The organism is Leifsonia sp. YAF41 (assembly GCF_052113185.1).
Taxonomy (GTDB): domain Bacteria; phylum Actinomycetota; class Actinomycetes; order Actinomycetales; family Microbacteriaceae; genus Cryobacterium.
This window is the reverse complement of sequence record NZ_JBFRCS010000012.1, coordinates 1-115,343: the sequence shown is the minus strand read 5'-3', so window position 1 is coordinate 115,343 and position 115,343 is coordinate 1. Positions and strand designations below refer to the sequence as shown.

The following is a 115,343-nucleotide window of genomic DNA, read 5'->3' as shown; positions in this document are numbered from 1 at the left end:
GATTGCGATGGCAACGAAGAACACGAGATTCGTGGGAACTTCAATCCCTAGAAATCCTGCCGCGAACTCTAACGTTGACGGAAAGACGCTCACCAGAACAGCCAAGGACCCCGCGATGACCCACCAGATAGCGTGCCGCTCACGCAATCGGCGCCGGCGTAGCAACTCAATCACAACCACGAGTGTCAAGACGGCAGCTGCAATACCGAGAAGGTAGCTTGTTGTGTGCATGGTTACTTTGCCCCCTGCGTCGTGGCTTTGACAGGGCGAATGAGCGCAAAGGCCAATGCAATCACTGCCCTACCCAGGTAGACAGCGGCTTTGACCGGGCTATGTGAGGGGACTCCCCCGGCTCGCGGCCGCATCGAAGCTGGAACCTGTTCGATCTTGCACCCCGCTCGAACTGCAATGACCAGCGTCTCAATCGTGTCTCCCAAATACTCAGCAGGGTAGTGAGTGGCGAAGACTCGCACAGCACGTGGCCCGCTCGCGCGCAACCCAGAAGTTGTGTCGGTCAGTCGTGTTTTCGCGATTCGACTCAATATCGACGACAGCACCAGCATCGCCCATTTTCGCGGACCTCTGACTTCGTATTCGCCCTCCCCGGCAAATCGTGCTCCGATGACGAGATCTGCTGAGCTCAATCCCGCCAACATCTCATGCACATCATTCGGGTCATGTTGGCCATCGGAATCAATCTGAACCACGTTCTCAAAACCCTGCTCGAGGGCATATCGAAAGCCGAGACGCATGGCACCACCGACACCGAGGTTGAACGGTAGGACCGCGACAGTCGCGCCTGCCGCTCGAGCGACTTCAGCTGTCCGATCAGTTGAGCCGTCGTCGACAACCAGGCAAGCCACTCCAGGAAGCTTCTCAAACACCTCCCGAACAACCGCCGCCACGGCTTCTTCTTCGTTGAAAGCCGGCATGACAATAAGGGTCTGATCGAGCGGGCTAGTCACGTATTCCATCCTATTTGTTGCGACCGACAGGGTCTGTGTCGGTGTCAAGACTCGGCATCGCGGATCGAACGATCGCAAGATATTCAGTCGCGCGTGCTTTCCAAGACCAACGCTGCTCCAACACCTCATGAAGCATGGCGGGCCGAGGATCCCTCAACGCCTCGTCCACGCTAGCAATGAGATCTGGCAAAGTGCGCCGTGTCACTTCCCAAACTGGTGCGCCGTCTTCTCTGAGCGGCTCTACCGATGGGACGGGGTACGACACGATCTGGGCGCCAGCCGCTGCTGCCTCAAGAAGTGTGATCTGAAATCCCTCTGCCAACTCGCTCGGGTTCACAAACACCGAGTCTTTGAGAGACTCGCGAATAACGCCCACGTCGGCGTATCCGTGCAGATGGGTAGAGTCAGCAATCCCTGCGTCCGCCACTCTCGCCTTGACCGCCGCCGCGTCCGGACCATCGCCGAGAATGCGAACGCTGAGCTCGGGATGTCCCCATTCCCGAATCAGCGATGCTGCCACGTCTACAAAAGTCTCCCACCCCTTGCCAGGAACAAGGCGTCCGAGGAATACGATCGACCGAGGTCGCTGCGGGCTCCCGGCATTGGGCCAGTTCTCCATCTGAAGCGCGTTGTAGAAGATCACCGACGGCACCTTTGCAAGGTCGAAGACGAACTTCGCGACCGGCTGTGACACCGCCAACACAGCCGTGGCTCTTTTCAGAATCACACGCCCCATTGTCAAGTCCACTATGCGAGACCCCAACCTAATGACAGGGGAAGGGGACTGCACGAAGCCCGCACCATGCTCAGTGTGGATGAGCGGGACACCAAGCCGGCGGGCTACTTTCATCCCGACATAAGACATCGGAAAGAACCGTGTGTGCGTCGATACGGCATCGATGCGCTCGCTCTTCAAGAACTGGGCAAGTCGGCGAGTAGTCCCAAGCGCCGGAAACGAGAGTACCGAAGCAATTGGAAGATGCATTCGCAGCCGTACAACTCGCACACCGCTCTCTTCGGAATCCGAAGGTTCAGGCGCGAGACAGACCACGACGACACTAGCGCCAGCCGCAGTGAGCTCATTTGCGAGTTGAAAAACGTGGCTTTCCAACCCGCCAGATCGAGGAGGGTAGTTGTTGATAACGATCGCGATACGAGGCGCGCCATCGTCACCATTCTTCTCTACGGCTGCCAATTTACTCCCAAGCGATATTCAAGCGACGGCCTCAAGTCTAACGACCTGCTCCGATAGGAACTGCTGAGCTAAACCCGGGCGAGATCAAGCCCCACATGCACGCGGCCGTACCTGCATCGGATATACGTTCTCCATCGACCGTGTCACATCGTCCATGGGAAGTGCAGCTAGCATTCACAAGTGGCAACGACACTATTCAAGAATGCTGGACTCGCGACAATTGGGGTCCTTGTTCAGGGTGTCGCCCGTTTCGGCTACACGATCATCATCGGACGGACGCTCGGAGCTGAATCTCTGGGGCAGATCAGTGGCCTCATCGCCCTCTCGGTATTTGTCTCCCTTTTCTGGCCTACTGGTGCTGGCGTCGCTGCCTCGCGATTCGTAGCTCCACACACCGATTCTGATTCGAGTCACACTTCGACTCCAGAACCCATACCTGCCCTCGTGCGGGATCTCTTGATTTCGGCGCCAATTTTGGCCGTTGGCACTCTCGTGGCCGCGCTACTTATAGTCCCCGATATTTTGTCGGCCCTTGCAGCAGTTGCGCTCAGCCTCTCGTTTTCGGCATACGCATTTACTCGCGGTGCGGCGATGGGTCAGGGACGATTCCTCAGGATTGCTGTCGCAGACACAGTGACATCGCTTTCCTCGCTTACGCTGCTGCTTCTCGTCCTACTCACGGGCCTTTCTTGGGCGACCCTGCTTCCGCTCGCACTGGGATACGCCGCATTCGCCTGGGTTTGCTGGCCTCGTGGCGGCCATCCAGCTCGAGTGTCCAACCCAGTAATACGCAGGTTTGTCTTCTACAACTCCCTCGCTCAATTGGCAACTGGCGGAGCGCTTCAGATCACGATGTTGACAGCGCGAATGTTTGACACCCCGACTAACGTGGGCCTCTTCGCCGCCGCATTTTCTCTAGCGACCCCTGCCTCGATGCTTGCTTTGTCTGCGAACCAGGTGCTTATTCCCCACTTCGCGCGGCTCAACGTCTCCGATACCGTTGCCGCCCGCCACCTTCATCGACGGGTCCTGTTGCTCGCCACAGCGGGATTTACGCTTGTCTTTGGGATCCTGATTCTTCTCTCTCCCTTTCTGATCGACCTTTTCTATGGGCCAAGTTTCAGCGGTGCGACTCCCTATATGCAGGTACTGCTTTGCGGGGTATTCGCCTATTCGATTTCGTTGGTTCCAGCTGCCTCACTCGTCGCTAGCGGAGGTGAGCGCGAGTACACAGCATCCTCTGCCATTGGGTTTGCCATCACTCTTGTGATCTCCCTCGGGCTCGGCACGTCCCTGGGCGCTTGGGCCGCGGCCATCGGATACGTCGCGGGCAGCACCGTATCCGCAATTCTGATCCTCAGTACACGGGGAAGACCTTTGATTCGCAGAAGTAGAACCGCAATGCAGTACTGAGCCACCAGTTGGTGACACGCGGCTGATGGGAGTAGTTCCGATGCCGGCGGCGGCTCTGGTCGTCGATGATCGCGAGCACGTGGTGTGCTTCGATGGTCGCGGCAGTTCTGCTCGACGTCGGCGCGCCAGCCGCCGACGAGCGCTCGATGGGCCAGGGCAGCCCTTCGGGCCCCGGGTCGGGCTTTCAGGGTATCTCCGCTAAATCCGGAGGTTCCCCCTTCTCACAAGGCCTGCAGAGTCACCCATGTCCTGGTTCAGTACGCCTCGTTCCGATAGCTACCACGGCATCGTCTCGATGGACCGGTCTCCTGATGGTCTCGGAGCAATTTTGCGTGGACGCGAGTGTGATGCACCGGTCAGAATCCGGAGTCACAACCTCGTCAGTTCAGATTCCACCGGACTCGGAATCACTTGAATTCTGTCCACTTCCTTCGAGTTCTCCACCTCATCGACCACGAACCCAGGCTCCGATTCTCGGGCCGGGTCATTCGACGAGCCCAAGGGAGAGGTGAGACGAGTCGAGCCGATCTCGGTCAGCGCCGCCACCGGCAGACAGACCAAAACCATGACTGCGGCGAATGCGAGCGACCCAATTGCCCACAACGTCATCGGTGTAATTGGCAAACCCCACCACCACTCCACTGCCTTGTCAAGATTCCAGCTCATGAAGTCCAAACCGGTCACGTAGCGTCGGATATTGAAATGCAGCGCAACTGAGTTGGCAACGGAAAGCCCAACGATTATGAAAATCGCTTGCGCTCGCCCCATTCGAATGCGTTGATTCTTTACTTGAATGAGTGCTACTCCACCCAATATGACCAACAGCGGCAAGATGTATCGCGGTTGAACTTCGGCACCGACATAAACGCCAGACTTCACGAGAATGTATGTGGGCATAAGCCAAAGGACGGCAAAAACTCCTCCCACCGCGAGACCCTTCCTCCACGACATAGAGCCGAGCCCGGTGAATACCATGACGCAATACACGGCCAAGGCTGCCACCCAAACGACAGCAGGGAGGAGCGTGTCAAGCCAACCGAGGCCCCAGGTGCCGAAGGCCCCCGCCCAGAGCCCGGGAACGTTAAGAAAGTTCTGAAATATGAGCTGCCCCGTTCCCGGACGCTCAACTGCTCCGCCACTGGACGGAATTCCCGAGGCAGCGAATGAGGACTGGTTTGCGGAGAGATAGAAGAGGGCGGCAACACAGGCCAAGACCGCAGGATAGATCAACGAGAGGAAGAATCGGCGATCTCGCTTCATCGAAAGGCAGACAACAGCGACAATCGCGAGGATCGAATAGATTGCGGCATCTGCGCGCGCGCCTGCACCAATCAGAAGCGAGATCGCAGCGAGTCCCCCGAGGCCGAGCCGGCGCAGGCCGGCGGTTTCAAAATATCCGAGAAGTGCAATCCAGAAAGTTCCGGCGGAAATAAGCGCCCAGCTGCTCGGATTCGTTGACGGAATGAGGAACATTCCGAGAGGTACAACTGCAATCAGCGTTCCCCATACAAGTGTTGTCCGTCGCCGTGCGGGAAGTACGGCGAATAGAGCCGTGAACATCCCTACGAAGAGAAGCACGTTGAAAGCGCGCATCATGATCACCGAGACAGATACATCTGGGCCCGCAAACAATCCCATCACCCAGTAGAAAACCGGAGGATAGTCGCCTGTGAAGTTTCCACGGTCGGTTAGCACCAGGTCAACTTCGCTGGAGTCGAATCCGGCAGATTGGCAAGCGGCGCTGTCATTCGACTTGAACGCGTAGCAAATTGAACCGCCGAGGGACTCGGGAACAAATCGTTCATCAGCGTTCGACCCGGCCTCACACAGGTTCGCTCGGTCTCCATCACCGCACCAAATGCTGGCTAGGTGAAAATCGTCGTCGGGACTCGATCCCACTGGCGACGAAACTCCCCACGAAACCAGTGCGAGAACGGCTAGTAGTGGCAGGAGTACTCTCGCAAGAAGCGCTACTCGTGTTCGTCGCTGACTGGTCTCTTTCACCTAGCGATCCTACCGGGCTTTGAGTGGTGCCATTTCCAGCAATGCAGGCTCGCTCATCCGACGTTCCATCTAGAACGGCTTTGGCTCCGGCGAAGTACTAATTGGCAACTGTCTTGCAACCGAGCAGGACGTTTGACCCAGGACCGACGTTAATGCCATAAACACAGACCTCATGTTTCCCAGCTGAAAGCGGCGTCTGGAAGGAATAGCCATGGCTCGGGCCATAGGCAGGAAACGCTGCCCCGACATCGGAGCGCACTCCAGAAGCGTCAATCGCGGTACCGGCTGAGTCCACGTAAACATGGACAGGAATCGGGTCAACCTGGTCTGGGTCATATGCCCAGCCAGATACAGACAATGTGCCCCCTGCGACAGAAATTGATTCGAGGGTCCCCACCGGCGAGCCGCTCATCGCCGTTACTGTCTTGCAGCCCAAGCTCTTATTCGAACCGGGCGAGACAATATCGATTCCATAGGCGCATACGTTGTGCTGGCCAGGGGTCACTGGCATCTTGACTGAGAAACCGTGCAGATCACCGTATCCGGGGAATGCTCGCGCGATATCTGAGCGAGGCAGATCGGCGGTTGCTGCAACGCCCGCGGCGTCAACATAAACGTGCACGGGGCTCGAGGCCGCCGAGTCCGGGTCGAATACCCAGCCGCTCGCCTTTATGGCACCAGGTATGGATTCGACGGACTCCAAAACCCCGTTCGGGGAACCGCCTGCAACCGTGACGGTTCTACAGCCAATGGGTTGGTGCGCACCAGGACCAGAGACGTTGATGCCGTATGCACAGACCGTGTGGTTCCCGGGTTCTGCTTTCACCTGACGGGTGAAACCGTGTTTCGGACCGTAGGCAGGATAGGCCTGTCCGACGTCTGCCCGCTGATCATCAGCGGTGAATGCCGCTCCGACGGAATCGACGTAGACGTGTACCGGGATCGAATCTGCCGAGTCTGGATCAATCGCCCATCCAGAAACAGTGATGACGCTCCCGACACTAGAAACACTCTCCATCGCGCCGATCGGCGAACCCGTCATACCTTCCAATGTGCGACATGCAAACTGAGCATTAACACCTGGACCCACGTTAATTCCATACACACAAACGTTCTGGACGCCGCTCGACTTCACAGGGATTGTGATATCAAATCCATGGGCGGGCCCTACTTCCGGCCAGGTCGCGCCCACATCCGGGCGGTTGCTCTTCGCCGTGACTGAGGTACCGGCGCCGTTCACATAGATGTGAACGTCGATTGGCGCTGACGTATTCGGGTCGAATGCCCATCCTGCTACGCGAACGCCTCCCGGGACCGCAGCAAAAACGTCGAGCCCCGCCATGGGACTCCCTGCGAGGTTGGCAGGACCGAACCAGTTGTTGTAGTACACCCAAAAATTGCGATTCCCGTATGACGAACAAGCGTTTCCTGTGCCACCGAGATTTGCGAGCGCCGCGGCATTGGGAACATATGGTGTGTAGTAGTAGAGCGCAGCGGTTGCCCGGTTTTGGATAAGGACGTTTGTCGTCCCACAATCCGCATTTGGGTGGTACGGGCGAGAATTAAGTTTGCCCACTTTGATCGAGGTGTGGGAGCCCTGAGGATTCCCGTACCAGGCGAATTGACGAGCCGCAGAGAATACTTGATAGAAGAATCCGTAGTAAGCCGAATCACAATCCGCAGTATCAGGGCAGCCCTGCCCCAACGCCTTTCGAAGAATTGCTTCACTCGGCGCCTTGCTGGTTACCAGACCTTGCTCCTTTTGGAGCGTGACCAGAAGCACCTTGGCACTAATGCTGCATGCTTTCTGAACCTTAAAGATGATCCGTGCAGCTGACTCATTCGCTTCGCCGGCGTACGTGCTGCACGTTCCGTAATCGAATGTTGTCGTAGGCGTATTCACCCGGAGCACATTGAGGCACAAGGAGTTTGCACAGGCACCAATTTGCGAATCCAAGAACCCCTGAATCTGTTCCTGAGACATTGCATTTCCGTCATAGAACAACTCATCGGAAATGATGTACCCGGGGTCAAAATCAGACCCGTTCAGAGCCTTCGCCGACTGAGGTACAGAAACGACCAAGACGCTGATGAGGCTGACGACCGCGACAGCCGCCAGCAGGCGCATAGATTTGACAAGCATATCCTGGGACTCCATTACCAGCCATGCAGTCGAAACATGGCCTCGATTAGGTTATCGAGGCGGCCGTGTTTATTTGGAGCACGACACGGTCCGAAGCAGCTTCTTAGGCGAGATATGGATCTCTTTGGGGTCCAGACCAGCGGGCAATGATCATTTTCTCTTCAAACGAGTGCACGAGAGGATTGCGTGAGCGCGATTCAAAATGAAAAAGCTCAACGTCGGTGAGCCAGACCAGCCGGTAACCCGCATGCCCGACCTTCTTGCAGAGGTCGACGTCGTTGAAGTTGCCCGGGAGTTGCTCAGAGAACCCCCCGACCTCCTGAAACACTTCGCGGCGCATGGCGATGCACGCTGCGGTCAACCCTGATGCTTCTCGGTTGATCAGAAGTGAAGAGAAGGCCCCATAGGTACCCTTTTCGGCGCCAAGATAGGCGTGGGTGAATTGCCCCATATGGTGCTTGTGGCCGGCGTGTTGCACCGCCCCATCCTCGAAGTACAGCATCGCCCCTGTCATGCCGACATCTGGTTCGTTTAAGGGGGCGATCAAGCTTCCGATCATCTCATCGCTGATCATCTGAACATCGTCATTCAGGAACACGAGGAATTCTCCGCGTGCGGCCAGGAACCCTTCATTGCACTTGCGGCTGAAGTTGAATGTGCCCGTGAAGAGGACCGGGGTCAGCCTGTCACCTGCAATCTCTGCAAGCTCAGCCATGACCTCAGCCGGGGTGTCCTCGTCGTAGACGACGACGACCTCAAGATCTTGGTGCTGAGTCGTCGCGAGCATTGTCCGAACAGCCTCAACTACGAAGACGCGGCTCTCACCCCACACCTCACCGGCGGTGCCCCGGGTTGGGATGATCACGCTGACCGACTTGTTCAGTTCAGGCGTGCGGTCGATGCGGTAGGTGCCAGGGACTGGGCCGCGCAGTGCAACGCCGTCAATCCCAACGCGCTTGAGGTGCGCATCGACGGCGCGAACGCCCGCATCCCAGGCGTAAGGCTTGTTGTCTGTCGCTTCAGCTGTCGAACCCTCGATCACGTGCCAGTGGTAAAGGACCTCCGGAATGTGCACGATTCTTCGCGCGACCTCAGTGACGCGAAGCACGAGATCGTGATCTTGCGAGCCTTCGAACTCCTTGTGAAAACCGCCGACCTGACGCACGAGATCGGCCCGCAGAACTGACAAATGCCCCGTGTACATCTGACCGCGGAGTCGCTCAGGTGACCAATCTGGTTTGTCGAATTGATCGTAGTACCGGCCATCTCTGATCTTGTCTTCGTCGGAGTAGATGTAATCAACACTGGGATCCACGGCGATTTCGGCAGCGATGCGCTCAAGCGCGTTCGGGGCCAGCAGGTCGTCGTGGTCGAGCAGCGCGAGAAATGTGCCGCGCGCCGCTTCGATCGCATCGTTGGAAGCCGCGACGATTCCGCCGTTGGTGGGTCGTTCGACGATCCGGATGCGGGAATCGTGTTGTGCGGCTGTGCTGAGCACAGCACGGACATCCGGATTCGGCGACGCGTCATCGACGAGGATGAGTTCCCAGTCAGTGAAGTGCTGATCCACCACCGAAGCGATGGTTTGCTGCAACACTTTCAGCGGAGTATTGAAGACCGGCGTCAAGATAGAGAAGAGTGGCGCACGCATCGAGGTCACTTCTTGATGCGGCGCTGAACGCGTTTGAGAAGAATCGCCGGAGTCATCACGAGTCGACCAATCTTCCATGTCGTCGATTTGCGGGTCTGCGCAAGGTCATGCGCGCCTCGCGCACGTGCTTCCTCAATAGAGATTTTGGCCTGTGCGAGTTCGGCACGAAGGCCAAGCTCCATGTCTCGCCCAATCAACTGCGAGTGGGTGAGATTCTTCACGCTATTCAGGAGAATGTCACGTTCAGCTCGAAGCGCCTCGCACTCCTCTTTGCTTCGTTCACTTGTCGTACCTTGTTCCGTACTCACGCTTGTTCCTTCATTGCTTTGACTCACGTTGACTCAGCCTACCTTCCGTCGTGCCACCCGTTTCTGGGCGGCTCTGCTTCAGTCAGTCGTCGTCCTTTGGCGTTCCTGACGCGCACGTAGGCGTTCAATGACCGCACTAGGCCCACCCTCCTGCAGGTAGTACGCAGCGCGTTCGATGTCTCGACGAATGCCAGTGCTTCTCGATGACCGCGCCTTCGGCAAGCCGTTCGGGATCTTGTTCTTTCGTTTGTGCTTGCTCTTGCTGTCAAGCTTCTTGTCGGCTGCGGACTGCGGGTTGCGGCAGAACTCTACGAGCGGCGCAACGGCCTTTTCCCAGGTGAACTCCAGCCGAACCCGCTGCACATTCTTCCGCGCCTTCCTGATCGCAGCTTCGTCGAACAGGTACTTTTCGATAGATGCTTCAAGCGCCGCTTGGTCACGTTCCGGAACAGCCGCACCCAGCGATTCGCTGGCAACCAGACTGCCAAAGGAATCACCGCCGGTCGTCACGATCGGCAAGCCGGCCCACAGGTAGTCCAGGATCCGTGTGCGGAACGAGAACGTCGTCTCAACGTGTTGGAAATGAGTAGACACGCCGAGATCTGCTTCAAGCAGGTAATTCTGGCGGTCGTCATACGGCACCCAGGACTCATTGAAGAATACGTGTTTGCCAGTAAGCCCCAGTCTTTCAGACACCGCGCGAGCCGCGGCAACCGCCTCCATCTCAGGGACCGCCGGGTTCGGGTGCTTAACACCCATGAAGAAGAGCCGAATGTTCGGATGTCTTTCGGCGAGCACGCCGACCGCACGAATCAGGATCTCGGGATCGAACCAGTTGTAGATCCCGCCACCCCAGATGATGATCTTGTCATCCGCCCCGATTCCCGGGACAACTCCACGCAGCGCAGGGCGCTGTTGCACTGGCGCCTGGCTCGGAATTCCGAATGGGGCAACAGCGATGAGGGAGTCAAGATCATTGTCGCGGGAATAGGTAAACGGATTTACTCGACCGAGCGCTGAAAGCTGCCCCAACCAAAAGTGGCGCTGACGTTCGCTGGCGCAGAGGAAGAAGTCACCCAGTTGCAACTGGTGGTTCAGAGCATCAGTCGCCTCCGTCACCTGCTTGTTCCACTGCTTCAGTCCTAGATCACGGCCCTGCTCGAGCTGCTCCAGGTGTAGCGGGTCGTAGACGTCGACGACCAAGATCTTTTTCGACGTTTCTAGGCTCGGGAAAAGCGCGAGGGCGTGCCCCTGCACGATGATGACGTCGGCCCACTGCTCGTGCTCGACGACAGAGTTGGGCTTGTGATGCGAAATCACACCCACCTCGATGACGTCATCGAGCGCGACAGCCTTGGTCATGCTCACGAGGCGCACATCGTGCTCGTCAGAGAGCTGTTTGGCAATGTTCCAGGCGCGAATGGCCGGCCCCGCCATCTGAGCTCCGACTGCGTCGCCCGTGATTACAAGGATGTGACGGCGGCCTTCAATGTTCAGCTGGCCGAGGTTGTCGACGATCTTCTCGTAGCCGCTCAGGTAGCTCTCGATGGGATAGGCGGGCTCATCTGTGTTACCGAACAACGCCTTGAGTTCGCGGTCGGACCGCGTGCGCGAGGCCTGAACCTTCGCGCGCTCCACAGTCATCTCCGGGAGTAACTCGACGAACTGATCAATGGCGTAAATTCCGGCCATCGTTTGCTTCGAGATCGCCAAAGTGGCTTCATCGTCGTTGCCCGGCACCCGTAGGTCGAGTGAAGTCGAATCGTGTTTGCCCCGTGCGACAGCGCGGCGAGTGGCAAGCAGCAACGCACCGGGGAAGACCTGGGCAAGGGATTCCTCGTCCAAGTTCTTGTACAACGTGTAAAGGGCGTTGCGCTCAAGCAAGTACGTCTCGCGGAAATTTCCGAACTTGTTCATCGAGGCGTGGTGCTTGTGGAACGCGAGCGATTTGGGTTGAAAGCGGAAACGGTAACCGAGCAGGTTCAAACGCCAACCGAGGTCGACGTCGTCGTAAAACATAAAGAAGTTGTCGTCGAAGCCGCCGAGCTCCTCGAACACCGACGCGCGGATGAACATTGCGGCGCCGGTGCCGAACAGAACATCCTTCTCGACATCCCAGGAGCCACGGTCTGTTTCACCCGCGTGCGGTTTGTAGCCCATGCCATACCAGGTGACGGCAGCATCGAGATAGTCAACTCGCTCGCCCTCCCAGTCAAGAACTTTGCTGGCCACAGCGCCGATGTTGTGGCCGGTGGAAAAGGTCGCGATCGCCTCTTTGATCCATCCCGAATCGGGTCTCGCATCGTTGTTGAGAAACGCGACGAACTCACCGGTCGACTTTGCGACACCCAAGTTGCAGCCGCCCGTGAAACCGAGATTCTCAGTGGATTCGACGATGGTGATCTGGCCTGAAATGACCTTCAGCCTTTCGAGGCTGTCATCCCCAGAACCGTTTTCGACCACGATAATCTCAAGCAGTTTGTGCGGCCAGTCCAGCTCCAGGAGCCCGCGAACACATTCGATGGTGTCGTCTACGCCTCGAAAGTTGACAAGGACGACGGAGACGACTCCGATACGACGCTTCTTCATTGGGTTTGCCTTTCTTAGGCTTTGGGCCCGCTGTGAAGCGAGTCCAGGTAGGCCGTGATCGTAGGGTCCGCTTCTCCGACTGCTACGACCTCGCCGTGGCTTAGCCAGGCAGCATGGTCACACATTTGGCGAACCGATTCCATGGCGTGGCTGACCAGAACTACGGTCTTGCCAGCTTCCTTGAAATCTACAAACTTTTGTGCGCACTTCTCTTGGAACTCGGCGTCACCGACAGCGAGCACCTCGTCGACGACGAGAATGTCAGGGTCCACGTTGATTGCAATGGCGAAGCCCAAGCGCACGTACATGCCCGAGGAATAGTTCTTCACCGGTTGGTCAATGAACTGCTCAACACCCGAGAAATCGACGATTTCATCGAACTTGCGGGTGATTTCTTTCTTCGACATTCCCAGAATCGAACCGTTGAGGAAAACGTTCTCTCGACCCGACAACTCGGGGTGAAAACCGGATCCCACTTCAAGCAAAGCGGCGATCCGCCCGTTGTAGCGAATCGAGCCCTTCTCCGGGTAGTAGATCTTTGCCAAGCATTTCAGCAGGGTTGACTTGCCCGATCCGTTGCTTCCGATGAGTCCAAAGGTGGAACCGACCGGGACCTCGAAATTTGCGTCCTTAAGCGCCCAGAAGTCTTCGTGAACCGATCGGCGTCCACGCATGATCGCGGACTTCAACGACTGATTGCGCTCGTGGTAGAGACGGAACTTCTTGCTGACATGTTCAATCTGAACAGCGATTTCACTCATAGAGCTTCTGCTAGACCCTTCTCGCTCCGGCGAAAGACCAGAACTCCGATGACGAGCGCTACAAGCGCCCAAATGACGCAGAGCAGGAAATCATCAGGGTTCGGCCAGCGGTTGTCGTAGAGCAGCTGCCGGAAAACTGCCACGAATCGTTCAAGGGGATTGGCCCGGTAGATGTCGAGCACTGTGATGTCGGTGCCAAACAGCCCACCAACTTTTGCGGACTGCACCTCGACCAAACTGATCGGGTAGATGATCGGGGTCAGATACATCCAGATCTGAAGGATGATCGACACAAAGTACTGAGTGTCCCGAAAATGCACATTCGCCACGGCGAGCATGAGTGCCAGGCCCGCGGCAAACATCGCCAACAGCACCATTGTCACGACGACGAGCGGAAGGAATGGCCAAACGAAACCGCCGCAGATGACGATGACAACGACAAGCACTCCCATTTCGAACAGCCAGTTATAGCCGACCGAGCCGACCTTCGACAGCGGCAGAACGATGCGGGAAAAATACACCTTCTGCACCAGGCCGGCGTTTGCCAGAATCGAGCCCATACCCTGCTGCACCACATTGGCGAAGAACGCCCAGGGCAGAAGACCACAGAGCAGCCACACAGGGAAGATGTTCAGACCGCTGGGGTCGCCAGGGGGAGGTGTCACTCGGAGGATGAAGGCGAACACGAGCGTGTAAACCAGCATCGACGCGAGTGGGTTCACCAAAGACCACAGTTGGCCGAAAATGGTGCGTTTGTACTGGCCGCGGATCTCACGCAGAGTGAGATTGGCCAGGAGCTCTCGCGACGCAAGAACTTCATTCAGATATCGCATGTAACCTCACTGGGTAGCCGATCGGGATGGCCGCAGATCAATCTAGCTTAGAACTATGCTTGAGGAACGTATGGCCAACTCACCCACTCCAGAACCCGTCACTCCCACTGTCGCTGTCGTCACCGTGAGCTATGGTTCCGAGGCGGTGCTTGGCCCGTTCCTCTCTTCGCTAGGCGAGGCCGCATCCGTTCCCCTGCACATCGTCGTCGCTGACAATAAGCCGACAATTGGTGGCGAAACGGATTCAGCGGTGGCTGTGATGACGATCGCCTCAGGCGGACGGTACCTGCCGCTTTCGAGTAACCGCGGGTATGGCCACGCGATCAACGCGGCAGTCGCGACTCTTCCGCCTGAAATTTCGTGGGTAGTCGTGAGCAATCCCGACGTCATCGTTCACGCGGGTTCCATCGATGCATTGTTGGACTGCGCAGAGTCATCCGACCGCATAGCGGCGATTGGGCCTCGGATTCTCTCAAGCAGCGGCGAGATCTATCCGTCTGCACGAGGAATTCCGTCTTTGCGTTCCGGCATCGGTCACGCCATTTTTGCGGATGTTTGGCCGTCCAACCCGTGGACACGTCGCTATCGACGCGATGCGCACGGCGCTGCCGTGCGAAGGGATGCCGGGTGGCTCTCCGGCGCCTTCCTCATGGTGCGCAGGTCGGTCTTCGACCAATTAAATGGCTTCGACGAGAGCTACTTTATGTATTTCGAAGACGTTGACCTGGGCTATCGGATCGGGAAGCTCGGATTGCGCAACGTATTTGAGCCATCCGCCAGCGTCGTTCACACGGGCGCTCACTCTACTCGGACCGAGTCTGCCCGAATGATTCGCGCGCATCACGACAGCGCCAAGAAGTTTCTGTACAAAAAGTATCCTGGCCCCCTCCTGTGGCCCCTGCGCATGGCTCTTACTGCCGGCCTCAATCTTCGAGCGATGGTCTCTCAGCGCCATTCCCAATAAAATTGAGAATGAGCAGGGTGGGCTGCGCTTTTCCGAGGGGGTCACAGACAGGCAGTTGCAGGAAGAATGAAGCTTGCTTTGACGTTGATGGTGCGCGATGAAGCCGACATTATCGGCGCAACGATCGAGCACCACCTCAATCAAGGATTCGACGCCATCCTTGTCACCGACAATGGGTCTATCGATGGCACCTATGAGATTCTGCAAGGATTCGGTGACTCCATTGACCTGCGCCAGGACCCTGTTCAGCGCAAGCAGCAACACAGTGTCGTAACTGGTATGGCCCGAGACGCATTCAGTAGGTTCGGTGCTGATTGGGTAGTTAACGCTGACGCAGACGAGTTCTGGGTTTCCCAGAACAGTGAGCACTCACTGCGCGACGTGTTCGAGAAGATTCCACCGGACATTTCAACCTTCACCGTTCCCGTCATCGATATGACCGGGGATCCGGCCAATGAGGGCACTGGCCTTCAGCGACTCGTCTACCGCGATCTGCGCCCTGTCGGGAGTATGAGCCGCCTCGGGATTCACGCTCACTCCACTCCAAACACCGTTCATGTCGGGCACGAAGACGTCGTGGTCTCACAGGGCAATCACTTCGTCGACCTCGGTTCGCACGGCGAGCTTCCCCCCGGGCTTGGTCTCGAAGTGCTGCATTTTCCATGGCGTTCATGGACACAGTTCGAGCGCAAGGTACGCAATGCCGGACTCGCATACGAAGGTAATCCGGCGCTCACGCCCAGTCCGAATCATCACGGAATGCGCGAGTACCGCCGACTGCAGAGGGGGAGCCTTCAGACCTTCTACGTCTTGCGCCATCCGGATGCGGGCGAGATCGCGCGCGGTATTGCCAACGGCGAACTCACGAAAGACACTCGAATCGCTGAGCGTTACATTTCGGCCGTTCCCGATCAGGATTTGCCAGACTCAACTGTTTCAGCTGCACGACGCTACGGCTCAATGCTTCTGACATATGAACGCGAGATCGAAGCCCTCCGTGCGAACGTACGGGAGCTCGCCATAGCGGAGACCGAGCTCGCCGGAGTGAAGACCGAGCTCGCCCGAGTGAAGACCGAGTTCGCCGCCGCGAATACTCACGCTCAGAGAATCTCTGACGAGCTTCAGGCTTACCGTAGCCGGCGGAGCGTGAGTTTCATCGACAGCCTCAGCTCTCACGTCCGAGCTCGTCGGCGCCGCGACAGCAAAACCAGTTGAGGTTGGCCCGGCCTCCTCATCGACCGAGTCCGGGCCAAGCATTCACAGCTGCTTCGCGCTGGAAGCGTAGAGGACCTATCCCTCTGGAAGCGACTGAAGGTACGTTCCGTAGCCGCTCTTCACGAGTGGCGCTGCTAGAACCGCAAGCTGCGCGTCACTGATCCACCCCGCACGCCAAGCGATCTCCTCGATGCAACCCACCTTGAACCCCTGGCGGTCTTCGATCACGCGCACATACTCTGACGCCTGCATCATCGACTCGAAGGTTCCGGTGTCGAGCCAGGCCGTGCCACGGTCCAGTACCTGCACGTGAAGCTTGCCCTGTTCGAGGTAGCGCTCATTTATCGTGCTGATCTCCAGCTCGCCGCGCGCACTCGGCTCAATCGTTTTGGCGATGTCGACGACTGAATTGTCGTAGAAATAGAGGCCGGGCACTGCATAGTTACTCTTTGGTTTGGCAGGTTTCTCCTCGATCGAAAGCGCCGCCATGCTCTCATCGAACTCAACGACACCGTACGAAGTCGGGTTGCTCACGTGGTAGGCGAAGATGCGCGCACCCTCGAGTTCATGGTTCTTGCGCAAAGACGAACCGAGACCCGCCCCGTGGAAGATATTGTCGCCGAGAACCAACGCGACACTGTCGTCGCCGATGAACTCTTCACCGATGATGAATGCCTGTGCGAGTCCATCCGGCGATGGCTGCACCGCATACTCGATTCGGATGCCGAGGTCGGAGCCGTCGCCAAGTAGAGCGCGGAACTGGTCGTTGTACTCGGGGGTCGTGATGATCAGAATTTCTCTGATGCCAGCCATCATGAGCGTAGACAAGGGGTAGTAAATCATTGGTTTGTCATAGATAGGCATCAGCTGCTTCGAGATGCCTTTAGTGATCGGCCAGAGACGCGTGCCGGATCCTCCGGCCAGAATAATTCCTCGCATGAGTCAGTTCCCCTCGTTCAAGCTCTGGTAAAAGGCACGCATGTCGCCCCAGGTGGGCAGCAGACCAGATGCCTCAGCCTCAGCGAGGCTGGGCGCCTCGAGGTCCTTAGGCGAGAGAAGCGCTTCGCCCGCCTCCTTCGGAAAGACCAGGCCCACCTGTTCATCAAGCGGGTTGATGCCGTGTTCGCGAGTGGGGTTGAAGACATCGGTCACCAGGTAGCTGACAGTGGCATCGTCGGTCAGCGACACAAAGCAATGGCCGAGGCCCTCGGCAATGTAGATGGCACGGCGGTCGGTGTCATCAAGCAACACGCTGTCCCACTGACCAAACGTCGGCGATCCGACACGAATGTCGATCACATAGTCGAGTACGGCACCGTGCGTCGCGGTGACGTACTTGGCCTGCCCCACCGGCACATCAGCGAAGTGGATGCCACGCACAACACCGCGCTTCGAAACGGAAGTGTTCGCCTGCCTCAGCTTGATCGAGTGCCCGATGGTCTCTTCGAGTTTATCGAAGCGGTACCACTCGAGGAAGACTCCCCGGTCGTCGCCGAACTGCTTGGGCGTGATTTCGTAGGAATCAGGTATGGAAAGTTCACGGATCTGCACTGAGCAACTCTACCAACCCCGAATCAGCGACACCAAAGCTTGCCAACCAACAAGCGCGTTGGCACTCGTCCGTTGGATCGAATTGGTCACCTTGTCCGGCGGAGCCTTTTTCTCGCGGCGCGCAGCTTGTGAGCCAGCCGCCCGCTCTTACTCCAGCGGATCTCCTCGACTTCTGCTAACGCGCCACCTAACAGCTTGATCAGGCTATCCTCACCTGGAAGCACATGGAATTCACCGATCGTGAGCCGAAGCTTCTGGCCTTCGGCGACTTCCCCCCTCACCAAATACTGTGGATCGTCTCCGCCGAATACGTCAAATCCCAGTGCCGTCATGGAATTGACTCCCTCAAGAATGAGGCCAGCACCTCCCTCGAGGCGGACGTCTCGGCACGCGCATCCGAGTCCCTCAACCGGGTCTACCCGCATTCCGACTACTCCGGCAGGCACCACGAACTCGACAGCCACTCCGCCAGGCAGCACCCCCGCCTGGTCGTAGGGAAGGGACAGCTTGTCCCCTTCGCCAAACCCCTCTCCCCGATCCCAATAGACACTCACCACTAATTGCGCGGGAGAGTAGACCGCGGAAAGCCGTGCCAGTTCAGACATTCGGACGTCAACGGTTGAAAACCGGTCGCCGACTCCTGACCCGATGCGACGGTTGAGTGCTTCCAAATAGTGCGTCATGTTCGTCAACCGGTTTCGAGCCACGTTCTCCGGCATCGAGTAGTGGACGAAGTACCCCGCTCCCTGCACGACGAGTGGCAACAATAGCCGCCACTGCCCGGTGGTCAACGCCGTTCCGGATGTGGAATTCTGCGCGAGGTCGATCAGCCGAGCGAGAGCAGAGGTGCGGAACCAGAAGACACCCGAAATTGGCACCACCGGCGGCTTCTCTGGTGAAACCGGAACGGTCAGTCCGAGAGCCTCTAACGTCCCGACAACTGGTTCGAAATCATCCGTCCAATCGAGACCGAGGGATCCGAAGTATCCCGCGTGCACGGGGGGTGGCGGGACGAGCATTCCGCAGGAGTCATGAGTCTCAAAAAAGTCGATGACATTCGATACGTATCCCTGGCTGGCGAGTACGGCTTCCCTCGCCTGATCACGCTGCGCATATTGGATTGACTCGGGGAAGGTCGGCTGGTCGCGTTCGGCATCAACGAAGCATGCGAACTCGTAGTCCTGTGAGAGCTCCACGGCCATGTGCAGCGCAGATCCGTCCCGTGTGTCGACGACGCGCACCAGTGGCGAAAGAGTGCGGGCGCTGGGTTCGACCTGACCTTCGATCTCTGCATCCTCACCCAGGAGCAAGAAGATGTCGGCGTCGGTTGCACTCAGCCGAGCTTGCTCAAGCCAGAGTTCTGCGTCCCTGGCTGCCCCGTTAACAAAAACGGCAGTTCGGGCGTGACTCTCTGACCTCGCGACCGGCGCCGACGAGAGCACCTCGTCGAGGTTCAACGCCATCCGCAAATCGTACTGGTTGGACGAGCGAGCAAGGTGCCGATACACCAAAGCGCTGTCATACCGTCCTGAATCGTGAAGATAGTCAATCAGCTGACGAGCGGGCTGATTGGCATTTTCATCGAGGTACACCGTTGGATCGGCGAAAAAACTCTTCCGCTTGAATATCGGACAGCCGCGATTTTCGATCAAATCCACTGGCATATTGAAAAGCGGGTAGTAGACCTTACCGACGAGGTCGGCTGTATCAACAAACGCCGACCACCGAAATCCCGCGTCGGAAAATCGCTTGGTAAAAATGGCTTCATGTTTTGAAACTGCATCGCCATAGGACTCAATTGGAACCATGTTGTCCCAATACGACTGGAACTCAGTCCCGATCAGCATTGATCGGCGCACAGCTATGAAATGTGACTGAAGGTGAAGCGGGATGTACCCGTCTTCCATGGTTCCCCACGGATCGAAAGTCGCACCGTTGTGAACAGTGATACCCCAAAAATCGAGGTCTCTACTATCCATCTCGCTGAACATGGTTTCGAACGGGTGCGTGGGGCCCATGATGGTGAAATTCACCATAATAACCTCGTCGTACTCGGCGAGGGCCTCCCAACCCTTCGAGTCCAGGGCAGCTTTGTATGCCCAGACATCGAATCCCTTATTCGGCCTCACAATGACCTGAGCGCCATCAATACTCGACAACCGTGCCCGGCCCTCAGCAGTGAGCTTCCCATTGCAGACAACGATGAGTTCGCTCAGGTTCGAGTTCAGCTCGCGAAGAAAATGAACGACGTAGTCGTCGACAACACCATCTGCATCGTAGAAGAAATAGATCCCCAGTCGCGATGTTGGCCCTACAGGGTCAATGATCATGCCAGCAGGGCTCCTGACGCGTTCGCCATGATTGACCGGATCTTCCGATTATTCCCCCACACTCCAGGCGAATCGTACGGCCGATCCGGGTACGCGCCATAGAGAAGCCTCAAGTCGAATCCCCGATCTTGGATGTACTGCTCGACCTGCGCTCTCAATTCGGTCGCTTCGCCCGAACCGCAATTGATCACGCCATCGACATCAGTCTGCATCGCGACGGCCGCGACTTGCTCTGAGAGCTCTCTGACCTCCAGGAAATCGTACTTGCTCTTCCCGCTTGTGAACGGAAATGTCTCATCGCCCCGCGCGGCGGCGGCCGAGATCTTGGAAAAGATTGACTGACCGCCCTCGTCGTGACCATACACATAGAAACAACGCAGCCACTGTAAGACGGTGTCCTTCCCTTCCAGCGATACCGACAACGACCGACGTAGAGAATCTTTCGCAATTCCGTACAAGGACATGGGGTTCGTTGGAGTGGTGTCGTCAATGGCACCCTCGACGTAACCGACCTCGTGCATGCTGCCCAGCACCACAAGTTGCTTCAAGCCAGCACGGGTCAGCGATGTAAGAAACCGAAAATGGTCAGATAGTCGGTCCATGTGAACCGGTGAATTGTGAACAAATCCGTCCTCCCAAGCGAGATGAACGCACACGTCCGGGTAACCGAACTCAGCCATGACGTCGCCTTCGACTTGGAAGATATCGGTCGCCAATATGGTGGCCCGCGAGTCAATCGCGCTGGGTCGACTGAGCGCGCGTCGGTCGATGGCCACGACATCGGCCCCACGGTCCAGGAGAGCCTCGACCACGTGGCGCCCCATGTAGCCTCCCGCGCCCGTCACGAGTATCCGCTTCGACAATTCACTTCCCCGCATTCTGAATTCTCATAGTCAACCAAAAGAGTAGCGGAACGAAGGAACTCAAATTCCCCTTCGACCCGCCGACGGTCGGTCATTTAGCCATGATCTACCTGTCTGGTTGAGCAGAGCTTTGAACCGAGAATGGATTTTTGATCAGGAAAAATGGCGCCGGAACTGAACCCGAGGGTCGATACTGGGCGGCCCACGCCGTTCGCGACCATCCCCTCCACTACAAGCGTGTCGGACGCCGTCAACGCGGACGCATCTGCGGCGTCACCGACGCAGACCTCGGCAAGCACGTGGCGGCACGATGTGCCACGAGTTAGACCGCCTCGCAGCCAGGCAGAGTCATCGTGAGACACTCCAAGGGCACTCATCAGCTGGCGTTGGCGACCCAACGTGGAAGTGGGAACGCTTCCCCTGTCAGGATGAGGGCTTAAGGAAACGGCGCCCAATCTGCATCGAAATCGATTCTTCCACGGCCTGGAGCGCGGCCGTCAGCTCGGGAACGCTCATCTCGTAGGCGACATCTTTCGTGAGCATCGGTGACGCGAACGGCCGGATGAGCCGACGAATGCGTGTCGCCACCCGCCACCGTCGGGATGACAGTATTGCGCTAGCTCTGCGAAATAACTCAGAATGCTCCTGGCGCTCCGCGGTTCTCAACGCTTCGCGCTTCAGCTCGACCACTTCAGCGCGAGAATCCTGGAGTTCTGAGTGAAGCGCGTCCCTCTCGCATTGAAGCGACTCAGCCAAGAGCGTCCCTGTGATGATCTTGCGATCCATCTCCCCGAGGTCCAATTGAAGCTTGACCACCAATCGATACAAGTCACCGTGCAGCGAGAGAAATGTATTGTATTGCTGCGCAAGCGGGGCCGAAATAGTGGTCCTACCTGCTTCGGTGAGCCGTGGATCGCCAAGCAGTCGCTCCATCTGACCAGACAACCGCCAGCGCTCAGCGAATTCGTTGCGGCGCTCGTGAGAGAAGCTTGACGCAGCTTCAAATCCATCTCGCAACTCACGTGCAATCACATCCGCTGCCACCCGACGACCTGTCGCCCGTCCTGAGAAATTGTGGTGAAGCTCAGACTCCAGGTTTTCCTCGCTCAGCCAACCAATCCCACCGAAATGGTCATACACGTAGCAAGGTATGCCCATGGATAGCCCATACTGCACCGTCTTGCCAATGGTAATTATTCCGTCGTACTCAGCCAACAATTCGGGAGTGACTCTTTGAGGGTTTTTCCCCTCGCCAAGAAAGTCGACTCGCACTCCCTCCGCTTCCAGTTGCTGAGCCGCGCGGCTCACTTCCTCTGGTGGATGGTTCGAGACGATGAGTATCCGCTCAACCTCAGGCTTACGAACCGGCGTGGCAAAGTTGCCAAACGCGTCTGGCGCGGGGTTGTCGAACAGCCTCACGCGACCTTGGCTCAGCCCGAAGTCCATGACACGCTCGCTCACTTCTGGTGAGATCACTGTAGAAACAGTCGCCAGAGCCGTTTCAACGCTCGCAAGTATCGGAAGCTCAATCGCCATAAAGCTCGACAGGTGGTGCCAGACAATCGGCGCGATAATCCCAGAACTCTCAAGACGCCGAATCATCGTCGGGGGCAAGAGACCGTGTTGTATCCAAATCAGGTCGTAGTCGTCCGGAAACTCTTCTTCAGGGCTCGCGACCACCACGCGCAAGCGACCCCATGAGGGCAAAGAGACAATTTCGTCGAGCACTGGTGTGCCCAAATCATTGGTGTACACATCCACATACCAACCGCGATCCAGGAAGTACTCAATCAACTCGAGCGTCACGACTTCCGAGCCCGCCAAGTTCCGCATGTGGTTCGTGCAAATCATCACTCGAGACATCCCGGGACTTCCTCCATCCAAACGATCACGACAACGACCCGAGACGCTGGACGCGCCAGACGGTCATGTGCCGACAATTGACAATTTTTGCACGGATGGACTGGGCCAAAAGGAATGAGAATCGTAACGGCAGACCTCCGGCATCAACGACATCACCGATTCCTGCCAGCGTTCACGTAGCGTGATCAGACTAGAATCTTCACGGAGTACAAGCGAACGGAATGGTTACTTTTCTATGAAAATTCTCGTCACCGGCGGCGCCGGGTTCATCGGCTCGAACTTTGTTCGCCGCACACTCGAAGACGCCTACCCCGGCCTCGAAGGGGCAGACGTCGTCGTTCTCGACGCGCTGACATACTCGGGCAACCTCGCGAATCTGGCCTCCGTCGCCGACTCGCCGCGCTACACCTTCGTCAAGGGTGATATCCGCGACGGTGCCCTGCTGGACACGCTGTTCCCCGACGTCGACGCCGTCGTTCATTTTGCGGCTGAGTCACACGTCGACCGTTCAGTACGTGATGCCTCGATCTTCGTCGAGACCAACGTGCTCGGCACCCAACAGCTGCTCGACGCAGCGCTACGCAACGACCTCAAGCGTTTTGTGCACGTCTCCACCGACGAGGTCTACGGCTCGATCGCCGAAGGCTCGTGGGATGAAGAGCGCCCGCTCGAGCCCAACTCGCCCTACTCGGCGTCGAAGGCCGGCAGCGACCTGCTCGCCCGCAGCTACCACCGCACCCACGGCCTCAACGTCTCGATCACGCGCTGCTCGAACAACTACGGACCCTTCCACTTCCCGGAGAAGGTCATCCCGCTGTTCGTCACGAACCTCATCGACGACAAGCACGTTCCTCTCTACGGCGAGGGAAACAACATCCGTGACTGGCTGCACGTTGACGACCACACCCGCGGCATCGCCATGGTGCTCGTCGGCGGTCGCGCCGGTGAGATCTACAACATCGGTGGTGGTACAGAGCTCACCAACAAGGAGCTCACCCAGATGCTGCTCGACTCGACCGGCAAGGACTGGTCGTATGTCGACCGCGTCGCCGACCGTCTCGGCCACGACCTGCGTTACTCGGTCGACATCAGCAAGATCCGCGCCGAACTCGGCTATGAGCCGCAGGTTCCCTTCGAGCAGGGTCTGGCCGATGTCGTGCAGTGGTACCGCGACAACCGCTCCTGGTGGGAGCCGCTGAAGGAACGCGCGGCCCTCAGCTGATGACCCGTTTTCTCATTGCCGGTGCTACCGGCATGCTCGGTCGCGACCTGCAGTCGGTTCTTGTAGATCGTGACGTGACCCCCCTGGGCCGGGCCGACCTGGACGTGACCGACCTGGCGGCCGCGCGCGCCGCAGCAGCAGGCCATGACGTCATCATCAACGCATCCGCGTTCACCAAGGTCGACGACGCTGAGACAAACGAGGATGCCGCATACTCGGTGAACGCGCTCGGTCCCCAGAACCTGGCCATTGCGGCAGCCGAAACCGGCGCCACGCTCGTCACTGTGTCGACCGACTATGTCTTCGACGGCACCGGCACGACGCCTTACCCTGAGTCGACACCGTGCCACCCGGTCAGCGCATATGGCCGCACCAAGGCTGAAGGCGAGCGTCTCGCCCTGGAAGCGCATCCGTCGGGCACCTACATTGTGCGCACCGCCTGGCTGTACGGCCAACACGGTGCGAACTTCGCGACCACCATGCTGCGTCTGGCAGCGTCGCATCCGGAGGTCACGGTCATCACCGACCAGGTCGGGCAACCCACCTGGTCGATGGACCTTGCCCGGCAGATCGTGGCACTGGTTGACTCGGATGCCCCGTCCGGTATCTACCACGGCACCAACAGCGGCCAGGCGAGCTGGTTCGACTTCGCGCGCGCCGTCTTCGCCGAAGCCGGGCTCGACCCCGAGCGCGTGAAGCCGACCGACAGCTCTCAGTTCGTGCGACCGGCGCCGCGCCCGTCGTACTCGGTGCTCGGGCACGACGCCTGGAAACTGGCCGGCCTTGAGCCGATGCGCGACTGGAGGGCCGCCCTCGCCGCAGCAGCACAACAGGGAGTTTTGGGAACCGTATGACCACGCTACGGGTTGTCGTCGACCAGCTGATTGCACCGGTGCCCGGCAGTATCGGGCGTTACACCGAGCAACTCACGCAGGCACTGATCACGGCGGCCCCCGCTGGCTGCGAGGTCGAAGGCATTGTCTCGTCGTCGACCCCGGCCGAGTACTCCCTCGTCGAGGAACGGCTTCCCGGCCTTTCCGGCCTGTACAAGACGACCCTCGCTCGCCGCGAACTGGCCGCCGCCTGGCAACTCGGAATCACCTCCTCCCCCGGTCCGGGAATGATTCACTCGCCGAGCCTGCTGGCCCCGCTCCGCCGCCACGACCGCGTGAACGGCGGCACGCAGGTCGCCGTGACGGTGCATGACACCCTTGCGTTGTCGCATCCGGAAGCCTTCACCACGGCGACAGTCGCGTGGTCGAAAGGCATGCTGAAGCGAGCCCGCAAGCACGCGGATGCCGTCGTCGTTCCGAGCCACGCGGTGGCCGCAGAGCTCGCCGAGATCGTCGATCTCGGCGATCGGGTGCGTGTGATCGGCCCGGCGCTCAGCCGCACCTTTCATCTGCCCGGCGCGGAGCTCGCGCGGAGCTTCGCCGACGAGCTGATCGCCGAGCGCCTGGCCGCACTCGACCTGCCGGCCGAGTACATCCTCACCGCCGGCACTCTCGAGCCCCGCAAAGCCGTCACGGCGCTGATCGCGGCGCTCGGTCGCCCCGGAGCCCCCGATCTTTCCCTCCTCGTGCTCGGTCCCGATAGCTGGGGCGAGCTCGATCTGGCCGCCGTCGCCGACGAGGCCGGACTGCCCGCCGGACGCGTGAGAGCCATTTCGGGCCTCTCCGACGAGAACGTCGCGTTGATCATGTCGCGCGCCGCTGTCTTCGTGGCGCCGAGCCTGGCCGAGGGATTCGGCCTCCAAATCATCCAGGCATTCAAAATGGGCACCCCGGTGATCCATTCGGATGCGCCGGCGCTGGTCGAGACCGCCGGTGACGCCGGCTTCGTGGTCGAACGCAACGACGCCGAGGGCTACCCGGAGCGATTGGCGGCCGCTCTCGACCGTGTGCTCGGCGACCGGGAGCTGGCCGACCGGCTGCGCGTCTTCGGCAGCGACCGCGCGAAGGCGTTCAGCTGGCGGGACTCCGCCGAGCGCGTCTGGCAGCTGCACGCCGACCTGTAGTTCCTGCCCGTGATCGATCTTGTCGAGATCTGGTGACCGGATCGTGAGATCGGCTCGCGTGGTCTCGACCGGTTGTCGAGCCTGTCGAGACACGACCACCGGTGAAACTAGTTGGGCCAGTACGGATCGATCTGAAGCCGGCTCCCCCAACGCTTTTGCAGGGCAGTGAGCTCGGACGGGGCAACTGTGGCAACACGGGATTTCGATTCGAAATGATACAGCCGCGCGTGCGGCGTCCAGACGATCGATTCACCCCTGGACCGAATCTTCATTGAGAAATCGACGTCGTTGTAGTTTCCCGGGAGGAGCGTGGAGAAACCGCCCACTCTCCAATACAGCTCGGCGGAGACCAACCCACACGCTGCAGTCACCCCGGAGACTTCTCGGTCAACGGAGAGTGACCCAAGATCGTCGTCCTGGTCTGCCGACCATCCGATCGCGATGTGCCCCGCATGACCGTCACGGTACAGGTGGCCACCGTGCTGGATCGTCTCGTCGTCGAAGTAGAGAAGTGTTCCGACATACCCGATGCCGGGCTGCTGAGCGAGCCCGAGCATTCTCTCGATCCAGTCGGGAGTGATCAGTTCGATATCGTCGTTGAGCAGCAGCAAGTACTCCCCGTTGGCGTAAGCCGCGCCACGATTCATCTTCGCCGAGAAGTTGAACGTCGACGACCAGCGGACCAGTCGAAGCCGTTCTCCGGCGACAACAACGAGGTCGTCGATGACCGTCTGTGGCGTCTCGTCGTCGGCGACGACAACGAATTCAATGTTCGGATAGGTGGAGCGTTCGACAATCCCGCGCACGGCTTCGACGACAAAGGTCTGGTTCCGGCCCCTCGCGTGACCGCTGCCGCCCCGCGTCGGGACGATGATCGAGACCAGCGGGTGCTTCTGAAGCGGGTAGCTGATGCTTCGCGTGCCGTTCGGGAGCACCGACACCGTGGCGTCAATCCCCAGCGATTCCAGGTGATCTTCAACCACGCCCACCGCAGCGGCGGTCGCCGTCACACTGAATGTTGGGGCAGACCCGGAAACGACGTACAGCTCCTCAGGAAGATGAACGACGCGGGCGTTCTGCCCGGGCACGCGGAGCGCGAGGTCCAGCTCGTGAGCACCTGTCGCACCGGAGCGGAAACCGCCGGTCTCTCGCACCGTCGCTGCGCGAAAGACCCGGAACTGACCGAGATAGTCCTGCGAGCGCAACCGCACCGGCGAGTGAGCTGGGCGACTCCGTGGCACGCTACTTCGTCCGCCCTGCGCCGCATTCTCGCAGTCGGTGTACACGAGATCCGTATCGGGGAATCGGCCCACCACCTCGGCGACGGCCTCCAGTGCGCCGGGCTTCAGCGTGGCATCCGCATCGATCCAGACGAGATGGTCGCCATGCATCTCAGCGAGCGTCTGGTTCAGGATCGCCGCATCATCCCCCTCGGTCGCCACAATCGTGACGCGGGCGGTCTCCGGCGAGGTCGCCAGCGCGGCGCCTACCGTGGCGGCGGCCGTGTGGTCGATCACGCAGACGACGTCCGATGCCGGCGAAGTTTGCCGCGCAACAGAGCGCACTGCGGCAGTGATCGAGGAGGGTGAACGTCCTTGCCCGGCCACAAACACCGAAAATGTCGCACGCGCGACGTCCGCCGGAGCGACGAAGCGAAAGTGTGGGCTCACGCGCCGCGCCCGCGCCGCACGATCCGCTGGGCGACCCGTGCGGGTGCTGTGATCAGGCGCCCCATCCGCCAGGCCGATGAATGGCGCATGAGCACCAACTGCCGCTCCGCAGCAAGCTCTTCTGTCGGGGTCAGCGAGTCCGCGATAGCAAGTTCGGCCAGCTGCGCCTCAAGGCCGATGACACGATCGACCAGTGCAAGCTGACGCTCGAGAGAGATCAAGAGGTCCTGCCGCGAAGCCTCGGCTTCTGCGGCGGTCCATGACTTCTGGTCTGGTTCGGTCACAGCGTGATCGTTTCCCCTCGATATCGCACGTACACTACTGTAGCTCTGTCGCCTCGGGTGCCGAGAGACGCGCAGGAAAAGGAAAGTGGATCCGTCGAAGTGAGCCGTATAACCGCCGTCGTTCCCACCTTCAACCCCGACAGCACTCTCATCGATCGGCTTGACGCGCTGGCGGCTCAGGTCGATGCGGTGATCGTTGTCGACGATGGGAGCCCCGCACATTCGGGCGCACTCTTGGCGGAGGTCGAGGCGCACGGATACGAGGTGCTTCGGAGCAGCAGCAATCGAGGCATCGCCGCCGCCCTCAATGCCGGCACGGAACTCGCGCTCGCTCGCGGAGCGCGGTATGTGCTGACAATGGACCAGGACTCGACCATCCCTGACGATTACGTCGCAGCGTGCTTGGGCGCTTTCGAGATCGCGTCGCCGGAGACACGGCTGGGTGTGGTCTGCTCCGATCGCATCAACGGTATGCCGTCCATCCCTGAAGCGTGGACTGCGGAGGGACTCGGATTGGTCAGGGAAGCAATCCAATCCGGCTTTCTGATCAGCGCCGAATGCCTGCGCGAGTGCGGCCTGTTCGATGAGGAACTCTTCATCGACTGCGTCGATACCGAGTTCTGCCTGCGGATCAACATGCTCGGCTACCGCATCGCGGTTGGCCCTGGCACCGACATCCGTCACTCGTTGGGCGAACGCGTGCCGCTGCGACCATGTGGAATCCAGCTCAGGCGGGGCGGCCGCGCCGCCAGCTACGAGTACCACGGCCCAGTTCGCCGCTACTTCATCGCCCGCAACAACGTGGATCTCTACCTGCGCTTCGCCACAGTCAAGCCCCGGTGGGTGCTCTCCGCGATCAAACGGGAGTTTTCACCCACGGTGACGACCATCGTCTCAGGCCCGCACGGCGTGCGGCAGCTGGTTGCGACGCTGGTCGGCGCGACTCACGGCCTGATCCGAAAACGCGGACCCATTCCGCCCGCTCTGCGCGCGATCCTCACGCCACGTCGCGGCGCACAGAGCGGAGCTTCTCCCTCTCCAGCGAACCCGCCTCAATAGCGGCGTGGTCGTCCAGTCCAGTGCGGAGTGAACGGTAGTAGCTCTGCCATTTCACGGCGTGGAAAGCCGGGTTGACCACCAGCCAGTACAGTTTCCTGCGGATGCTGTAGTCCCTGTCGCGTAGGATTCGTGCCGAGTCCCGCAGAACGCCGTAGCCGGTGTACAGCACCTGGCGCCCCCGACCGATCTTGCGCACGTCGTGGCCCACGCGACGCCGAGAAATCGTCTCGTCGAAAATCCGTTTTCCGTACTCACGGAGGGTCATGTCGTTGGAGTGTTCGACGCAGGCCTGCGGAGCATATGCCTTGCGATAGCCGGCCTCGATGACGTCGCGCCCGAACGCAAAGTCCTCCGAGTACGGGAGGTCCTGATAGGGAATGACATTCAGCAGGAAGTCCCGCCGTGTGGCGGAGTTCACGTCGGAATAAAACGACAGCTCATAGAGCTGCTGTGGGGTGCGCTCCCCCTCACCCCGGCTGAAGACGGTGGTGCCGAGATCGGACCCAAACCGGGCGAAGACTCCAAAAATCTCGTACTTGAGCAGAGGAAAACACTGTCGCCGGGGGATCTGCTTACCCATGACGGCGACGGCATCGAGGCCCTGCGGGTCAAGCGGCGCCGTGATCTCCGTCAGCCACTGTGCATTCGATGGCACTGCATCCTGTGTCAGATAGGCGATCATGCGGCCGCGCGCAAGTCGCGCGCCGAGGTTCCGGGTCGTGCCATGCCCGAACTCCTCATTCGGAATCTCGTGCAGACGCACCCAGGGGCGCGCTCGCACAATATCCATCGTGCCATCGGACGAGCCGGAGTCGATGACGAGCACCTCGTATTCCCCAGTGAAATCCTGCGCTTTCAGGGCGTCAAGGATGGCGCCGAGGTACGGTTCGCCGTTCAAGGTCGGAATGACGATTGTCGCGTCGATTGTTGCGGCGGCGGCAACTTCTTCCATCGCGCGAGCCTAGAGCGAGGTGCGCATTGTGCGCTCGAACGCCGTCACAAATGTCTCGCCAGGATCTGCCCAGTCTGTCTCCTCGACCGAGCGGGCGATCGCGGCCGAATGTTCAACAGCATCCGGACGCTCGAGAATCTGCACGATTCGATCGGCGATCGCACGTGGCGACATCGGGACGTAGTCGATGTGCGGGCTGTCGAAGAAGCCGTGTGTGTTGCCCGCATCGTTGACGACGGGCACGACGCCGCTCGACATGATCTCCATTGGGAGGAGGGACATGTTCGTCAACGACAGCGCCAACCCGGCGGCGCAGCGGTTGTAGATGTCATTGAGCGCGGAAATGTCGACGGCGGAATGATTCACATAGGGGAACGGGACGTCGAGGCCCGACATATCCCAGCCGACGAGGTTGATCGTCACATCCGGCCGGAGCCGGTGAAACTCGTGGAGCGCAAGCAAGCCGAATTCAGTTGCGCGCCGCGGCGTCGGTGGGCGCACATAGAACAGGATCTCAGCGCGCGGCATCGAATTAACATGCCGGTACCGGGTCGTGTCGACCGCATAGTCGTAGTAGTCGCAAGACATGCCATAGTCGTCCTGCAGCTTGCGGGCGAGCCAGCGTCCGGCAGAGATACCGTGAAAGCCGAGCCGGTAGGTGTTCTCCGCGACGACGTACTCGCTTCCGGCGGCGAAGAAGGCCGGTTCGAAGTCCTGCACGAAGTAGAAGCGCTTCGCCGGTCCTTCGTACCGGTAGGCGGAATACGCGTTCTCCCAGTCCGAGGCGAAAAGCGCGTCGTACCCCTGATCGAATCCGTTCGCCGGATCGTAGATACGAAACTGTGCTTTCAGATTGGGGTAAGCGGTGGTTTCTTGCATCATGAGTCGGACCGCATCGATGCTTACCGCGGGGTACTTGGCCGGCGAATAGAGGTACACAGTGAGCTCGTGGCCAGCCTTCTCGAGAAACTCCATGAACCGGAAAGCATTTTGGTGGCCGCCGCTTGTGCGTCCTGGGGGCGTGATGATCCACGCGACTCGGTAGGCACCGTCTCGCCCCTCGAAAGCTCCACCGTTGAAATCACGCTGCTCGGTCCAGTCGACCGCGCTGATTTCGTCGGGGTACACACTCGCAAGGGGCTTTCGTGCGAATGGATTGTACCGGGTTGAGAGCCACTTGGCACTCCTCCACGCGGTCGATCCGAGACCCTCAGCCTTGATCGTGTCGACGACCCGAGTAACGCCACTCATGAGTTCTCTCCGTTGTTCGTCACGGTATTCACGTTCAGTTTCCCCCCTGATCGGTGTATGAAGTGACTCCGGCGATCACCCGCGACACCTCGTCATCCGTCATCCCGGCCCAGAGCGGCAGTCGCACCAGTCGACGCGAGAAATCCTCGCTCTGGGTCAACGGCTGGAGAACCCGCCCGAATCGCTTCCCTGCCGGACTGGAATCCAACGGCACATAGTGGAATGTGGCTGTCACTCCGTGCCGCCTCAGGTGGCTGATCAGCAGTGATTGTGATTCCCAATCCGGCATCACGAGGTAAAAGAGGTGTGCGGCGTGGATGCCGTGCGGCGGATCCATCAGACGGACGCCATGCTCGCCCGCCCAGTCCGCCAATTCGGTGCTGTACCGGTTCCATACGGCAAAGCGTCGCGCCTGAATCGCGTCGAACTCCTCGAGCTGCGCATCGAGCACGGCGGCGTTGAATTCGCTCAGCAGATAGCTTGACCCCAGGCCGACCCAGCTGTACTTGTCGACTTCCCCACGAAGAAACTGCGAGCGATTGGTCCCCTTCTCGCGGAGAATTTCGGCCTGTTCGACGAGCCCCGGGTCGTTGATCAACAACGCGCCGCCCTCACCACAATGAACATTCTTCGTATCATGAAAACTTTGGGTTGCGACAGCGCCGAAGCTGCCCAACACTCCACCGCCGACCCCGACACGAACGGCGAGACCGTGAGCGTTGTCCTCGATGATCGGGATTCCCCACTCATCGCCAATCGACATGATGGTCTCAATATCAACAGGAACGCCGCCGTAATGCATCACCGAAATGGCTTTGGTCTTCGGCCCGACCGCCTCCTCGACCTGTTGGGGGTCGATGTTGCCCGTTTCCGGATCGATGTCGATGAACATGGCGCGTGCGCCTGCCAGCGCAATCGCATTAGCCGCTGACGGAAAAGTGAAACTCGGAACGATGACTTCATCGCCCGGCCCGATTCCGAGCAGGCGGATTGACATCTCCTGCGCGTGCGTGCACGAAGTGGTCAGCAGTGCGCGATTGGCCTCGGTGAGCGATTGCAACCGGAGGCTGGCGGCGCGGGTGAAATCGCCGTCGCCATGGGCGTGATCGGAGTCGAGCACGGCGACGAGGTTGCGGAGCTCCCCGGAGGTCCTGAACGGCCGCGAAAAAGGTATGGCGTTAGAAACGCGCGTGTGTGTGTCGTGCACCGTCACGTGTAGCTCCCCCAAGCGTGGCACTGTCGTGTGCCGTCGTGACAGTGTACGGGGCGCGTGCGACGGGAAAGTATTTCGGCGCGCGAATCTCTCAGTGAACGCCCAGGGCCCAGTCGGTACCCGCCGTTGAACGTGTTCTTCCGGCTCAAATCGGTCAGCCTGAATACAGATCCTTCTTGGAAGGGTCAGTCAAAGCGTCAGACAGGCTCTGGGTCAGACCGATCCGACCCCACACTCATCGTCACTGACAGGCTCGACCAACGGCGGAGCCTGTCTGGAGATCGGCACGCGCGGTTTCAAGAGGCTTGCTGGCGCTCGCGGCTCGGTTGTTGAGCCTGTCGAAACACAACCACCGGGAGTCACCCCGGCCCGAGCGGCTTCGAGAAACCTCGGGATCAACGGGTCAGTGCTGTCGCGCAGCCAGGCAACTCCAATGCTCCAGCGGGCAGAAACGAGATGGACCGGCACGAGCCTCACCCCGTCGGGAACAATCGCCGACATGCTCGCCGGAACGAGCGCAGCGCCGACACCGGCAGCAACAAGCGCCAACACCGTGAGCAGATCGGAGGTCTCCTGCAGGACGGCGAGCCGGCATCCCAGATCCGTGAACAGGTCGTCGATCTGAGTCGCGAGACCCGGGCCGCACGCGGGAACGAGACGGATGAGCGGGCGCGCGTCGAGCCAGCCTCGCACGGACTCGCGGTCAAGCCCCGGAATCCCCTCCCCGCGGGGTAGCGCGATGGCAAGTTGATCGCCGCTGATCACTCGCGTCGCGATGTCAGCAGGAACAGGATGCCGGATGAACCCGACGCTCAGCCGTCGCTCCCGGAGAGCGGAGACCTGCGCCGACGACGACATGTCCTCGAGCGTGACGTCAATCGACGGATGTGCGGCTCGAAATGCGGCAACCGCCCTCGGGGCGATGTTCATCGATGACATACCGAACCCCACGCTCAGCAGGCCAGCACGTCCCCCGCCCACGCGTTCCATGCGCTGTTCCAGGGCGTCTGCCCGACGCACGAGATCGATCGCGTCGGCCAGCACCGTCTGCCCGGCAGCGGTGAGCACCGCGCCCTGACGGCCGCGGTGAAACAGCACGGTACCGGTCTCCCGCTCAAGCGTTTGTATCTGTTTGGTCAGCGCCGGCTGCGTGGTCGACAGCGATTCTGCCGCCCGGCCGAAGTGGCCCAGATTGGCGACGGCGACGAACGCTTGCAATCGTCGAATGTCCATTCCCGAACCCTATCAACGCTACGCCAACCATTCCTTACCGTCATCGTTAGCGTCGGTGAGGCAGATCGCGGATCGATGCCGGGGCGGAATCGAAACTCAACCAGGACTCATTGGACAGTGGGTCGGGTCACAGCGACGCTTGAAGGAGCCCGCACCCCAAGGAGAACCAGTGCCCGACCAACCACCACCCTTCCGTGCCTCCGTCGTGCAGTTCGAAGCAGTGCCCGACCAGGCCGACACGAACCTCGCGACCATCCGCCGACTGGCGCTTGACGCCGTCGCCGACGGCGCGCAACTCGTCGTGTTCCCGGAAATGTGCCTGATCGGCTACTGGCACCTGCGGAACCTGACTCCCGAACGCCTGCACGAGCTGGCCGAGCCCGAGAGCGGATCGCACGTCAGCTCGGTGCGAGAACTCGCCCGCGAACTCGGCGCCGGCATCGGCATCGGATATCTCGAGCGGGGCGACGACGGCCTGCTCTACAACTCCTACTCGGTCTGCCTTCCGGATGGCGCCCTGCACACCCACCGCAAGCTCCACGCATTCGAGCATGAGGCGATCAGCAGCGGCTCACAGTTCACCGTCATCGACACCCCGTGGGGCGTGCGGCTGGGCATCCTCATCTGTTGGGACAACAATCTTGTTGAGAACGTGCGCGCCACGGCGCTGCTCGGCGCGACCGTGCTCGTCGCGCCCCACCAGACCGGCGGTACCAACTCGCAAAGCCCGCGCGGCATGAAACCGATCCCGGCCACGCTCTGGGATAACCGCACGACCGATCCCGCGGCCATCGAGGCGGCATTCCGCGGGCCGCACGGTCGCGAGTGGCTGCTGCGCTGGTTGCCCGCTCGTGCCCACGACAACGGGCTCTTCATCCTCTTCAGCAACGGCGTCGGCCGGGATGACGACGAAATCCGCACGGGCAATGCCATGATCATCGATCCCTACGGTGCCATCATCGCCGAGACCTGGGTGGCCGACGCAGCAATCGTGACCGCCGACCTCGACCTCGGGCTCATCCCCACCTCGACCGGCCGACGCTGGATCCGGGGGCGTCGCCCCGAGCTCTACGCGATCCTCACCGAACGGCAAGGCAACGAACTCGGCGCCCGCGCCGCCCGTTTCTCGCCCCTCCCGGTCGACGTTCGGGGGTAATCCGGGAGGATCGGTGCGTCTGAGGATCGGCTCGCGAGGTTTCGAGACGCGGCCGACTCCGTCGGGCGCTCCTCAACCACCGAAGTTCGCTACGGCGCCGGAGACTCCGTCGGAGGCGGGGTCAACGCCGTACCGATCATCTGAAGAATCTGATCGAAGTCCGGGTCGGTCGGATCGATGCCGCTGTCCGGCGTCAGGTTCACCGCATTGATCGGCAACGTCTTCGTCTTCGATGCCAGGTTCACGAAGTAACCGAGCATTCCCTGCGGGATGTCGGTCTTCACGACCTGGGTGCCGGCCTTGGCCACCGCCTCGAACTTGGAGATCACATTCGCCGGATTGGCCTGCGCCAGAATCGCTTCTTGCAACTGGTGCTGTCGGTTCATCCGGTCGTAGTCGCTGGTGCCGTGACGCGAGCGGGCGAACCAGAGCGCGTGGTAGCCATCCATGTGCTGCATGCCCGGCTCGAACCAGAAGGCGACATCGGTGAAGGTGTCGTCGCTGTGCACCGGCACGCGGGACTGGACATCGATGTCGACACCGCCGAGGGCATCGATCAAGTCGGAGAAGCCCTGCATGTCAATCAACACGAAGTACTGAATGGTGAGACCGGTGATGCCCTGAGCAGCGTCACGCATGCCTTCGATGCCCGGTTCGCTGCCCTGCGATTCCGCATCCGGGTACATTTCCGGACTCTTCACCTCGACCTCGGTGTAGACCGAGTTGAGCTGGCAGACGTCGACCTCGCAACCGTCGATCGCCCCGTACCCCTCAGGGTAGAGATCGGCCAACGGACCCGCCGAGAAGGGGAAGGATTCGAGGTCGCGCGGCAGCCCGATCATCGTGGCTTGCCCGGTCTCGGCGTCGATACTGACCACAGAAATGCTGTCCGGACGCAGGCCGTCGCGGTCGGGCCCGGCGTCGCCGCCGAGCAGCAGGATGTTGTAGCGGCCGTCGACCGGCGGCTCGGTCGGTCCGGCCACGAAGACCGACGACAGGAATCCACTGGTCGTTGTGGCGACATACGCGCCGTACGCCGCGGTGCCGCTGACAAGAATCATCAGCACGGCCGCGAAGCCCGCGATGAAGGGTCGAGCTCTCGGAGCGGCCTTGACCAGCCGCACCAGACGGATCGTGTCGAGAGTCAGGATCGCCCAGATCACCGCGTAGAAGACGAGGACGGCGCCAGCGGCCCAGAGGCCGACGGTCGAGGTGAAGATCGTGAAGACGGCGGCCGGCCAGAGCAAGTAGGCGACGCCGAGCAGCAGGGCAAGCGTCCAGAGCGTGAGGGTTGCGCCGAGGCCGAATCGGCCGAGGCGCCGATTGCCGGCCAGTACCTGGGCGGATCCGGGCACCACAAAGTTCAACACGACCAGCCACCAGCCGCGCTTGGTCATGACCGTCGTGGAGCCGAGCTCTGGGTAGCGAATGGGGCTCTTCACACTGCTCATAGCTTTGATCGGAGATCCCGGCTCTTCTGTTCGACCTGTGCTGCAAGCTCGAGCGCATACTCATCGAGTTTGACGCGCAGCGCATCGTCGGCGGTGGCCAGCACCTTGATGGCGATCAAACCGGCGTTCTTAGCGCCGCCGATCGACACCGTTGCGACGGGAACACCGGCCGGCATCTGCACGATCGACAGCAGTGAGTCCAGGCCATCGAGGCGGCTGAGCGGCACCGGTACACCGACGACGGGCAGGGTGGTGACCGCGGCGAGCATGCCGGGCAGGTGAGCTGCGCCGCCGGCCCCGGCGATGATGACCTTGAGACCGCGCTCGCGAGCGGATGCCCCGTAGTCGATCATTTTCTGAGGAGTGCGGTGTGCAGACACCACGTCGACCTCGCAGGGCACGCCGAAGTCGCGCAACACCTGAACCGCGTCGCTCATGACGTTCCAGTCGGAGTCGGAACCCATGACGACGCCGACGAGCGGCGCCGGCGAGGCAGCGGAGTCGCCGGACGGCGCATCCGTCGTCGCAGGGGCGACGGGCGCGGGGGTTGCTTGCGCTGGGGTCAGGGGCGTCGGGTTCACTGGCACGCAGTCGATCTTATGGGTTCAGTCCTGAAAAAATGCCGCGGTGGCACGCGCCTGGTACGCGACGTCGTCAAGATCGTCGCCTCCGGCCGTGACATGACCGACCTTGCGGCCGGGCCGCGGGTCTTTGCCGTAGTTGTGCACCTTGACGCTGGGGTAGGCCTCCAACGCAGTCGGGTAGCGGTCCATGAGCGACCCCTCCGCCGGCCCACCCAGGATGTTGACCATGACCGACCAGGTGTCGCGCGCCGCAGTGCCGCCGAGCGGTAGGTCGAGTACCGCACGCAAGTGCTGCTCGAACTGACCGGTGGTCGAGCCATCCATCGACCAGTGCCCGCTGTTGTGCGGTCGCATGGCCAATTCGTTGATCAGAAGGCGCTCGTCGACCGTCTCGAACAGTTCGACAGCCATCACTCCGGTGACTCCGATGCCCTCGGCCACGGCGAGCGCGATGCTCTCGGCGACGTCGGCGATTCGGCCAGACGAGTGAGGCGCCGGTGCGATGACCTCTGCGCAGACGCCATCGCGCTGCACCGTTTCGACAACCGGCCAGGAAACGATCTCGCCGGAGGGGCGGCGGGCCACAAGCTGCGCCAGTTCCCGCTTGAACTCCACGAGCTCCTCAACCAGCAGGGCGCCGCCGTTGGCGTCTTCGGCGAGCGCCAGAAACCAGTCGTCAGCCTCATGTGCGTGGCGCACAACGCGCACGCCCTTGCCGTCGTATCCGCCCCTGGCCGTCTTGACGACAGCACGGCCGCCATGATCGGCCAAGAACGCGGCCAGCTGATCGGAGTTCTCGACGCGCGCCCAATCGGGCACCGGGAGTCCGAGTTCAGAGAGCTTTGCGCGCATGAGCAACTTGTCTTGGGCGTAGAGCAGGGCGTCGGGGCCGGGATGCACGGCGATGCCACGGCTGACCAGCTCACGCAGGATCTCCTGCGGCACGTGCTCGTGGTCGAAGGTGATCACATCGACGGTCTCGGCGAAGGCGAGCACCACCTCGAGGTCTCGGTAGTCGCCCACCCCAGAGGCCGCGAGCCCAGCCGACATACCGTCGCTCTCCGCGAGCACCCGAATCTCGATGCCGAGATTGACTGCCGCGGGAATCATCATCCGGGCCAGCTGGCCCCCACCAATGACACCAACAATGGTCGTCATGTTTCCACCAATTTCTGTGCGAGCTTTCAGAGGGCCGTCGGTCTGCGTTCAGGCAGGCGTCTCGGGAGCGTCGTAGACTGCCCAGCGCGCAGTCTCTTTTAGCACCTCTATCTTCCCCCACTGTTGTTGCAATGCTGAACCGGCCGGACCCCTGATATGTCTTCTCTCTCGTGGAACCGCTCCCGATTTCTCGCCCTCGGCGTACAGATCGGCAAGTTCGGTGCAGTCGGTCTCCTCGGCTTCGCCGTCGACATCGCCGTGTTCAACCTGCTGCGCACCACGATCTTCGACCCCAGCAACGTGCATGCCGGCCCGATGTACGCGAAAATCGTCTCGACGGTGCTCGCGATCCTGGTCAATTGGATCGGCAACCGGTATTGGACGTTCAGTAAGAATCGCCAGTCGCAGACGCTGCGTGAGGGCCTCGAGTTCTTCGCGGTCAGCATCGCCGGTATGGGCATCGGCTTGGCCTGCCTCTGGATCTCGCATTACATGCTCGGCTACACCAGCCTGCTCGCCGACAACATCTCCTCGAACGTGATCGGCCTGTTCCTCGGCGCGATTTTCCGCTTTGCGCTTTATCGGTATTGGGTCTTCGCCCCTGGCCGTTCCGGCGGTGCAGAAGCGCCGCCCGCGACCGCGACGGTGACGCCTCGCGCCGGCACGGCAACGTCGTCGCTTCGCGGAAACGCCCCGTCGGTGTCCGGCTCGGTCGACTTCAGCGACTGAGTCGACGTCAGCGACTGATCAGCCGAGAACCGGGCCGGAGCCGGCGGCATCCGTCGCCTCACCCGGAGCCTGAACCTGAGCCTCTTCGATCAGGTCATGCAGTGCCTGTTGCACCAGGGACACGCTGGGTACGTCTGCCAAGACGATGGGCCGGCCCTGGCCGGTGTCTATGAGCACATCACCCGATCGTGACAGCGTCTGCAACCATCCGGTGCGCACCGTGACGTGGTAGCCACGGCTGTGCAGAATCTCTTGCCTGACCCGCACGAAGAATCCCCGGCGCAGGATGACGCGGCGGGTGGTGATCGTGTAGCGCGTGGTCAGCCAAAACAGGAACGGCAGAAAACAGCCGAAAAAGACGATCAGGCCCATCCCGACGAGTAGCGCCACGTTCTGCCACGGCTCGGGGAAGGTGCCGGCGAAGTACCCCGTCGCACCGCAGACGACGAAAAGTAGAACGACCGGCCAGAACAGCCGGCGGGCACGCGGATGAAGTCGGGCGACGACTCGCTCGGCCGAGACGGCGGCCGGTTGGCCGGACACGTCAGCGGTGCGCTTCGTCATATCTCCATCACAGTCATGTCCTATTAATACCGCAGGTGCGTCACATCGCCGGCAGCGACGAATCGGGCTTCGCCGGTGGCCTGGTCGATGACCACGAGGCGGCCCTGCTGATCGAGGCTGGTCGCGACGCCGAGCAGGTCTTCTCCGCCGGGCAGCTCAACCCGCACCTGGCTGCCGAGCGTGCCGCAGAGTTCGGTGACGGCGGCCAGGGATCCGCTCGCCACGGCGTCGCCGCCGCTCGCGATGAACGCGTCGGTCAGCGCGCGAAGTTCACGGAGGTACCGCACGAGAACATCATCGGGGTCGACCGGGCCGTTGGTGGCCAACAGCAGCGAGGTCGAGGTCACGGTCGGCAGGTCGTGCTCGTCGAGCGAAACGTTGACGCCGGCTCCAATGACCAGGCCGCGGCCGTCGGAGAGCAACTCGCAGAGGATGCCCGACACCTTGTAGCCGTCGATCAACACGTCGTTCGGCCACTTCAGTGACACGTCGTGGCCGGGGTTCTCTTCTTCGCGCAGCGGAGCCTCGTTCGGTGCTCCCGCACGGGAGCTACCTGCCGCCCCGGTCGTGCCGCGTGCCTGAAGGGCGTCTTCGACGATTGAGCGAGCCGCCCGCGTCATCGCGGCCCCGGCCAGCAGCGGAAACCAGCCGTAGGCGTTGGGGGTGAGCCCGCTGGGGCGCAGCAGCACCGAGATGGCCAGCGACTTGCCGCTCGGGGCTTGCCAGACACGGCCGAGTCGGCCGCGACCGCTGGTCTGGTTGTCGGTGACGATGACCGAGAAATCGGGCCACGCCGCGGCATCCAAACCGGTCGCGTGACTGACCAGAACATCGTTGGTCGAGCCGGCCTCGGCCAGGTGGTCGAACCGTGTCGCGGCCTGACGGCTCTGCGAGAACTCCATGCGCACTACTTTCTCTGCCCCGTGGCTCACCGTGTGGGTAACTCAGGAAATTCTCTCGAATCACTCCCGATATGGCCTAATTCTCGCCGTGTCTGACGAATTCTCCTGAGTTAGCCACACCCGCAGGGGGAAACGACCAGCGTTCAGGGCCAGATTTGTAGAGAATCGTCAACGGTTCGCGCAGTCTCCTGGCCGGTAGAGTGAAACGCGTGACTGTGAAAACGCCTGCGGAAGCCCCCGATATGTACACGACAGCCGGAAAGCTGGCCGATCTGAAGGCCCGCTACCACGAGGCCGTCACCGCCAGTGGTGAAGCAGCCATCGAGAAGCAGCACGCCAAGGGCAAGATGACCGCCCGCGAGCGCATCGCTCTGCTGCTCGACCCCGGCTCATTCGTCGAACTCGACGAGTTCGTGCGTCACCGCACCCACGCGTTCGGCATGGAGAAGAAGCGTCCGTTCGGCGACGCGGTGGTCACCGGAACCGGCACCATCCACGGCCGCCAGGTGGCCGTCTACTCCCAGGACTTCACCATCTTCGGCGGCTCGCTCGGCGAGGTCGCCGGCGAGAAGATCATCAAGGTAATGGACCTCGCGTTGAAGACCGGTGTTCCGATCATCGGCATCCTCGACTCGGGCGGAGCCCGCATCCAGGAAGGCGTCGTCGCGCTCGGCAAGTACGGCGAGATCTTCCGTCGCAATACCGCGGCCTCCGGCGTGATCCCGCAGATCTCGATCATCTGCGGCCCGGCCGCCGGCGGCGCGGTCTACTCCCCCGCCCTGACCGACTTCGTGATCATGGTCGACAAGACCAGCCAGATGTTCGTCACCGGCCCCGACGTGATCAAGACCGTCACCGGTGAAGACGTGGGCATGGAAGAGCTCGGCGGCGCCCTCACCMACAACACGATCTCCGGCGTCTCGCACTACCTGGCCAGCGATGAGTCGGATGCGCTCGACTACGCGCGTTCTCTGCTCAGCTTTCTGCCCGACAACAACCTGGCCGAGCTGCCGGTGTTCGACAGTGAGATCGAACTCGAGACCACCGACGCCGACCGCAAACTGAACACCATCATCCCCGACTCGCCGAACCAGCCGTATGACGTGAAGACGGTCATCGAGCACATCGTCGACCACGGCGACTTTCTCGAGACGCAGCCACTGTTCGCCCCGAACATCGTCGTCGGCTTCGCCCGGGTCGAGGGCCGCTCGGTCGGCATCGTGGCCAACCAGCCCAACTCGATGGCCGGCACTCTGAACATCGAAGCCGGCGAGAAGGCGGCCCGTTTCGTGCGTTTCTGTGACGCCTTCTCGATCCCGATCCTCACCCTCGTCGATGTTCCCGGCTACCTGCCGGGCACCGAGCAGGAATGGACCGGCGTCATCCGTCGCGGAGCGAAACTGCTCTACGCCTACGCCGAGGCGACTGTTCCCCTGATCACGGTGATCCTCCGCAAGGCCTACGGCGGCGCGTACATCGTGATGGGCTCGAAGCAGCTCGGTGCCGACATGAACCTGGCCTGGCCGACCGCCGAGATCGCCGTAATGGGCGGCCAGGGCGCCGTCAACATTCTGTATCGCGCCGAGATCAAGGCCGCGGAAACCGCCGGCGAGGATGTCGCTGCGGTGCGCACGCGCCTCGCCAACGAATACACCTACAACGTGGCGAGCCCGTTCCTGGCCGCCGAGCGCGGCGAATTGGACGGCATCATCGAGCCCGCCACGACGCGCGTGGCCGTCACCAAGGCACTGCGGGCCCTCCGCACCAAGCGGTCGAGTCTGCCGCCCAAGAAGCACGGGAACATTCCGCTGTAGGCGGCGCCATGACTGAAACAAACGCAACAAACGAGAGCGCCTCGTCGCGGCTAACCTTCGTGACCGGGGGCCTCACCCCCACCGAGGTATCGGCGGTGTCGGCCGTTCTCGGCGGATTGCTGCAGGCGGAATCCGACAGTCTGCGCTCCACACCGCCCACCGGGCAGAGCGCCTGGCATCGGAGCCAACGGGTCCTGCGCACGCCGCTCGGCCCAGGTGCCGGGCAATGGCGCGGTTTCTCCGGCTAGCGCCTCGATCGCGAATAGTCGACAAAACCGACAGTCGAAAGGGTCTTGACAAAGGCATTTATCGACGGTCCCCCTAAATGACGACTGTGGTACCGCGAGGAAGTCCGGCACCATAGTAAGTGCTCGGTGAATCTCTTCGAGATCCACCACCAATAGTTCGCCGACTAGGGTAAGCAGGCGAATTTTTGGGGGCGAGTCAGTGTGACATTCGGGTTGTCGCGTTGACTCGAAGTTCCGGAAGGGGATCGGCCAGTGGCTGATCCCCTTTCCTCATTTTTCGTCGGCCAACACCCTCATCAGACGCTCGAGCGGGGCCGGCTCCCGGCGCGGAATCTCCAACCAGAGGTCGACCTCGTCATCGGGCGAGTCCTGTCCGAGTGCGCTGACGCTCGGGTCAGTGCTGCGCAAACCGACAACCGTCACGGCCGTCGTGCCCCCACCGGCCGCTGTGCGGGCGATGATGGTGTCGGCATCGGTGCTGCCGATGGCCGCCGCGAGTTCGTTGAGGATCGCCTCGCGCTCAAGCCCCTGAATGTCGTCCAGCCCGCCCTCGTCGAGCAGCGTGACGATGGCGCCACGTCGGCGGGCTGCCATCACCTGGCGGCGCACCTCGTCGTTCAACAGCTCGCGCCCGCGAATCTCGTCGCGAATGGCTGCCTCGAGATAGCGGCACTCCTGGCGTTGCACATCGTTCAGGCGCCCGTGGCGTTCGACAATGCGTCGCAACATCGGAACGGCCAGACGACTGGTGTGCTCCAGTCGCACCTGACGTTCGTAGAGATGGGCTTCCTGGGCGGCCTGCCACTCGGTGGCCTCCCGTTCCGCACGCGCGAACTGGCGCGCGTCGCGCCCGGCCCGCGCCAATCCCCGCGACAGCGTCACGGCGATCGTCACCCAGACGACGCTTCCGACCACACCGAGCGAGCCGAGCGCGCCCGGACCGGCCCAGACGATCGTGTGCACGACGAGAAAGCCGACGCCGATCCAGGCGACAACCTGGTTCTTGCGTGTGGCGACGATGGTCATCAAGGTGCCGACCGCAGCGACGTACCAGGTGGCGTAACCGTTGGTCGACGAGGTGCCGTCGAGTGTGCTTCCGACGAGCAGGGGCAGGGCGACGCAGACGGCGAGGTCGAAGAACGACAGCCACAGTGGCATCCGCATCGGCGAGGTGGGCCAGAGGCTGATCACCGTCGCGACGGCGTAGAGCACCAGCGCGACGATGACGGGCCCCGGCCGGTCGGGCACGTCGATCGAGTACACGCCGAGCACGATGTGATACGCCGAGAGCAGCGCGGCGAGCGAAAGGATGAGACTGCGCGGGACGGTGATCACTCGTGCACCCCCCGTTCGTCGTCGTCGTCGACGTCGAGCCCGAGCGCGGGGATCTCGTCGCTGCTGAACTGTCCGAGCACCGAATTCTGGTCGACATCCGGGCCGGGCCATTCAATGGTGATCGTGGTGCCTTCGCCCACCCGGGAACAGACGCGAACGGCGCCGCCGGCGCCGGACACGCGCTCCAGAATCGAGACCCGCAGACCGAGCCGGTCGTGAGGGACCTGCGCGGGATCGAAGCCGACACCGTTGTCGGAAATCTCGACGGTGCATCCGCCCTGCAGATTGGCTTTGATCACCAGGATGCGCTTCAGATCGGCCGGTCCGGCATGGCGGGTACTGTTGACCATCGCCTGCACGCTGGCTGAGTACAACGCTTCGCTCGCGTGCACCGGCAGGCTGAGATACTCGATCTCCTCCTCGACAACGGTGAACGGGCTGGCGAAGGCCTCCGCCGCCTCCCGGATGCGATGACTGAGCCGAGAGACCGGGATGAGGACGTCGTCGCCGAGATGCACGGCGCCTGCATCGCTCAGTCTCGCGATCGCGTCACCGGCCATCGATGCGGCCAGTGTCGAGGCTTCGGGTGTGTCCGCGCTGGCCGCGGACAGCAGGGTGGTCAGAACGCTGTCGTGAACGATGGAGTCGACTTCGACCCGCTCGAGTTCGGTCGCGTGCTGACGCACCGCGACCGCGTACTTGGTCAGCGCGTTGGTTTGAGCGATGTCGACGGTCTCGGTGGCCTGGCGCAGCAGGGCGATGATGATCAGAACTACGAAACCGAGCAAGATCGCGTAGACGGCGTCGAGCGAGGCCAAGGCTATGTCCTTGCCACCGCCCGCGGGAGTGGTGCGCAGAACGCCGTAGATGACCGGGATGACCACCGTGTACGCCGCCGCCCAGATCAGCGGAAACGCGATGGCCGCGCACGAGGTGGCGACGGTGCAGAGATACCAGAGCCACGGGGCTCCGTCGAGCACGATCGTCGGATCTTTCATCAGAAGCGGCCAGGTGACGAGTTCGAGGAAATAGAGTGCGGCGACGGTCGTCGCCACCACGCTGACGCCGCGCTTGATGATCGACGACACGACGAGGGCGAGAATGGAGAGGCCGAAGGCCGAGCCGAGCCCGATCGCCCAGAACGCAACTCGCTGGTCGAGTTGGCTGAAGAACATCATCAGGCTCTGCAGCAGGAAGACCAGGGCGACTCCCGCGACCGAGCGCGAAATCACCGTTTCGATCTGAGCCCGGCTAATGGGGTTGCGGGGCGGCTTCACGCTGAAGCGTTCGCCCGGGTTCCCCTCCCCCGTTGCACTGCTGTCGAAGCCGCCGCCACCGACGGCGTCGGCGCCGGAACGGGAAACCCGGCCACTCGGCACTCGGGACGAACCCGAGTGCGCGGCGACCGGGGGGTTAGCTCCGCCCATTTCCGCTGTCGGCGTCAAGGCCGGGAAGAATTCCATCCTCGACGGCGCGACGCAGCAGGTCGACCTTCGTCGGGGCCGGACGACCCACTTCGACGTACTTCACCCGGATGCGATCGAGATACTCACGCGCTGTCGAATGCGCGATGCCCAGCTGCATCGCGACCATCTTCAGCGGGAGGCCGGAGGCGTACAGGTGGAGGACATCCCGCTCACGCCGCCCCAGCTGGGCTTTGGCGAATGCGTGGTCGGCGTCAATCGCCGTCGCCCACTCCAGGTTGTTGAGCACGTCGCCCCTGGCCACGGAGGCGACCGCGGCGATGACCGTGGTGGTCGGCGACGACTTGGGGATGACGCCGGCCGCACCGGCGGCGAGCGCTTCCCGCACCAGCGCGACCCGGTCGGCGATGCTGTGCACCAAGACCGAGGCGCCGGTGTCCTGCGCCAACTTGACGTTGTCAGTGACGCGCGAACCGTCGCCGAGCGACAGGTCGAGCACGATCACGTCGCAGTGCTGACCGGCAAGCCCGGCGACGAGTTCGCTGGCTGTCGGCGCCGTGTGGATGACTTCGTAGCCGGCTTTCTCGCAGGCTGCGGCCAGCCCGAGGCGCACTGACTCGTGGTCGTCAACGATGCCGATGCGCACCGGACGATCGACGCTGCCGGTGGTGCGTGGTGCGGTGAGGGTCACGATGCCTACATTCTCTGGATTGGTTGGATCAATTGAGAGTATCGACAGTTACGGCTGACGGGTAAGCAAAGCGACCGCTTCAACATGGTGCGTGTTGGGGAACAGATCGAATGCGCGCATCTTCTGCAGCTCGTAGCCGTGCGCGGCGAACAGCGCCACGTCGCGGGCCAGTGCGACCGGATCGCACGCGACGTAGACGATCTGTGCCGGTGCGAGAGCACCGAGAGCGTCGACGACGGCCTTGCCGGCGCCGGACCGGGGCGGGTCCAGCACCACGGTCGCCGCCTGCTGGCGGGCCCGGTCTGCCGCACTGGCTTCGCGACCGATGCGGCCGAGGAATCGGTCGACCCGGTCGGTCTGTGCACTGGCGCCGACCCAGTCGGAGAGGTTCTCTCCGGCGAACTCGGTGGCGCGCAGGTCGCTTTCAACCGAGGTGATGCGGGTCGTCGGGCCGAACTTGTCGCCGACGGCTGCCGCGAGAAGGCCGACACCGCCGTACAGGTCGAGGTTGTCAGCACGCGGGTCGAACAGTGACGCGTCGATGGCGTCCTGAACGGCGCTCGTCAGTGTCTCCGCGGCGCGGGAGTGCACCTGCCAGAAACCCGACACGTCAAGCTGGAACTCACGGTTGCCGACACGCTCGATGATGGTGCGCGGAGGGGTGGGAACGCGCTTGCCCTTGGCGTCGCGTTCGGCGACGACAATCTGCACCCGCCCGGTGCTCGGAGCAACGACGTCGACGGATGCCGCGCCCTTGTAGAACTCGTCGAGTGGCGCTGCCATCTCGACGGCGTGAGCGGCCAACGGCAGATCGTCGACGGAGATCACACGGTGTGAGCGTGAGGCGTACGGACCGACCCGGCCGTCCTCGGCGACCTGCAGGCGCACGCGGGTGCGCCAGCCGGTTCCGTCGAGGTCGGCACCCGGGGAGGCGTTCTCGCCGGCGGACACGGCCTCGACGACGACATCCGTCTCGATGCCGGCCATGCGCTTGAATGCGTCAGCCAATACCTGGCGCTTGAGCTCGCGCTGGTGGGTCAGCTCGATGTGGCCGAACTCGGCTCCACCGGCGCGATCCTGCGGGGCGCGCTCGACGGAGGCTGCAGCCCAGACGTGCGGCTGACGCTCGGGGGCGGCCTCCAGCACCTCGACGGTCTCGGCGCGCCAGAAGCTCTTCTTGTTTGCATCGGTGAGTCGCACGCGTACGCGCTCTCCCGGAAGTGTGTCGTTGACGAAGACCACGCGGCCCTCGTGACGGGCGACGAAAATGCCGCCGTGAGCTACGTTTGTGACGTCGAGTTCGAGCTCGGCTCCGACGACACCGGGTTCGCTTCGTCGTTCATTGTTGTCGGTCTGATTGTTATTGCTCGTACCCATATCTCGAGCATCCCACACTGCCTGGGCCCCTGCATCACCCGCCCCGGAAGGAATCCCATGCATCTGTACCTTGCCTCCACATCTCCTGCGCGTTTGATGTTGCTCCGTTCGGCAGGAATCGAACCCGTCACCCTGGCCCCCGAGGTCGACGAGACCGCGGTGGCGGATGCCGCGGCCTCGGCCGCGGGGGTGCAGCTCGGGCCAGGTGATGTGGTGCAGTTGCTTGCTCAGGCGAAAGCCGAAGCGGTCGTCGGCATGCTGACCGGCGACGCCGGAGCGGTGTCGGCGCCTCCCGTTGACGGGCTGGTCCTCGGCGGCGACTCGGTCTTCGTACTCGACGGCGTCATCTACGGCAAACCGCATACGGCCGAGAAGGCCGCGGAGCGCTGGCGTCTACAGCGGGGACGCACCGGCCAGTTGTACTCGGGTCACTGGCTGGTCGAGGTCGTCGACGGCGTCGTGGGTCGCGCGTGCGGCGCCGTCGCCGTCGCCCAGGTCACCTTCGCCGACGACATCACCGATTCGGAACTCGACGCCTACATCGCAACCGGCGAGCCGCTCTTCGTCGCCGGCGCCTTCACGATCGACAGTCTGGGCGCCCCCTTCATCAGTGCCATCGCCGGTGACCCGTCGACCGTGGTCGGTTTGTCATTGCCGACTCTGCGCCGGCTGGTGCGCCAGCTCGGTCATGAGTGGCCGAGCCTCTGGAATCGCGCGATCTGAGTTCGGCGTTCACCCAGGGACCACCGGGTCCACTGGGCACTCGTTGTAGGCATCCGCAGTGCTTGACCCGGTTATTTTGTCGGACTGAACCAAAGGGGCGGCTCCGACTCGCCCTAAGCTAGATCATTGTGTCTCGCATAACGAAGGTCCTCATCGCCAACCGGGGCGAGATCGCCGTCCGGGTCATCCGGGCTGCCAAAGACAGCGGCATTCTCTCTGTCGCGGTCTACGCCGACCAGGATCGCGATGCCATGCACGCGCGTCTCGCCGACGAGGCCTACGGGCTCGACGGCACGACCAGCGCCGAAACGTATCTCGTCATCGACAAGATCCTCTCGATCGCCCGCCGCTCCGGCGCCGACGCGGTTCACCCCGGCTACGGCTTTCTCGCGGAGAACGCCGACTTCGCCCGGGCCGTGATCGATGCCGGCCTGATCTGGATCGGACCCTCCCCCGAGGCGATCGAGCAGCTCGGCGACAAGGTGTCCGCCCGGCACGTCGCCCAGAAGGTGGGAGCCCCCCTGGCTCCCGGCACGCTCAACCCAGTGGCGAATGCCGCCGAGGTTCTCGACTTCGTCGACCTGCATGGTCTCCCGGTTGCCATCAAGGCGGCCTTCGGTGGCGGCGGACGTGGCCTCAAGGTCGCTCGCACCCGCGACGAGGTTGCCGAACTCTTCGACTCGGCCACCCGCGAAGCGATCACCGCGTTCGGTCGCGGCGAGTGCTTCGTCGAGAAGTACCTCGACTCCCCCCGCCATGTCGAAACCCAGTGCCTGGCCGATGCGCATGGCAACGTCGTCGTCGTGTCGACCCGCGACTGCTCGCTGCAGCGCCGCCACCAGAAGCTCGTCGAGGAGGCGCCCGCGCCGTTCCTGAGCGACGAGCAGACCGCCGAGCTGTACCGCGCGTCGAAGGCCATCCTCCGCGAGGTCAACTACGTGGGCGCCGGCACCTGCGAGTTTCTGATCGGCCAGGACGGCACCGTCTCGTTCCTGGAGGTCAACACCCGCCTGCAGGTCGAGCACCCGGTTTCCGAGGAAATCACCGGCATCGACCTCGTTCGCGAACAGTTCCGTCTGGCCGCCGGCGGCGTTCTCGACTACGACGACCCCGTCGCCACCGGTCACTCCTTCGAGTTCCGCATCAACGGTGAGGATGCCGGTCGCGGCTTCTTCCCGGCCCCGGGACCCGTTCATGTCTTCCGGCCCGCCGGCGGCCCCGGTGTGCGCGTTGACACCGGCGTGCAGTCCGGCGATGTGATCTCCGGATCGTTCGACTCGCTGCTCGCCAAACTGATCGTCACCGGTGCGACCCGCGAAGAGGCACTCGAGCGTTCGCGCCGGGCGCTGGACGAGTTCGAGGTCGCCGGCCTGCCGACCGTGCTCCCGTTCCACCGCAAGATCGTGCGCGACCCCGCGTTTGCCCCGACCGACGGCTCGCCGTTCTCGGTGTACACCCGCTGGATCGAGACCGAGTTCGAGAATGACATCGAGCCGTGGAGCGGCACTCAGGGCGACGTGGCCGCACCGGAGAAGCGACACAGCGTTGTCGTCGAGGTCGAAGGCCGACGCATCGAAGTGACGATGCCGACGCGCCTGCTGCCGGGCGCAGCATCCGCTTCGACAGCCGGACCGGCGCCGCGTCGCCGCGGAGGCAGCCACTCGGTCAACACCGCAACCGGTGATGCCGTGAAGGCTCCCATGCAGGCGACCGTGGTGAAGCTGCTCGTGTCTGAGGGCGACACCGTCGTCAAGGGCGACCTGCTTCTGGTGCTTGAGGCAATGAAGATGGAACAGCCGATGACCGCTCACAAAGACGGCATCGTCGGCGCTGTGGCTGCTGTGGTCGGCTCGACCGTGTCGTCGGGGCACCTGCTGCTGACCGTCGTCGACGCGGCGGCTGCCTAGGTCAAGGCCGCACAACGCCACAGGGGCGGTACGAGAAGATTCTTCTCGTACCGCCCCTTTCGCGTGTCATCGTGACGAGCGACGGATCACACGTGACCGATGCCGAAGTTCCATGGCGCGAAGATCACCGTCGAGCCCGTATAGTCCTGACCGGTGACGGAGTTCGCGTTCGCGTACTCAGGGAAGTTTCGGGGCCCGATGTCAGGTCCACGCTCGGCCTGAACCTGGTTGTAGCCCCCAGCGGTGAACGGTTCGTCCATCCACTCGGCGAGCTCGGCCAGGTCGTCGCCGGGCTGGAAGCCCTGGATGGTCGCGACGGAGACACTCTGGCCGACGCTCGGCGAATCGAAAATGACGGAGAGATTCATATCTTGCTCGCCATTCGCCTCGTGGTCGTCATTCACCTGAACGCCCGCCCAGTCATACTGCGTCCACGGGGATGACTCCATCCCACCGCGGAACTCAGTCACGGTCGGCTCTGCACCCAGAATGGCGTTCAGTGCGGCGACGAAATCGGCGGCTTCCGCATCGTAAGAGAGGGCGCGAATCGTGACACCGGTCGTGTCATTCAGATCGAGGTTTTCCGGACGCACGATGATGGCGGTCACGGCAGCCAGGGGATTAACCGGCTCAGCCGACGGTGTCGCACTCGGCGTCGCCCGCGGCGGGGTCGTCGCCGAGTCAGGGGCGGAAGCATCGGGGACGCTTCCATCCGGGGTCGGCGGCGCCGACGTGCAGCTCGACAGTAAGGCGACGAGCAAGACCGCACCGGCCAAAGATCGTATGTGGTGCTTCATTGTGGTTCCCTCCCTCCCGAAGTCTGCCCGAGAGGGCGTCCGGCGGCAGCGATAGCCGGAGGTGTGTCGTGAAGCGCTACCGCACGACGTGCATCGCGCGCGCGGCATCCGTGATGGAACCGGTCAGCGACGGGTAGACCGGGAACGCACGCGCAACCTCGTCGACGGTCAGCCGGTGCTCGACCGCGAGGGCGAGCGGGAAGATCAGTTCGCTGGCCTTCGGGGCGACGATCACTCCGCCGATCACCGCGCCGCTGCCGACGCTGGCGAACAGCTTGACGAAGCCGTCTTTGATGCCCATCATCTTGGCGCGCGGGTTCGAGGAGAGCGGCAGCTTGTAGATTTCGCCGCGAACGAGGCCTTCTTCGATCTGCTTCTGGGTCCAGCCGACGGTGGCGATCTCAGGCTGGGTGAAGATGTTCGCTGCGACGTTGCGCACTTCGATCGGGCTAACGGCGTCGCCCATCGCGTGGAAGACGGCGGTGCGACCCGACATCGAGGCGACGGATGCCAGCGGCAGGCCGGTCGTGCAGTCACCGGCCGCGTAGATGTTCGGTACCGAGGTGCGAGCGACGCGGTTGACCCGGATGTGACCGGACTCGGTGACCTGCACTCCGGCTTCTTCGAGGCCGATTCCGTCCGTGTTCGGCACCGAACCGACGGCCATCAGACAGTGGCTGCCCTCGACGGTGCGCCCATCGGAGAGCGTCGCCAGCACGCCGGTGTCCGTGCGCACCACCGACTCGGCACGGGACTTCGACAGCACCACCATCCCATTGCGCTTGAACACGTCTTCGATGACCGATGCGGCATCCGCGTCTTCACCGGGCAGCACCTGGTCGCGACTGGAGATCAGCGTCACCTTGGAGCCGAGGGCGCGGTAGGCGGAGGCGAACTCGGCGCCGGTCACGCCGGAGCCGACGACGATCAGGTGCTCGGGAACGGCTTTGAGGTTGTAGAGCTGCGTCCAGGTCAGGATGCGTTCGCCGTCGGGCAGCGCCGACGGGAGGATGCGCGGGCTCGCGCCGACAGAGACGACGATGGTGTCCGCGTCGATGCGGTCGAAGTCGATGCCCGTATCGTCGTGCGCCGTCGAGACGATGACGCCGGTGGTGCCGTCGAGGCGCCCCTGCCCCTGCACCAGACGCACGCCGGCACGGATCAGGATGGCCTTCATGTCTTCAGACTGCTGCCGGGCGAGTCCGAGAAGACGTTTATTGACCGCGGCCAGGTTAATGGCGACCTCGGGGCGGGCCGGCTTGCCGGTGGCACCGCGCACGAAGAACTGCACGCCGAGATCGGTGGCCTCACGAATCGAGTTCGACGCCTCGGCGGTCGCGATGAGCGACTTCGACGGAACAACATCGGTGATCACCGCGGACCCGCCGACGCCGACGCGTTCGACGAGTGTGACGTCGGCTCCCTGCTGGGCGCCGGCAAGCGCTGCTTCGAAACCGCCGGGCCCTCCGCCGAGTACTACTATGCGTTGCTTGCGTTCGAACTCGTTGGCCATGGCTCTATTCTCCCGCCCCAACACCGTCAGCGCGAAACCGGCGTTCCGCGTGGTTTCAGATCCATTCGAGGGAGATTTTCGACCGCGGCGACCGGGGAGATCCCGTTCTGCGCAATCGAGCAAATTTCACAGTGATTTCTCCGTCGAATGGGACAGCCAATTAGAGTGGTGGGATGCTGAATTCCGAGACCAATCCGCTAGACGTTCCCGACGCTGATCCGTTTGAGATCGCGCGGACTGCCGCTGCCGAAATCGCCGCCATCACCGGGGCCGCGCAGCACGACATCGCCCTGACTTTGGGCAGCGGATGGGGCAAGGCCGCCGACCTGATCGGCGAGACCACCCACACCATCCCCGCCCAGGAAATCACCGGGTTCAGCGCACCGGCACTGGAGGGGCACGTCGGCACCCTGCGCTCGGTGCTGCTGCCGAGCGGCAAGCGCGCCCTCGTGATCGGCGCACGCACCCACTATTACGAAGGCCACGGGGTGCGCAGAGTCGTGCACAGCGTGCGCACCGCTGCGGCAACCGGCGCACAGACGATGGTGCTCACCAACGGCGCCGGCGGTATCAAGTCCGGCTGGAAGCCCGGAACGCCGGTGCTGATCAGCGACCACATCAACCTCACCTCCGACTCCCCCCTCGAAGGCGCCACCTTCGTCGACCTGACCGACCTCTACTCGACACGCCTGCGCGAGCTGGCCCGCACGATCGAACCGACCCTTGACGACGGCGTCTACTGCCAGTTCCGCGGACCGCAGTATGAGACCCCGGCCGAGGTACAGATGGCGAAGTCGTTCGGCGGACACATCGTGGGCATGTCGACCGCGCTCGAGGCAATCGCCGCGCGCCAGGCCGGCATGGAGATCCTCGGAATGTCGCTGATCACCAACCTGGCCGCCGGCATCCAGAAGACGCCGCTCAGCCACGCCGAGGTCATCGAAGCCGGCCAGAACGCGGAGCCGGTGATCACCGCCCTCCTCGCCCGCATTGTGGCGGCGCTGTGAGCGAGATCGGAGACGGCACCCGGCCACGCGGCCGGCATGCGGCAGGTCCCGACGACCTGAACGTGACTCGGCTCATGCCGATCGTCGACATGTCCGGTGCAGGAGCCGGCGCTGATGCCGGACATGGCAGTGATACCGGTAGCGGCAGTGGTGCCGGTTCCGATGCAGTTCACACCCCTGGCGCGAATGCCGCGAACGAGCCAGCCGAGAGTGCTTCCGACGCCACGCCGACCGCGGCCATCCCGACGGTCGAAGCAGCAGCAGGTACGGCAACAGCAGCCGACCCGGCGCTCGTCACCGCGGTGCAGGGATGGCTCGCGCAGGATCCCGATCCGGAGACGCGCGCGGAGCTGCGCGCGCTGCTGACCCTGGCAACGGGCGGGGACGCCGCTGCCACAGCAGACCTGCATTCCCGTTTCGATAACCGGCTCGCGTTCGGTACCGCGGGACTCCGCGGCGAGATCGCGGCAGGCCCGAATCGGATGAACCGGGTGCTCGTCTCCCAGGCCGCCGCCGGACTCGCGGCCTACCTGCACGCGACGGCCAAGCCGGGCGTCACCCCGTCGGTTGTCATCGGCTACGACGGGCGCAAAAACTCCCAGGTCTTCGCCACCGACACGGCCGAGCTGATGAGCGGAGCCGGCGTGCGCGCCATCCTGCTGCCGCGCCTGCTGCCGACACCCGTGCTCGCCTTCGCTGTGCGCCACCTCGGCACGAGCGCCGGCGTCATGGTCACCGCGTCGCACAACCCGCCCAACGACAACGGCTACAAGGTCTACCTCGGCGACGAGAACGACGGCTCTCAGATCGTGTCGCCCGCCGACGCGGCGATTGCGGCGGCGATTCTCGACGTCGCGGCCGGAAGGCTCGTTTCTGAGCTGCCCCGCGCGCCCTACGAGACCGCGTCGGAGTCGGTTGTTCAGGCCTACATCGGCGCGACCGCGAGCCTGGCCCCCGGGCATCCGCGCGCCCAGGTCAACGCGGTCTACACGGCCCTGCACGGTGTGGGCTGGGACACCACCCGCCGCGTCTTCGAGGCCGCGGGCTTCGCTCTGCCGACCCTCGTCGACGCGCAGATCGCCCCTGACGCCGCATTCCCGACCGTCTCATTCCCGAACCCGGAAGAGCCCGGCGCCATGGACCTGGCCTACCAGACCGCTCGCGAGGTGGGCGCTGAGCTCATCATCGCGAACGATCCGGATGCCGACCGGCTCGCGATCGCCATCCCCGATCAGACGCGTGCGGAGGGCTATCGCCGGTTGAGCGGAAACGAGGTCGGGGCAATCCTCGGCTGGCGTGCCGCCGAGCACGCGGCGCGTGCCGCCGGCGGCCAACCGGCCACCGGCACCCTGGCCTGCTCGATCGTCTCGACTCCGGCGCTGGCCGCCGTCGCCGCCGACTATGGGCTGCAGTTCGCCGACACCCTGACCGGGTTCAAGTGGGTGTCCCGGGCTCCCGGACTGATCTACGGTTTCGAAGAAGCCCTCGGCTACCTGGTCAACCCTGAATCAGTGCGTGACAAAGACGGCATCTCTGCCGCCCTCGCTCTGCTCTCGCTGGTCAGCGAGCTGAAGGCCGACGGACTGACTCTGGCCGAGCACCTCGACCGATTCAGCGCACGGTTCGGGCATTTCGCGTCGGGTCAGATCTCGGTACGGGTGACCGACCTGTCGGAGATCGACCGCGTGATGGCGCGGCTCCGGCAGAATCCCCCGGTCGCGGTCGGCGGCATCCTCGTCGAACGCATCGAAGACCTACGCGACGGGTTCGCCGGTCTGCCGCCGAGCGACGTGCTGCGCATCAAGCTCATCGACGGTTCGCGGGTGATGGTGCGGCCGAGTGGTACCGAGCCGAAGCTCAAGGTCTACCTCGACACGCACAGCACCGACGGAACGGTCGCCGAGCGCAAGCGTGAGGCGGAGTCGGCGCTCGCCGTGCTCGATGCCGGTATGCGCGAACTGATCAACTAACGCCGCCTTCTTTTTCCCGTGAAACTGCAGTTGTCGGTGCCACACCTGACGTGAGGCTCCGACAACTGTAGTTTCGCGGAAACGAACGCGAACTCAGCCCAGCGCGATTTCCAGTTTCGCGGTGAGCTCTTCCAGGTCGAAGTAGTTGTTGATCACCACGACGTCGGCGTTCGTCTTGCCGATCGCGCCGACGAGTTCCGACGAAGTGAGGATGACCTGCGCGTCGGAGGCGACATCCTGCACATGTGAGATGTCGGTGGCGGTGACGTCGGCCTCGATATCGAGGCGTTCGAGCACGCGCTCGGCGTTCACCTTGAGAATCGCCGATGTGCCGACGCCGGCCCCGCAGAGCGCGACGATTTTCATGCTTGGTCCTCGCCCTGCGCTTCGCCGTGCGCTTCGACCTGCGCTTCGCCCTGCGTCTCGCCGGTCACGCCGAGCAGCTGCCGAATCTCCTCGTCGGTGGTCGCCGCGGCAATCGCCGGGATAACCGCCGGGTCGTTGAAGATGTTGGCCAGTTCGGCGACGAACTGCACGTGCTCGTCGGGACTGGTCACGCTGAGGCCGACGATCACGCTGACCGGGTCGTTGTGCGGATGCCCGAACACAACGGGCTCGTCGAGGGTCACGACGCACAGACCCTCGCGCAGCACATCCGGGCCCGGCCGGGCGTGCGCCAACGCGAGACCCGGGGCGATGACGATGTAGGCTCCGAACTCGTCGATGACCCCGATCATGCGGTCGGTGTAGGCAGGCGTCGTTGCGCCGGAGAGCGCCAGCGCGTCCCCCGCCGCGGTGATCGCGGCACGCCAGTCGGTGGCATGCACGCCGATCGCGATTGCGGGAAGCGGCAGGGACGGCATTGGCATAGGAGCTTTCGTTGTTGTGGTGACGCGAGGTGGCGAGTCGGTGGGTGTTCGTGTGGTTCGAGAGGAGGGACGCGGTGGAGTGGGTCAGGCGTTGGCGAAGCCGGCGATGACCGCATCCGTCAGCTCTTCGCGGTCATCGAGCGGCAGGAAGGCCGCCGCCGCCGCGTTGAGCTGGAACACCTCGAGGTCGTCGATGTCGTAGCTGAACGCGTCGCTGAGCAGGGCCAACTCCTTGGTCAGGGTGGTGTTGCTCATCAACCGGTTGTCGGTGTTGACCGTGACCCGGAATCCGAGCTGGTAGAGCAGGTCGAACGGGTGGTCGATCAGGTCGTCACCCCAGGCGGCGATCGCTCCGGAATGCAGGTTGGACGAGGGGCTCAGCTCGAGCGTGATCTCGCGATCGCGCACCCACTGGGCGATCGGGCCGAGGGTGACGAAGGTGCTCTCGTCGTCTTGGCGCTGGATCGTCACGTCTTCGGCGAGGCGCACGCCGTGACCGAGGCGCAGGGCACGACCGTCGAAAAGGGCGCCCCGGATGCTGTCGAGTCCGTCGGCCTCGCCGGCGTGCACGGTGACCGGCAGGAACTCCTGGGCCAGATAGTCGAAAGCGGCCCGCTGGTTGCCGGCCGGGAAGCCAAGTTCGGCTCCGGCGATGTCAAAGCCGACCACACCGTTGCCCCGGTGCCGCACGGCAAGTTCGGCGATGTCGAGGCCGCGGTCGGCGTGGCGCATCGCAATGACGAGCTGACCGATCTTGATGCGCGAACCGTTGCGGGCGACACTCTCGATGCCCGCTTCGATGCCTTCCTGCACCGCCTCGACGACCTGGTCGAGGCTGAGGCCGCGGCGGAGGTGCTGTTCGGGTGCCCAGCGGATTTCGCCGTAGATGACGCCGTCGGCGGCGAGATCTTCAACGAAGTCGCGGGCCACCCGGGCGAGACCCTCGTGGGTTTGCATGACGGCCGTGGTCACGTCAAACGTCTTGAGGTACTCGACGAGCGAACCGGAGTTGGCCTGGTCGGCGAACCAGGTGCCGAGGGATGCGGCATCCGTCGTCGGCAGTTCGAAGCCGATCGAATCGGCGAGATCGATGATGGTCGAGGGGCGCAAACCACCGTCGAGGTGGTCGTGCAGTGCGATCTTCGGCAGCGAATTGATGCTGATGGCGCCACCGGGCAGCAGGTATTCCTCTGGGGTCGTGTTCACTCGTCTAATCTACCGGCGCAGGGCCCTCGGAGTCTCTCTGTTTCGGGAAGCGACGGGGTTGTCCAGGTGCGCGAGGTGTCGCGACGAGAGGTCGCAGAGTGCATGAGCCGGCGCTAGACGTCCGACAGATCTCCCCGCATCAGCGCCGAGAGCGCGACAGCGGTCTCGGCGAGCAGACGACTCACCGTCTGCGCGTCATGCTCGCTGTAGCTCGTGGTGACGCACGGCACCGTGAGCGCCCCGATCGCGTGGCCGTCACGCCCGAGCACCGGATAGACCAGGTCGAGAATGCCGGCCTGCTGCGCGTCGGCTTCCTCGAGGAATCCCTGCCGCTCGGCCACGCGCATCCGCGTTTCCAGGGCATCGGCACCGGCGTCGTCGAGCCCGCGCGTGCGCAGCTCGGCCAGCGTGTACTCGCGGATGTCGTCGGGCGCGAACGCCAGCAGCACCGCGCCACTTGTCGTGGCTGCGATCTCGAATGCTGCCCCGACGCGCACCCGAAATCCGAAGTCGCCCGGGCTCTCAGCCTGTGCGACGACGCGCACGACCGCTCCGTCGAGGACCGAGAGGTTGCACGACTGCACGACATCGCTGGCAAGTCGCTGCATCGGGCCGAGGGCGCGCTGCACGAATCCGCGCAGCGGCGGGTGCAGCTGCGCCAGCTCGAACATGCGCGTCGACAGCAGGTAGAGGCCCGACGGCCGGTCGCGCAGAATGAACCCGCGCCGCTCCAGCGCTTGCAGTACCCGGAAGATCTCGCCGACGCTGCGCCCCACCTCCTCCGCGATCTGCGCCTGGGTGAGGCCGTCGGAGCGCGCGGCCAACAGTTCCAGAATGTCGAGGGCCTTGTCGAGCGCAGGAACCGCGTAGCTCGCGGCCGGCGTGGTGGGCGCGCCCGCCGGCGTTGTCGCCGACATCAGCGCTTTGCGTCGAGCGCCGCGAGGAACCGCGTCGCAATCGTGCGCTCGATATCGACCGGCACCGGCTGCGCGCCGGGCTGCAGCGTCTCCGGCGCAGTCACCACGCGCTCCAGCGAGAGCACCTGCAGCAGGAAGCCGAGGTCCATCGACTCGAGCGAGTTGCCCTTCGGTGCTGGACCGGCCAGGTTGACCATGCGTCCCTCGGCCAGGAGCACGAGGTGACGACCGTTGGCCCGGTCGATGCGCTGGATGGCCTCCGCGACCTGGGTGACCGATTCGGCACCGGCGAGGAGCGCCGGCACGTCGATCTCGCCCGCGAAGTGGCCGCTGTTCGCCAGGACCACGCCGTCCCGGAAGAGATCGAAGGTGTCGTCGGCGATGACGCCCGGCTGACCTGTCGCGGTGATCACGACATCCGCCCAGCCGGCGAGATCGCGCATCGATCCGACCCGGTAGCCGTCGAGCGCCGCCTCGAACGCCTTCATCACATCCACCTCGACGACAGCAACCTGCCCGCCGAGCGCCCGCAGGTACTGGGCGATTCCCCGCCCGCACCAGCCGTAGCCGGCGACGACGAAGTGCCGACCGGGCACCATCAGGTTGGTGATGCGCATGAAACTCTCGACGACAGATTGACCGACCGCGTGCCGGTTCTCGCCGATCGCCTTGAGCAGGCTGTCGTTGATCACGATGACCGGGAACGGGATGGCGCCGGCCATTTCGCCGCGCAGGCGCAGGCCGCCCGACGTTGTCTCCTCGGTTCCACCGGTGACGGATGCGGTGCGACCGGCCGCCACGAGACCTGCGGCGAGGTCGCCGCCGTTGTCGAGCAGGATGTCGGGTTCGGCGTCGAGCACGGCCTGAACGTTGCGGTGGTGCTCGCCGAGAGTGTCGGCGCGGGCTCCGAACACCGTCATCCCGCCGTCGCGCAGCACGGCGACGATGTCGTCTTGGGTGGAGCCGTGGTTTCCCGTCGCCACCACCTCGGCGCCGCCGGCCTGCAAGGCCTCGAGCAGCACCGCCGTCTTGGGCTCGAGGTGCAGGGACATGCCGATGCGGCGGCCCTCGAACGGTCGCGTCGCCTCGAAGTCGCGGCGTGCCTGCGCAAGGAGGGGCATCCGCGAACGAATCCATTCGATACGTGCGCGGCCGGTTGCGAGGACATCGGCCTGCGCGGCATCCGTCGGTGTGTTGTCTCTCATGCAGAAATTGTTACACACATGAACGTGACTTTCATATATGTTGGGAGCCATGGTGACAAAGATTATTCTCGACTGCGACCCCGGCCACGACGACGCGATTGCATTGCTGCTCGCGCATGGCAATCCCGACATCGAACTCGTCGCGGTGACGACAGTGGTCGGCAATCAGACCCTGGAGAAGGTCACCAGAAACGCGCTCTCCGTCGCACGCGTGGCCGGGATCACCGGCGTTCCCTTTGCCGCCGGCTGCCATCGTCCGCTGGTGCGTCAGATCGAGACCGCGCCGTCGATCCATGGCGAGAGCGGCCTCGACGGCCCGGTGCTGCCCGAACCGACCATCGAACTGGATGGCCGTCACGCCGTCGACCTGATCATCGAGACGATCATGGCGCACGAGCCGGGCGAGATCACCCTGGTGCCCACCGGCGGCTTGACGAACATCGCGATGGCTGCCCGCAAGGAGCCACGCATCGTCGAGCGCGTCAAAGAGGTCGTTTTGATGGGCGGCGGCTTCAACGTGGGCAACTGGTCGGCGACTGCCGAGTTCAACATCGTGATCGACCCGGAAGCGGCCCACATCGTTTTCAATGAGAAGTGGCCGTTGACGATGATCGGCCTCGACCTCACCCACCAGGCCTTGGCCACCCCCGATGTCGCCGAGCGCATCGCCGCGGTCGGCACCGGGCCGGCCAAGTTTGTCGGCGAGCTTCTGGAGTTCTTCGGTGAGACCTACAAGGATGCCCAGGGCTTCGATTCGCCCCCCGTGCACGACCCGTGCGCCGTGGCGTACGTGATCGACCCGAGTGTGATGACCGTGCGCAAGGCCCCGCTCGACGTGGAACTCACCGGAACCCTGACGCTCGGCATGACCGTCGCCGACTTCCGCTCCCCCGCGCCCGCCGACTGCACCACCCAAGTGGCGATCGATCTCGATCACGACAAGTTCTGGTCACTCATCGTCGATGCCTTGGAACGCATCGGCGACCCGGAGTAGCGGGCGCCCTCGCGTCCGCCGAGTTTGACACCTGCGGTCGAGTTTCCCCGGTAGACCAGGGGAACTCGACCGGAACGCTCAAACTCGGCGGCGGAAGTGGATCTCGAGCAACATTGGATCTCGAGCAACAGTGGATCTCGAGAAACAGCGGATCTCGAACTACAACAGACGGGCCCGGCCACAGAAGTAGCCGAGCCCGTCATCGATTGTGCAGTTAGGAAATTCGCTCCGCGATCAGCGGACCACCGGTGAGGACGGGTTCACCGGGGTCGCCGATCCGCCAGGCACCCTCGACGGCTTCGAGCGCCCGGGCGAATCGCTCGGGTTCGTCGGCGCTGAGTGTGAACAATGGCATACCGGCCGCGACCGTGTCGCCCGGTTTCGCGTGCAGGTCGATTCCCGCAGCGTGCTGCACCGGATCCTGCTTGCGCGCACGACCGGCGCCGAGCCGCCAAGCACCGATCCCGAAGGGCAGCGCCTGCTGTTCGACGAGCACGCCATCGCGATCCGCGAACACCGTGTGGGTTTCCTTCGCGACGGGCAGCGCCGCATCCGGATCTCCGCCCTGCGCCCGGATCACGTCGCGCCACTTGTCCATTGCGCGGCCGTCCTTCAACGCCGCAGCAACGTCGACATCGACGATTCCGACCACAGCGAGCATCTCGGTGGCCAGTGCGATGGTGAGTTCGACGACGTCGGCAGGCCCGCCTCCGGCGAGCACCTCCACCGATTCGCGAACCTCGTTGGCGTTGCCGATTGCGAGTCCGAGCGGAACGTTCATGTTGGTGAGCAGTGCCGTGGTCGCGACCCCGGCATCCCGACCGAGCTCCACCATCGTGCGCGCGAGCTCTCTGGACTTCTCAATGTCTTTCAAGAAGGCGCCGGAGCCGAATTTCACGTCGAGCACCAGCGCACTGGTACCTTCAGCGATCTTCTTCGACATGATCGAGGATGCGATCAGCGGGATCGCCTCGACGGTTCCGGTGATGTCACGCAACGAATAGAGCTTGCCGTCGGCCGGGGCCAACCCGCTGCCGGCCGCGCAGACCACGCCGCCGTGGTCACGCAACTGCGCGAACATCTCGTCGTTGCTGAGATTTGCCCGCCAGCCGGGGATCGACTCGAGCTTGTCGAGCGTGCCACCGGTGTGGCCGAGTCCCCGGCCGGAGAGCTGCGGGACCGCGGCCCCGAACACAGCCACCAGGGGCATCAGCGGAAGAGTGATCTTGTCGCCGACTCCACCGGTTGAGTGCTTGTCGGTCGTCGGTTTGCCGAGCCCGGTGAAACTCATCCGTTCGCCGCTGGCGATCATCGCCATCGTCAGATCGCGAATCTCGGTGCGGCTCATCCCGTTCAAGAAGATGGCCATGGTCATGGCAGCCATCTGCTCGTCGCCGACGTAGCCGCGCGTGAACGCGTCGACCAGCCAGTTGATCTGGGCCGTGCTCAATTCACCCCGATCACGCTTGGTGTGGATGAGATCGACGGCATCGAATGCCTCGATGCGGTGACCTGCGTCGGCTCCGCTGCTCATGGGGTCTCCCCGGCGTACTCGAGAAGTTGGCGGGGGCCGAACGCGTCGGGAAGCACCTCGTCGATGGTCTTCACTCCCGACACCGTCTGCAGCAGCATGCCCGGAGCCGAGTGTTCGTAGAGCAGCTGGCGGCAACGCCCGCACGGCATCAATGCGTTGCCGTGCCCGTCGACGCAGGCGAACGCAACGAGGCGCCCGCCGCCGGTCAGGTGCAGCATCGACACCAGTGCGCACTCGGCGCAGAGAGTGAGTCCGTAGGACGCATTCTCAACGTTGCATCCGGTGATCAGGCGACCGTCGTCGACGAACGCGGCGACGCCCACCGGGAAGTGGGAGTACGGAACGTAGGCCTTGCCCATCGCCTCGAGCGCTGCACTCTGCAGCGCCTCCCAATCGACCTGTTCGGCCGCCGCGTTCGTTGACTCGGTCATTTGATGTACGGCTTTCCGTCGGCGGCCGGAGCCCTCGACTTCCCGACGAATCCGGCGACAGCGAGAATCGTCACGATGTACGGCAGCATGAGCATGAACTCGCTCGGCACCGGCGAACCGATGATGCCGAGCACGTTCTGCAGGTTCGTCGCGAATCCGAACAGGAGCGCCGCAAGCGTTGCCTTGATCGGGTCCCACTGACCGAAGATCACGGCGGCGAGGGCGATGAATCCGGCGCCAGCCGTCATTTCCTTGTTGAATGCACCGACCGAGCCGAGGGTGAAGTAGGCGCCACCGAGACCGGCAACGGCACCGGCGAGCGAGACGTTCCAGAATCGGGTGACCCCGACCTTGATGCCGACGGTGTCAGCGGCCTGAGGGTGCTCACCAACGGCGCGCACGCGCAGTCCCCAGCGGGTGCGGTAGAGGCCGTACCAGATTGCCGCGACCGTGACGTACATGATGTAGATGATGATGGTCTGCTGGAAGAGCAGCGGCCCAATGATCGGGATCTCGCTGAGAACCGGGATCGGCAGCCGGTCAAAACGCGGCGGCGAGTTGAGCAACTGAGGGTTCGCCGTCAGCACCGTCGAGTAGAAGAAGCTGGTCAGGCCGGTCACCAGAACGTTCAGCACCACGCCGACGATGATCTGGTCGACGAGGTATTTGATGGCGAATGCCGCAAGCACGAAGGAGACCAGCATGCCGGCCACCATGGCACCGATCAGACCGAGGAACGGCGACCGGGTGATCGACGCGATCATCGCCGAGACAAACGCTCCGGCGAGCATCTGGCCCTCGATCGCGATATTGACGACACCGGACCGCTCGGAGATCACGCCGCCCATCGCACCGAAGATCAGTGGTGCGCTGAGAGCGACGGTTCCGAGCAGCAGCCCGTAGACCGGGATCGACGAGCCGGCCCCTGCCCAGGTCAGGAATGCGACCAGGAAGAGGAACCCGAACAGCGCCACGATCCAGAGTGAGACCTTGCGCCCGCTGCGTGCGATGAAGAAAGCCCACACCGTGAGGACGGCCATCAGGATGGTGATGACGATGCAGGTGGCTGTCGTCGGCAGGTCGATGACGGGGAGCTGGATCAGGTTGGCTTCGGCCGTCAGCCGGAACTGGCTGACACCGGGCCGCGAGAAGACGACGAACACGAGGAAAGAGAGCACGGTGACGACGCCGAACGTGATCGGCGTCTTCCAGCTCTTGATGACGGCCTTCTCAAGCACGATCTTGGCATCGCCATGCGATGTGGAGTGGTCGACAACAGTCATCAGATACCCTCAACCTTCATCTTCGGCGCGATCTTTTTATAGACGCCGGGCGTCGGAAGGCGGAAGACCGCACGAACCAGTGGCGGCGCAGCGATGAACAGAACGATCATCGACTGAACGACAAGGACTATGTCGATCGGGATGCCTTCAGCGGCCTGCATCGAGAAGCCACCGGCCTTCAACGCACCGAACAGGATGCCGGCCCAGAAGATGCCCCACGGCCGCGAACGGCCGAGCAGGGCGACGGTGATGGCGTCGAATCCGATTCCGGCGTCGATCCCCGAGCTGAAGCCGGTGGTCACCGTGCCGAGGATCTGTGAAACGCCGGCCAGACCGACGAGGGCGCCGGAGATGATCATGACCCACACGAAGATGCTCTTGACGTTGATACCGGCGACCCGGGCTGCACTCGGGTTCTCACCGACCGCCCGGAACTTGTAACCAAGGCTCGAGCGCGCGAGGATCCACCAGACAATGATCGTGGCGATGATCGCAAAGATGAAGCCCAGGTTCAGTGCGTACTGATCGCCGAGAATCTTCGGAAAGATCGCCGTGTCTTTCATGGCCGGCGACTTCGGGTTGTTCGATCCGGGTGCCTGCAATGCACCGGGGGTGCGCAGCAGGTAGGAGATCAGATAGAAGGCGATGTAGTTGAGCATGATGGTCGTGATGACCTCGTGCGCTCCGGTTCTCGCCTTCAGCAGACCGACGATCCCGCCCCAGAGCGCACCACCGATCATGCCGCCGACGATGGCGACGATCATGTGGATGCCGTACGGCAGGTCGAACGAGAAGCCGATCCAGCCGGCGATTCCGATGGCGATCAGCATCTGGCCGCGACCACCGATGTTGAACATGCCGGCCCGGAAACCGAGACCGATACCGAGGCCGGCAATGATCAGCGGCGTCGCGAAGGTCAGCGTCTGGGTCAATGGCTTGATGCCGTCGGCGAAGCCGGGGCGGCGGAAGTTGTAGATCGACCCCTGGAACAGCGACGAATAGGCGCCGGAGACCGACTGCCACACCGCGCTGAGGAGATCACCGGGACGGGAGAAGAAGTACCCGGCGGTCGACTGCACTTCCGGGTCGGTGATCGCGATGAGCAGCGCGCCGACGATCATGGCGAGCACGATCGAGAGGAACGAGATCATGATCGAGCCGCCGAGGATCTCGTTCATCGCCACGCGTCCGCGGGACGGCGGTTCGACACCGGTCGGCGTCGATGCCGTGAGCGGGCTCTGGGTCACTTTCGGAGTGGTGGCCGGCGTGCCGGCGGGGATCTGTGCGTCGCTCATGCTGCTGCTCCTGCTGCGGGTGGGGTTTCGCCCGCCATCATCAATCCAAGGGTGTCTCTGGAGGTATCGCCTGGCACGATTCCGACGATTCCACCGCGGTACATCACGGCGATCCGGTCGGCCAATGCCGTCACTTCATCGAGTTCGGTCGACACCACGATGACGGGCACTCCGGCATCCCGAGCGGCGACGATCTGACTGTGCACGAACTCAATCGATCCGACGTCGAGCCCGCGGGTGGGCTGGGCGGCCACGAAGAGCTGCAGGTCGCGGCTCAGTTCGCGCGCCAGCACGACCTTCTGCTGGTTACCGCCCGACAGCTTGCTGACGGCGGTTGTGATGCCCTGCGCCCGGATGTCGAACTCGCCCAGCTTCTTCTGCGCGAACTCATTCAGGTAGCGCAACTGCAAGTTGCCCGCCTTCACGAACGGGGCACCGTTCGAGCGATCGAGCATGAGGTTCTCGGCGATCGAGAATTCGCCGACCAAGCCGTCTTCGTTGCGGTCTTCCGGAACAAAGCCGATCCCGGATTCCAGCACCTTGTTGACGCTGAGTTTGGTCAGGCTCTTGCCGTTCAGCGAGATGTCGCCGGTGACCCGGTCTTGCAGACCCATGATCGCCTCAGTGAGCTCGGTCTGCCCGTTTCCTTGCACACCGGCGATCGCGAGAATCTCCCCGGCCTTGACGTCGAAGTTCACCTTGTTCACCACGATCTGGCCGTGGATGTCGATGACCGAGAGATCAGTGACGACCAGCGACGGCGCGCCCGGATGTGCCGGGCTCTTGTCGATGACCAAGTCGACGGCGCGACCCACCATCAGTGAGGCGAGTTCTTCGTTCGACGCGGTCGGCGATGCCTCACCGACGACCTTGCCAAGTCGGATGACCGTGATGCGGTCGGCGACTTCGCGCACCTCGCGGAGCTTGTGGGTGATGAACACGATCGCGGTGCCGGCGGCCTTGAGCTGCTTCATGATGAGCATGAGCTCGTCGGTCTCTTGCGGAGTCAGCACAGCCGTCGGCTCGTCGAAGACCAAGACCTTGGCGTTGTGCGACAAGGCTTTGATGATCTCGACTCGTTGCTGTACCCCGACCGGAAGGTCTTCGATCAGGGCGTCGGGATCGAGGTCGAAGCCGAACTGATCGGAGAGTTCGCGCACCCGTTTGCGGGTTGCGGCCATGTTGAGGCGGCCACCGAACGTGGTCTCCTCATGCCCGAGCATCACGTTCTCCGCAACGGTGAAGACCGGGATGAGCATGAAGTGCTGGTGCACCATGCCGATTCCAGCCGCCATGGCGTCGCCGGGTCCTTGGAAATGCTGCACGGTGTCGTCCAGCAGGATCTCGCCCTCTTCGGCCTGGTACAGGCCGTAGAGCACATTCATCAGGGTGGACTTGCCGGCGCCGTTTTCACCGAGCAGACAGTGGATCTCACCGGGCTCGACGGTCAGGTCAATGTGGTCATTGGCAACGAGCGAACCGAATCGCTTCGTGATGCCGCGAAGTTCAAGCTTCATGGTCAGTTAATCTACCTTCCGACAAGCGCAGCATCGCGTTGTCCAGGGGAACAGTTCAGCACAGTTCAGAGTGTTTCAGGGCAGTTCGGGTCAAACGGTTAACGGTCACGGGGAGGCCAGCAAACTGAGCTGGCCTCCCCGATGCCTGATGCGAATTGTTACTTCGGTGACGAAGGCGACTCGACCTTGATCGAGCCGTCGATGATTCCCGCCTTGATCGTGTCCAGCTCGCCCTGCAGTGCCGGGTCGACCTTCGACTCGAAGTCGTGGAACGGAGCCAGGGCGACGCCTTCGTTCTTCAGCGTGCCGACGAACGGCGAGTTGTCGAACTTACCCTCTGCTGCGGCGGTGGTGGCCGCCTCAACGCCGGGCTGCATGCCCTTCATGATCGAGGTCAGGAAGAGGTCGGCGTTCTCCGGGTTCGTCTCGAACGCGTCGGCGTCGACACCCATCAGGGCGATCGGCTTACCGGCGTCACGGATGGCCTCTGCCGCGCTCAGGAAGATCGGTCCACCGACGGGAAGAATGACATCGGCGTTCTGGTCGATCAGACCCTGTGCGGCCTGCTTGGCCTCGGTGCCGGCAGCGAAGCCACCGGTGAAGGTGCCGTTCTGAGCGGCAACGTCCCAGCCGAGAACCTTGACGTCCTTGCCCTTCTGCTCGTTGTAGTACGCAACACCGTCGGCGAAGCCGTCCATGAAGATGGTGACGGGCGGGATCGGCAGACCACCGAAGGTTCCGACGATTCCGGTCTTGCTGTAGCTCGCTGCCGCGTAGCCACCCAAGAAGGCGGCCTGAGCGGTGTCGAACACGATCGGCTTGACGTTCGGCAGCGTGATCGAGTTGTCGTCGATGATCGCGAAGTTGATGTCGGGGTTCGCGGTGGCGGCGTCTTTCGTCGCTGCGGCGAGGTTGAACCCGACAGTCACGATCAGGTTGCAGCCCTGGTCGATCAGGCTGTTGATGTTCGGTGCGTAGTCCGTGTCGGAGGTCGACTCAACGTGGATCTCCTTGACGCCGAGCTTCTTCGCTGCGTCGGTGAGGCCGGCGAGGCCGAGCTGGTTGAACGACTTGTCGTCGAATCCACCGGAGTCAGACACCATACACGGAAGGAAATCGCTGGCGACAGGAGCGCCGGACGACGTGCCGTTGTCGCTGGGCGCCTGGGCGCAACCAGCGAGGAGGGCAGCGACGCCCAAGGCGGCGAGACCGCCGAACACGGTCTTTCGGGTTGTGATTTTCAAGACGGACCTCCAAAAAGTGCGGCCCCGCACTGGGCCGGGGGCTGTGTTGCTACAGGCTACCGAACATTTCGCTGCTCAAACGAGCAAAGTGTCCCAGGCTGATAACGGTTACATCATTGATACATTCCCGCAACAAAGCCCCGGTCAGCGCGGAGAGCGCACGCCGTGGAAGAAAGTGCTTTTAGAGCACGTCGCTCGACCCGGAGAGCTTCAGCGCGTCGACGACGGCCTTCACCTTCTGGGCGTTCGCACTTGTCGTCACGAGCAACGCGTCAGGGGTGTCGACCACGACAATGTCTTCGACACCGATCAGGGCGATCACTCGCTTGGTGTGACTGACGACGATGCCGCTCGAAGAGTCGGACAGCACGCGTGCGCCCTCGCCGAGGATCGCCAGGTCGCGTTTGCGCCCACCGGAGTGAATCTTGGCGATCGAGGCGAAGTCGCCGACGTCGTCCCAGTCGAACTGGCCGGGAATCACGGCGAGCCGCCCGGCAGCTGCAGCGGGTTCGGCGACCGAGTAGTCGATGGCGATCTTCTTGAGGTTCGGCCAGATGCGGTCGACGACAGCGCCGCGCTCCGGGGTGTCCCAGGCGTCGGCGAGCGTGAGCAGACCGGCGAGGAGCTCTGGCTCGTTCGTGCCGATCTCTTCGAGGATCCGGTCGGCCCTGGCAATGAACATGCCGGCATTCCACAGGTAGTCGCCGCTCGCTACGTACTGCTTGGCGGTCGCCAGGTCGGGTTTCTCAACGAAGGATGCGACGGAACGTGCCGTCGGGGCCCCCGCGATGTCGAGCGGCTCGGCCGACTTGATGTAGCCGAACCCGATCGACGGCTCAGAGGGCTGGATGCCGAGCGTCACGATGTAACCGGCATCCGCTGCGGCAATCGCCTCGCGAACGCCCTGACGGAACACTGCGGCGTTCTTGATGACGTGGTCGGCGGCAAACGCCCCGATGATGACTCCGGGTTCGCGCTTCTGCAGGATTGCCGCGGCCAAGCCGATCGCTGCCGACGACTCGCGCGGCTCGCTCTCGAGTACGACATTGTGATCGGCCAGTTCCGGCAGCTGCGCCTCCACCGCCGCGCGGTGCGCCCGGCCGGTGACGACCATGATGCGCTGGTCGCCCGCAAGCGGCACCAGGCGGTCCCAGGTGTCGCGCAGAAGTGTCTGCCCCGAACCGGTCAGGTCGTGAAGAAACTTGGGGGCATCGGCCCGAGACAGCGGCCACAGCCGGGATCCGATCCCGCCGGCGGGAATCACGCCATAGAAACGAGTCAGTGCATCAGTGGGGTGAGACATTCAGCCAGCCTAGCCGCCGCACAATGACCATCCGGGGAGCCCACCCCGGAGGGGTTGGCCGGGGCGCGGCAGACGTCGCTCACCCGGCGCCATCGTTTCTTAGGTTCCCCTAACCGGAAAATGCATCGCGCCGGGAACTAGACTGGCTCCACGCGCTCAGAGAGCTGCAGGGCCCCCAATCGCGGGGTCACACCATTCAGCCAGGGAGGGTTGTTCATGCCACAGCAGACGGCAGGAACCCTGACATCTCAGCAAAAGACAACATCGCGTCGCCCAGCCGGCACCCTCTATCGGGGCCGTGAAGGAATGTGGTCGTGGGTTCTTCACCGCATCACCGGCGTCGCGATCTTCTTCTTCCTGCTGGTTCACATTCTCGACACCGCGCTGGTGCGCGTGAGTCCTGAGGCGTACAACGCGGTGATCAGCACGTACCAGACCCCGATCATGGGTCTCGGCGAAGTCGCCCTGGTCGGTGCGATCGTGTTCCACGCGTTCAATGGACTGCGCATCATCCTGATCGACTTCTGGAATGCCAAGTACTCGAAGATCATGTTCTACGTGGTCATCGCGCTCTGGGTCGTCACGATGCTGGCATTCGTCCCCCGCCACCTGATCAACGTCTTCAGCCACTAGGAGGGGGAACAGAGATGTCAACCACCATTGAAACCCCCCGCAGCCCGTACTCCCGTGAGGCCCGCGCCAGCACCAAGCGCGGCGTCAACTGGGAGAAGTGGGGCTGGATCTACATGCGCGTCTCCGGCATTCTGCTGGTCGTGCTGATCTTCGGTCACCTCTTCGTCAACCTCATGCTCGGCAAGGGCGTGCACGCCCTCGACTTCGCTTTCGTCGGCGGCAAGTGGTCGAGCCCGTTCTGGCAGGTCTGGGATGTGCTGATGCTCTGGCTCGCACTCATCCACGGTGGCAACGGAATGCGCACGATCGTCAACGATTACGCGGCTTCCCGTCTCACCCGCGGCATCTTCAAGGCAGCGATTCTCGCCGCCGTCGTTGTGCTGATCGTGATGGGCACCCTTGTTGTCTTCACCTTCGACCCCTGCCCGGCCGGCGCGCCCGCCGACCTTCTCCCCTCGTTCTGCCCGGCCAGCTAGGAGCTGCAAAAACCCATCATGACTACGGATGCCACTGTGACAGCGCCCTCGGAGTCCACCGTTATCGACGGCGTGCACTACCACAAGTTCGACATTGTGATCGTTGGAGCCGGAGGGGCAGGCATGCGTGCCGCCATCGAAGCCGGCCCCAACGCATCCACCGCTGTCATCTCCAAGCTCTACCCGACCCGCTCGCACACCGGTGCGGCGCAGGGCGGCATGGCGGCGGCTCTGGCCAACGTCGAAGAGGACAACTGGGAGTGGCACACCTTCGACACCGTCAAGGGTGGCGACTACCTGGTCGACCAGGATGCCGCCGAGATCCTGGCGAAGGAAGCCATCGACGCGGTCATCGACCTCGAGAACATGGGCCTGCCCTTCAACCGCACGCCGGAAGGCAAGATCGACCAGCGTCGCTTCGGCGGTCACACCCGTGACCACGGCAAGAGCCCGGTTCGCCGCGCCTGCTACGCCGCCGACCGCACCGGCCACATGATCCTGCAGACGCTGTACCAGAACTGCGTCAAGCGCGGTATCAACTTCTTCAACGAGTTCTACGTGCTCGACCTGATCATGACCAACGTCGACGGCGTCGACCAGCCGTCGGGTGTTGTCGCCTACGACCTGTCGAGCGGCGAGCTGCACGTCTTCCAGGCGAAGGCGATGATCTTCGCGACCGGCGGTTTCGGCAAGATCTTCAAGACCACCTCGAACGCGCACACCCTCACCGGTGACGGCGTCGGCATCATCTGGCGCAAGGGCCTGCCGCTGGAAGACATGGAGTTCTTCCAGTTCCACCCGACCGGCCTGGCCGGACTCGGCATCCTCTTGACCGAGGGTGCTCGCGGTGAGGGCGCCATCCTGCGTAACGCCTCGGGTGAGCGCTTCATGGAGCGCTACGCCCCGACCATCAAGGACCTCGCCCCGCGTGACATCGTCGCCCGGTGCATGGTCAAGGAGGTCGCGGAGGGCCGCGGCGCCGGTCCGCACAAGGACTACGTCTACCTCGACTGCACCCACCTGGGCGCCGAGGTTCTCGAAACCAAGCTCCCCGACATCACCGAGTTCGCCCGCACCTACCTGGGCGTCGACCCGGTCACCGAGATGGTCCCGGTCATGCCGACCGCTCACTACGCCATGGGCGGCATCCCCACCAACGTCAAGGCCGAAGTGCTGCGCGACAACACGACCGTCGTTCCGGGCCTCTACGCCGCCGGCGAATGCGCCTGCGTCTCGGTGCACGGCTCGAACCGTCTCGGCACCAACTCGCTGCTCGACATCAACGTGTTCGGTAAGCGCGCCGGCAACAACGCCGTCGAGTACGTCAAGACCGCCGAGTTCGTTCCGCTGCCCGAAGACCCGGCCGGCTTCGTGCGCGGTCTGCTCGAAGGCATCCGCACCTCGACCGGCACCGAGCGCATCGCAGTGATCCGCAAGGAACTGCAGGAGATGATGGACCAGAAGGCTCAGGTGTTCCGCACCGACGAGTCGCTCAGCGAAGTCACCCAGACCATTCACCTGCTGCGCGAGCGTTACAAGAACATCGGCGTGCAGGACAAGGGTCGCCGCTTCAACACCGACCTGCTCGAAGCCGTCGAACTCGGCTTCCTGCTCGACCTGGCCGAGGTTGTCGTCTTCTCCGCCCGCAACCGCAAGGAAAGCCGCGGCGGCCACATGCGCGACGACTATCCCGACCGCGACGACGCCAACTACATGAAGCACACGATGGCCTACCTGACCGGAGACCCGCACTCCGCGGATGCCGCCGATCACATTGCGCTGGACTGGAAGCCGGTCGTCATCACGCGCTACCAGCCGATGGAGAGGAAGTACTAACGATGAGCACTGCCACCATCGACACCCCGGTCGCCCCTGAGGTCATCGAGTCATTCACCGTCACCCTGATCGTGCGCCGCTTCAACCCCGAGGTTGACGACGAGCCGCACTGGCAGGACTTCGACGTCGAGATGTACCCGACCGACCGCATCCTCGACGCACTGCACAAGATCAAGTGGGAGCAGGACGGTTCGCTCAGCTTCCGTCGCTCCTGCGCGCACGGTGTCTGCGGTTCGGATGCGATGCGCATCAACGGCCGCAACCGCCTCGCCTGCAAGACCCTGATCAAGGATCTCGACATCACCAAGCCCGTCTACGTGGAGGCCATCAAGGGCCTGCCGCTGGAGAAGGACTTGATCGTCGACATGGAGCCCTTCTTCGAGTCGTTCAAGGAGGTGCAGCCGTTCCTCGTCTCCACCTCGAAGGCGAAGGATGGCAAGGAGCGTCTCCAGACCGTCGCCCAGCGCGAGCGGTTTGACGACACCACCAAGTGCATCCTGTGCGCGGCGTGCACGTCGAGCTGCCCGGTGTTCTGGACCGACGGCCAGTACTTCGGCCCGGCCGCCATCGTGAACGCCCACCGCTTCATCTTCGACTCGCGCGATGAGAACGCCGCTGTGCGCCTCGACATCCTGAACGACAAAGAGGGCGTGTGGCGTTGCCGCACCACCTTCAACTGTTCAGAGGCATGCCCGCGTGGCATCCAGGTGACACAGGCCATCGCCGAGGTCAAGCAGGCGATTCTGCGCGGCAAGGCGTAACCGCTCCCGCAGCTCGCACGTCCTACATCCAACGCATCCGCTCACGATTTCGTGGGCGGATGCGTTTTTAGTGCTCAGCTTGCGGCCTTAGTCGACGTCATCGTGTCGGTGGCGATACATGATCACGACGAAGAGGGCGCCTAACACGACGATCCCCACCCCCAACGGAACCAACCACAGAACCGAGACTCCGCTCCCGGCCAGGTGCGGCTCCGGGGCGCTGCTCGCTGTGTGAACCTCGGCCGACCGCGCCGGAGGCGTGAGATGAGCAGTCGGCGTCATCGCCTCGGGTTGCAATGACGCCGACTGGCTATGGGGCGCGCAGCCGGCGAAGAAACCCGCCGGCAACACGAAGGGGGGCATCGAAGTGTCCGCGGGCGCGCAGAACTCGGAGGAGGCTGCGGGCGCACCGGAGAATGCCGCTGCCGAGGAGGCTGTGTGCTGACCCCAACCGAGCAGGGCAAGAAAAGCTATCGACGCGACAAAGCTGGGGATCGCCCGCGTCGGAGCGTGAACTCCTGAAACGCGGGATCGCCGCAGCGTCGATGAAATCATGTTCAAACCATCCACATTCGGGTTATGGATAGCCGGCTCGGTTCGGGTCAGCACGTGAATCCTTGCAGGGTCAGAACGCACGATGCAAGAGGTGAGAGAGCCTCAGTTACTATTTGTGCCCCGGATTGGGGGCGTGTCGCTCTGAGTCGGGACGTGCCGGGGCGTGCGATTGGCGCCCAGGCGCCCGACAACGTGTGCCGGCCAAGCCCTCTGTCACCCGGCGGTTGACGCTTCAGTACTGACCGTCGTGTCCGTCGAGTGCTCGCTGGCTAGGCTGATCCTGTGAAAGCGATCATTGACTGGGTGAACAAGGTCATTGCCTGGGTGAATGGGCTGCGCCCGGTGCGCGTCTTCACGCATTTCGGGGTCAGCGGCGGCGGAATCCTGGCGGGCGGCATGTCCTACCAGTCGCTGTTCGCCGTTTTCGCGGCGATTTGGGTCGGCTTCTCGATCGCCGGCCTGTGGCTCGGCGACCATCCTGAACTCTTGAACGAGCTCTATGCACTGATCAACCAGTCGATCCCCAATCTGATCGGCCCGGATGGGGTCATTCAGCCCTCCACGCTCGACAGCGCCACCGTTCTCTCCTGGACCGGCGCCATCGCCCTCGTTGGATTGCTCTTCACCGTTCTCGGCTGGATGTCGACAACCGCTCGGGCGGTGCGCACCATCTTTCGGATGCCGCATTTGACGACGTTCTTTCTCTGGATCAAGCTGCGCGAGCTCGGCCTGGGTCTCTTCTTCGGGATTCTCCTGGTGCTCTCCGCAGTCATCTCCCTCGCAAGCACCGCCGCCCTCAGCTCCCTTTTCGGGCTGCTGGGCATCCCCCAGGATTCCTTCTGGTTCAATGCAGCAGCGCGCGGAGTCGGGCTGACCATCGTGCTCATCCTTGACACCCTCACCCTCGCCCTGCTCTTCCGGGTGCTCTCCGAGCTGTACATCCCGTTCGGCCGGCTGATCGCCGGCTCGCTGCTCGGCGCCGGCGCGCTCGGCGTGATCAAAATTCTGGGCAGCGCCCTGCTCGGTGGGGCCGGGGCCAACCCGCTGCTCGCCGCCTTCGCGGTGATCGTCGGTCTGCTCATCTGGTTCAATCTGGTGAGCACCGTCATCTTGCTCGCCGCATCCTGGATTGCCGTCGGAATGAGCGACGCAGGATTGACCCCGCAGCAACACAGCGCGGCCGACCTGGCCAAAGAGAAGCAACAGCGCGAGGAGGAAGCGCTGCGGATCGCGGCAGAGGTGGAACTTCGACACGCGCGGGAAGCCCGGGATCGGGCACCCTGGTACCGCGTCTGGTCGAGCGACCGGCGCCTGCACGCCGCAGAGCAGCGGGTTGCCCGCACCAGTTCGCGGCAACGGCCCACGCAATAGACTTGGGCCATGCCGACAACTCTCCGCATTGCCTCGATCAACACGAATGGCGTGCGCGCCGCCTACCGCAAGGGAATGGGCGACTGGCTGGCCGGCCGCGACGTTGACATCCTGGCCATTCAGGAGGTTCGCGCGTCGACCGAAGACCTCGAGAAGCTGCTCGGACCCGAGTGGAGCATCCTGCACGACCCGGCGACGGCCAAGGGGCGCGCCGGCGTGGCACTCGCGAGCCGGTCGACGGCGACGATTCACCGGGTCGAATTCGGTGCCGACGATTTCGACAGCGCCGGGCGCTGGCTGGAGGCCGACTACGCCGTCGGCGACAAGATCGTCACCGTGGTCAGCACCTACGTGCACTCCGGCGAGGTCGACACCCCCAAGCAGGTTGAGAAGTACAAGTTTCTTGACGCCATGGTCGAACGGATGCCGGCACTCGCTGCACACAATCCGCTCGCGGTCGTCCTCGGCGACTTGAACGTCGGCCACCGCAAGCTCGACATCAAGAACTGGCGCGGCAACGTCAAGCGCGCCGGCTTCTTGCCCGAGGAACGTGCCTACTTCGACCGCATCGTGGGCGCCGAAGACGACCCCGCGTACAACGACGGCGCCGGGCTCGGCTGGGTTGACGTCGGACGCAAGTGGGCCGGCGAGGTCGACGGCCCGTACACCTGGTGGTCCTGGCGCGGTCAGGCCTTCGACAACGACACGGGCTGGCGCATCGACTACCAGCTGGCCACTCCCGAGCTCGCAGCATCCGTCACGAACTATGCCGTCGATCGAGCCGCAGCCTACGACGAGCGATGGTCGGACCACACGCCTGTCGTCGTCGACTACGCCCTCTAACCCACATTTTTCGTCGCTCGCAGTGCGAGCGGCCGAGCACGAAAGAATCACGGATGACAAAGACCCGCTTGTACTCAGGCATGCAGCCCTCGGCAGAATCTCTGCAGATCGGCAATTACATCGGCGCGCTGCTCAACTGGAAGGCGCTGCAGCAGACGCATGACGCGTTCTTCTCGATCGTCGACCTGCACGCGATCACTGTCGCACAAGACCCGACGCAGCTGCGCGAGAACACCCGCCGCACCGCCGCGCAGTACATCGCCGCCGGAATCGACCCGTCGGAGTCGACGCTCTACGTGCAGTCGCATGTGGCGGCGCACGCGCAGCTGGCCTGGGTGCTGAACACCATCACCGGGTTCGGTGAAGCCGGCCGGATGACCCAGTTCAAGGACAAGTCGGCGCGCCATGGCCACGACGGCACCACGGTCGGCCTGTTCGCCTACCCGACGCTCATGGCCGCCGACATTCTGCTCTACGACGCCGAGATCGTGCCGGTCGGTGAAGATCAGCGTCAGCACATCGAGCTGACCCGCGACCTCGCGGCCCGGTTCAACGCCCGCTTCGGCGAGACGTTCGTGGTGCCGGAGGCCTCCATTCAGAAGGAGACCGCGAAGATCTACGATCTGCAGAACCCGACCGCAAAGATGTCGAAGTCGGCCGAGTCGCACGCAGGCATCATCTGGATGCTCGACGAGCCGTCGGTCACGGCGAAGAAGATCATGCGCGCGGTGACCGATGCCGACGGCGCGATCGTGTTCGACCGTGAGAACAAGCCGGGCGTCGCAAACCTGCTCACGATTTACTCGGTGATGGCTGACCGGTCGATCCAGTCGCTGGAAGATGAATATGCGGGGCGCGGCTACGGCGACCTCAAGAAGGGCCTCGCCGAGGTCGTCACCGGCACGTTCGGTCCGATCCGCTCACGTGTGCTCGAACTGCTCGATGACCCGGCCGAACTCGACCGTCTGCTCGCCCAGAACGCGGACCGGGCGGCATCCGTCGCCGACGCCACGCTGGCCAAGGCCTACGACCGCGTCGGCTTATTGCAGCGGGTGTAGCAATGCAGCCCGTCTCGCTCAGCTCGCCGCTGCTCGTTCTCGATCAGCCGGTGCTCGCCGACGCCACGCTCATGTTCGAGTTCTGTCAGGACCCGGTTTTCGAGCGGTTCCTCACTGTTCCCTGGCCGTACAACGCCTCCGACGCCGAGACATTCATTTCACGGTATATACCGGGGGCGTGGAAGTCCGACGAGGAATATACCTGGGCGTTGCGCTCACCGGACTCGCCGAATCTGATGGGAATCATCTGCCTGCGCGTGCCAAGCGGGTCGATCGGCTTCTGGCTGGGAGCGCGCCATCGCGGCAACGGCTTCATTCCCGAGGCCCAGCGGCTCGTCGCCGATTGGGCGTTTGCCGAAGGAATCGTCAACGCGATTCATTGGGAGTGCCTGGTCGGCAACATCCCGTCGTCACGAGTTGCCCGCAAGGCCGGGTTCACGTTCACCGGTGAGGGCCCGTCGCTAGCCGCCTATCGTGACGGCTCGCATCCGATGTCGTGGCAGGGATGGTTGCATGCGGACGACGACCGTTCGCCGAAGGACGGTTGGCCCGAGGAGGTTCTGGTTCCATGACCGATGCCGTGCCGCTCGTCGTGTTGTTTGACCTTGACGACACGCTCTTCGCTCACCGCACTGCGGTGGCCGAAGGGATTGTGCGACATATGCAGCTCACCGGCGGCGTCTTCAGCACCGCTGAGCCGGCCGCCGCGATCACACTCTGGAACTCGCTCGAGGAGGAGCACTACCACTCCTATCTGGCCGGGCGGCTCGACTTTCAGGGGCAGCGCCGGGCGCGAGCCCGTGACTTCGCCGCGGCTCACGGGGTCGAGCTGGGCGAAGCGGATGCCGGAGCGTGGTTCGACGCCTACTTCGATCACTATCAGGACAGCTGGAGCCTGCATTCGGACGCCATGCCCTGCCTCGACGCACTGGAGCAGGCGGGCGTGCGCCTTGGTCTGATCACCAACGGCGATCTCGCTTTTCAGCAACGCAAATTGCAGGTGACCGGGCTGGAGTCGCGGTTCGAACAGGTCGTCGCCTCGGGGTCGGTCGGGGTCGCGAAGCCCGACCCGGCCATCTTCCGGCTCGCCTGCGACCTCTTCGGGGTGGCGCCGGCATCCGCTGTGTATGTCGGCGACCGCCTGCGCACGGATGCGATCGGTGCCGCGGCGGCGGGTCTCACCGGGGTCTGGCTCGACCGTCACGGGGCGCCAGAGGCGGCTCTCGCTGCTTCTCCGTACGCAGAGAGTGCCGATGCCGAGGAAGTTGCTTCACTCGGCGTGATCCGCGTCACGAGCCTTCTGGAGCTACCCGCAGTGTTGGGACTGCCCGACTCCTCAGAATCTCACTGAATTCGGCCTTGCGGCGCCCACGGCCGGCATCCGTCGCAGCTCGCTGCTCGAGTCGAAACTTCACCGGGGGTGATGTGGCTAATTCAGGAGATCCGAGCTCGTCCGTAGCATCGGTAGATGTAAGTCGGGCTGTCCCAGACGTAGTGGGTCGCATCTTCCTGAATTAGCCACGTCGGATAACATTCGAATTCGAATCGTTCTGCGGTCATGCCCCCACGCGATTCGTGCCGCGTCGGTGGCTAACTCAGGAAATATCCTCAGCTTGATACGGAGACCCCCGCCATTGCGGATTCTCCATCAAGCCTGATCACAGATTTCCTGAATTAGCCACGTTGATCGCACTGCGGCCGAGCGAGGCACCCCGCAGATTCAGTCTCAGAGAATGATCGTGCGATAGTTTCTGTTGGCAGCCAGAAGGCCCCGGATGGCGGCCAGCACGCGCTCTGGATTGAACATGATGTCGCTGTAAAGAGCGCGGTAGCTCATGTACTGCTGGGCGGCAAGGTTGCGATCTCGAATACGATCACGCACTTGCGCCGCCCATCCCTCGTGAAACTCGCGGCTGTCTGCCTCAACTACAAGGCATCCTTCGACCACCAAGTCGACACGGCCGACATCGTCGATTGAGACCTGAATTTCGAAATCGTAGCCGGCTTCTCGCACGATGAATCGCAGCACTGTCTCCTGCCCTGAATCGCTGCGAGCATCAACGTAGCCCTTCAGATACTGGAGCTCGAGCGGGAGTCTCGCAAATATCAGCGGAACGTCGTTTGGGGAGAGCAGTTTCTTTCGAAGCGCGTTGTCGAGGGAGGCGAGTGCGAATCGGGGTTGCTGGCAGCGGAGAATTTGTATCATTGCGTCGATCAGGCCAATCCGGTAATCCGTTCCAGCTGAAGGATCGAGAAGCTCATCCCAGTGGAGCTCAACACCGTCCCGATTCTGCTCGTTGAGCCGACGGAGCCGATCTTGCGGCGCCCGGAGCCGAGACGCGTTCTGCGCAACGTGAACGTGTGTGAATGTCGTGTCGAGTGCGAAAACCTCGTAGTCCGCAGCGGCCGAAATGCAGGCTAGCCTGCCCCCGACTCTGACTGCCTCGAGTGTGTGCCGGTCGGAATCCGGTAGAAGGTAGTGCCCGCGGCGTGCCCTGACCAAGAGCCCTCCAGCAACAGCGGTCTGGAGCGACCTCCAGCTGGCCCCATCCGCGAGCAGCGCGTCAGTTTCAGCGACCCGCAGATTGTTTGTTTGAAAGTACTCCTGCCATGTCATGCCAGGAATCCTGCCGATTCCCATCATCCGGAGCTGCCGCATCAGGCGAATCGGTGGGCAACAGCCCCGCGTCGTTCTTGTGGGTAACTCAGGAAATGCGGGCGGCACCGGGGTGGCACACGGCACTGAATCCACGGCCAGCCGCAGCGGCGGTGATGGATTTCCTGAGTTGGCCACACAATCCCGGCGTCCGAGGGCTGGAACGACAAAAGCCCGGCACCACTTGCGTGGCGGCCGGGCTTCTGAGGTGGAACAGGTCGAACAGGTCAAGCAAGGTCGAACAAATCGAACAGTTCAAGCGAGGTCGAACAGGTCGAACTAGTCGAACTAGTCGAACTAGTCGAACTAGTCAAACAAGCGCGAGTTAGCGCACGTCGTCGTCGACCCAGTCCAGCGTCTTCGTGACCGCCTTCTTCCAGTTGCGCAGCAGACGCTCGCGCTCGGCAGCATCCATGTTGGGCTCCCAGCGGGCGTCTTCCTGCCAGTTCGCGCGCAGGTCGTCGAGGCCGTTCCAGAAGCCGACAGCGAGACCGGCCGCATAGGCCGCACCGAGCGCCGTCGTCTCGGCGACAACCGGACGCACTACCGGCACGTTCAGGATGTCTGCCTGGAACTGCAGCAACAGGTTGTTGGCTGTTGCGCCGCCGTCAACTTTGAGCTCCGTCAGCGGCACACCCGAGTCGGCGTTCACGGCATCCAGAACCTCGCGGGTCTGGAAGGCGATCGCCTCGAGGGCGGCACGGGCGATGTGCCCCTTGTTCACATAACGGGTCAGTCCGACGAGCGCGCCACGGGCGTCCGCACGCCAGTACGGCGCGAACAGGCCAGAGAACGCCGGCACGAAGTAGGCGCCACCGTTGTCGTCGACCGAGGCGGCCAGCGTCTCGATCTCTTCCGACGACCCGATCATGCCGAGGTTGTCACGCAACCACTGCACGAGCGAACCGGTGACGGCGATCGATCCCTCGAGCGCGTAGTGCACCGGCGCATCGCCGAGCTTGTAGCCGACCGTGGTGAGCAACCCGTTCTTCGAGTGGATGATCTCCTCACCCGTGTTGAAGATCAGGAAGTTGCCGGTGCCGTAGGTGTTCTTCGCCTCACCCTGGTCGAATGCAGCCTGACCGAAGGTCGCGGCCTGCTGGTCGCCCAGGATGCCGGCCACCGGCACCTCGCGCAGCAGGCTCGACCCGTGCACCGTGCCGTAGACCTCTGACGAGCTCTTGATGGTGGGGAGCATCGACTTCGGCACGTCAAACGCGGCGAGGATCTCGTCGTCCCATTCCAGGGTCTCCAAGTCCATGAACATCGTGCGGGACGCGTTGGTCACGTCGGTGACGTGCACGCCGCCCTCGATGCCGCCGGTGAGGTTCCAGAGCACCCACGAGTCGGTCGTGCCGAACAGCAGGTCGCCGGCTTCCGCCCGCGCCCTGGCACCCTCGACGTTCTCCAGGATCCAGACGATCTTGGTTCCCGAGAAGTAGGTGGCCAGGGGCAGGCCGACCTTCTGCTTGAAGCGCTCGACGCCGCCGTCGGCGGCCAGGCGGTCAACGATCGGCTGCGTGCGGGTGTCCTGCCAGACGATGGCGTTGTAGACAGCCTCACCGGTGTTCTTGTCCCAGACAACCGCAGTCTCACGCTGGTTGGTGATACCGACAGTTGCAATGTCGTGCCGCGTCAGATTTGCCTTGGACAGTGCCTGACCGATGACCTCGCGAACGTTATCCCAGATCTCCTTCGGGTTGTGTTCAACCCAACCGGCCTGCGGAAAGATCTGTTCATGTTCGAGCTGACCGGTCGAGATGATCGACCCGGCCTTGTCGAAAATGATCGCACGGCTGCTTGTCGTGCCCTGATCGATCGCGATGACGTAATCGCCCATAGGTAACTCCTTCGTTATGAATGCGGTACGGAACTAAAAGACGAGACGACAACCAGGCGTGGGGCGGATGCCCACGCCAGCGCCTACATGCCGAGGATCGGCAGCAACACCAGGGACGACCAGCCGGCAATCAAACCGCCGATGACCGGGCCGACAACCGGAACCCACGAGTAGGACCAGTCAGATCCGCCTTTGCCCTTGATCGGCAGGATGAAGTGCGCGATACGCGGGCCGAGGTCACGAGCCGGGTTGATGGCGTAACCGGTCGGGCCACCGATTGAGGTACCGATGACAAGCACGAGCAGGGCTACCGGCAAGGCACCGAGGGCAGCAAGTCCGCCCTCGCCCTGACGTCCGCCACCGAACGCGATCACCACGAACACCAGCACGAACGTGCCGATGATCTCAGTGACGAGGTTCCATCCGTAGGAACGGATGGCCGGGCCGGTGGAGAAGACGCCGAGCTTGTTTGCCGCTACCGGCTCTGCGTCGAAGTGCTGCTTGTATGCCAGCCAGACGACGACCGCACCAAGGATGGCACCGACGAATTCGGCTGCGATGTAGGCCAGCGTCGAGCCCACGTTGATGGGGACTTGCGCTGCACCACCGAAATTGTCAGCACCTGACGCGATGACGCCAAGCACAACAGCGGGGTTCAGGTAGGCACCTGAGTTGTAGGCGGCGATCACACCGGTGAAGACTGCGAAGCCCCATCCGATGGTGACCATGAGGAACCCGCCGCCGAGTCCCTTCGTCTTGGCCAGAGCGACGTTGGCGACGACGCCACAGCCGAGCAGCACGAGGAGGGCGGTTCCCACGACCTCCGACAGAAATGCAACACCGAGATTGTCCACTTTGACCTTTTTTCCTTAGGAGTGAGAAGAGTCACACTTTCGTGATTCTTGTGAAACCGTATCGGCTCCGCCTCACCCTAATAGGGGGATTTCTTTGCACATTTGTGCAACGTTTGGCGACCAATGGCGCACAGAACGCGTGCCGGCGCTGCCCAGGAGGCTCACCGGGCACGCACCGACGGCGCACCGGACACGCACCGGAGACTTTCACGACGCCTCCGGCGCACGCGCTTAGGCGCTGGCGAGGGCTTCCTGGCGGTGCGGGGCCAGCATGACGCCGTGGACGTCGGCGAGCTCATCGACGGTCGCAGCGATCTCGGCGTTGAACCGCGCGTCATCCCAGCCGAGCACCGGTGCGACGAGTCCCGCGATCTCGGTGAGCAGTTCGAGGCTCAGACCGCCGACAAAGGCCATGCTCGTGCGGCGAAGCAGTACGTCAACCAGGTGCACCACCGACTCCGTGGCCGCCAAGTACTCGATCTCGCGGCGTGAGTAGTCGGCGTTGTGGCGCAGCGGCGCGTCGGGTTCTTCGACGATCCACCCGATCACATCGGAAGCGCGGGTGCCGTAGCGGGCCAGCAGGGTCGTGGCGCGAGGCACACCCACCTCGTCGCCGTGTGCGGTCACCCACACCTGGTGCGCGGCATCCGTGGTCGGGAAACCCTTGCCGCCACCGATGGCGAGGCCTTCGGTCGAGACGACGCGAGGGAGGTTCAGCAGAGTCAGGATGTCACCGCTCAGGTGCTCGGCGAGGGCGCGGAACGTGGTCCACTTGCCGCCGACCAGGCTGAGCAGCGTGCCGGCGCGAGCGCCGAGCGGACGGGACTCGATGCGGTAGTCGCGGGAGACGAACCCCGGGGCTTCGTCGTCGTGGCGCGGCAACGGGCGCACGCCGGAGAAGCGGTAGACGATGTCGGAACGGTCGACGGCCACCTGTGGGAAAACGTGCGCGACGAGTTCGAAGAAGTAGTCGACCTCGGCTTCGGTGCAGCGGATGGGCTGGGTCATGTCGTGCTCGAGATCGGTGGTTCCGACCAGCACGCGCCCCTTGAGCGGGTAGATCAGCACGATACGTCCGTCGCTGTGCTCGAAGAAGATCTCGCGGCCGCCGGTCGCGGCGAGCAGTGCCGGGTTGTCGAGCACGATGTGCGAGCCCTTGGTGCCGCCCATGAACGCGCTGGCCTCGCCGAGCGCCTGGTTGGTGAGGTCGGTCCAGGGGCCGCTCGTGTTCACCACCACGTCGGCGGCGAAGCTGAACTCCTCGCCGGTGACCGTGTCGCGCAGGCGCACGCCGTCGGCGTCCATACCGACTGCCTCGACGTAGTTGGCCGCGCGGGCGTGCGGGCCCGCGTCGAGACCGTCGCGCAGCACGTCGAGCGCCAGACGCTCGGGATCGTGCATCGATGCGTCGTAGTAGGTGGCCGTGTACTTGAGGGACGGGTTCAACTCGGGAAGCTGGCGCAGCGACTCCTTCGCACCCCGGAACTCGTGACGCGGCACACTCCCACCGTCGCGCGAGAAGGAATCGTAGAGACCGAGGCCGAGCTTGATCAGCAGCGCCCCGCGCTCCTGCGGCTTGCCCTGCTTGTGGGTGAGAAAGCGCAGGGGCGCAGACAGCACGCCAGAGAAGGTCGAGAAGATCGGCACCGTGGTCTTCAACGGCTTGACGTAGTGCGGGGCGATCTTGATCAGAGAGTTGCGTTCTTCCACCGACTCCTTGACCAGGCGGAACTCGCCGTTTTCGAGGTAGCGGATGCCGCCGTGAATCATGTGCGACGACGCGGCGGATGCGCCGGACACGTAGTCGCCGCGGTCGACGATCGTCACGTCGACGCCCTGGAGGGCCAGGTCACGGAATGTCGCGATCCCGTTGATCCCGGCGCCGATGACGAGCACCTGGGCGTTCGGGCGCTCCGTGAGAGCTGACGTTGTAATTGACCTTGGCGTGACGTTTGAAGACTTCACGGACTCACCTCTACTGTCGTGTCGGCTTGCAGCGGGGCGAGCCGTGTGTATAAATACAGCTTGAACAATCCGTCACAAACGGTCAAGCTGGGTGAACATACGTGCAAGGAGCCGAAATGGGCCAGACAGACGATGAGATGCAGTCGGATCGCACCCGCGATGCGCTCACTGCCGCACATCTTTACTACATGCAGGACCTGACGATGGATGCCATCGCCCGGGAGCTCCACACCTCGCGATCCTCGATTTCGCGCCTTCTCAGCCATGCTCGGGCCAGTGGTTTGGTGGACATCCAGATCCACTCCCCCCTCGATGCGCCGAGTCGGTTGGAGAAGACGATCCTCGATCGTTTTCAAGTCGCCGCCCACGTCGTCCCCGTGCCGGATCACGTCAGCGACGTCGACAGATTGGAGAGAGTCGCCCTCTCGGTTGCACGAATTCTCGGTCAGTATTTCGACTCGAACATGACGATGGGCGTCGCCTGGGGGTCGACGGTCAGCGCCATCAGCCGGCACCTGACCCCGAAACAGACCCACAACTCGCAGATCGTGCAGTTGAACGGAGCCGGAAATATGCGCACGACGGGCATCGGCTACGCGAGCGAGATTCTGCGCCGATTCGGCGATGCGTTCGGCGCTCATGTCCAGCAGTTTCCGGTTCCCGCCTTCTTCGATGACCCGGCGACCAAGAACGCCCTCTGGCGCGAGCGCACGGTGAGCCGTCTTCTCGAAATTCAGGCACATATGGATGTCGCATTGTTCGGACTCGGTTCGACGTTCTCCGAAGTGCCGAGCCACGTCTATGCGGGCGGCTACCTCGATCAGAAAGACTACGAATCTCTGAGCGCCTCTGGCGTGGTGGGCGACGTGGCGACGGTGTTCTTCCGTGCCGACGGGAGCTCCGACGGCATTCCGCTCAACGATCGCAGCAGCGGACTCGACTTCGACGTCTTGCGACGCACCCCGCGCCGCATCTGCGTCGTGTCGGGCATCTCCAAACTCGAAAGCCTGCGTGGCGCCTTGGCCGCCAATCTGATCACCGACCTCTTCGTCGACGAGGGAACCGCGCGCGCGCTCGTCTCCGGCTAGGGAACACCGCTTTCCGTGACGCGGGAATACTCCGCGCGCCGCCGCGTTGAGCTATAACTGAAGATAAGAAACGTGCTCCGGGGTCGGTGTGAATCCGAACCGGCGGTGAAAGTCCGCGAGCCGCGTCATCTGATCAGTGCAAGCTGAACAAGTGACACGGTTGAGCTGGTGAAATTCCAGCACCGACGGTTAAAGTCCGGATGGGAGGCGCACGAGTCGAGAGGTCCCTGCGACCTGTCGACGGGTTTCGTCAACGCTCGACGCCCAAAATCCCCCGGAGATTCGTTACCGAAACGAATGAGGGCGATATGGCGGAGCAGTCCGATCTCGAAGCTGCCATGCGGCGCGCGCTGGAGTTGGCGGCCCAAGGCCCGGCTCGAGGTGTGAACCCTCAGGTCGGCTGTGTCATCCTCGATGACGACGGGCAGCAGATTGCCGAAGGCTGGCACCGCGGCGCCGGCACAGCACACGCCGAGGTCGACGCGCTCTCGAGGCTCTCCCCCGGCGCCGCCCACGGCGCGACCGCCGTCGTCACCCTCGAACCCTGCAACCACACCGGTCGCACCGGCCCCTGCGCCCAAGCACTCATTGACGCCGGCATCGCCCGTGTCGTCTACGCCGTGTCCGATCCGGGTGACGCCTCGGCCGGCGGCGCCAAGCGTTTGCGCGCGGCCGGCGTCGACGTGCAGGCCGGTCTCCTCGCGGATGACGCGACCGCGTTGATCGCGGACTGGCTGGCGGCCGCATGGCTGGGTCGCCCGGTCATCACATTGAAATGGGCATCGAGTCTCGACGGACGGGCCGCGGCCGACGACGGCAGCAGCCAGTGGATCACCGGGCCGGATGCCCGAGCCGACGTTCATCGCCGCCGTGCCGCGTCCGACGCAATCATCGTCGGAACGGGCACAGTCCTCGCCGACGACCCGTCGTTGACCGCTCGGGATGCCGCCGGCGAGTTGCTGAGCGAGCAGCCGGTTCCCGTCGTGATCGGCACACGCCCCGTTCCGAACAGCGCGGCGCTTCACCGCCATCCGCATGCGCCGCTGTTCTTCCCGACCAGTGATCTGAATGCGGTCGTGCGCGACCTGCATGCGCGCGGCATCCGTCACGCCTTCGTCGAGGGCGGCCCGACGCTGGCCAGTGCGTTCGAAGCTGCCGGCCTCGTCGACCGCTACCTCATCTATCTCGCGCCGACCCTGCTCGGTGGCGGCCGCACCGCCCTCGGCGACATCGGTGTCGGCAGCATCTCCCAGCAGCACCGCCTCACCGTCGACAGTATTGAACGCCTCGGCGACGACCTTCTCGTCGTTGCCAGTCCAAAACCAGCCAGTCCAGAATCAGCCAGACCAGAGAATAGGAACTGACATGTTCACCGGAATCATCGAGGAACTCGGCCGCATTGAACGGGTGGAACGCAGCGCCGACGCGGTGCGGCTGACCATCCGCGGCCCCCTCGCCGTCACCGGCGCCGGGCACGGCGACTCGATCGCGGTCAGCGGCGTCTGCCTCACCGTCGTCGATCAAACGCCCGACAGCTTCACCGCCGATGTGATGGAACAGACCCTGCGCATGTCAACGCTCGACGCCGCGGTCGTCGGGTCGGCGGTGAACCTCGAACGGGCCGCCCTGGTCGGCGACCGCCTCGGCGGACACATTGTGCAGGGACACATCGACGGCACGAGCACATTGCTCGCCGTCACTCCAGGTGAGGCCTGGCGCGTATTGCGATTCAGCCTCGACCCGGCTCTGGCCCGACTCGTCGTCGACAAGGGCTCGATCGCCGTCGACGGGGTGTCGCTGACGGTGAGCAACATCAGCGACGCCGCGGAGTCCGACCAGTGGTTCGAGGTGTCGTTGATTCCTGAAACCCTCACCGCGACCACTCTCGGCGAGCGCGTGGTCGGAGACCAGGTCAATATTGAAACAGACATCGTCGCCCGACATGTCGAGCGCATCCTGTCGCTCTCCTCTCCTGCGCTCGCCCCGACGCTCTCCTCAGCACCGTCCCCGTCAGCCACGCCCTCCACGCAGAATGAAGCAAGGAACGCATCATGAGTCTCTCCGACATTCCCACCGCCATTGCCGCGCTGCGGCTCGGCAAACCGATCATCGTCGCCGACGACGAAGGTCGTGAGAACGAAGGTGACGTGATCATCTCGGCCGAGCTCGCCACGCAGGAGTGGCTGGCCTGGATGGTGCGGGTCACCTCCGGATTCATCTGCGCGCCGCTGACGAACGAGCTCGCCGACAAGCTCGCGCTGCCGGAGATGGTCACCGCCAACGAGGATGCCCGCGGCACCAATTACACGATCAGCGTCGATGCCGCCGATCGCACCAGCACCGGGATCAGCGCCTCCGACCGCGCGCACACGCTGCGCGTTTTGGCCGACCCCACGTCGACGCCGGCCAGCCTGCACCGGCCCGGTCACATCCTGCCGCTCCGCGCCGTCGACGGCGGTGTGCGCGAACGCAACGGTCACACCGAGGCTGCGGTCGATCTGATGAAGCTCGCCGGGCTCAGCCCGGTCGGCGCGATCTGCGAGATCGTCGCCGACGACGGCGAGATGATGCGCCTGCCCGGTTTGCTCGAAATGGGTGAGCGGGAGAACCTCCCGGTGATCACGATCGCCGCCCTGATCGACTACCTGCAGGAGTTCCACTGCGACACTCCGCTCGAAGCGGCAACGCCGATCGAAGAATCGCCCCGGGTCGATTTCGAGGTCGAGACGACAGTGCCGACGACTCACGGGTCGGTCAAGATTCGTGCCTACCGGGACCGGATGACCGGCGCCGACCATGTCGCCCTCGTCTCCGGGACTCCCGTCGACGGCGCTCTCGTACGGGTGCATTCCGAGTGCCTGACCGGTGAAGCGTTCGGGTCATTGAAATGCGAGTGCGGGCCGCAGCTCGATGCCGCGCTCGACACGATTGAGACCGAGGGCGGGATCGTGATCTACCTGCGTGGGCATGAGGGTCGCGGCATCGGCCTGATCAACAAGCTGCGTGCCTACAAGCTGCAGGAGGAGGGCCTCGACACCCTCGACGCGAACGTCGCCCTCGGCCTGCCGATCGACGCCCGCGACTACACCGCGGCGACGGCCATCCTGCACCAGATGGGCATCTCCTCGATTCGGCTGCTCACCAACAACCCCGAGAAGGTGCGCCAGCTCGAAGCCCACGGCATTGAGATCGCCGAGCGGGTCCCCCTGATCGTCGGCGTCGACTCGCACAACGAGGGTTACCTCAACGTCAAACGTGACCGGATGGGTCACGACATCGCAGCAGAAGTTTTGAAGGGAAACGCATCATGAGCGGAGCAGGCTCCCCCACCATCGAGGTTGACGGCACAGGCCTCACCATCGTCATCGTCGCCGGCCAGTGGCACGACGTGATCAGCGACGGGTTGATCGCCGGGGCGAGCCGGGTGCTCGAGGCCTCCGGTGCCAGCTACTCGCTCGTGCGCGTGCCGGGCAGTTTCGAACTGCCCGTCGTGTGCAAGGCCGCGCTCGAGAACGGCGCCGACGCGGTGGTCGCACTCGGCGTGATCATCCGCGGCGGAACACCGCACTTCGAGTACGTGTCGGCTGCGGCGACGGATGGCCTCACCCGAGTGGCGCTGGACACCGGCAAGCCCGTCGGCTTCGGGTTGCTCACCCTCGACGATGAACAGCAGGGGCTCGACCGTGCCGGTCTACCCGGGTCGAAGGAAGACAAGGGCGAGGAGGCGGCAACGGCTGCGTTGGAGACCGCGCGCGTGTTGGCGGGGTTGCGCGGGTAGTTGTTAAAGAGAATGAGCCGATCTCTGAACGCGGGTTGCGTTTGGAGATCGGCTCACTTGGTCTCGAGACACGGGCTCGCTTCGCTCGCTCGCCCTCGACCACCGAGAGTCTGTTTGGTTACGGCTTCCAGACCATCAGCACGACGACGGCGACGAGAAGCAGCGCTGCAACGCCACTGCCGGCGGCGATCGCCGGGTAGCTGGCGCGACCGGCCGAGGAATCCGCACTCGGGGTGGCCTCGATTGCTTCGGCGGCCTTGCGCATCGTCGGCACGACGAGGAACACGCTGAGCGCGAGCGCCACGACGTAGAGAATGATCGACCAGAGAACCCACGGGGTGGTGATCGAGAGGTCGTACTTCTCGTCGGCCATACCCATGACCCCGAACCCGAACACAACCACCAGCAGCGACAGCCAGCTGAACAGGTTGGTGGACTTCGCCAGCATGGCGACCTGGCCGGCGTTGCCGGCACGAACGGCGCGCATGGCGCTCATGGGGAGAATGGCCATCGGGCCGACAATAAAGACAGCTCCGACAACGTGCAGGATGCTCATGACAGTTTCCATAGTGCCCACACTAGCGAGGAGTCAACGCCGCAGACAGGAGGCGCGCGCCGTCTCCCCCGATGTGGGGGCATAGGCTAGTTCATGGACGCCATAAGCTGCCAGCCCCATTTCTGCCGAGCCGACCGCTGACCTTTCCGCCTGAACGGCGTACACCGGTGTGGCCGATTTCCGCCTGATCGAAAGCGCCGCACTTTCATGTCATCATCCACAGCATCCGCCCCACTGGCCACGTCGGCGACGCCGGCGAATCCACGTAACCGTGTCATTCTCGCCAGCCTCATCGGCACGACGATCGAGTTCTACGACTTCTACGTCTATGCCACCGCGGCGGTTCTCGTCTTTCCGCACCTCTTCTTTCCGACCGGAAACCCGACGACGGCGCTGCTCGCGTCGTTCGCCGTCTTCGGCGCGGCCATGGTCGCGCGTCCGCTCGGCGCAGTCTTCTTCGGCCACCTCGGCGACCGGGTCGGCCGCAAGACCACGCTCGTTGCCGCGTTGCTCACCATGGGAATCGCAACCTTCCTGATCGGCTTGCTGCCGACCTACGCGCTGATCGGCTGGTTCGCGCCGCTGCTTCTCGTGCTGCTGCGTCTGGCGCAGGGCTTCGCGCTCGGCGGGGAGTGGAGCGGCGCCGCCCTCGTGGCGACCGAGAACGCCCCGGCCGGCAAGCGTGCCCGATTCGGCACCTACCCGCAATTGGGTGCGCCGATCGGCTTCATCATCGCCAATGGGCTGTTCCTGATCATCGCGGCGATTCTTCCGTCCGATGACCCCACCCGCCCCTCCGACGCCTTCCTCGACTGGGGCTGGCGCATCCCGTTCCTGTTCTCCGCCGTCATGGTCATCGTCGGCCTCTGGGTGCGTCTGCGCTTGGTCGAGAGCGACGCGTTCACGAAGACGGCGTCGGCCGGCAAGCTCGTCAAGATGCCGCTCGCGATCGTGTTCAAGCTGCACTGGCGCAAGCTCATCCTGGGCACCTTCTTCATGCTCGCCACCTATGTGCTCTTCTACCTGATGACCACGTTCTCGCTCAGCTATGGCCGCGCTCCCGAGAGCCCCACCGAGCCGGGAGTGCTGCCGGGCCTCGGCTACAGCTACACCACCTTCGTCCTGATGCTCATCGCCGGCGTGCTGTTCTTCGGTGCGTTCACCTGGCTGTCGGGCCCGTGGGCCGATAAGTTCGGCCGTCGCAAGACGCTGATCTGGGTCACCACCGGAATCATCGTGTTCGGTCTGATCTGGGTTCCGTTGCTCGGCGCCGGGTTCGCCGGCGTGATGCTGTGGCTGGTCATCGGCTTCAGCCTGATGGGCATGACGTTCGGGCCGATGGGCGCGTTGCTGCCCGAGCTGTTCCCGACCAATGTGCGCTACACGGGTTCCGGCATCTCGTACAACGTCAGCTCGATCCTCGGCGCGGCAGTCGCACCGTTCATCGCCGTCTGGCTCTGGACCCTCGGCGACGGCAGCCCGTTCTTGGTCGGCGTGTATCTCGCGATCATGGGCGCGATCACCCTCGTGGCGTTGCTGCTGAGCAAGGAAACGAAAGACATCGACATCGACCGCTAGTTCGGCGAGTTCGTGAAGGCCGTGCCGCGCATCCGTCATCGGATGCCGGCGCGGCCTTCATGCGCCCCGGGTGTGGCGTTCTCTGGCGTGGGCTCACCCGCCAGGCGCGGTTTCTTACGCGCGCCAGCGGGGATACCGCGCGCCCCGGCCGACCACGGGACACCCGGAGGCGAACCTACGCCCGCGCCACAGCGGTTAAGCTCGTTTAGTGAGCACCTCCACCAGTTCGTCACGCACGTCAACTCCCACCGCTGAGACATCCGTCGGGTCATCCGCCGGACCCTCCACCCGCGCCAAGCCCGCCGCACAGCGCCCCTCCGGGCGTTCACGGTTTGGACGCCGCGGAGCCGAACAAGTCGGCCCGCGCGCCAGCTTCAAGCAACTGCTGCCCTACCTGCTCGAGCACAAGAAGGTGCTCAGCGTGGTCATCGTTTTGAGCGTGATCGGGGCGGCCGCGAGCCTCGCCCAGCCGATTCTGGTCAGCCAAGTCATCGAGGTGGTGCAGGCGGGACATACGCTCGGCTCGCTGGTCTGGGCGCTCATCGCCCTGGTGGTCATCTCCGGCGTGATCAGTGGCTATCAGCACTACCTGCTCCAGCGCACTGGCGAGGGGGTCGTGCTGTCCAGCCGCCGCCGACTTGTCGCACGGATGCTGCACCTGCCGATTTCGGAGTTCGACACGCGTCGCACCGGTGATCTGGTCTCCCGTGTCGGTTCCGACACGACGCTGCTGCGCGCCGTGCTCACCCAGGGACTCGTCGACTCGGTCGGCGGCGCGCTCACCTTTGTGGGCGCCCTCATCGCCATGCTCATCATCGACCCGGTGATGCTCGGACTCACCGCGCTCGTGATCGCCATCTCCATCGTGGCCGTGACCCTGCTGTCGCAGCGCATCCGAACGGCCAGCCACGCGGCTCAGGCCAAGGTCGGCGACCTGGCCGCCAGCGTCGAGCGCGCGATCAGCGCCGTGCGCACCGTGCGCGCCGCCAACGCGACAGAGCGCGAGATCGCAATCGTCGAAAAGGATGCCGAAGGCGCCTGGCGCATGGGCATCAAGGTCGCGAAGATCTCGGCTCTCGTTGTTCCGATCGCCGGGATCGCCATGCAGGTGTCGCTCCTCGTCGTGCTCGGGGTCGGTGGCTTCCGCGTCGCCAGCGGAGCGATCACCGTCGCCGACCTGGTTGCGTTCATTCTCTTCTTGTTCATGATGATCATGCCGCTCGGCACCGCCTTTGGCGCCCTCACCTCCRTGAACTCGGCGCTCGGCGCACTCGGCCGCATTGAAGAGATCATCGCTCTGCCGTCGGAAGACCAGTTCGACCGCGACATCGCTCCGCTTGCGATCACCGTCGGAGCGGCCAACGAATTGGTGAACCCCGAATCTGCGGCGATCGAATTCGAGGATGTGCACTTCGGCTATGCCGCGGCCGTCGCCTCGGTCGATGCCGAGGCCGAGGTGACAAAGCGGTCCTCTCCGGAAGCGARGGCTGCCGCGGCCGCAGCCACAGTGGCGGCTGAAGCAGCCGAGGCGTCCGCCTCCCGTGAGCCCGTTCTGCACGGCGTCTCATTCAGTGCGCCGCGCGGGCTCCGCACCGCGCTCGTCGGCCCGTCGGGCGCCGGCAAGAGCACGATTCTCGCGCTGATCGAACGTTTCTATGACCCGACCGGCGGCGTCGTGAAGCTCGGCGGCCTGGACATCCGTTCACTCGATCGCACCGCGCTGCGCTCGCAGATCGGGTACGTCGAGCAGGATGCCCCGGTGTTGGCCGGCACCATCCGCGACAATCTGACGCTGGCCACTCCGGATGCCACAGACGAGGAATGCATCGCGGTGCTGCACGCCGTCAACCTGACTGAGGTGCTCGAGCGCGACCCGGCCGGGCTCAGCGCCGCCGTCGGCGAAGACGGTGTCATGCTCTCCGGCGGCGAGCGTCAGCGTCTCGCCATCGCGCGGGCGCTGCTGGCCGCCCCGCCCATCCTGCTGCTCGACGAATCGACGTCGAGCCTCGACGGCGTCAACGAGCAGAAGATGCGCGAGGCGATCGACGCCGTTGCGGCAGACCGCACGCTCATCGTGATCGCGCACCGCCTCTCCACGGTTGTCGACTCCGACCAGATCGTGGTGCTCGACCATGGTCAGGTCGTCGGAACCGGCACCCACTCCGAGCTCGTCGCGTCGACGCCGCTCTACCGCGATCTGGCGAAGCACCAGCTGCTGGTCTAATCGCGCGAGACTCAGGTGACGCTGACGCTGATTCGGTGCCAGCCGGTCGCCCCATCGGGGGCGGGCGGCGCTTCCGCGCTGGTCTGGGTATAGCCGGAGGCGTCGGTCGCCCGCACCTCGATCGTGTGGTCGCCGGCGGATGCATCCCAGTCGAGCACCCATTGCCGCCACGTGTCGGCGGAGACCGAATCGGCCAACCGTGCCGGCTGCCAGCTGCCACCGTCGACGCGCACCTCGACACGGTCGATGCCGGTGTGCTGGGCCCACGCGACTCCCGCGACGGCCGTGCGGCCCGCAGACAGGGCGGCACCGCTTCGGGGCGTGTCGATCCGTGATTGGGTCTTGATCGGGCCGCGGGCCGACCAGCCTTTGTCGGTCCAGTACCCGGTCTCGTCGGCGAATCGAGTCACCTTCAGCTCCACGACCCATTTGGTCGCCGACACGTATCCGTAGAGTCCCGGTACGACCTTACGCACCGGGAATCCGTGCTCCAGCGGCAGCGGCTTGCCGTTCATCCCGACGGCCAGCAGGGCATCCGTGCCCGGATCGAGAAGCACGTCGAGGGGTGAGCCGGCTGTCCAGCCGTCCGCGCTGCGGGAGAGCACCATGTCGGCGCCGCCGGTCGGCCCGGCGCGCTTCAGGATCTCGCGGATCGGATAGCCGAGCCAGGCCGCGTTGCCGATCAGATCGCCGCCCACCTCGTTCGAGACGCAGGCCAGGGTCACCATGTGCTCGGCCAGTGGCAGCGCGAGCAGGTCGGCAAAGCTCAGCGTTACTTCGCGATCGACCATCCCCACCACGCGCAGCTGCCAGTCGTCGGGGTTCACCGCCGGCACCTGCAACGCCGTGTCGATGCGGTAGAACTGGCCATTGGGCGTGACATACGTCGCCAGCCCCGGCACGTCGAGTTCGGCACCCGCTGGAACCGGCGGAGCAGCGACCGCAGGTTTCGGCAGGCGCAGGGCCTCGCGCACCCCGCTCACCGCGGAATTCGCGGCGTTGCTCAGCTGGGAGCCAACACCCACGATCAAGGCGGCAACGGCGCCCAGTCCGGCGAACGTGAGAAACGACCGCCGATCAACGCCTGCTGCCGCGGACGCCCGCTCTCCCTCCCCCTGGCTTCCCCGCCACCGTCGCAGTCGGGCGATCGACTGCCGCAGCACCCAGATGCCGACCGCTGCACCGAGGGCCGTTGGCAGCGCCCAGACGATGGATGCCGACGGCCGGGTCACGACCGCCAGCGCCGCAATCGCTGCCACGGCAACCAGCGCAATCGTCCCTACCGGCGGCCTCTCGAACTCGGCCACCCCGGTGAACAGAGCGAGCACGACCAGGAACACCCCGAGGCAGATGAACAGCACGAGTTTGTCGGACGTGCCAAACAGACTGATTATCCACGTCTTGAAACCGGGCGGCGAGAGGTCGACGATCCAGCCGCCGACTGCAAAGAGCGGGCTACTGGCCGGGGCGACGAACAGCGACGCGAATTCAGCGAGGGCAAGGGTGACGACGGCGCTGAGAAGCCCGCAGGCCGCGGCCAGCCAGCGCCACTTGTTCACATGCACTCGCGTTGAGGACACGGCACCAGACTACGCCCCGGGGCATCGGCGCGACCGGGCTGTCGCCTCGCCACCGCGGTGAGGTGCCGACTTGGTGCTAGTTGCGCGCTCTTCGCACGAGCACAAGCTGGCACCTCACGGTCATCGGACCGCGCGCGCGAAGCGCAAGGTGAGTAATTGGAACGGGCGCAGCTCCAGGATGAACGCCGCCGGATCAGCCGGGTCGACGGCGAGCGACGCCCGCGCCTCGGCGACCGGGCGCTCCAACAGGTCGGTCTCCGTGACATCCGTGGCCTCGAAATGACGGATGACCGTGGCACGCGCCCGCGACCCGTGCGCCTCGTAGATCCGCACGATCAGGTCCCCGCTGCGGTCCTCGGCCAGTTTGACCGCCTCGACCACGACCGCCGGGTTGTCGACGGAGAGGAGCGGTTCGATCGCGGTGCCGGCCACCCCACTGACGGTGCGGACCGGCAGGTTCAGCCGGTAGCCCTCCGCGATCGCGTCGGGGATTGCGGCCCCCGCCCGCAGCGCGACCCGAAATTCGTGGCGCCCCTGGTCGGCGTCGGGGTCGGGATAGAGCGGTGCCCGCAGCAACGACAGGCGCACGACGGTGCCGACCGAGCCGGCCTCATCCGTCGCCCGACCGATCGAGTGCCCGTAGGTTGAGTCGTTCGCGATTGCCACGCCGTAGCCCGGCTCGCCGACGTGCACCCAGCGATGCGCGACGGTTTCGTAGCGGGCGGCATCCCACGACGTGTTCGTGTGCGTCGGCCGAAACACATGCCCGAACTGAATTTCGGAGGCCGCCCGCTCGGCCTGCAGGTCGAGTGGGAACGCGAGCTTGAGCAGCTTCTGGCGTTCGTGCCAGTCGACCGAGAGAGCGAAGTCGAGCGTGGGTGAATCGGCGTCGAGAGTGATCTCCTCGGTGACCGTGGAGGCTCCGAAGGAACGCGTGATCCGCACACCGACCGAGCCGGGTGCTGCCGTCTCATCGATGATCTCGACGCTGTCGGCGCGCGTCAGGTCGGCCACAACATGCGTGTAGCTCGCGTCGAGGTCCCAGGCATCCCACTGGTTCGGGATGTCCCGGTAGACCTGCAGCAGATTCCCGTGACCGCCGGCCGGGATCAGCTCGCGGTCGGCGCCGAGGTCGCGCAGTGAGACGAGCAACCCGTTGGCGTCGATCGTCGCGACGACTCGCGCGTTGGCAAGCACGATCCCCGCCGCCGTGCGGGTGACGGAGGCGCTCCCCCGAGCGCCCCCCGTCCCCATTCCCCCCGAAATGCCACCGATCTGCCCCCCGAGCCCAGGTGCCCCTTGCACCGTATATGGCCCAGCATTCAGCAGCACCGAGTGATCGCCCGCTCCCACCAGCGTGCGCACCGCCGTCTCGATCGTCTCCCCCAACATCGTGGCGACGGCGGCATAGTTGCGCTCGGCTTCACGATGCACCCACGCGATCGAGGAACCGGGCAGGATGTCGTGGAACTGCTGAAGCAGCACCGTGTGCCAGGCCTCCTCAAGCGCCTCATACGGGTACGGCGCCCCCGAGCGCACCGCCGCGGTGGTCGCCCACAGTTCGGCCTCCCGCAACAGATGTTCGCTCCGACGATTGCCCTGCTTCGTGCGCGCCTGCGACGTGTAGGTGCCGCGGTGGAACTCGAGATAGAGCTCCCCCGACCAGACCGGCGGCTTCGGATACTCCGCCTCGGCGGCTTCGAAGAACCGGTGCGGGTTCGACAGCTCCACGGTCGGCGATCCCTCAAGCGACGCGGTGCGCCGTGCGGCGGCGATCATCTCCGCGGTCGGCCCTCCCCCGCCGTCCCCCCAGCCGAAGGGAATCAGCGAGGTGTTCGCCATCCCCTTTTCGGAGAAGAGACGCTCGGCACGGGCGAGTTCGGCACCGGACAACTGCGCGTTGTAGTCGGCGACCGGAGGAAAGTGGGTGAAGATCCGGGTCCCGTCGAGGCCCTCCCAGAGGAACGTGTGGTGCGGGAACACGTTGGTGTCATTCCAGGAGATCTTCTGGGTGAGAAACCAGCGCGCGCCGGCCGCACGGGCGATCTGCGGCAACGCCGCTGAGTAGCCGAACGAGTCGGGAAGCCAGACATCGAGCGGTTCAACGCCGAATTCTTCGAGAAAGAATCGTTTGCCCGCGACGAATTGGCGCACCAGCGCCTCGCCGCCCGGCAGATTGGTGTCCGATTCCACCCACATCCCACCGACCGGCACGAAGTTGCCCGCCGCGACGGCCTGACGCACCCGCTCAAACAGCTCGGGATAGAACTGTTTGAGCCACGCGTATTGCTGGGCCGACGACGCCGCGAACACGAAATCCGGGTTCTCCTCGATCAGACTGAGCACGTTCGAGAAGGTGCGCGCGACCTTGCGCACGGTCTCGCGCACCGGCCAGAGCCAGGCGCTGTCGATGTGCGCATGCCCGACCGCGTGCAACCGGTGGGCGCTGGCGTTCGCGGGGCGAGCCAGAACCTCGGCGAGTGCCTGACGTCCCGCCGAGGCGGTCCCTGGGACATCATCGGGGTCGATGGCATCCAGGCTGCGCTCCAGCGCGCGCAGAATCTCGGCTCGCCGGGGAGTCGTCGTGGGCAGCTCGTGCAGCAGGCCGTTCAGCGTCCAGATGTCCTGCTCAAGTTCCCAGACCGCGACGTCTCGGCGAACGACATCGGCTTGACGAAACGTGTAGGTGGGCCCGATTCCGGCTGTCGCTTTGTCGCCGAGCGGCGTCGGGGCGAAACTCCAGTTGCCGGCGAGGTCGGGGTTGGACGCCGCCTCGACATAGATGTCAATCGACTCGCCTGGCGCGCCGACGATCGGAACCCGACGGTTCTTCGACTCGATGGCCTTGATGATGGTTCCATCGGACTGGTACGCGGTGCCCTCAACCTGGAAGCCGGGCGCCACACCGTTGAACCCGAGATCAATGACCAGCTCGACCCGCACAGCCTGATCCACATTCCAGTCGGCGGGAACAGTGCCCCTCAGATGAAACCAGGTCGTCCCCCACGGAGCCCCCCAGCTCGTTCCCACTGAGAACGGTTCGAACGGCTGCTGCACCGCCTCGCTGAACGGCACCGGCTCATCCGGAACCTCCCAGGCGCTGATCGTCAGCCCCACAGCCTCGCGATACATCGCTGATTGCAGCCGTTCGCGAACGAATCGATCGATTCGCGCGTGAACCAGCGCGCTGTCGTCGTGCATGGCGTCTCGCCTCCTACCCTTTGATTGCGCCGGACATGGTGAAGGATCCGCCCATACCGCGCGAGACCAACACATAAAGCAGTATGACCGGCACGGAATACAGCACTGAGAATGCCGCGAGCTGGCCATAGGCGACGGCCCCGTACTGGCCGAAGAAGCTGTAGATGCTCACGGCTGCCGGCTGCTTGCTCGGCGAGAGAAGCAGCACGAACGGAACGAAGAAGTTGCCCCAGGACTGGATGAACACGAAGATGAACACCACTCCGAGTCCCGGTCGCATCAACGGAACGACAATCTGTCGGAGCGCCTTCATCGCACTCGCCCCGTCGACCCAGGCCGCCTCTTCGAGGCTCACCGGCACCGAGTCCATGAAGTTCTTGGTCATCCAGATCGCCATCGGCAGCGCGGTCGCCGCCATGAAGAGCACCGTCGCCGGCATCGAATCCAGCAGGCTGAGCCGAACGAACAGGCTGTAGACCGGCACCATGATCGCCGTGATCGGCAAGCAGGTGCCGAACAGGATGGCGTACATGAAGCTCGTGTTGAATCGCATCGAATAGCGAGAGAGCGGGTAGGCGGCGAGCACGGATGCGATGACCGTCACGATCGCGGTGCCTCCTGACAGCAGCAGGCTGTTCCAGAGCGGCAGAAACGTCAGTTCAGGGGTGAGTACCGCACGAAAGTTGGCCAGCGAGAATTCCTCGGGAATCTGCGTCTGGTAGCTGGCCTGTTCGTCGAGGGAGGCGAGAATCAGCCAGCCCAACGGCAACAGAAAACAGAGCGCGATCACAACGAGCACTCCGTTGGCCAGCAGCGCCGAGACCGCCTTGCGCGGCGAGGCAACGGATGTCCGCCCCGGGCGCTGCGCCAGAGCGACGGGCAGTCCCGTCGAGTCTGCGTTCGTGGGAAGAAGAGTGGTGGACATCCGTCAGTCCCTTCCCGGGCGGAGTGCGCGCACGTAGATGAGAGAGAAGACCGCCCCGATGATCAGCATCACGGTGGCGATCGCGGTGCCGTATCCAATGTCGCTGAACCGGAACGCCTGCACATACGCCATCAGCGGAAGGGTCATGCTCTGGTTGCTCGGTCCGCCGGCGGTCATCACCCAAATGAGGGTGAACACGGCCAAAGTCTGCAACGTGATGAGCATGAGGTTCGTCGCGATGCTCTTGTTGATCATCGGGATGGTGATCAGCACCAGCCGTTTGACACCGCCGGCGCCGTCGATCATCGCCGCCTCGGTGATCTCGGTCGGCACATCGTTCAAGGCGGCACGGTAGACCATCATCGAAAAAGCCGTGCCGCGCCACGTGTTGGCGAGCACGATCGCGAGCATCGGAAGACTGAACAACCAATTGGGACCGGTCATGCCGACGGATGCCAGCACCTGGTTGAGCGTCCCATCCTCGCTGAAATACGCGTAGGCGACGAATGCCGCCACGATCTCGGGAAGCACCCAGGCGGCGACGACGACGGTGCCGACAATCCCACTCAGCACGCGGTTTGCCTTGTTCATCGCGAGGGCGATCCCGAGACCCAGAACGTTTTGCCCGATTACCGCCGACGCGAGAACGAACACCACCGTAAGCCAGAGTGACAGCGGAAAAAGTGGATCCTGCAGCAGCTTGACGTAGTTGTCGAGTCCGATCCAGGCGGGATCCTTCGCGTTGGGCCCGGTCAGTGCCGCATTCGTGAACGAACCGTAGAACGACCACACCACCGGCCCGAGCAGAAAGACGGCCAAGAGCAGCACAGCCGGGAGGAGCGGGGCCAGCCGCACCAGGTTCCGTCTGCGGTGGACCGGGCGGGCGCCGGAACTCTGAGGTTCCGGCGCCCCTCCGTCAGTTTCACGGGTCCACGCGAGTGGCTCGACAGTCACCGGCGCTAGTTCTTACTGACCTTGTCGGCTCCGACAATGCCTTCGAGTGCGGTGTCGTACGCGGCAGCAGCCTCATCAACGCTTTGCGTGCCGGTGATCACCGCTTCAGTCGCCGCCTGAATCGCCGCGGAAATCTTCGGGTAATCGGAGGTGGCCGGGCGGAAGTGGGTGACAGCGACGAGCTTCGTGACATCCTCCACGAACGGGTTCGCGGCCAAATAGCTCGGCTCCGACGCCACATCGGTGCGTACGGCGATCTGCGAATTGTTGATCGCGTACCAGAGGGAGTTCTCCTGGTTCAGGGCGAGGGCGAGGAAATCGAAGGCCAGGTCGGCGTTCTCGGTCTTCGCTCCCACTGCGAGGGTCCAGCCGCCAGACAGGCTCACACCATTCGGCTCCTGCCCGTTCTGGGTCGGGAAGGCCGCGACGCCCATGTCCGTCTCGTAGGCCGGCCACGGCCACGAGCCGCCATCCTGCCAGAACGACGGAGTGTATGAGCCCTCGACGGTTCCGCCGAGTTTGCCCTGCGGGAAGAGCTCTCCGAAGACCTTCTTCCACACGTTCGGGTCGAGTGCATCCGACGGATCAACGGCAAGCTTTTCCTTGTACAAGGTGTCGAGGAAGCCGAGTGAGTCTTTGAACCCTTGCGAACCCACGATCCATTTCTGCTCTTTCTCGTTGTAGAGGGCGGAGTCGGCGCCGGTTGCGGTCGTGCCGTAGAGCAACTCGTAGAAGCTCTGCATGACCGTGCCCTCGCCCGTCCCAGTGCCCGCATACATATTGAACGGAACAACGCTGGGGTCGGAAGCCTGAATCGTGCGGGCGGCGTCTAGGACGTCGTCCCACGTCTTCGGCTGCCACGGAACGTCGATTCCGGCCGCGGTGAACACCGGCTTGCTGTACCAGATGGCCCGCGTGTCCGTGCCTAGCGGGACGGCGTACACGCTGCCGTCGTCGCCCTGGCCGGCTGCTTTGGCGCCGTCGTCGAACTTCGACCAGTCGTCCCACGACGACACCTGGTCGTCGAGGTTCAGGAGGTAGCCGGCCGCGATGTCGGAGCGCAGCCGAAAAGTGTCCTCGTAGAAAACGTCGGGGGCGGTCTCCGCGGACTGCTGCGACAACGCGAGCTTGGTTGAGTAGTCATCATCGTTCGCCTGGATCGGCTGCAGCTCGACGGTCACCCCCTCGTGCGCCGCTTCGAACTCCGGTTTGACCTTTTCGAAGAGGGTGTCCAGTGCAGTGAAAGAATCTGTCTTCTGGTAAACGATCTTCAGCGTCTTCGGGCTGTCGCCACTTTCTGCTGCGGGCGTGCACCCCGCAAGAGCGAACATTGCCGTCCCCGCCAACACAGCTACTGCAAATTTTACGTTGCGACGCATGATGCTCCCCTTTGCTTCAGGTGTTCCCCGCCCTGATGCGCGCCGACCACTGTGTCGACGAGTGACGTGAGCTAATAGTAAATCGAATGGACTAACTGAGCAAGCGACGACCGTAACAGTTACCGAGCCGTGACCCGAGCGGCCCAGGGCGGCACTACTCGGCGAGCAGAAGCCGGGCCGCTCGAGGCGCGAGCGAGTCATCGAGCACCAGGCACGCGGCACCGATCGCGCCGACATCCTCGCCGACGCCGGTGCCGACAACATCCACACGGTGAACACTTCGCGCGTCGGTGAGTTCGTCCAAGAGCGACGGGATGCGACGGAGGTAGCGCTCGCTGACCCTCCCCCAGAACGGCCCGCCGAAAACGACGCGGTCGACGTCAAGAAGGTTCGTGATCGCGGAAACCGCCTTGGCCACTCGGAATGCCGACCGGTCGAGAATCTCATTGGCGACGTCGTCACCGTCCTCGGCCAGTCTGCACAGCGCGGTGAATTGCTCATCGACCGGGTGAGCTCCATTCCCCGGGCCTGTCTCGGCGAGCACCCCGAGTTGTTGGGCTTCGAGCACGAGGCTCGACGCTGCGCAGGTCACGGCCACGCATCCGCGCAGTCCGCACGAGCAGGACGGGCCGTCGGGATCGGTGATGACGTGACCGATCTCCCCCGCGTTATTCGAGCTGCCCCGAACGATGTCCCCACCCAGAACGAGTCCTGCCCCGACACCGGTTCCGAGATAGAAGAACACGAAACTTCCCGTGCCGTTCACTCCTCCCGCCCATGTCTCGGCGACGGCGGCAGCCGTGACGTCCTTGTCGATGATCACCGGCAACCCGGTGGACGCAGCGAGCGCATCCCGCAGGGGCACGCGGTGCCAGCCGAGCAGGTGCGGCGGATCGATCACTGCTCCGCGCACCGGGTCGATCGGGCCAGGGGCAGCGATGCCGATGCCGGCGATCTTGCCCCGATCAATGCCCGACGCGACGGTCAACTGCTCAATCTCGGCCGAGATGGTGGCAATCACCTCGGCCGGGTCACTCGCGACTGGAGTGTGCCTGCGTGAGTGCTGCACGACGGCGCCGGTCAGGTCGAGAATGACGAACGTCATCACAGCCGGGTCGAGATGCACACCGACAGCGAACGCACCATCCGGCTTCAGCCGCAGAATTGTGCGCGGTTTCCCCGGCCCGCTGCTTTCCTTGCCCGCTTCTTCGACGAACCCTTGATCGAGCAGCTTGCGGCAGATGTTCGACACGGTCTGGGCGGAGAGCCCCGTCGAATGACCGAGCTCCACCCTGCTCAGACCGCTCGAGGCACGACGGATCGCCTCGAGAATGACGCTGCGGTTGAAGTCGCCCATGCGCGGCAGATTCGTGCCCCGACGCGACGGATGATCGAAGTTTTCAGTCACTGACCATCCTCATTGTCCCTCGGAGCGAATGATCTGCATTTTAGGCGGAACCGCCGCCGCCGCACAGCCGCCACTCTCAGGGGCCGGGTCACGCGGGCTCCCGCAGTCGAGTGATTGACGGCACCAGCGCGTGGGTTGGAACGCTCCGTTTTCGGGCGATGGCCAGCGTGGTGACGAGGAGGGAGCCGAGCGTCCAGATCACGAGACCGATCAGCGCGCCGCCAATACCTCCGCCGCTTGCATTCCCGCTGCCGGCGAGGATCGCATGAAAGCAATCCAGCGCCGGTTGCGTCGGCAACAATCTGCCGAGTGTGAACAGCGCCGCCGGAGCCGTGGCGATGATGCTGGTTGCGATCAGTACCAGCGCGACAATCATCGAAAGGAACCGACCGGCCCCACCGAACAGCGCCACGAGCGCTTGGTTGATTGCCGCGAAGGCCACACCCACGAGAACCGCGATGCCGGCCACGGCGAACCAGCCGCGGGTGTCGAGAGTGACGACGCTTGAGAGGATGGCGGTGACCACGAGGCCTTGTACGGCACCGACCGCCGCAACCGGAAGAAAGGATCGCAGCGCGAGCACAATCGACGACTTGGTCGAACCGAAGGCGCGGGCGGGTGCGGCACGCAACACAATCAGGCTGGCCAAACCGCCGAGCCACAATGCCAGCACGGCGTAGAACGGGACGCTGTTGGTGCCAACGCCCAGACCGGTGCTGCTGCCGACCACGACCGGGGCAGCGACAACCCCGGCGAGGTGGCTGCTCTCACTCTCGGAATAGCTCGGCACCTGCTGCGCCGCACTGTCGAGCCCGGTGGCCAGCGACGCCGCCCCGGCGTCCGTTTGCGCCGCTCCCGCGGCGACGGATGCGGCGCCGGTGGACAGCGCGGCGGCCGACGTCGCCAGTGACGCCGCCCCCGCGGCCACACTCGTTCCGGCCGAGGCCAGCGTCGAGGCGGCGGATGCCGACTGGCTGATTCCCGAGGTGACAGCGGGCATGGCGGTGGCCAGTTGGGTCGCCCCGGCCGCGACCTGGTCGGCGGCTGCGGTCAGCGGGGCCAGCGCGGCCAGCGAGCTCAGCGAGGCGAGGTCTGCGTTCGCTGCCGCCAGCGCTGCCTGGGCTGAAGCGCAGGCATCCGGAAGAAGACCGGGCGTGCAGATGGCTTGAACGCGCGCCGTCAGAGTGTTGATCTGCGTCTGCACTGCGGCAATCTTTTGGGCGAGCGCGGCGTTCACCGCACGAAGCGCGTTCGCCACCCCTTGCGCTCCGCTTGCGAGCTGGCTGGTTTGTGCCGGCAACGACGCGGTCTGCTGCTGCAGCACGCTGAGCCCTCCCGAAAGCTGGCCGAGCCCGGCCGACAGCTGGGACGTGCCCGACGACAGGCTGCTGGCGCCGGCCGCCAGCTGCGTGGTCCCGCTGGCGACTTGGGCCGAACCGCTGGCCACCGAGGCGGTTCCGGCTGCCAGCGAATCGGCGCCACTGGCCGCCTGCCCCAGTTCGGTGCCGAGCGTGGTGAAGCTGGTGTACACATTTTCGAGGTACGTGGTCGTGAGTTGATTGCCGGCTATCGCCGCGGCCGTCGTCGAGATGGTCTGGCTGATCGCGTTATCGACCACCGTGCTTCCGCTGCTCATCGTCACCTCGATCGTCGCCTGTGTCGCGTCGGCCGCCGGACCGGTGTAGGAGGTTGCCGCCGCCGAAAAGTTCGGAGGAATCGTGATCACCGCGGCGTAGTCGCCGCTTGCGAGCCCGGATGCCGCGTCGTCGGCGGAGGTGATCACCCAGGTGTAGTTGGTCGTCGCACCGCTGCCCGAACCACCGATCGGCGCGACCGGCAGTGCGGTGTTGCTGGGTGCGGGAGTCGGAGTGGCAGTGCTGGGAGTAGGCGTGGCGGTGCTCGGCTCCGAGGTCGTCGGAGCGACACTCGGTGCCGCGGTGCTCGACCCCGTCGTGCTGGTTCCGTCGACCAGGCCCGCAGCCAGCTCCCGCCCCAACGGAACGGTCTTTCCGTTGATGGTGACGGGCACGTCGTTGTTCACGATTGCGGCGGTGACCTGGCTCAGTCGTTGCCCCGGATTCCACAGCGCCCAGATCAAGATGCCGGCGACCACCACCGGAACCAGGATGATTCCGACCAGTGCCGGCCAGCCGAACCGGCCGTGGGTGCGGGCGAATCCGAGTCGTTCAAGCAGAGTGCTCATGCTGTCACCTTTGATGTGAGGTCTATCGTGCTCGTTCTGTCGATCGTCGGGTCTCTCGGTCAGCGGGGTGCCGGCACGACGTCGAGCGCGAGCGGCGGGAGGATGCGGGCGACGACAGCGCCGTCGCGGGTCGCGATCACGTCGGCGATACTGACGACGGATGCCGTGCCGACGACGAGCGCGAGGGTGCGGCTCGCCCGGTTGGCCAGGGCGGCGGCCGCGAGCACGGTGTCACCGAGCGCGCGTCGCGCCGAGGCATCCGTCACGTGGTCGAGCCCGTCGATGACGAGAAGGAGGGGCTTCTCGCGGAGTGCCGCAACCACCTCGGCGACGGGATCATCGGCGCTCCCGACGTCGACGAATCCGACCCTCGAACGCACCGATGCCGCGCGCACCGGCACAACGAAACCGGCGACTTTCAGCAGGCCGGTGTCGGGTTTCGTGCGCCCCGACACCGTGAGCAGCAGAGCGTGGACGCCGGCCTCCTGATCGCCTTCGACGATGAGGGTTCCGTTCGGTGGCAGAGAAAAGGAGACATCCGAATAGAGCGAGACGGAGTCGACAGTGAGCGACAATCCGTCGGCCGTCGCGACGTCGGTCGAGTGCGGCCGCGGCCAGTCGCGCAGCTCCAGTTCGCGGTGCAAGCCTTCACCCTCGATGTCGAATTCGGGGAGCACCTTGTCGAGCCATGTGGGCATCCACCAGGCTTTGTCACCGAGAAGGGTGAGCACGGCCGGTACCAGCGACATGCGCACCAGGAAGGCGTCGACGAAGACACCCACGGCGAGGCCGAGTGCGATCGGTTTGATGTTCGCGTCGCCCTCTGGCACGAAGGCCCCGAACACGCCGATCATGATGATCGCGGCGGCGGTGACCACTTTGGCCGAGCCGACGAAGCCGGTCTTGACCGATTGCTTAGCCAGGCCGGTGTGCACGTAGTCCTCGCGCATGCGGGAGACCAGAAAAACCTCGTAGTCCATGGCCAGGCCGAAAAGCACCCCCATCAGGATGATCGGCATGAAGCTGATCACCGGCCCGATCTCCGCCACGTTCAGCGCGTCGGCGAACCAGCCGTCCTCGAAGACCAAGGAGACCACACCGAACGCCGCTGCCACGCTGAGCAGGTAGCCGAGGGTGGCTTTGATCGGCACCGCGATCGAGCGGAACACCATGGTGAGCAGGATCAGCGACAGGCCGACGACGATGAGTCCGAACGGGATCAGCGCCGCTGCGAGCTTGTCCGAGACATCGATGCCGACGGCGGTGACGCCGGTCACCGACAGGGAGACGCCATACTCGGCCAGAAAGTGATCGTGCATCGATCTGATCTCGGTGACGAGCGCCTTGGTCTCCTCACTGTCGGGCCCGGTTGTCGGAATCACCTGCACGATCCCGGTATCCGCCGGTTGGTTGGGAGTCGACAGGGGCACCGCAGCCACCCCCGGCAGCGCCGCGAGCTCGTCGCCCAGCGAGTTCATCAGGCCGACCGGGTCGTCGCTCGACACGATGCTGCCGGTGACGACGAGCGGACCGTTGAATCCCGGCCCGAAATGCTCGGTGATGAGATCGTAGGTGACGCGGGCCGGGTCGTCTTCGGGGAGGGAACCGGCGTCGGGCAGGGCCAGGCGCAGGCCGATCGCCGGCGCCGCGATGAGCAAGAGCAGCGCGACGATGCCGACGACGGTGACGATCGGAAATCGGGTGACGACCCGCACCCAGCCGACGTAGAACCGGTTCTTCCCGGCTTCCGGCGTCAGCGCTGGCACTGGCTCCGGGGCCAGCTCCGGCTCCGGCTCCGGCAACCCCAGCAGCGTCTCGATCGTCGGCGTCGGTTCCCGCTGCGGCGCGCCATCGGCCTCCGCGGGCGCATCCGTTTTCTCATGTGCACGTTTCTCCCGCTTCGGCTTAGGCCGCAGTCGCTCGCCGGCGAAACCGAGCAACGCCGGGATGAGGGTGAGCGAGATGAGAACCGCGATCATCACTCCGACGGCCGCGGCGATGCCCATGGTCGTCAGAAACGGGATGCCGGCAACGCTGAGTCCGACGAGCGCGATCATCACGGTGAGACCGGCGAAAATCACCGCCGAACCGGCCGTGGCCACGGCGCGCGCCGCCGACTCCCTGAGCTCCAGCCCGGATTTCAGTTGCTCCTGATGCCTGGAGATGATGAAGAGGGCATAGTCGATGCCGACCGCCAGCCCCAGCATCAGTGCCAGGACCGTTGTGGTGGAGGTGATCGGCCCGAAGGCCGTCGCCACGTAGATCAGCGAGATCGAGATCCCCACCCCGAGAAACGCGGTCATCAACGGGATGCCGGCGGCCACGAATGAGCCGAAGGTCACGATCAGCACGACCAGCGCCACGGCGATGCCGATCAACTCGATCAGGCTCACTCCGGCCAGACTCTGGCTGAACAACTGACCGCCGAGCGACACCGTCGAACCGGGCGGGAGCGCTGTCTGCAATCCCGCCGCGGTGCTCTCGAGTGCGCTCACGGTGTCGGGGGTGATGTTTGACACGATGTCGTTGAGCTGGATGCTGACCAGGGCGGCCGAGGAATCGGTGCTGATTGCGTCGGAGATGTTCGGGTCATAGGGCGATGTGGCGTTCGAGACCTGGCCGATCGCTTTCAACTCGATGACGGCATCCTCGATCGGCGCCTTCACAGCCTCGTCGGTGACGACGCTGCCGCTTGGCGCCACGACGATCATCTGCGCGGTGGCCCCGCTCACCTGCGGAAACGTGTTCGCGAGCGTGTCGAGGGCCTCCTGCGACTCGGTGCCGGGCACCGTGATCGCATTGTTCAGACCCTGGTTGAACAGTGCGGCGCTTCCGCCGACGAGCAGGAGAACCAGAATCCAGAAGCCGAGCACCCAACGCCGGGCGGCAAAAGCCCACCGACCGAGTGAATACAGCAGTGAGGACACGAGGCCTCCCGGGGAGGATGACTGCCAGTGTCGGGTTTCACGTTCTGCATGGGCGGCCGCACGCAGAACAGATACAGCGGCGAATCCGACCTGAATCTATTCGCAACCTCGACCTGCCGCAATGCTCGACGACCGCAACAACAATGGCGGGGCACCACCGCTTGAGCGGTGGCGCCCCGCCACAGAGGGTGGGCTCGCGGGTGTGCCCCGGTTACTCCTTGAGCTGGTAGCGCAGGCTCGCCAGCTCCGCATGCAATGCGGGAGGAACGCGATCGCCGAACTGAGCGAAGTACTCCTCGGTCAGATCGCACTCAACCTGCCACGACGCGTTGTCGATTTCGAAAAGCTGACGCACGGCATCCGTCGACAGGTCAAGACCGTCGAGGTTGAGGTCACCTTCGGCCGGCAGCAGCCCGATCGGAGTGCTCACGGCGGCGGCGTCACCCTCGAGGCGGCGCACGATCCACTCGATCACCCGGGAGTTCTCGCCGAACCCAGGCCAGAGGAAGCTTCCGTCGTCACCCTTCCGGAACCAGTTCACCTGGAAGATCGCCGGAGCCTTCGTGCCGAGCGACTTGCCGACCTTCAGCCAGTGGGCCCAGTAGTCGGCCATGTTGTAGCCACAGAACGGGAGCATCGCGAACGGGTCGCGGCGCAACTCGCCCACGGTTCCCTCGGCGGCAGCCGTCTTCTCCGACGAGATCGTGGCGCCCATGAAGACACCGTGCTTCCAGCTGCGCGCCTCGGCGACGAGCGGAATGTTGGTCGCCCGACGACCACCGAACAGGATGGCGTCGATCGGCACACCGCCGGCGGCTTCCCAGTCCTCGGCGATCGACGGGCACTGCGCGGCAGAAACGGTGAATCGCGAGTTCGGGTGGGCGGCCGGGGTGCTCGATTGCGGGGTCCAATCGTTGCCCTGCCAGTCGATGAGGTGATCGGGTGCGGTCTCGGTGAGGCCCTCCCACCAGACGTCGCCGTCGTCGCGCAGCGCGACGTTGGTGAAGATCGTGTTGCCCCAGAGAGTCTGCACGGCCGTCGGGTTCGTCAGCTCGCCGGTACCCGGTGCGACGCCGAAGAATCCGGCTTCCGGGTTGATCGCCCACAGCCGACCGTCTTCGCCCTCACGCAGCCAGGCGATGTCGTCACCGATCGTTTCGACTTTCCAGCCGGGAATGGTCGGGCGCAGCATGGACAGGTTCGTCTTGCCACAGGCCGACGGGAAAGCTGCGGCGAGGTGCTTGACTCCCCCCTCGGGCGAGATGACCTTGACCAGCAGCATGTGCTCGGCCAACCAGCCTTCGTCACGCGCCATCACCGAGGCGATGCGCAGTGCGAACGACTTCTTCGACAGCAGGGCGTTTCCGCCGTAGCCGGAACCGAACGACCAGACCTCGCGGGTGTCGGGGAACTGCACGATGTATTTGGTGTCGCTGCACGGCCAGGCCACGTCGTCACGACGCACGCCCGTGTCAGACACCAGCGGGAATCCCACCGAGTGCAGCGTGCGCACCCACGGCGTGCCGGCTTCGATCATCTTCAGCACCTGGTCACCCATGCGGGTCATGATGCCGAGGTTCAGCACCACGTAGGGCGAGTCGGTGATCTCGACGCCGAGCTGTGAGATGGGGCCGCCGAGCGGACCCATCGAGAACGGGACGACGTACATCGTGCGCCCGCGCATGCTGCCGGCGAACAGCCCGGTCAGTTCGGTGCGCATCGCGGTGGGCTCAGACCAGTTGTTGGTCGGGCCGGCATCTTCCGGGTTCACCGAGCAGATGAAAGTGCGGTCTTCGACGCGCGCAACATCCGACGGGTCAGAACGGGCCAGGTAGCTATTGGGGCGCCATTCCGGGTTCAACCGGATCAGCTTTCCCTCGGTGACGAGCTGCTTGGAGAGGAGATCGGCCTCACGCATCGACCCGTCGCACCAGACGATCTCGTCGGGGCGGGTCAGGCGGGCAATCTCGTCGACCCAAGTCTGCAATGCGGGGTCGGTCGTTCCCGACTTCTGGGGTTCTTCGTTCCCGTTTGTCTGAACTGAGAGAGCTGCGATGGTCATCTCCTGGCCTTTCGTCGTCTTCACCGGTTTCGTGAAACTTTGTTCCGTTCCTCCACCATGCGCCCTAAAAAGCGGTTCAGGTCAGAAAAAGGGCGTTAAGAAACTCGATTCTTTCGCTATCCTTAAGAAATGGCGCTCGTAGCATCCGACCTCATCACCCTGGGACACCGCATCCGTCACTTTCGTGGCGAGCGCGGGCTGACGCTCGACCAGCTCGGTGAGCGGGTGGGGTTGGCCGGAAGCCAGCTCTCGCTGATCGAGAACGGCCGGCGAGAACCCAAGCTCTCGACCCTGCAAGAGGTCGCCGCAGCACTTGATATCGAACTCACCGATCTGCTGAGCAAAGAGGCCCCCAACCGGCGAGCCGCCCTGGAGATCGAGCTGGTGCGGGCTCAGAAGAATGCGCTCTACGGCGCACTGGGACTGCCGCAGGTCAAGGTCACCAAGGGCACGCCGACCGAGGCGATCGAGTCACTCGTCGGCTTGCACCACGAACTGGCCCGCCGCGCCAACGAGGCCATCGCCACTCCGGAGGAGGCCCGACGGGCGAACACCGAACTCCGGGCACGGATGCGGGAGCGCGCCAATTACATGCCCGACATCGAGACGTTGGTCGAGGAACGGGTCAAGGCAGCCGGGCACATTTCGGGCGCGTTGACTCACCGCGAGGTGAGCGTGATGGCCGAACAGCTCGGATTCAGCCTGATCTACGTGAACGACCTGCCGAATTCGACCCGGTCGGTGACCGACCTGGCCAACGGCCGCATCTACCTGCCCCCGGCATCCATTCCGGGCGGCCACGGCCTGCGCGCCATGGCGTTGCAGGCGATGGCCCACCGGCTGCTCGGCCATGAACGCCCGGGCAGCTACGCCGAGTTTCTCTGGCAGCGCCTGGAGATCAACTACTTCGCCGCGGCGTGCCTGATGCCCCGCGAAGCGACCCTCAAGTTTCTGCAGGAGGCGAAACACAACCGGGAACTCGCGGTCGAAGACCTCCGCGACGCCTTCGGGGTGACCCACGAAGCTGCAGCCTTGCGGCTCACGAACCTGGCGACATCCCACCTCGACATGACGCTTCACTTCTTGCGCGTCAACGGCGACGGCGCCCTGCAGAAGGGCTACGAGAATGACGGGCTGCCCCTGCCGACCGATGTGACCGGGTCGATCGAGGGACAGTATGTCTGCAAGCAGTGGAGCGCGCGCAACGCCTTCACGCACACCAACCGCACCACCGAGTTCTACCAGTACACCGACACCCCGGCCGGCACCTTCTGGTGCGCGACGCAGACCGGGTCCACCTCGGCCGGCGAGTTCTCGATCAGTGTGGGAGTTCCGTTCAACGAGGCGAAATGGTTCCGCGGGCGCGAGACCACGCAGCGGGCCGTGTCGCGCTGTCCAGACGAGTCGTGCTGCCGTCGCCCGAAGGGCGAGGTCGCCTCGCGCTGGGTGGGCAAAGCCTGGCCGAGTGCCCGCTTGCACGCCCATGTGCTCTCCCCGCTGCCCTCCGGCACCTTTCCCGGGGTCGACGACACCGAGGTCTACGAGTTTCTCGAGGCGCACGCGGCGGAGTAGAGCGTCACGGTCGCTAGACCTTCGCTGTGCGGCCCGGGAGCAGGAACGCGAGAATCAGGCCGACCACCGAGAACGCGGCGAGGGTGCCGAGCGCGAGGGCGAACGATTGGCCTCCAGGAAGTGCGGCGGCGACCAGCACCGAACCGGCGAGGGCGGTGCCGAGCGAGGAACCCAGGTTCGAGACGCTGCGCGACAGGCCTGAGATCTCGCCCTGATCAGAATCGGGGAAGCTCGACTGAACGATGTTCACCGAGGAAGTCAGCATGGTGCCGAGCCCGATGCCCATGATCAGGAGTCCTGGCACGAAGGAGAAAATCCCAGAGTCCTCCCGCACCAGTGCCAGGAGCAATCCCATTCCGAGCGTTGTCAGGAGAAACCCCGCGACGACGAGCCACCGCTGCGGATGGCGCTTGGCGAATCGTTCTGCAGCCAGGGAGGCGCCGAGGATGCCGACGGTGGTCGGGGTGAGCATGAGGCCGGTCTCGATGGCGTTGAATCCGCGGACTTCCTGCAGATAGACCGAGATGACGAAGAAGGACCCCTGCATAACCAGCCACTGCACGGTTTGGGTGCCGAGACCGAGGTTGGCGACGCGGTTGCCGAACATTCGCAGGTGCAGGAGCGGATCCCGGCCCGCCCGTTCGACCGACCTGATGTGGAGGAAGAACCAGAGCAGGAAGAGTGCGCCGATCCCGACGAACAGCCAGACCGGTGAGATCCCGCCTTTCGGGATGACCACCGTGTTGCCGATGGTGAAGTCTTCACGTGCGCCGAGCCATCCGTAGGTGCGGGACTGCAGGATTCCGAGCACCACGAAGAAGAGACCGACGGCGGACAGGACTGCTCCGAGCACGTCGAATGAGGGCCGTGCTCCCTCTCGCGGCGGGTCGATGATCTTGCGCGCAAGGACGATGATCACTCCCACGACGATCACCTGGAGCAGGAACGAGGCCCGCCAACTGATCGCGGTCGTGACCACACCGCCGATCAGTGGGCCGGCCGCCGCTCCGAGCCCGCCTGCGCCGCTGACCAGGCCGAAGTACTTCGCCCGGGTCTTGAGATCGGAAAACCAGACGGTGACCAGGATGTAGATCGGCGGGATCATCAGTGCCGAGCCGACACCCTCGAGCACCGAATAGCCCAGGATCATCAGCCCGAGTCCCGGGGCGAGCGCCGCGAGCAGGGCGCCGATCCCGTAGACGATCAACCCGCCCATGAAACAGGCTTTGCGCCCCAGGATGTCACTGAGCTTGCTCCCGGGGATCATCAACGACGCCATCGTCAGCGTGAACAGCGTGATGGCCGTTTGCAGCCCGAATACCGTGGTGTTCAGATCCTCGGCAATCGCACTGATCGCGACGTTCATGTTCGTCGCTGCGAAACTCGCGATGAACTGGGCCAGCGCGAGCGGCCACACCATGGATGAACCGGGAGCCGTCAGAGCGCCCGATTTGCTGGCCGAGGTCGTCATACTCGTGAGCCTAAGTCTGCGCGCGCATCTGTCAATGACCGTGCCTGGGCGAAACTGCGCCCCGACGGTGCGTCACCGTCGGGGCGTCAGATCCCGTCGTTTTAGTCCGTCACCGTCACGCCGCGCCGGCTTCACCCGCAGCGGCCGCGAGCTGCAGCTCAAGGTCTCCGGCATCGACATCCAGTTGCTTCTCGGTGCGCTTCGTTGCCTTCAAACCGGCCTTCTCCAGCTCAGCCGAAATCTTGTCCTTGCCGATGACGATGAGTGCCGCCTGGCCCATGTCGAGCATCTCGCCCAGTTCCTTCACGTCGGAACGCGAGAGCGCCCGCGAGAAATGACCGATGATTCCACCCGTGGCCCCGCCGAGTGCGGCCATGGCGATGATGCTGGGAGGGAACAGCAGCCCAACGACCGCGCCTGCTCCGATGCCCGTCCACCCGGCGTGCTTACTCCCCATTCTCTTCACCTTGACGTCGCCTTCGGCATCCTTGGTGGCAATCCCCGCATCGTAGGTACCGATGACCTTCGTCTCGTGCAATTCGCGCACAAGTTCCAAGTCGTCCTCCGCGGTTGCGGGATCTTCATAGACGCCGACAAATAGAAACACTGGTTCTTTCTCTTTAGCCATGGTGAGCTCCTCGACAGTAGGTGAATGCGAGGACATCGCCCCGCTGAATCCGCTGGGGACAGTATTCACAGTCACCACCCCTGTCAACTGCTCGTCGTCCTGCAATCGCCCCCGAGTTGTGCTCCTGAGCCCCGTTGACACCCGCACCCGATCGAGCAACGCTGGCTCAGACCGCCGAATTGCCGCGACGGCGCCCACCGGGAGGTTCACACGCTCATGAGATTTCCACCCATCGCCGACTATGCGTTTCTCTCCGACTGCGAGGTGAGCACCCTCATCGCCCCCGACGGATCGGTCGAATGGCTCTGCCTTCCCCGCCCCGACGCCCCGAGCGTCTTCGGCGCCCTGCTCGACCGGTCAGCCGGCAGTTTTCGGTTCGGACCGACGAACACTTTGGTTCCGCAGCAACGCCGATATCTGCCGGGGACGAACATTGTGGAGACCACCTGGCATACGCCGACGGGGTGGATGAAGGTCGAGGATCTGCTTGTTCTCGGGCCGGTGGAAGAGAAGCGGCGCGAGGGCTACCGACGCTCCCCCGGCGATGCGATCGCACAACACACTCTGCTCCGCATCGCGACCTGCCTGGACGGCCGGGTCGAGCTCGGGGTGAGCTGCCTCCCCCTCTTCGACTACGGACGCGAGCCCGGCGTGTGGAAGTTCGACGGTGAAGGGTACAACCGGGCGACCGTCACCAGCAATGATGTGACACTGACGATCAGCGGAAGTGTCGGGCTCGGCGTCCTGGGCTCCCGGTGCATGGGACGCACGACCCTCGAGGCCGGTGACTCAGCGTTTGTGGCGCTCAGCTGGGGCGACAGCGTCCCTGCTGATCTCGAAGATGCCATGGGCCAGCTTCATTGGACCGAGCGGTACTGGCGAGACTGGATGAGCATGGCCCGCCTGCCCGACCACCGCTACCGCCCCTATCTCGAGCGGAGCGCCCTCGCTCTCAAAGGACTGAGCTATGCGCCCACGGGCGCGATTATGGCGGCGTCCACCACGTCGTTGCCTGAAACCCCGGGCGGCGAGCGCAACTGGGACTACCGATACACCTGGATCAGAGACACCGGGTTCATGTTGCGCGCTCTGCACGGGCTCGGCTTTGACTGGGAGGCATTCGACTACTTTGCGTTCATTCTCGACGCAGTGAGGTCCGGACAGTCCGAGGCACCCTGGGCGCTCCAGATCATGTATGGAATCGGGGGCGAGCATGATCTGACCGAGCACACCCTGGACCACCTCTCCGGATACCTGGATTCGCGCCCGGTGCGCACCGGAAACGGGGCGTTCGACCAGCATCAACACGATGTCTGGGGAATGTTGCTCGACTCCGTCGAAGAGCATATCCGCGGGGGCGGCCAAATCGCGCCGGCGGTGTGGGAGGGGCTCGTCGGGCTGGTCGACACCGCGATCGAGCGAAGTTCAGAGCCCGATCAAGGCATCTGGGAAATGCGGGGAGAACCGAAGCATTTCGTCGCCTCGAAGGTGATGTGCTGGGTTGCCGCCGACCGGGGGTCCTTGATCGCCGAGGGCCGTGGAGACATCGAGCACGCCCGGCAGTGGCGTGATGCCGCCGACAAAATCAAGGCCGAGGTGCTGGAGCGAGGTGTGGACGATCGCGGGAGTTTCGTTCAGCACTACGACACGACCGATCTCGATGCCTCACTTCTGCTCTTGCCGTTGATGGGCTTCCTGCCCCCCGATGACGAACGCGTTCGCACGACCGTGCTCGCCATCGCAAACGAACTCACGCAAGACGGGCTCGTCCTGCGCTACCGGGTCGCGACCAGCGACGACGGCCTCAGCGGCGAGGAGGGAACCTTCACGATCTGTTCGTTCTGGCTCGTTTCCGCCCTCGAGATGGTGGGAGAATTCGACGCGGCRAGTGCCCTGTTCCAGAAACTCTTGTCATTCGCCGGGCCGATGCTGCTCTACGCCGAGGAGATCGACGTCACCACCGGGCAGCATCTGGGCAACTTTCCGCAGGCGTTCACCCACTTGGCCCTCATCGATGCAGCGGGCCGGCTGATCGAGGCGGAACGGGTGCGGGCCAATTTCCCGGGGCCAGTCCCCCAACCGACTCAAACCTGACCCGTGGTACCAGCGAACGGCTAGCTGTACTGCCCAGCAAGGTTAGTTAACCGGCTGATGGGTGGTTGGCCTCCGATTGCGGTGTGGGGCCTGTGGTGATTGTATTCGTGGAGCCAGGCCGGCAGTGCGTTGCGGCGGGCTGATTCGCTGGCGTAGAAGCGCTTGAACGG

Annotated in this window: 96 protein-coding genes and 1 riboswitch (1 of these 97 running past the window's edge); of the genes, 34 read left to right on the top strand and 62 right to left on the bottom strand. The window is 63.7% G+C overall.

Annotated elements, in window-relative coordinates; all coding sequences use genetic code 11:
• The 3 genes in view from AB4Y63_RS14775 to AB4Y63_RS14765 are tightly spaced (at most 43 nt apart) and all read right to left on the bottom strand, a layout consistent with a single transcriptional unit that may run on beyond the window.
• Positions 1–231, bottom strand: partial view of a DUF2304 domain-containing protein gene (locus tag AB4Y63_RS14775; RefSeq protein ID WP_441791822.1) — the 5' portion only. It extends 165 nt beyond the left edge of the window; 231 of the gene's 396 nt are visible here — the first part of the coding sequence; the start codon lies at positions 229–231; its stop codon lies beyond the left edge, outside the window.
• 2 nt (positions 232–233) lie between these two features.
• Positions 234–932, bottom strand: coding sequence for a glycosyltransferase family 2 protein (locus tag AB4Y63_RS14770; protein WP_441791847.1), 699 nt, complete (start codon positions 930–932; stop codon positions 234–236).
• 43 nt (positions 933–975) lie between these two features.
• Positions 976–2,076 (bottom strand): glycosyltransferase family 4 protein, encoded by a 1,101-nt coding sequence (locus AB4Y63_RS14765; protein WP_441791846.1) that lies wholly within the window; start codon positions 2,074–2,076, stop codon positions 976–978.
• A gap of 264 nt (positions 2,077–2,340) precedes the next feature.
• On the opposite strand from AB4Y63_RS14765, the gene AB4Y63_RS14760 reads away from it, so the two are divergent.
• Positions 2,341–3,573 carry a lipopolysaccharide biosynthesis protein gene (locus tag AB4Y63_RS14760; protein ID WP_441791821.1) on the top strand — a complete coding sequence of 411 codons (1,233 nt, stop codon included), beginning with the start codon at positions 2,341–2,343 and terminating at the stop codon, positions 3,571–3,573.
• A gap of 369 nt (positions 3,574–3,942) precedes the next feature.
• On the opposite strand, the gene AB4Y63_RS14755 is transcribed toward AB4Y63_RS14760, so the two are convergent.
• From AB4Y63_RS14755 to AB4Y63_RS14725, 7 genes are all read right to left on the bottom strand, one after another.
• Positions 3,943–5,577 (bottom strand): DUF2142 domain-containing protein, encoded by a 1,635-nt coding sequence (locus AB4Y63_RS14755; protein ID WP_441791820.1) that lies wholly within the window; start codon positions 5,575–5,577, stop codon positions 3,943–3,945.
• Positions 5,578–5,674: 97 nt separating this feature from the next.
• On the bottom strand, positions 5,675–7,720 hold the full coding sequence (locus AB4Y63_RS14750; RefSeq protein ID WP_441791819.1) for a hypothetical protein: 2,046 nt from the start codon (positions 7,718–7,720) through the stop codon (positions 5,675–5,677).
• Positions 7,721–7,823: 103 nt separating this feature from the next.
• On the bottom strand, positions 7,824–9,449 hold the full coding sequence (locus tag AB4Y63_RS14745; protein ID WP_441791818.1) for a glycosyltransferase family 2 protein: 1,626 nt from the start codon (positions 9,447–9,449) through the stop codon (positions 7,824–7,826).
• Positions 9,377–9,679 carry a hypothetical protein gene (locus AB4Y63_RS14740; RefSeq protein WP_441791817.1) on the bottom strand — a complete coding sequence of 101 codons (303 nt, stop codon included), beginning with the start codon at positions 9,677–9,679 and terminating at the stop codon, positions 9,377–9,379. The genes AB4Y63_RS14745 and AB4Y63_RS14740 overlap by 73 nt, the downstream gene beginning before the upstream one ends.
• Before the next feature lie 78 nt (positions 9,680–9,757).
• Positions 9,758–12,268 carry a glycosyltransferase gene (locus AB4Y63_RS14735; RefSeq protein ID WP_441791816.1) on the bottom strand — a complete coding sequence of 837 codons (2,511 nt, stop codon included), beginning with the start codon at positions 12,266–12,268 and terminating at the stop codon, positions 9,758–9,760.
• 14 nt (positions 12,269–12,282) lie between these two features.
• Positions 12,283–13,029 carry an ABC transporter ATP-binding protein gene (locus tag AB4Y63_RS14730; protein ID WP_441791815.1) on the bottom strand — a complete coding sequence of 249 codons (747 nt, stop codon included), beginning with the start codon at positions 13,027–13,029 and terminating at the stop codon, positions 12,283–12,285.
• The gene (locus AB4Y63_RS14725; protein ID WP_441791814.1) at positions 13,026–13,862 is read right to left on the bottom strand and encodes an ABC transporter permease; all 837 of its coding nucleotides are present in this window, start codon (positions 13,860–13,862) and stop codon (positions 13,026–13,028) included. Before AB4Y63_RS14725 ends, AB4Y63_RS14730 begins: the two co-directional genes overlap by 4 nt.
• Before the next feature lie 55 nt (positions 13,863–13,917).
• Here AB4Y63_RS14725 and AB4Y63_RS14720 point away from each other — a divergent pair, with 55 nt between their 5' ends.
• Both AB4Y63_RS14720 and AB4Y63_RS14715 read left to right on the top strand, forming a co-directional pair.
• A complete protein-coding gene (locus AB4Y63_RS14720) occupies positions 13,918–14,826 on the top strand; it encodes a glycosyltransferase family 2 protein (RefSeq protein ID WP_441791813.1) in 909 nt (302 codons plus the stop codon).
• 66 nt (positions 14,827–14,892) lie between these two features.
• Positions 14,893–16,041: a glycosyltransferase family 2 protein gene (locus AB4Y63_RS14715; protein WP_441791812.1), complete on the top strand. Its 1,149-nt coding sequence runs from the start codon at positions 14,893–14,895 to the stop codon at positions 16,039–16,041.
• Positions 16,042–16,116: 75 nt separating this feature from the next.
• Here the strand turns inward: AB4Y63_RS14715 and rfbA are convergent, their stop codons facing one another.
• The 5 genes from rfbA to AB4Y63_RS14690 all read right to left on the bottom strand — a co-directional run bounded on the left by rfbA (position 16,117) and on the right by AB4Y63_RS14690 (position 22,648).
• The gene (rfbA, locus tag AB4Y63_RS14710; protein WP_441791811.1) at positions 16,117–16,980 is read right to left on the bottom strand and encodes a glucose-1-phosphate thymidylyltransferase RfbA; all 864 of its coding nucleotides are present in this window, start codon (positions 16,978–16,980) and stop codon (positions 16,117–16,119) included.
• Positions 16,981–16,983: 3 nt separating this feature from the next.
• On the bottom strand, positions 16,984–17,592 hold the full coding sequence (locus AB4Y63_RS14705) for a dTDP-4-dehydrorhamnose 3,5-epimerase family protein (protein WP_441791810.1): 609 nt from the start codon (positions 17,590–17,592) through the stop codon (positions 16,984–16,986).
• Positions 17,593–17,678: 86 nt separating this feature from the next.
• Positions 17,679–19,922, bottom strand: coding sequence for a rhamnan synthesis F family protein (locus tag AB4Y63_RS14700; RefSeq protein WP_441791809.1), 2,244 nt, complete (start codon positions 19,920–19,922; stop codon positions 17,679–17,681).
• The gene (locus AB4Y63_RS14695) at positions 19,919–20,800 is read right to left on the bottom strand and encodes an NAD-dependent epimerase/dehydratase family protein (protein WP_441791808.1); all 882 of its coding nucleotides are present in this window, start codon (positions 20,798–20,800) and stop codon (positions 19,919–19,921) included. The genes AB4Y63_RS14700 and AB4Y63_RS14695 overlap by 4 nt, the downstream gene beginning before the upstream one ends.
• 408 nt (positions 20,801–21,208) lie before the next feature.
• Positions 21,209–22,648 (bottom strand): hypothetical protein, encoded by a 1,440-nt coding sequence (locus AB4Y63_RS14690; protein WP_441791807.1) that lies wholly within the window; start codon positions 22,646–22,648, stop codon positions 21,209–21,211.
• A gap of 235 nt (positions 22,649–22,883) precedes the next feature.
• On the opposite strand from AB4Y63_RS14690, the gene rfbB reads away from it, so the two are divergent.
• Genes rfbB through AB4Y63_RS14675 form a run of 3 tightly spaced genes read left to right on the top strand, consistent with a single transcriptional unit; the run spans position 22,884 to position 25,887 of the window.
• On the top strand, positions 22,884–23,870 hold the full coding sequence (rfbB, locus tag AB4Y63_RS14685) for a dTDP-glucose 4,6-dehydratase (protein ID WP_441791806.1): 987 nt from the start codon (positions 22,884–22,886) through the stop codon (positions 23,868–23,870).
• Positions 23,870–24,724: a dTDP-4-dehydrorhamnose reductase gene (gene rfbD, locus AB4Y63_RS14680; RefSeq protein ID WP_441791805.1), complete on the top strand. Its 855-nt coding sequence runs from the start codon at positions 23,870–23,872 to the stop codon at positions 24,722–24,724. Before rfbB ends, rfbD begins: the two co-directional genes overlap by 1 nt.
• Complete coding sequence (locus AB4Y63_RS14675; protein WP_441791804.1) at positions 24,721–25,887, top strand: glycosyltransferase family 4 protein; 1,167 nt, start codon at positions 24,721–24,723, stop codon at positions 25,885–25,887. Before rfbD ends, AB4Y63_RS14675 begins: the two co-directional genes overlap by 4 nt.
• A gap of 107 nt (positions 25,888–25,994) precedes the next feature.
• Here the strand turns inward: AB4Y63_RS14675 and AB4Y63_RS14670 are convergent, their stop codons facing one another.
• Complete coding sequence (locus AB4Y63_RS14670) at positions 25,995–27,557, bottom strand: glycosyltransferase family 2 protein (RefSeq protein ID WP_441791803.1); 1,563 nt, start codon at positions 27,555–27,557, stop codon at positions 25,995–25,997.
• Positions 27,554–27,841, bottom strand: coding sequence for a hypothetical protein (locus AB4Y63_RS14665; protein WP_441791802.1), 288 nt, complete (start codon positions 27,839–27,841; stop codon positions 27,554–27,556). The genes AB4Y63_RS14670 and AB4Y63_RS14665 overlap by 4 nt, the downstream gene beginning before the upstream one ends.
• A gap of 99 nt (positions 27,842–27,940) precedes the next feature.
• Between AB4Y63_RS14665 and AB4Y63_RS14660 the strand changes: the two genes are divergently transcribed.
• Positions 27,941–28,900, top strand: a complete 960-nt coding sequence (locus AB4Y63_RS14660) for a glycosyltransferase family 2 protein (RefSeq protein WP_441791801.1) — start codon at positions 27,941–27,943, stop codon at positions 28,898–28,900.
• On the opposite strand, the gene AB4Y63_RS14655 is transcribed toward AB4Y63_RS14660, so the two are convergent.
• The 4 genes from AB4Y63_RS14655 to AB4Y63_RS14640 all read right to left on the bottom strand — a co-directional run bounded on the left by AB4Y63_RS14655 (position 28,839) and on the right by AB4Y63_RS14640 (position 33,549).
• Positions 28,839–29,852 (bottom strand): glycosyltransferase, encoded by a 1,014-nt coding sequence (locus AB4Y63_RS14655; protein WP_441791800.1) that lies wholly within the window; start codon positions 29,850–29,852, stop codon positions 28,839–28,841. The genes AB4Y63_RS14660 and AB4Y63_RS14655 overlap by 62 nt on opposite strands.
• A 9-nt stretch (positions 29,853–29,861) precedes the next feature.
• On the bottom strand, positions 29,862–31,103 hold the full coding sequence (locus AB4Y63_RS14650; RefSeq protein WP_441791799.1) for a rhamnosyltransferase WsaF family glycosyltransferase: 1,242 nt from the start codon (positions 31,101–31,103) through the stop codon (positions 29,862–29,864).
• Between the two features lie 34 nt (positions 31,104–31,137).
• Entirely contained in the window at positions 31,138–32,316 is a 1,179-nt protein-coding gene (gene rffA / locus AB4Y63_RS14645) for a dTDP-4-amino-4,6-dideoxygalactose transaminase (RefSeq protein ID WP_441791798.1), read from the bottom strand.
• 213 nt (positions 32,317–32,529) lie between these two features.
• A complete protein-coding gene (locus tag AB4Y63_RS14640) occupies positions 32,530–33,549 on the bottom strand; it encodes a LysR family transcriptional regulator (protein ID WP_441791797.1) in 1,020 nt (339 codons plus the stop codon).
• A 169-nt stretch (positions 33,550–33,718) separates the two neighbouring features.
• On the opposite strand from AB4Y63_RS14640, the gene AB4Y63_RS14635 reads away from it, so the two are divergent.
• Entirely contained in the window at positions 33,719–34,705 is a 987-nt protein-coding gene (locus AB4Y63_RS14635; RefSeq protein ID WP_441791796.1) for a nitrilase family protein, read from the top strand.
• Between the two features lie 89 nt (positions 34,706–34,794).
• Here AB4Y63_RS14635 and AB4Y63_RS14630 read toward each other — a convergent pair whose 3' ends face one another.
• Genes AB4Y63_RS14630 through AB4Y63_RS14620 form a run of 3 tightly spaced genes read right to left on the bottom strand, consistent with a single transcriptional unit; the run spans position 34,795 to position 37,898 of the window.
• Entirely contained in the window at positions 34,795–36,156 is a 1,362-nt protein-coding gene (locus tag AB4Y63_RS14630) for an LCP family protein (RefSeq protein ID WP_441791795.1), read from the bottom strand.
• The gene (gene purE, locus AB4Y63_RS14625) at positions 36,153–36,737 is read right to left on the bottom strand and encodes a 5-(carboxyamino)imidazole ribonucleotide mutase (protein ID WP_441791845.1); all 585 of its coding nucleotides are present in this window, start codon (positions 36,735–36,737) and stop codon (positions 36,153–36,155) included. The genes AB4Y63_RS14630 and purE overlap by 4 nt, the downstream gene beginning before the upstream one ends.
• Before the next feature lie 24 nt (positions 36,738–36,761).
• Entirely contained in the window at positions 36,762–37,898 is a 1,137-nt protein-coding gene (locus AB4Y63_RS14620; RefSeq protein WP_441791794.1) for a 5-(carboxyamino)imidazole ribonucleotide synthase, read from the bottom strand.
• Positions 37,899–38,054: 156 nt separating this feature from the next.
• Here AB4Y63_RS14620 and AB4Y63_RS14615 point away from each other — a divergent pair, with 156 nt between their 5' ends.
• Positions 38,055–38,627: a GtrA family protein gene (locus AB4Y63_RS14615; RefSeq protein ID WP_441791793.1), complete on the top strand. Its 573-nt coding sequence runs from the start codon at positions 38,055–38,057 to the stop codon at positions 38,625–38,627.
• An 18-nt stretch (positions 38,628–38,645) separates the two neighbouring features.
• Here the strand turns inward: AB4Y63_RS14615 and AB4Y63_RS14610 are convergent, their stop codons facing one another.
• Positions 38,646–39,191 carry a PH domain-containing protein gene (locus AB4Y63_RS14610; RefSeq protein ID WP_441791792.1) on the bottom strand — a complete coding sequence of 182 codons (546 nt, stop codon included), beginning with the start codon at positions 39,189–39,191 and terminating at the stop codon, positions 38,646–38,648.
• 23 nt (positions 39,192–39,214) lie between these two features.
• Positions 39,215–40,093 carry a biotin--[acetyl-CoA-carboxylase] ligase gene (locus AB4Y63_RS14605; RefSeq protein ID WP_441791791.1) on the bottom strand — a complete coding sequence of 293 codons (879 nt, stop codon included), beginning with the start codon at positions 40,091–40,093 and terminating at the stop codon, positions 39,215–39,217.
• Between the two features lie 242 nt (positions 40,094–40,335).
• On the opposite strand from AB4Y63_RS14605, the gene AB4Y63_RS14600 reads away from it, so the two are divergent.
• Positions 40,336–41,907 (top strand): acyl-CoA carboxylase subunit beta, encoded by a 1,572-nt coding sequence (locus AB4Y63_RS14600; protein ID WP_441791844.1) that lies wholly within the window; start codon positions 40,336–40,338, stop codon positions 41,905–41,907.
• An 8-nt stretch (positions 41,908–41,915) separates the two neighbouring features.
• Complete coding sequence (locus tag AB4Y63_RS14595; protein ID WP_441791790.1) at positions 41,916–42,155, top strand: acyl-CoA carboxylase subunit epsilon; 240 nt, start codon at positions 41,916–41,918, stop codon at positions 42,153–42,155.
• Positions 42,156–42,425: 270 nt separating this feature from the next.
• On the opposite strand, the gene AB4Y63_RS14590 is transcribed toward AB4Y63_RS14595, so the two are convergent.
• Genes AB4Y63_RS14590 through AB4Y63_RS14575 form a run of 4 tightly spaced genes read right to left on the bottom strand, consistent with a single transcriptional unit; the run spans position 42,426 to position 46,982 of the window.
• Complete coding sequence (locus AB4Y63_RS14590) at positions 42,426–43,490, bottom strand: hypothetical protein (RefSeq protein WP_441791789.1); 1,065 nt, start codon at positions 43,488–43,490, stop codon at positions 42,426–42,428.
• Complete coding sequence (locus AB4Y63_RS14585) at positions 43,487–44,917, bottom strand: sensor histidine kinase (RefSeq protein ID WP_441791788.1); 1,431 nt, start codon at positions 44,915–44,917, stop codon at positions 43,487–43,489. The genes AB4Y63_RS14590 and AB4Y63_RS14585 overlap by 4 nt, the downstream gene beginning before the upstream one ends.
• Positions 44,904–45,605 (bottom strand): response regulator transcription factor, encoded by a 702-nt coding sequence (locus AB4Y63_RS14580; RefSeq protein ID WP_441791787.1) that lies wholly within the window; start codon positions 45,603–45,605, stop codon positions 44,904–44,906. The genes AB4Y63_RS14585 and AB4Y63_RS14580 overlap by 14 nt, the downstream gene beginning before the upstream one ends.
• Positions 45,606–45,653: 48 nt before the next feature.
• Positions 45,654–46,982 (bottom strand): class I SAM-dependent RNA methyltransferase, encoded by a 1,329-nt coding sequence (locus AB4Y63_RS14575; protein ID WP_441791786.1) that lies wholly within the window; start codon positions 46,980–46,982, stop codon positions 45,654–45,656.
• A gap of 57 nt (positions 46,983–47,039) precedes the next feature.
• Between AB4Y63_RS14575 and AB4Y63_RS14570 the strand changes: the two genes are divergently transcribed.
• Both AB4Y63_RS14570 and AB4Y63_RS14565 read left to right on the top strand, forming a co-directional pair.
• A complete protein-coding gene (locus AB4Y63_RS14570) occupies positions 47,040–47,705 on the top strand; it encodes a Maf family protein (RefSeq protein WP_441791785.1) in 666 nt (221 codons plus the stop codon).
• A 128-nt stretch (positions 47,706–47,833) separates the two neighbouring features.
• Complete coding sequence (locus AB4Y63_RS14565; protein WP_441791784.1) at positions 47,834–49,612, top strand: acetyl/propionyl/methylcrotonyl-CoA carboxylase subunit alpha; 1,779 nt, start codon at positions 47,834–47,836, stop codon at positions 49,610–49,612.
• 86 nt (positions 49,613–49,698) lie between these two features.
• On the opposite strand, the gene AB4Y63_RS14560 is transcribed toward AB4Y63_RS14565, so the two are convergent.
• Both AB4Y63_RS14560 and AB4Y63_RS14555 read right to left on the bottom strand, forming a co-directional pair.
• A complete protein-coding gene (locus AB4Y63_RS14560; protein WP_441791783.1) occupies positions 49,699–50,409 on the bottom strand; it encodes a hypothetical protein in 711 nt (236 codons plus the stop codon).
• A 76-nt stretch (positions 50,410–50,485) separates the two neighbouring features.
• On the bottom strand, positions 50,486–51,922 hold the full coding sequence (locus AB4Y63_RS14555) for an NAD(P)H-quinone dehydrogenase (RefSeq protein WP_441791782.1): 1,437 nt from the start codon (positions 51,920–51,922) through the stop codon (positions 50,486–50,488).
• 173 nt (positions 51,923–52,095) lie between these two features.
• Between AB4Y63_RS14555 and AB4Y63_RS14550 the strand changes: the two genes are divergently transcribed.
• Positions 52,096–52,929 carry a purine-nucleoside phosphorylase gene (locus AB4Y63_RS14550; RefSeq protein WP_441791781.1) on the top strand — a complete coding sequence of 278 codons (834 nt, stop codon included), beginning with the start codon at positions 52,096–52,098 and terminating at the stop codon, positions 52,927–52,929.
• 89 nt (positions 52,930–53,018) lie between these two features.
• Positions 53,019–54,899: a phospho-sugar mutase gene (locus AB4Y63_RS14545; protein ID WP_441791843.1), complete on the top strand. Its 1,881-nt coding sequence runs from the start codon at positions 53,019–53,021 to the stop codon at positions 54,897–54,899.
• Positions 54,900–54,992: 93 nt separating this feature from the next.
• Here AB4Y63_RS14545 and AB4Y63_RS14540 read toward each other — a convergent pair whose 3' ends face one another.
• From AB4Y63_RS14540 to AB4Y63_RS14520, 5 genes are all read right to left on the bottom strand, one after another.
• Positions 54,993–55,265, bottom strand: a complete 273-nt coding sequence (locus AB4Y63_RS14540) for a PTS sugar transporter subunit IIB (RefSeq protein WP_441791780.1) — start codon at positions 55,263–55,265, stop codon at positions 54,993–54,995.
• On the bottom strand, positions 55,262–55,768 hold the full coding sequence (locus AB4Y63_RS14535) for a PTS sugar transporter subunit IIA (protein WP_441791779.1): 507 nt from the start codon (positions 55,766–55,768) through the stop codon (positions 55,262–55,264). The genes AB4Y63_RS14540 and AB4Y63_RS14535 overlap by 4 nt, the downstream gene beginning before the upstream one ends.
• An 84-nt stretch (positions 55,769–55,852) precedes the next feature.
• Positions 55,853–56,974 carry an adenosine deaminase gene (locus tag AB4Y63_RS14530; RefSeq protein ID WP_441791778.1) on the bottom strand — a complete coding sequence of 374 codons (1,122 nt, stop codon included), beginning with the start codon at positions 56,972–56,974 and terminating at the stop codon, positions 55,853–55,855.
• Positions 56,975–57,087: 113 nt separating this feature from the next.
• Positions 57,088–57,891, bottom strand: coding sequence for an IclR family transcriptional regulator (locus AB4Y63_RS14525; protein WP_441791777.1), 804 nt, complete (start codon positions 57,889–57,891; stop codon positions 57,088–57,090).
• Positions 57,891–59,096 (bottom strand): adenosylhomocysteinase, encoded by a 1,206-nt coding sequence (locus tag AB4Y63_RS14520; protein WP_441791776.1) that lies wholly within the window; start codon positions 59,094–59,096, stop codon positions 57,891–57,893. The genes AB4Y63_RS14525 and AB4Y63_RS14520 overlap by 1 nt, the downstream gene beginning before the upstream one ends.
• Before the next feature lie 49 nt (positions 59,097–59,145).
• Between AB4Y63_RS14520 and uriH the strand changes: the two genes are divergently transcribed.
• Complete coding sequence (gene uriH, locus AB4Y63_RS14515) at positions 59,146–60,090, top strand: uridine-preferring nucleoside hydrolase UriH (RefSeq protein ID WP_441791775.1); 945 nt, start codon at positions 59,146–59,148, stop codon at positions 60,088–60,090.
• A 214-nt stretch (positions 60,091–60,304) separates the two neighbouring features.
• On the opposite strand, the gene AB4Y63_RS14510 is transcribed toward uriH, so the two are convergent.
• The 7 genes from AB4Y63_RS14510 to AB4Y63_RS14480 form a co-directional block, all read right to left on the bottom strand.
• Positions 60,305–61,624 (bottom strand): thymidine phosphorylase, encoded by a 1,320-nt coding sequence (locus tag AB4Y63_RS14510; RefSeq protein ID WP_441791774.1) that lies wholly within the window; start codon positions 61,622–61,624, stop codon positions 60,305–60,307.
• The gene (locus AB4Y63_RS14505; protein WP_441791773.1) at positions 61,621–62,055 is read right to left on the bottom strand and encodes a cytidine deaminase; all 435 of its coding nucleotides are present in this window, start codon (positions 62,053–62,055) and stop codon (positions 61,621–61,623) included. Before AB4Y63_RS14505 ends, AB4Y63_RS14510 begins: the two co-directional genes overlap by 4 nt.
• On the bottom strand, positions 62,052–63,338 hold the full coding sequence (locus AB4Y63_RS14500; RefSeq protein WP_441791772.1) for an ABC transporter permease subunit: 1,287 nt from the start codon (positions 63,336–63,338) through the stop codon (positions 62,052–62,054). Before AB4Y63_RS14500 ends, AB4Y63_RS14505 begins: the two co-directional genes overlap by 4 nt.
• Positions 63,338–64,633: an ABC transporter permease gene (locus AB4Y63_RS14495; protein ID WP_441791771.1), complete on the bottom strand. Its 1,296-nt coding sequence runs from the start codon at positions 64,631–64,633 to the stop codon at positions 63,338–63,340. The genes AB4Y63_RS14500 and AB4Y63_RS14495 overlap by 1 nt, the downstream gene beginning before the upstream one ends.
• A complete protein-coding gene (locus AB4Y63_RS14490) occupies positions 64,630–66,150 on the bottom strand; it encodes an ABC transporter ATP-binding protein (RefSeq protein WP_441791770.1) in 1,521 nt (506 codons plus the stop codon). Before AB4Y63_RS14490 ends, AB4Y63_RS14495 begins: the two co-directional genes overlap by 4 nt.
• A gap of 158 nt (positions 66,151–66,308) precedes the next feature.
• Positions 66,309–67,394, bottom strand: coding sequence for a BMP family lipoprotein (locus AB4Y63_RS14485; RefSeq protein WP_441791769.1), 1,086 nt, complete (start codon positions 67,392–67,394; stop codon positions 66,309–66,311).
• 181 nt (positions 67,395–67,575) lie between these two features.
• The gene (locus AB4Y63_RS14480; RefSeq protein ID WP_441791768.1) at positions 67,576–68,697 is read right to left on the bottom strand and encodes a mannose-1-phosphate guanylyltransferase; all 1,122 of its coding nucleotides are present in this window, start codon (positions 68,695–68,697) and stop codon (positions 67,576–67,578) included.
• Between the two features lie 216 nt (positions 68,698–68,913).
• On the opposite strand from AB4Y63_RS14480, the gene sdhC reads away from it, so the two are divergent.
• Genes sdhC through AB4Y63_RS14460 form a run of 4 tightly spaced genes read left to right on the top strand, consistent with a single transcriptional unit; the run spans position 68,914 to position 72,403 of the window.
• Entirely contained in the window at positions 68,914–69,330 is a 417-nt protein-coding gene (gene sdhC / locus AB4Y63_RS14475) for a succinate dehydrogenase, cytochrome b556 subunit (protein ID WP_441791767.1), read from the top strand.
• Positions 69,331–69,344: 14 nt separating this feature from the next.
• A complete protein-coding gene (locus AB4Y63_RS14470; RefSeq protein ID WP_441791766.1) occupies positions 69,345–69,806 on the top strand; it encodes a succinate dehydrogenase hydrophobic membrane anchor subunit in 462 nt (153 codons plus the stop codon).
• Positions 69,807–69,824: 18 nt separating this feature from the next.
• Entirely contained in the window at positions 69,825–71,642 is a 1,818-nt protein-coding gene (gene sdhA / locus AB4Y63_RS14465) for a succinate dehydrogenase flavoprotein subunit (protein ID WP_441791765.1), read from the top strand.
• Between the two features lie 2 nt (positions 71,643–71,644).
• Positions 71,645–72,403 carry a succinate dehydrogenase iron-sulfur subunit gene (locus AB4Y63_RS14460; RefSeq protein WP_441791764.1) on the top strand — a complete coding sequence of 253 codons (759 nt, stop codon included), beginning with the start codon at positions 71,645–71,647 and terminating at the stop codon, positions 72,401–72,403.
• A gap of 87 nt (positions 72,404–72,490) precedes the next feature.
• Here the strand turns inward: AB4Y63_RS14460 and AB4Y63_RS14455 are convergent, their stop codons facing one another.
• A complete protein-coding gene (locus AB4Y63_RS14455; RefSeq protein WP_441791763.1) occupies positions 72,491–72,685 on the bottom strand; it encodes a hypothetical protein in 195 nt (64 codons plus the stop codon).
• 555 nt (positions 72,686–73,240) lie between these two features.
• On the opposite strand from AB4Y63_RS14455, the gene AB4Y63_RS14450 reads away from it, so the two are divergent.
• Genes AB4Y63_RS14450 through AB4Y63_RS14430 form a run of 5 tightly spaced genes read left to right on the top strand, consistent with a single transcriptional unit; the run spans position 73,241 to position 77,581 of the window.
• Positions 73,241–74,329: a YihY/virulence factor BrkB family protein gene (locus AB4Y63_RS14450; protein ID WP_441791762.1), complete on the top strand. Its 1,089-nt coding sequence runs from the start codon at positions 73,241–73,243 to the stop codon at positions 74,327–74,329.
• A 9-nt stretch (positions 74,330–74,338) separates the two neighbouring features.
• Positions 74,339–75,172: an exodeoxyribonuclease III gene (locus tag AB4Y63_RS14445; protein ID WP_441791761.1), complete on the top strand. Its 834-nt coding sequence runs from the start codon at positions 74,339–74,341 to the stop codon at positions 75,170–75,172.
• A 53-nt stretch (positions 75,173–75,225) separates the two neighbouring features.
• Positions 75,226–76,230: a tryptophan--tRNA ligase gene (gene trpS, locus AB4Y63_RS14440; RefSeq protein WP_441791760.1), complete on the top strand. Its 1,005-nt coding sequence runs from the start codon at positions 75,226–75,228 to the stop codon at positions 76,228–76,230.
• A 2-nt stretch (positions 76,231–76,232) separates the two neighbouring features.
• Entirely contained in the window at positions 76,233–76,802 is a 570-nt protein-coding gene (locus AB4Y63_RS14435; RefSeq protein ID WP_441791759.1) for a GNAT family N-acetyltransferase, read from the top strand.
• On the top strand, positions 76,799–77,581 hold the full coding sequence (locus tag AB4Y63_RS14430) for an HAD family hydrolase (RefSeq protein WP_441791758.1): 783 nt from the start codon (positions 76,799–76,801) through the stop codon (positions 77,579–77,581). Before AB4Y63_RS14435 ends, AB4Y63_RS14430 begins: the two co-directional genes overlap by 4 nt.
• Before the next feature lie 375 nt (positions 77,582–77,956).
• Here AB4Y63_RS14430 and AB4Y63_RS14425 read toward each other — a convergent pair whose 3' ends face one another.
• The 4 genes from AB4Y63_RS14425 to AB4Y63_RS14410 form a co-directional block, all read right to left on the bottom strand.
• Positions 77,957–78,847 carry an endonuclease domain-containing protein gene (locus tag AB4Y63_RS14425; protein ID WP_441791757.1) on the bottom strand — a complete coding sequence of 297 codons (891 nt, stop codon included), beginning with the start codon at positions 78,845–78,847 and terminating at the stop codon, positions 77,957–77,959.
• Positions 78,848–79,211: 364 nt separating this feature from the next.
• Positions 79,212–80,726 (bottom strand): glycerol kinase GlpK, encoded by a 1,515-nt coding sequence (gene glpK / locus AB4Y63_RS14420; RefSeq protein WP_441791756.1) that lies wholly within the window; start codon positions 80,724–80,726, stop codon positions 79,212–79,214.
• 83 nt (positions 80,727–80,809) lie between these two features.
• Entirely contained in the window at positions 80,810–81,580 is a 771-nt protein-coding gene (locus tag AB4Y63_RS14415) for an MIP/aquaporin family protein (RefSeq protein WP_441791755.1), read from the bottom strand.
• 231 nt (positions 81,581–81,811) lie between these two features.
• A complete protein-coding gene (locus AB4Y63_RS14410; RefSeq protein WP_441791754.1) occupies positions 81,812–83,545 on the bottom strand; it encodes a glycerol-3-phosphate dehydrogenase/oxidase in 1,734 nt (577 codons plus the stop codon).
• Between the two features lie 116 nt (positions 83,546–83,661).
• Between AB4Y63_RS14410 and AB4Y63_RS14405 the strand changes: the two genes are divergently transcribed.
• From AB4Y63_RS14405 to ribH, 5 genes are all read left to right on the top strand, one after another.
• A complete protein-coding gene (locus AB4Y63_RS14405; RefSeq protein WP_441791753.1) occupies positions 83,662–84,633 on the top strand; it encodes a sugar-binding transcriptional regulator in 972 nt (323 codons plus the stop codon).
• A gap of 69 nt (positions 84,634–84,702) precedes the next feature.
• Positions 84,703–84,849: riboswitch (FMN riboswitch) on the top strand.
• Positions 84,850–84,941: 92 nt separating this feature from the next.
• Positions 84,942–85,997 (top strand): bifunctional diaminohydroxyphosphoribosylaminopyrimidine deaminase/5-amino-6-(5-phosphoribosylamino)uracil reductase RibD, encoded by a 1,056-nt coding sequence (gene ribD / locus AB4Y63_RS14400; RefSeq protein ID WP_441791752.1) that lies wholly within the window; start codon positions 84,942–84,944, stop codon positions 85,995–85,997.
• A gap of 1 nt (position 85,998) precedes the next feature.
• Positions 85,999–86,688, top strand: coding sequence for a riboflavin synthase (locus AB4Y63_RS14395; RefSeq protein ID WP_441791751.1), 690 nt, complete (start codon positions 85,999–86,001; stop codon positions 86,686–86,688).
• On the top strand, positions 86,685–87,944 hold the full coding sequence (gene ribA / locus AB4Y63_RS14390) for a GTP cyclohydrolase II (protein ID WP_441791750.1): 1,260 nt from the start codon (positions 86,685–86,687) through the stop codon (positions 87,942–87,944). Before AB4Y63_RS14395 ends, ribA begins: the two co-directional genes overlap by 4 nt.
• Positions 87,941–88,411, top strand: coding sequence for a 6,7-dimethyl-8-ribityllumazine synthase (gene ribH / locus AB4Y63_RS14385; RefSeq protein ID WP_441791749.1), 471 nt, complete (start codon positions 87,941–87,943; stop codon positions 88,409–88,411). The genes ribA and ribH overlap by 4 nt, the downstream gene beginning before the upstream one ends.
• 118 nt (positions 88,412–88,529) lie before the next feature.
• On the opposite strand, the gene AB4Y63_RS14380 is transcribed toward ribH, so the two are convergent.
• A complete protein-coding gene (locus AB4Y63_RS14380) occupies positions 88,530–88,979 on the bottom strand; it encodes a DUF2269 family protein (protein ID WP_441791748.1) in 450 nt (149 codons plus the stop codon).
• Positions 88,980–89,174: 195 nt separating this feature from the next.
• Here AB4Y63_RS14380 and AB4Y63_RS14375 point away from each other — a divergent pair, with 195 nt between their 5' ends.
• Entirely contained in the window at positions 89,175–90,545 is a 1,371-nt protein-coding gene (locus AB4Y63_RS14375; protein WP_441791747.1) for an MFS transporter, read from the top strand.
• A 208-nt stretch (positions 90,546–90,753) separates the two neighbouring features.
• Positions 90,754–92,769: an ABC transporter ATP-binding protein gene (locus AB4Y63_RS14370; protein ID WP_441791746.1), complete on the top strand. Its 2,016-nt coding sequence runs from the start codon at positions 90,754–90,756 to the stop codon at positions 92,767–92,769.
• 11 nt (positions 92,770–92,780) lie between these two features.
• On the opposite strand, the gene AB4Y63_RS14365 is transcribed toward AB4Y63_RS14370, so the two are convergent.
• From AB4Y63_RS14365 to AB4Y63_RS14325, 9 genes are all read right to left on the bottom strand, one after another.
• A complete protein-coding gene (locus AB4Y63_RS14365; RefSeq protein WP_441791745.1) occupies positions 92,781–94,349 on the bottom strand; it encodes a molybdopterin-dependent oxidoreductase in 1,569 nt (522 codons plus the stop codon).
• A 120-nt stretch (positions 94,350–94,469) separates the two neighbouring features.
• Entirely contained in the window at positions 94,470–97,550 is a 3,081-nt protein-coding gene (locus AB4Y63_RS14360; RefSeq protein WP_441791744.1) for an alpha-mannosidase, read from the bottom strand.
• Positions 97,551–97,563: 13 nt separating this feature from the next.
• On the bottom strand, positions 97,564–98,475 hold the full coding sequence (locus AB4Y63_RS14355; RefSeq protein WP_441791743.1) for a carbohydrate ABC transporter permease: 912 nt from the start codon (positions 98,473–98,475) through the stop codon (positions 97,564–97,566).
• A gap of 3 nt (positions 98,476–98,478) precedes the next feature.
• Entirely contained in the window at positions 98,479–99,333 is an 855-nt protein-coding gene (locus tag AB4Y63_RS14350; RefSeq protein WP_441791842.1) for a carbohydrate ABC transporter permease, read from the bottom strand.
• 101 nt (positions 99,334–99,434) lie between these two features.
• Complete coding sequence (locus tag AB4Y63_RS14345) at positions 99,435–100,808, bottom strand: extracellular solute-binding protein (protein WP_441791742.1); 1,374 nt, start codon at positions 100,806–100,808, stop codon at positions 99,435–99,437.
• Between the two features lie 154 nt (positions 100,809–100,962).
• Complete coding sequence (locus tag AB4Y63_RS14340; protein ID WP_441791741.1) at positions 100,963–102,216, bottom strand: ROK family transcriptional regulator; 1,254 nt, start codon at positions 102,214–102,216, stop codon at positions 100,963–100,965.
• An 88-nt stretch (positions 102,217–102,304) separates the two neighbouring features.
• The gene (locus AB4Y63_RS14335; RefSeq protein ID WP_441791740.1) at positions 102,305–104,419 is read right to left on the bottom strand and encodes a hypothetical protein; all 2,115 of its coding nucleotides are present in this window, start codon (positions 104,417–104,419) and stop codon (positions 102,305–102,307) included.
• A 59-nt stretch (positions 104,420–104,478) separates the two neighbouring features.
• Positions 104,479–107,346, bottom strand: coding sequence for an MMPL family transporter (locus tag AB4Y63_RS14330; RefSeq protein ID WP_441791739.1), 2,868 nt, complete (start codon positions 107,344–107,346; stop codon positions 104,479–104,481).
• Positions 107,347–107,557: 211 nt separating this feature from the next.
• Positions 107,558–109,408 carry a phosphoenolpyruvate carboxykinase (GTP) gene (locus tag AB4Y63_RS14325; protein WP_441791738.1) on the bottom strand — a complete coding sequence of 617 codons (1,851 nt, stop codon included), beginning with the start codon at positions 109,406–109,408 and terminating at the stop codon, positions 107,558–107,560.
• 129 nt (positions 109,409–109,537) lie between these two features.
• Between AB4Y63_RS14325 and AB4Y63_RS14320 the strand changes: the two genes are divergently transcribed.
• Positions 109,538–110,980 carry a helix-turn-helix domain-containing protein gene (locus AB4Y63_RS14320; RefSeq protein WP_441791737.1) on the top strand — a complete coding sequence of 481 codons (1,443 nt, stop codon included), beginning with the start codon at positions 109,538–109,540 and terminating at the stop codon, positions 110,978–110,980.
• Between the two features lie 13 nt (positions 110,981–110,993).
• On the opposite strand, the gene AB4Y63_RS14315 is transcribed toward AB4Y63_RS14320, so the two are convergent.
• Positions 110,994–112,451 (bottom strand): MFS transporter, encoded by a 1,458-nt coding sequence (locus AB4Y63_RS14315; protein ID WP_441791736.1) that lies wholly within the window; start codon positions 112,449–112,451, stop codon positions 110,994–110,996.
• A gap of 115 nt (positions 112,452–112,566) precedes the next feature.
• Entirely contained in the window at positions 112,567–113,079 is a 513-nt protein-coding gene (locus tag AB4Y63_RS14310) for a DUF1269 domain-containing protein (RefSeq protein WP_441791735.1), read from the bottom strand.
• 216 nt (positions 113,080–113,295) lie between these two features.
• Between AB4Y63_RS14310 and AB4Y63_RS14305 the strand changes: the two genes are divergently transcribed.
• On the top strand, positions 113,296–115,173 hold the full coding sequence (locus AB4Y63_RS14305) for a glycoside hydrolase family 15 protein (protein WP_441791734.1): 1,878 nt from the start codon (positions 113,296–113,298) through the stop codon (positions 115,171–115,173).
• Positions 115,174–115,193: 20 nt separating this feature from the next.
• On the opposite strand, the gene AB4Y63_RS14300 is transcribed toward AB4Y63_RS14305, so the two are convergent.
• The coding region (locus AB4Y63_RS14300) for an integrase core domain-containing protein (RefSeq protein WP_441791841.1) at positions 115,194–115,343 on the bottom strand (150 nt) is incomplete at its 5' end.

Excerpts from the sequence above, each read along its gene's own strand:
- AB4Y63_RS14735 (WP_441791816.1), bottom strand. The coding sequence starts at position 12,268 with ATGAAGAAGCGTCGTATCGGAGTCGTCTCCGTCGTCCTTGTCAACTTT.
- ribH (WP_441791749.1), top strand. The coding sequence starts at position 87,941 with ATGAGCGGAGCAGGCTCCCCCACCATCGAGGTTGACGGCACAGGCCTC.
- AB4Y63_RS14355 (WP_441791743.1), bottom strand. The coding sequence starts at position 98,475 with ATGTCCACCACTCTTCTTCCCACGAACGCAGACTCGACGGGACTGCCC.
- AB4Y63_RS14715 (WP_441791812.1), top strand. The coding sequence starts at position 14,893 with ATGAAGCTTGCTTTGACGTTGATGGTGCGCGATGAAGCCGACATTATC.
- AB4Y63_RS14345 (WP_441791742.1), bottom strand. The coding sequence starts at position 100,808 with ATGCGTCGCAACGTAAAATTTGCAGTAGCTGTGTTGGCGGGGACGGCA.
- sdhA (WP_441791765.1), top strand. The coding sequence starts at position 69,825 with ATGACTACGGATGCCACTGTGACAGCGCCCTCGGAGTCCACCGTTATC.
- rfbB (WP_441791806.1), top strand. The coding sequence starts at position 22,884 with ATGAAAATTCTCGTCACCGGCGGCGCCGGGTTCATCGGCTCGAACTTT.
- AB4Y63_RS14510 (WP_441791774.1), bottom strand. The coding sequence starts at position 61,624 with ATGAGCAGCGGAGCCGACGCAGGTCACCGCATCGAGGCATTCGATGCC.
- AB4Y63_RS14335 (WP_441791740.1), bottom strand. The coding sequence starts at position 104,419 with ATGAGCACTCTGCTTGAACGACTCGGATTCGCCCGCACCCACGGCCGG.
- AB4Y63_RS14655 (WP_441791800.1), bottom strand. The coding sequence starts at position 29,852 with ATGGAAGAAGTTGCCGCCGCCGCAACAATCGACGCGACAATCGTCATT.
- AB4Y63_RS14470 (WP_441791766.1), top strand. The coding sequence starts at position 69,345 with ATGTCAACCACCATTGAAACCCCCCGCAGCCCGTACTCCCGTGAGGCC.
- AB4Y63_RS14595 (WP_441791790.1), top strand. The coding sequence starts at position 41,916 with ATGACTGAAACAAACGCAACAAACGAGAGCGCCTCGTCGCGGCTAACC.
- glpK (WP_441791756.1), bottom strand. The coding sequence starts at position 80,726 with ATGGGCGATTACGTCATCGCGATCGATCAGGGCACGACAAGCAGCCGT.
- AB4Y63_RS14630 (WP_441791795.1), bottom strand. The coding sequence starts at position 36,156 with ATGAGCAGTGTGAAGAGCCCCATTCGCTACCCAGAGCTCGGCTCCACG.
- AB4Y63_RS14720 (WP_441791813.1), top strand. The coding sequence starts at position 13,918 with ATGCTTGAGGAACGTATGGCCAACTCACCCACTCCAGAACCCGTCACT.
- AB4Y63_RS14620 (WP_441791794.1), bottom strand. The coding sequence starts at position 37,898 with ATGACGACCATTGTTGGTGTCATTGGTGGGGGCCAGCTGGCCCGGATG.
- AB4Y63_RS14555 (WP_441791782.1), bottom strand. The coding sequence starts at position 51,922 with ATGGCCAACGAGTTCGAACGCAAGCAACGCATAGTAGTACTCGGCGGA.
- AB4Y63_RS14430 (WP_441791758.1), top strand. The coding sequence starts at position 76,799 with ATGACCGATGCCGTGCCGCTCGTCGTGTTGTTTGACCTTGACGACACG.
- AB4Y63_RS14610 (WP_441791792.1), bottom strand. The coding sequence starts at position 39,191 with ATGACGAAGCGCACCGCTGACGTGTCCGGCCAACCGGCCGCCGTCTCG.
- AB4Y63_RS14535 (WP_441791779.1), bottom strand. The coding sequence starts at position 55,768 with ATGCCAATGCCGTCCCTGCCGCTTCCCGCAATCGCGATCGGCGTGCAT.
- AB4Y63_RS14480 (WP_441791768.1), bottom strand. The coding sequence starts at position 68,697 with ATGTCTCACCCCACTGATGCACTGACTCGTTTCTATGGCGTGATTCCC.
- AB4Y63_RS14495 (WP_441791771.1), bottom strand. The coding sequence starts at position 64,633 with ATGAGCGACGCACAGATCCCCGCCGGCACGCCGGCCACCACTCCGAAA.
- AB4Y63_RS14490 (WP_441791770.1), bottom strand. The coding sequence starts at position 66,150 with ATGAAGCTTGAACTTCGCGGCATCACGAAGCGATTCGGTTCGCTCGTT.
- AB4Y63_RS14585 (WP_441791788.1), bottom strand. The coding sequence starts at position 44,917 with ATGGGCGGAGCTAACCCCCCGGTCGCCGCGCACTCGGGTTCGTCCCGA.
- AB4Y63_RS14540 (WP_441791780.1), bottom strand. The coding sequence starts at position 55,265 with ATGAAAATCGTCGCGCTCTGCGGGGCCGGCGTCGGCACATCGGCGATT.
- AB4Y63_RS14395 (WP_441791751.1), top strand. The coding sequence starts at position 85,999 with ATGTTCACCGGAATCATCGAGGAACTCGGCCGCATTGAACGGGTGGAA.
- AB4Y63_RS14500 (WP_441791772.1), bottom strand. The coding sequence starts at position 63,338 with ATGACTGTTGTCGACCACTCCACATCGCATGGCGATGCCAAGATCGTG.
- uriH (WP_441791775.1), top strand. The coding sequence starts at position 59,146 with ATGGTGACAAAGATTATTCTCGACTGCGACCCCGGCCACGACGACGCG.
- AB4Y63_RS14315 (WP_441791736.1), bottom strand. The coding sequence starts at position 112,451 with ATGACGACCTCGGCCAGCAAATCGGGCGCTCTGACGGCTCCCGGTTCA.
- trpS (WP_441791760.1), top strand. The coding sequence starts at position 75,226 with ATGACAAAGACCCGCTTGTACTCAGGCATGCAGCCCTCGGCAGAATCT.
- AB4Y63_RS14375 (WP_441791747.1), top strand. The coding sequence starts at position 89,175 with ATGTCATCATCCACAGCATCCGCCCCACTGGCCACGTCGGCGACGCCG.
- AB4Y63_RS14425 (WP_441791757.1), bottom strand. The coding sequence starts at position 78,847 with ATGACATGGCAGGAGTACTTTCAAACAAACAATCTGCGGGTCGCTGAA.
- sdhC (WP_441791767.1), top strand. The coding sequence starts at position 68,914 with ATGCCACAGCAGACGGCAGGAACCCTGACATCTCAGCAAAAGACAACA.
- AB4Y63_RS14360 (WP_441791744.1), bottom strand. The coding sequence starts at position 97,550 with ATGCACGACGACAGCGCGCTGGTTCACGCGCGAATCGATCGATTCGTT.
- AB4Y63_RS14310 (WP_441791735.1), bottom strand. The coding sequence starts at position 113,079 with ATGGCTAAAGAGAAAGAACCAGTGTTTCTATTTGTCGGCGTCTATGAA.
- AB4Y63_RS14690 (WP_441791807.1), bottom strand. The coding sequence starts at position 22,648 with ATGTCTCGAGTGATGATTTGCACGAACCACATGCGGAACTTGGCGGGC.
- ribA (WP_441791750.1), top strand. The coding sequence starts at position 86,685 with ATGAGTCTCTCCGACATTCCCACCGCCATTGCCGCGCTGCGGCTCGGC.
- AB4Y63_RS14675 (WP_441791804.1), top strand. The coding sequence starts at position 24,721 with ATGACCACGCTACGGGTTGTCGTCGACCAGCTGATTGCACCGGTGCCC.
- rfbD (WP_441791805.1), top strand. The coding sequence starts at position 23,870 with ATGACCCGTTTTCTCATTGCCGGTGCTACCGGCATGCTCGGTCGCGAC.
- AB4Y63_RS14615 (WP_441791793.1), top strand. The coding sequence starts at position 38,055 with ATGTCTTCTCTCTCGTGGAACCGCTCCCGATTTCTCGCCCTCGGCGTA.
- AB4Y63_RS14320 (WP_441791737.1), top strand. The coding sequence starts at position 109,538 with ATGGCGCTCGTAGCATCCGACCTCATCACCCTGGGACACCGCATCCGT.
- AB4Y63_RS14560 (WP_441791783.1), bottom strand. The coding sequence starts at position 50,409 with ATGAAGCACCACATACGATCTTTGGCCGGTGCGGTCTTGCTCGTCGCC.
- AB4Y63_RS14745 (WP_441791818.1), bottom strand. The coding sequence starts at position 9,449 with ATGGAAGATTGGTCGACTCGTGATGACTCCGGCGATTCTTCTCAAACG.
- AB4Y63_RS14380 (WP_441791748.1), bottom strand. The coding sequence starts at position 88,979 with ATGGAAACTGTCATGAGCATCCTGCACGTTGTCGGAGCTGTCTTTATT.
- AB4Y63_RS14730 (WP_441791815.1), bottom strand. The coding sequence starts at position 13,029 with ATGAGTGAAATCGCTGTTCAGATTGAACATGTCAGCAAGAAGTTCCGT.
- AB4Y63_RS14570 (WP_441791785.1), top strand. The coding sequence starts at position 47,040 with ATGCATCTGTACCTTGCCTCCACATCTCCTGCGCGTTTGATGTTGCTC.
- AB4Y63_RS14750 (WP_441791819.1), bottom strand. The coding sequence starts at position 7,720 with ATGCTTGTCAAATCTATGCGCCTGCTGGCGGCTGTCGCGGTCGTCAGC.
- AB4Y63_RS14325 (WP_441791738.1), bottom strand. The coding sequence starts at position 109,408 with ATGACCATCGCAGCTCTCTCAGTTCAGACAAACGGGAACGAAGAACCC.
- AB4Y63_RS14520 (WP_441791776.1), bottom strand. The coding sequence starts at position 59,096 with ATGAGAGACAACACACCGACGGATGCCGCGCAGGCCGATGTCCTCGCA.
- ribD (WP_441791752.1), top strand. The coding sequence starts at position 84,942 with ATGGCGGAGCAGTCCGATCTCGAAGCTGCCATGCGGCGCGCGCTGGAG.
- AB4Y63_RS14460 (WP_441791764.1), top strand. The coding sequence starts at position 71,645 with ATGAGCACTGCCACCATCGACACCCCGGTCGCCCCTGAGGTCATCGAG.
- rfbA (WP_441791811.1), bottom strand. The coding sequence starts at position 16,980 with ATGCGAGGAATTATTCTGGCCGGAGGATCCGGCACGCGTCTCTGGCCG.
- AB4Y63_RS14695 (WP_441791808.1), bottom strand. The coding sequence starts at position 20,800 with ATGCGGGGAAGTGAATTGTCGAAGCGGATACTCGTGACGGGCGCGGGA.
- AB4Y63_RS14455 (WP_441791763.1), bottom strand. The coding sequence starts at position 72,685 with ATGACGCCGACTGCTCATCTCACGCCTCCGGCGCGGTCGGCCGAGGTT.
- AB4Y63_RS14405 (WP_441791753.1), top strand. The coding sequence starts at position 83,662 with ATGGGCCAGACAGACGATGAGATGCAGTCGGATCGCACCCGCGATGCG.
- AB4Y63_RS14640 (WP_441791797.1), bottom strand. The coding sequence starts at position 33,549 with ATGGACATTCGACGATTGCAAGCGTTCGTCGCCGTCGCCAATCTGGGC.
- AB4Y63_RS14650 (WP_441791799.1), bottom strand. The coding sequence starts at position 31,103 with ATGAGTGGCGTTACTCGGGTCGTCGACACGATCAAGGCTGAGGGTCTC.
- AB4Y63_RS14575 (WP_441791786.1), bottom strand. The coding sequence starts at position 46,982 with ATGGGTACGAGCAATAACAATCAGACCGACAACAATGAACGACGAAGC.
- AB4Y63_RS14505 (WP_441791773.1), bottom strand. The coding sequence starts at position 62,055 with ATGACCGAGTCAACGAACGCGGCGGCCGAACAGGTCGATTGGGAGGCG.
- AB4Y63_RS14550 (WP_441791781.1), top strand. The coding sequence starts at position 52,096 with ATGCTGAATTCCGAGACCAATCCGCTAGACGTTCCCGACGCTGATCCG.
- AB4Y63_RS14445 (WP_441791761.1), top strand. The coding sequence starts at position 74,339 with ATGCCGACAACTCTCCGCATTGCCTCGATCAACACGAATGGCGTGCGC.
- AB4Y63_RS14435 (WP_441791759.1), top strand. The coding sequence starts at position 76,233 with ATGCAGCCCGTCTCGCTCAGCTCGCCGCTGCTCGTTCTCGATCAGCCG.
- AB4Y63_RS14545 (WP_441791843.1), top strand. The coding sequence starts at position 53,019 with ATGTCCGGTGCAGGAGCCGGCGCTGATGCCGGACATGGCAGTGATACC.
- AB4Y63_RS14770 (WP_441791847.1), bottom strand. The coding sequence starts at position 932 with ATGCCGGCTTTCAACGAAGAAGAAGCCGTGGCGGCGGTTGTTCGGGAG.
- AB4Y63_RS14525 (WP_441791777.1), bottom strand. The coding sequence starts at position 57,891 with ATGTCGGCGACAACGCCGGCGGGCGCGCCCACCACGCCGGCCGCGAGC.
- AB4Y63_RS14700 (WP_441791809.1), bottom strand. The coding sequence starts at position 19,922 with ATGATCATTGACCCTGTAGGGCCAACATCGCGACTGGGGATCTATTTC.
- AB4Y63_RS14605 (WP_441791791.1), bottom strand. The coding sequence starts at position 40,093 with ATGGAGTTCTCGCAGAGCCGTCAGGCCGCGACACGGTTCGACCACCTG.
- AB4Y63_RS14725 (WP_441791814.1), bottom strand. The coding sequence starts at position 13,862 with ATGCGATATCTGAATGAAGTTCTTGCGTCGCGAGAGCTCCTGGCCAAT.